The sequence below is a fragment of the Caenimonas koreensis DSM 17982 genome (genome assembly GCF_009646335.1).
Classification (GTDB): Bacteria; Pseudomonadota; Gammaproteobacteria; order Burkholderiales; family Burkholderiaceae_C; genus Ramlibacter; species Ramlibacter koreensis.
In genome coordinates this window covers 1-115,343 of the sequence record NZ_WJBU01000006.1, presented here as the reverse complement: position 1 = coordinate 115,343, position 115,343 = coordinate 1, and the positions used below count along the sequence as shown (strand labels likewise).

Here is a 115,343-nt window from a genome sequence, read left to right as displayed (position 1 = left end):
GGCTCGACCGTCGCCGGTGCTACAGCTGCAGGTGCTACAGCTGCAGGTGCTACAGCTGCAGGTGTGGCAGGTGCCGGTGCAACAGCTACCGGTGCAACTGCTGCCGTTGGAGCAGGCGCCGGTGTGGCAGATGCAGCCACAATGTCAGCCGCTTGCTGTGCCGGCAGCACGACGCCTGGCGTTGATGCCAGTGCTGCGACGGCAGGCGCTTGCGTGGCCGCATCATCGACTGTGGACTGCTGGCGCTGCACGGCAGATGGCGTATCAGCCGCTGCGAGTGTGACCAGCGAAACTTCGCCAGCCGTTGCTGCCGTACCGCCAGGAACGGCCGTACCCACCTGCGCATTGAGCTTCATGGGCGCGTGCTGGCCCTGCGCAACTTCCATGTGAGCAAGTGAGGGCATCACTGGCCTGGCCAGCGGCGCTTCGCCGGGCAACTGCGGCTCGATCGATTCAAGCGCAGCAGCGTCGCCACGGCCCTCTGCGCGCCGGGCGATCGACAAAGGAGTTGGCAAAGCACTCGGCAAGTCCTGGAGCAATTCCGCCGGTAGCGCTTCCACCGGACTGGCTGGGCTCTTGACGCTACCTGGCCGCCCCAGCAGACGCGCGAACTGCGCTGCATCTGCTTCGATGTTTTGCGCCACGCCAGCCGGCGCAGCGATCTGCAGACCACCCACGGCGTCGAGGTGGACGTCTGACGGCATCACGGGTTGGGTATCGATGGGTTTCATGTCAGTCCTCTTTGGTGTCTTGGGTGGCTGTGTCCGTTGCGCCTGCCTGCGCCGCGCCAAAGCGCAAGCCAGAGCCGGTGTTCTCGCAAAAATCGGCCAGGCGCTTTTCAGCTTCGACTTGTGTCATGGGCGCTGCCACGGGCAGCATCACGAACGTGCGGTCGTGATCGGGTGCCAAGGCACGCACGGTCATCGCCTCAAAGCCGTTCTTGCGCAACACGCGCAGCGATCGCAGGTTGTCGTCATAGGCTGACGACAGCAGCAGCTCGACGCCATTTCGCGCAGCAAGATCGCAGGCCAGCGCCAATGCAGGCGCGCAAAGGCCAAGGCCCTGGAAGTCCGGCCCGATCCAGTAGCAGACGAACGCGGTGGACTGCCACAGGCGCAAGTCGATGTAGCCCACAAATCCGAGCTGCCGATGGACGATCGCGAATGAAGCAGGCCCGTCTTTCAGGCGCCCCTCAATCCACGCGCGCCCATCTTCACCGGGCGTGAGTGGCGGCAGCGCTGTCATTGACGGGATCGACGGATCGCGCATCTGCCGCACAAGCATCGGCGCGTGATCCGCGTGCAGCGGATCGAGCAGCAAAGGTGCTACCGGGTGCTCATGCTGCATACCCCACGGCCCTACCAGCGCGGCGATGCGTACCGTGATGCGCGCACGCAGGACGGCTGACTGGGTATGTTTGGCGTCCAGTGCGATTGCGCGGTCGCAGGCGCCCAGCGCTGCTTCAAAGCAGCCGAGCTGTTCAAGGCAGCGGGCCAGCGCTGCCAGATCCGAGGCGACTGCGCCACCAAGATCGTCGAGTGCGCGCAGCACGGTCTGCGCCAGGTCAATTCGTGCGCAAGCCAGCGCAACGTGGCCCGCTGCGCGCAAGAGCACCTGGTCTTCACCAAACCACGGGTTGTCTGCCATGGCGTGCTCAAGCCACATACCCAGGCGCGCTGCCACTGCAGGGCTCGCGGACGCAGCACGCGCAGCCAGTACGTCCCAGGCGCTGCGCAACATGGCGGGGTCGTGGGTTGCCAGCTCCATCACCGACAGCGCTGCCGGCAGGTCGCCGGCCAACGCGAGCGCACGAACGGCGCGCACACGGTCGGCGCGCGGCGAGCGCACGGCTGCGGCAAGCGGTGCGCCCAACAGGGGCAACGCGGCTTGCGCGTCGGGCAGGCCGCCCACCATGAGCTGGACCACTGTGTCGCGGCGGTGGCGAATCGTGTGCGCGCTCGCACCCAGCCGCGGCGCCTGCTGGGCCAGCCAGTGGAAGTTCACGGGTGGCGCATCGCCGTTCACATCGATGCGGTCGATAGTGGTCTCGCGCATGTCGGCAATGCTCGACCAGCCTTCGGCCCGCGCAACCATCAGGCAGCCGTGCGGCGCCCAGGCCAGCGCCTGTGCTGCGAAGCGCCAGTAGCCAATTGGTAGCGACAGCATGGCGCTGGGCAGGCAGCTGGCATAGGCCTCGATGCTCTGCGTGATCCATGCGCAGTGACGCGCCGCATCCATCGGCTGCCATGCCTTTGCGCCGGGCTCGCCAGCCCACTCGCTCATTTGTCCGTGATGCGCCAGCAGCAGCTCCTGCGGCAGGCGTTGGGCAGCATCGCCGGTGAGCAGGAGAACGGGCCCATCGGGCAACCATGCCTGGCCGCTGACCCTGTTGAGTGGCACGCTGCTGCCTTGCGGCCAGCACAGCTCCATCGGTGCAGTGCCGACCGACCAGGCTGGTGCCGTGGGCTGCGCGTGCCTGCCGTCGCCGCAAGGCACATAGCGCAGCGGCCGGCCCGACAGCCGCGCGAGCGGCTCGAGGCAGCGGCGCAGCCACCATGCGTCAAGCAACCGGCATGACTGCATGTCGACAACCGTCAAACAGCCTGGCACGCCGGCGCTGCTGAACACAGCGGCGGCGCGGCTGGCCACGTCAGCAACCGCCGCAGCCCATTCCGGGCCCCAGCCGTCGCGCGCAGACAGTGCCGTGCTCATCGCGACGCGTCTCCCTGCACTTTCATGGTGGGCGCAAGGCGAAGGCCGCCGGTGGCCTCGGCTTGCGTGTCGAGCACCACGCGCGGGCCGATCAGTTTGGGCGTGATCAGGAACATGCGCTCGCGCTTCTCGGTATTGGCCACCGTCTTGCTGAACATCGCGCCCAGGCCGGGGATGTCGCCAAGCAGGGGCACCTGGTCTTTCTGGCGAATGTTCTGCTCGGAGTTGAAGCCGCCAATCAGCAGGCTTTCGTTCTCGCCCACGAGTGCCTGCGTGCCGATGACGCTGCGACGCACCGTGGGCAGCGTTCCAACCTTGGTGTCCTGGATCGAGCCGTCTTCAATATCGACCACAAGCTGTATCGAGCGGACACCGTCATTCACAACGATGCGTGGCGTGACTCGCAGCGTGACGCCTACCGAGATCGGCGTCACAGTGGCAACGCGCTCGCCAGTGGTCTGCACGTAGAACGTGTCCGACAGATCGATCAGCGCGCCCATGTTGTCCTGCGTGAGGATGAAGGGCCGCGACACGATGCGCGCCGTGCCCTTGCCTTCGAGCAGCTTGATGCGAGTCATCAGGAAGTTGCCCGCATCGGCGATCACGGTGGACGGGTTCACACCTGTACCGCGCACAAGCGTGATCGTGGTGCCGTCTGGCGCCTTGCCCGGCGTGCCAAAGCCGCCCGCAAAGTTGCCACGGCGGCCGTTCCAGTCGATGCCGAGTTCCTCCATGCTCGTGGTGTTCACGTCCACGATGGCGGCTTCGATCTCGATCAGGTTGCCCGGCACATCCAGCATCGCGATGAGTTCGCGGTAGATGGGCGCGTTCTGCGGCTTGTCCTTGATGATGATGGCGTTCAGCCGCGTGTCGGCCTGCACCACGGCGCGCGGCGCGCGGCGCGTCGTGTTCTGCGCGCGCCCGCCTTTGACGTTGCCTGCGGCGGCGTCATCAGGTTCCGGCTCATTGGCCAGCCCCTTCATCGCCGTGCGCAATGGCGCGGCGGTGGAAAGCTCGGTGACGTTGTTCGCCGCGCTCCCGTTGCCCTGCTGCTCGGTCAACAACGCACGCAGCATGGACGCGACACCGGGCGTGATGATCTGCTTGTCGCGATACAGGATCGTGCGGTCTTCCACCGACGCATGCTTCAAGCGGAACACCAGCACCTGCTGGTCAGCCTCGGGGTCGGGCAGGTCGCTCATTGCCTTGGCAATTCGCTCAACGTACGAGCGCGGGCCGGACACCATCACCGCACTGCGCTCATCGACCTCCGCCCATCCGAAGCGCGGCTCGATGAGGCCCATTTCGGTGAATGCCTTTTTCAGCCCTGCGCCTGACATACCTTTGGTAGGCAGCATGCGGGTGACGCGTTCGTTGCTGCGGCTGATGTACAGCGTGCCGGAGCTGTAGTACCAGGCAAGACCGTAACTTGCTGCAAGCTGGTTCATGAATTCAGTCGGGTTGGCTGCAGTGGAGCGCCCGCTGGTGGCGTTCAGCCCCGGCGGCAGCGGCGACTCAAGCTGAACCTGCAGACCGAATGTCTTGGCGAAGCCGGCCAGCATCTTGTCGAGTTGCTGCTCACGGCCCAGGTAGCTGAACGGCCCGTCGGACCACGGCGGCGGCTCCGCGCGCGAGGCACCTGCGGCAAGTGCCAGCGCACACCCGACCACCAGCACGGACCACCAGCGGCGGATAAAGGTCATTTGAAAGTAACGCGTTGCGATCATGGCGTTGTCCTCAAAGCACGCGAAAGTGCGCGCGCCAACTGGTAAGCGAATCAAGAAAGCGACCCAGCGCGACTTCGAATTCGTCGGCGGACGCTGCCGCGCCAACGCGGAGCTGCAGCATCAGCCTGTCTTCATCGGGCGAGAGCACCAGGTAATCGGCATCAAGTGGCGGGCGCTGGCCGGCCACAGCCAGTGCATCCATGATTGCGTCGTCAGCGAGCAGCGACGCAATCGGCAGCGCACGCACCTGCGCCTCAAGCACGATGTCGCCGCGGCCTGCCGGATGAAGCAGCACATGCATGTTGCCGTCGAACACCAGTGCCACGGAGCCGTCGGCGCGCGGCGCACCGGGGTCCAGCCGCGCGCGCAAGGCGTAGCCGGCAAAGCCGGCATGGTTGAGGCTAGCCATTGAAATCGTCCTCGTGCTCGTCAATTTTTTCGGTGAGTTTTCGCATCGCCAGCAGCAGCTCGGCCACAGGCTCGATCAGCTCGGAGGGGATGTACTGCGCCACCTGGGCCTGGCTGAGCAGCGCGCGCGCCAGCGGCACGTTCTGCAGCACCGGGATGCCTTCTTGCTCTGCGACGCGCTTGATCGCCTCGGCAATGCCGCCCTCGCCCTTGCACACCACCACCGGCAGCGGCGTCTTGCTCTCTTCATAGAACAGGCCCACCGCAACGTGCGTCGGGTTGGTCACCACCACGCTGGCCTTGCGTGTGTTGGCAACCATCTCGCCCATCGCAATTTCGCGGGCAAGCTCCTTGCGGTGCCCCTTCATGTGGGGGTCGCCTTCCATTTGCTTGTACTCCTGCTTGATCTCCTCCATGGACATCATCAGGCCCTTGATGTAGCTGTAGCGCTGCCACGCCAGGTCGAACACCGCGATCACCGCAAAGCAGATGAACGTGTTGATCGTGAGCACACGCATCATCTCGCCGAGCGCCAGGCCCGCCGCGCCGATGCCGGCCAGCGGAATCTTGATCATCGTGTCGAGCGAGTCGCGCACCACGAAGTACACGAGGAACATCAGAAATGTGACCTTCAGGCACGACTTGATGAATTCCACGAGGTTCTTCATCGTGAACATCTGCTTGAGGTTCGCAATGGGGTTGAGCTTGTCGCCCTTGGGCAAGAGTGCCTTGAACGAGAGCAAGAGCCCGGTCTGGATCGTCTCGCCGAACACGCCGATCACGATCACGATCAACAGGTAAGGCACCAGCAATTCGGCAGCCTTGCGCCAGAGGGTGGAAAGGCTGATGGCAACGGCGTCCTTGAAGTCCATGCCGTACAACTGGCCTGGCAGCGCCACCATCTCGCCCATGGTCTTGAAGATGTCGCCCGCCATCACCAGCGTGTAGCCAAACAACGCACCGATCAGCAGGGCCTGCGTGAAGTCCTTGCTCTTGGCGACCTGCCCGTCTTCGCGCGCCTTGCGAATGCGGTGGTCAGTGGGCCGTTCGGTTTTTTCGCTCATGGCAGCCGCACGCCTTTGAACATGGCGAAGACCGTGCGATTGCACTCGCGCAGCGTCTCGAGAATGAGGTCGCCCGCGTAGTCGAACAGCACCACGCCGTAGATCGCGAAAACCACCATGGCGATCGCACTCTTGATCGGCATCGCCAGGAAGAACACCTGCAGCTGCGGCACAAACCGGCTGATGATTGCCATGCCCGCTTCGGCCAGGAACATCGCGAAGATCACGGGCGCGCACAGCAGCACCGTGAGGCTCATGAAGCGGTCGAGCAGGTCGAGCGCGAGCTTGGGCGCTTCCGGCGCGAAATGCGGCCACCAGCCAAACACGGGCCAGATCTGGAAGCTGTCGTAGATCACGCCGAGCACCATCACGAAGCCGCCCAGGCTGAACATCATGGTGACGATGGCCTGGTTGAACAGTTGCCCGAGCGGCGATGTCTCGTGGCCTGAGAGTGGGTTGATGGTCTGCGCGATCGTCGCGCCGCGCTGCGCGTCCACCAGGTCGCCCATGTTTTCAACGGCCCACAGCGGTATGGCCAGCACGAAGCCGATCACGATGCCGATGAACGCTTCTTTGAGCACGAGGCCCAGAATGGAGAAGGTCGGGCGTTCCAGCGCAACACCTTCGGCCAGCATCGGCGCCATGAAGATGGCAAAGCTGCCAATGGCGGCGACTCTCAATGTCAGCGGCAAGGCTTCGCGGCTGAGCAACGGCAGTATCGTGAACACGGCAAGAAAGCGTGGCAGCGCAAAGCCAAAGGCTTTGAGGTGCAGGAAGAACCACGCTGTCGTGTCCATCGCTGCCTCAGCGCACCAGCATCGGGAAGCTGTCGAACAGCGACACCGTGTAGTTGAAGATTTCACCGCCTACCCATCGCGCGGTGAGAAACAGCGTGACGCCCACTGCGATGAGCTTGATCGCGAACGACAGCGTCTGCTCCTGGATCTGCGTGAGCGCCTGGAACAGGCTGAAGAGCGTGCCCACGACCGACGCCACGATGATGGGCGGCAGCGAGAGCCACAACACCAGCAGCAGCGCCTTGACGACGTGGGAAACAATATCGACGACTTCCATGGTGCGGCTCCTAGAGGCGGTAGGTCAGCACAAGGCCGTGCAGCAGGCGGGACCAGCCATCGACCATCACAAACAGGAACAGCTTGAGCGGCAGCGTGATCGTGGCGGGCGAGACCATCATCATTCCCATGGCCATCAGGATGTTCGAGACGACCAGGTCGATCACGATGAAGGGCAGGAACAGAAGAAAGCCGATTTCAAATGCGGCTGTGAGTTCGGTCACGACGAATGCTGGCACCAGAATCAACAGGTCTGTCTGACGCGCTTCGCTGGCCATCTTGGCGGGCCAGATCCGCTTGGCCTGGCCCATGAAGAAGTCGCGCTGCTCGACCTTGCTGTTGGCCAGCAGGAACTTGCGCATGGGCTCGGCGCCGCGCTTGCCGGCATCGATGAAGCTCGTCGCACTGCGCATCGGCGTGGGGTCTGACTGGACCGCATCGGCGATTTCGTAGCCGATGGGCGCCATGATGAACACGGTGAGCATCAGCGACAGCGCGTACAACACGATGTTGGGTGGCGACTGCTGCACGCCCAGCGCATTGCGCACGAGCGACAGCACGATCGAGATCTTCAGGAATGCCGTGGTTGTGACGAACGCAAGCGGCACCAGCCCCAGCAGCGCAAGCGCCAGCGTGAGGACGATCGGATCGAGACCGTTGGTCGCCAGCACTTACTTGCCCTCGATGGAAAAGCGCAACACCGACACGCCAACGCGGCCTTCGATGTCAACAAGCTCACCCTCGCCGATCAGGCGTCCATTCGCGCGGATGCTCACGGTGCTGCGCGGGTCACGACCCAGGTTGAACAGGTAGCCGGGCTGCAGGCTTCGCAGGTCGCCCAGCGAGATTTCGCGCTCGCCCAGATCGAAGGTCAGCCTGACCGGTACATCGTCAATGAGGCCGCTCGAAGCAGCCCCGGTGTCGTCAACATCAGCCATGATTTCCTGCACTCCTTCAAGTACCTGCAACGTGGAGCCTTCGAGCCCGCACAGCACGCCGAGCCGCGGACCCAGCGTCACCATCAACCGGTTGTCTTGCGACAACAGGCATTCATCCAGCACAACGACATCGCGCAGTGCGATGCCGCGCAACGCGCTCGCAGACAGGTCCACCCAGCCCGCGACGAGCTGCAGGCGCAGCGGCAGCTCGTTCCAGTCGAGATCGGTCTGGATGCCCGGCTGCTCACGCAGGGCCGTAGCCAGGAAGCGGCAGGCGGTTGCGTCGAGCAGCAGCTCGCCGGTGAGCTCCTGCTCGTGCGACCAGGCTTGCCATTCGTACGAGTCGAGCCCGGCCATGTTGGGCCGCGCGGTGACGGACACGATTCGCATGCTCTTTCTGGTGATCGACTCCACCAGCGCGACCAGCTCGCTTGCGGAAAATTCGAGCGCCGCCAGCAAGACGGGCACTGGCCACTGCACGGGCTCGTCGCCTGGAAGCGCAAGGCCAGCCAATTGATCCAGGCTGGCGCGGCCAATGCCGATGAATGCACGCGCGCCGCCCCAGTCACACTCCACAAAGCATTCGGAAGGCACAGCCTGGCGCGCAGGGCCGATGTCGAACATCCAGTCTTCGTCCAGCCACTGGGCCGACATCGGCGGGCGCTTGCGGCACAGCACGTTGCGACTGCTCAGCGCGTCGCGCGAGACAGTCGCCAGCTGGAGCGGGCGATGCAAATGCATTGCGCTCATGCCTGCTCTCCATCGCGCGCGTCGTTTGACCAGCGGCAGCTTGCAGCGAGCGTTCCGTCGCTCATTCGCACCGAGAGTTCAAGCGGGCGCTGCAGGCGCTGGCCGACTTCTTTGGCCAGCACCGGCAGCTTGCGCTGCAGCCACAGCGCGGCGCGGTTCGTCCCGCAGCTGAATTCAACCCGCAATTCGCCTTGCGCTTCATACAGGCGCACAGATGTATCGGCAAGCAGGGTTGCACGCAGGCCCACGCGCACTTCGCGTGCGCTACTGGTGCCGACGCCCACCCACAGGTGAGCAATCTCGGCGGCGACGTCGTCGGTGTTGGCCAGCTCCTGCGGCTCGGGCGCATTGACTGCCCACAGCTGCGCTTCAGGCGTGGTGTCAGTTTGCTGGTGGCGCTCGCGCCCTTTGTGCAGCAAGGCCTGAAAGCGCGCGACGTCGTTCGAGTCTGCGCCGCTGGCAGGCGGTGTCCACCCCTGCGACGCATCCTCTTCGCCGACTTGCAGATACAGCGGCCCGAGATCAACGTTGCGCGGTCTGCTCGCCATGGTCAGGCTTCCTCTTCGGTCTCTTCGATGTCGAGGATCACGGGGCCGCGTCCTGCGAATTCTTCAAGCTCCAGCTCGGCCAGCCATTCGGCGTGTTTTTGCCTTTCAAGCTGCTGCGTCTCGGACAGGTCCTGGAATCGGCTCGCAGCCAGTGCGGCCATGCGCCAGACAGTGACTGAATCGTCGAAAGTCTTGCGCCGTATCACGCGCGTTTCCTGTGCGTCGGCCACGGCCTTGGCGTCAAGCTTGGCGGCTTCCTTCATGGAGTCGACTTCGTGTTTGAGGTCGTGGAGTTCGCGAACGACGACGACACGCGCGCACACGTCCGTGTACAGCGACTCTTCGCGCTCAACGCGCTCTTTGTCGCGCTCGCGCTGCTGCTCAAGGCTGCGGCGCAGCGCTTCAGAGGCGAGCTCCAGGTGCTGCCGCGCACGCCGCATTTCGGCTTCACGGCACTCCTCACGAATTCGCTTGATATGCAACAGGCCGTCAATGACATCCATGGCCCAGCCCCTCAGGCAGCAGAAAAATAACCGGCATTCGTCAGGTGCTTGCGCACGGCACTGCGCCCGCGCGACACCCGGCTGCGAACGGTGCCGACGGGCACGTTCAGTTCGGCAGCGGCCTCTTCGTAGGACAGCTCGTCGACCACCACCAGGAGCAGCGCCTGCGACATGTCGGCCGACATCATTTCAATGGCTTGCGAGACCAGCTCCAGCCCCTGGCGCTGGCTCAGGCTTTCGCAAGGCTGGAGATCGGCGGACTCGCAAGCCTCAAGCACGTCATCGGTTTCAAAACGATGACGGTGCTGCGGCGCGCGGCTGACGTGGTTGCGTGCCAGGTTGGTCGCGATGCCAAAAATCCAGGTGGAGAGCTCCGCCTCGCCGCGAAAGCTGGTGAAGCTGCACGCTGCCTCGACAAACGCCTGCTGGGCGATGTCCGCCGCGTCATCGGGGTGGCCGACGCGCTTGAGGACAAAGTAATAGAGCGACGCGCTGTATTCCTTGACGAGGTCGCGAAACAGGGCGTCCTTGGCTGCACCGGTGACCGGTGCGGGCGCGTCCTGCGTATCGATGAATGCATGCGAGGGCGGCGCTGCGGGATGGTCGGTCAGCGTGAACGCCGGCGCGTTGACCTTGCACAGGCTGCGCAGGTCGGTGCGCGGATGTGCGCGGTGCGATGAGCGGCGGGCGTGCGGCTCGAGGAAGTGGACCAGCCGGGAAATATTGAGCGTTTGCATCATCGATTTCTCCTTTGCAGCCAGTCTGCTCGGAGAGATCGGTTTTGCCTTCAGCCTCGTGCCCTAGGCCATCCAGGCCATCTAGGCCTGATGGCCTAGGCCGCCTTCGCGAACCTTGCCAGCCAGAAGGGTCTGGCGCCATTCCAGGGCTTGCGCGGCAACAGCGCGCATGAGTTTTGCCAGCCACGCGCCGCCTGTTTGCTGCCCGAAATGCGCCTCGACGCACAGCATGACTTTGCGCCGCTCGGGGTCGAAGCCAAAACGAAGGCTGGGCCGGTTCCATGTCATGTGCTGCGCAATGAGCATGTTCTCGTACACAGCCGCCCGCTGGGATTCTTCGATTTCTCCGAGCTCGGCCAGCAGCAGGAAGCTGTCGCCCGCCTCATCGAACGAGGTCTCGAACCTCACATCGCGGAATGTGGAGCCAAAGCCCTGCCCGAGTGCACCCGTGTCGGCCACACCCAGTTCTGCGCTTGCATCACAACACAACCGTTCGAACTCCAGCCGTTCCATCACCCTATCCTTTTTGGTCGGGCCGCAGGCCCTGATGCCACTTATGTGACAGACGTTTGTATTTGGTTCCATGCCGCGTGATGAATCTTGTGTTGCACCCAAAAAAAGGAACCTTCTATGCGACGCCGTTACTCAAGCAAGGTCACCACAAGTCATGCAAGAGCAGGTTATGTCAAAGGTCAACATTCAGGGCATGGGCGTATCGCAGGTCGGCCTTGGCCATCACGATGCACAACCATCTGCCGTCAAGGCCAAGGGGACTTGGCGCGGCCAATCGCTTGTGCTGGCGCAAGCCGGAATGGCGCAGCAGGTCATGCAGCCGCAGAATGTGGCGGCTCAGGGTTTGCCCGCAGTGCCCGACCGGAATGTGCTGTCACGTCGCGTATCAACGGTTGCGGCGTTCCATGCGAAGGCGCCAGACGACATCCTGCAACGCGCGCAGGCGATGGGCGTCAGTGCCCGCGACGTACGCAATGGCGCGATGGCGCTGCTCAACGGCAAGCAAGCGGCAGCAGCGGGCAAACGCCGGGACGCTTCAAAGCTCAGTTACCTGCAGCATCAATACGCCGCTGCGCTACTCGAAGATGACGTTACCGACGACGACGCCGCCGCAAGACTGACGCACCAGGGCCACCAGGCTCGCAACGCAGAGGACCTCGCCAAGCACGTTGCCACGCTGCTGGAGAGCGCCGCCGACAACGGCGAAGAGCTGCAGCACTTCCTCGAAGACGTGTTGTCCGGCCTGGACACCACAGCCGACGACGTCGGCGAGGATCGCATCGAACGCCTGAAAGATGAACTCTGGGAGGCCCGCAGGGACGAAAAGCGCCTGATGGAGGTGCTGCGAAAGGCACAGGGTATCCCGTCGCTCGATCGCAGCAAGAGCCAGCAAGAGCGCGAACGGATGCGCCAGAAGCTGCAGGACGACATCCAGCGCTTCGAGTCGGAAGACCTCGCTGGTGCAGATGTGGTTCCCCGCTACAACGTGGCGAACGTCTCGGCCACCGCGCCGCAGCCGCAACGGTTCGAAGACGCCTATGTCGAACTCGTCACCAAGCCGCACACCCTGCCGCAGGCCATGCAAGTGCTGCTGCGCGCCTACGATGACATTGCCGAGCTCATCGCGTCAGTGGTCAAGTTCCAGCAGGCTCGTGCCGACGACCTGAATTCAATGCCGCCGTCGCGCGACGTGATTCGCCTGGGCGCCGTGATCAGCGACCTTGGGACCACGTTCGTGTTCTCCACGCTGATCGACTCTGCGCGTGAGCTGAGCGATCTGATGACCCACACGGGCCATGCAAGCGCAGCGTGATGCCTTCGACGTCAACAAGCTCCTCGTGGGCTTTGTGGACATCCTCGCCAGCGGCAACGCGATGCCGCTGCAATTTGACCGGCTCGCCCGCGATCTCGGCATTGCGGAAGGCGCGCCCATGGTGGTGTTTCTCAACGGCATCAAGAAGATCCTTCGCGCCTTGCCGGACAAGGCATTTGAAGACAAGAACGCACGGCTCGCGATGGTCGATGCCGTGCAGGACGCACTCGACCAGGCCATCGATGTCGAGGAAGAAATGAACGAGAACAACCAGCAGGGGGACAGCTGATGGACTGGGTCACACATGCAGTTGCCGCGTTCGGCCAATCCATCGGCATTGCCGATCTGGCGCTGGACAGCGATGGCTACGCACTCTTCACGCTCGAAGACAACAGCCTGCTTTGCCTGCACGACCTGGTGACAGCCGGCGGCGATGAAGTGCTCATCACCTTGTCGCGGCCCTTGCCTGCACCGCAGGCGGCGGCCGCGCGGCGAGCCCTGCTCGCGGCAGACTTTCGCAAATGCCCGCTGGGGCAGATTCAGCTCGCCACACGCGGCGCCGATCTGGCTGTCACGCTGCGCATGCCGCGCCACTCAGTCATGCTCAGCGCGCTGGAGGACGGCATCGACGCACTGTTCAGGTTCCACGCCAACGTCACGCAGATGCACTGAGGCGGGACACGACATGAGCCGCATTCAGAACACCCCTTTTCCGATGGATCGCGGGATCGACAAGATCTTGCGGCTCGATGAGGACGAAAAGGTCGATGTCGGCGTTGCCGGCGACATCTCGCCAGCGTTCTCGCCCGTCAAGCCCCGGTTGGAGCAGCTGTATGCGATGCCCAACCTGGAGGACTACATCGCCGGCCAGCTCGCACCATCTCTCAGCGAGCCTTCGCTGTTGATGCCCAGCAGGTTCAACCGCGCCCTGCGTGAAGGCGAGCAGCAGCTGGAACTGGAAGAAGAGAAAGATCCGCGCAACGCACGCATTCTTCGCGCCGCCAGGCGGCTGATGCATGACCAGGTAGCCCTGCGCGATCTGGTCCAGATGTACCGATCCGCGCTGCTCAAAGGTTGACGCATGAACCGCCTGAACAGCGACTCCCTTGAAGTGATGCGATTGCTCGCGCACGTCTTCCTGTTGCACGGCAGGCCCGACCAGGCGGTTGTGATGTTGCGTGCCGTGTGTGTGCTCGCGCCCGATGACATGCGCGCCATGCGATCGCTCGCGCTGGCCGCGATCCGTGCAGGTGAAGCGGGCGAAGCATCACGTGTGCTGGACAAGCTGCGCGACTGCGGCGACCCGTCACCGGTTCTTCACTTACTGCAGGGCCAGGCCTGTACCGCCACGGCCCGACATGCCGAGGCCGAGCGCGCCTTCAACCAGTTTGCGGCGGCTCGGGCCGCCACAACACTATCCACCGAAAGTTGACCGTGCAAGCTGCATCACCTCGCCTCCAGCGGATCGTCCAGGCGCTTGTCAGCCGAAACGATCTGGTTCTTGCCGCTCTGATCGTCTGCATCATCTTCATGATGATCCTGCCACTGCCGACGTGGTTGATGGACGTGCTGATCGCGCTCAACATGTGCATTTCTGCGGTATTGCTGATGGTGGCGATGTACTTGCCCAGCCCGCTGGCGTTCTCGTCGTTTCCGTCGGTACTGCTGATCACGACACTGTTCCGCCTGGCCATCGGCATCGCGACGACCCGGCTCATTTTGCTCAATGCAGATGCTGGCCACATCGTCTATACGTTCGGCAACTTTGTCGTCGGCGGCAACCTTGTCGTGGGCCTGGTGGTGTTCCTGATCCTGACGATCGTTCAGTTTGTGGTGATCACCAAGGGCGCGGAGCGCGTGGCCGAAGTCGGCGCACGCTTTTCGCTCGATGCCATGCCCGGCAAGCAGATGTCCATCGACGGCGACATGCGCGCCGGCGTGATCGACATGGATGAAGCGCGCCGACGCCGCACGCTGGTGGAAAAGGAAAGCCAGCTCTACGGCTCGATGGACGGCGCGATGAAGTTCGTCAAGGGCGACGCGATCGCGGGCTTGATCATCGTGGCCGTCAACTTGTTGGGCGGCATTCTGATCGGCACGATGCAGCGCGGTATGACGGCCGCCGAAGCGATGAAGGTGTATTCGATCCTCACGATCGGTGACGGCCTGATCGCGCAGATTCCCGCGCTGTTCATCTCGATCGGTGCCGGCATGATCGTCACGCGTGTGACGACAGGCGACGGTCCATCGAACGTGGGCCGCGATGTGGGTGCGCAAATCCTGTCGCAGCCAAAAGCCCTGTTGATCGGCACGGCCGTGATGGTGGGTTTCAGCGCGATTCCTGGCATGCCGACGCTCACGTTCCTGATCGTGGGCGCGCTCATCGGCACGCTGGGCTACACCCTCTACAAGGGCGAGACGAAGGTTGTCGATGCGAAGACTGGCCAGGTCACGACGGTCTCGGCAGTGGACATTTCGGGCAAAACGGGCAGGCCGGAAAAGTCCAAGCCTGGCGACGCAGACAACTTCCAGCCGACCGTGCCATTGATGGTCGACGTGAACGCCGACCTCGAAAAGGTGTTCTCGGCAGACATGCTCAACGAGGAGCTGATCAAGGTGCGCCGCGCGCTGTATTTCGATCTGGGTGTGGTGTTCCCGGGGTTGCAACTGCGGTTCAACGACCAGCTGCCGCCGGAGTCGTATTCGATTCTGGTGGGCGAAATTCCTGTGTCGCAAGGACGCCTGCGCGCCGATCACCTGCTGGTGCGCGAGAGCATCGAAAACCTGAGCGCCATGCTCATCCCGCATGAGACCGACAAGAAGTTCCTGCCGAACCTGCCCACCATCTGGTCGCCCGCGCACCTGAAGGGCGCGTTGGTGAAGGCGGGCATTCCTTTCCTCGAGCCGACGCAGATGCTGAGCTATCACATCGCCTTCGTGCTGCGCAAGCACGCCGCGGAGTTCATAGGGATTCAAGAGACGCGCGGCATCCTCGCCGAGATGGAAGGCAAGTTCGCGGAGCTGGGCAAGGAGATCACGCGGGTCATGCCGATCCACAAGATCGCCGAGATCCTGCAGCGGCTCGTGTCCGAGGAAGTGTCGATCCGCAATGTGCGCACCGTGATGGAAGCGCTGGTGGAATGGGGTCAGAAGGAAAAGGACCCGGTGCTGCTTGCCGAATATGTGCGCATGGCTTTGCGCCGCTATATCAGCCACAAATATTCGTCGGGCCAGAACATGCTGCCCGCTTACCTGCTCGCACCCGCCATCGAGGACGAGCTTCGCGCCGCGATCCGGCAGACCTCAGCGGGCTCGTATCTCGCGCTTGACCCTTCTGCATCCAAGCGGATCACGACGGCCATCAAGGCAGCAGTGGGCGATCCGTCACTCGCGACGCAGCGGCCTGTGCTGCTCACGTCAATGGATATCCGCCGCTACATGCGCAAGCTGCTCGAGCAGGATCTGGCCGAGCTGCCTGTCCTGTCGTACCAGGAGCTGACGCAGGAGATCAACATCCAGCCGCTCGCGCGCATCCAGGCCTGACCAGGCAAACCCGTCGCACCACTTTCGAGGCATAACGATCATGAACACTTCCGAAGCTCTTGAACTGCGCGTGCTACATGGCCCACAGGCTGGCAGCACTCTGCCTGTTGAGGCCGGCCAGGCGTACTCAGTGGGTGCAGCCGACACATGCGCCGTGCTGCTCGCGGGCACGCAGATCGAGCCCGAGCACGTTGAATTGTCAGCTGATGGCGACGGCATCCAGGTCACGCTGCTCCAAGGCAAAGTGACAACAATCGATCGCGGTGAAGTCTCGTCTGGCCAGGTGATTCCACTTGGCACGCCCCTGCGTATTGGCCGCGTGAAGCTCACCATCGACAACGTGGACGCGCCCTGGCCGCACGACGACGCGCTGGAAGAGCCCGAGCAGGTACTGCCTGCGCACAGCGACTCGGACCGTGAGGAGATCACGCTTGCGCATGAAGCCCCAGCGCCGCAGCCTCGGATTGCGGCCATCAAGAAGGTTCGCAGCAGCATCAATCCCGCGGTTGTGTTTGGCGCTGCCGCCGTGTTGCTGATGGGCGCCGCTGTGGCCGCGTGGGTCACCGCCGAGAGTGATCAGGCACCTGCAACGCAGGCTCCGCTAGCCGCAGCGAGCGCGCCAGCGCGCCCGGCTTCCGTACCTGTAGCGCGTGTCATTCCCGAGGCTGAACGCTTGGCCATCGTCTCCAAATTTCTGGAGAAACACCGCACAGCGGGCATTGTCGAACTGAACGTCGAGCGTGCACCTGCTGGCGTCTTGCGCATCGGTGGTGCAGCCGCCACGCAGGCCGACCTGACGGCCGTGGTCGACGCAGCGCGCTCGGAGCTTGCCGACGCAGCGCCTGTCCAGTTCGCGGTGCTCTTGCGCTCAGAACTTGCGGCGCGTTTCGAGGAGCGGCTTCGGGCCGCCGGCATTGCTTCGAAGTTCAAAGTCGCAAGCCGTGACCCAGCGCTCGAATTGCGAGCGGTATTGACTAGCCAGGAAGTGCAGGCCTGGGAGAGCATGTTCATGACGTTCACACGCGACTATGGAAGCGTGCTCACGGTGCGCGCGCAAGTGCAGCATGAGCGCGACCTGATCGAAGTCCAGGTCGAGACCGTGGTTGCGGGCGCGTCACCGTACCTGGTAACGACCGGCGGCCGGCGAATTGCCCCGGGCGGCGCAATCGAAGGGCGCACGCTCATGGCCATTCGCGACGGTGAATTGCTGTTCTCGGATGGTCTGCGCGTTCGCTACGCCAATTGAACTGTCGCTGCTTGCCTGTTACTCATTCATCATGAACCAGAAACACACGCCGGACTTGCAATCCGAATTGCAGAGCGACCCAAGCGGCACGCGCCGCATGAATCTGCTGAACCAGCTGCGCACGCTGCATGTGAGCTGCCTGGCTGCGGGCCGGCGGCCCAGTGATGCGCAAACCTATCGCGATGTGGAGGCGGCAACCACTGCAGTGGCGGCCGCGATTCGCATCATCGAAACCTTGCCGAAATCGGACGCCGGCAGGAACTAGTTGTGATGCGACGTTACTCAGTTTCAGGCGCAGGAATATTTCAAGCGCCTACCCAATTGGACGCGAAGGGCGCGCCCGGTTCGAAGCCTTAATTTTCAAGGAGAAATATCATGGCTTTCACTCTCAATGGCATTTCCACAACCGGCGATGGCGTTATCACGCCGACCGAAACCGATCTCGACGCTGCGATGGCGGGCCTTGGGCCGGATTCAACGGCCGCTGACCTGCTGAAGTTTCAGGGCCTGCTTGCCATCAACAGCACGATCACCGCGAGCTTCAGTGGCTGCATGAAGGAGCGCTCGGACACACTGAAAGGTGTCGTTCAGAAGTTCTGACCTTCCGCCCGTCGGTCCTTTGCCGCATTGCTGCGCGTGTGCCCACGCGCAGCAATGCGGCTTTTCTCATTGGAGCAACTCTTCTCGCGACAACGCAGGCACGCCAAGTCGCAGGCGCGCATGCCCTATTCGCCGCAATGGCGGCGCCGAAGGCCTACCAGGGAAATTGATTGAGGGCCGGCTTCGCTTAAGCGACGTGACGGCTGTGGGCAGGCGAAGGCGTGAGCCATTCGCGCCAGCCGCGCTTGTTGGCGGCTGCAATGGCCTCGGCGCGGCTGTTGACTTCAAGCGCCCCGAGAATCGCGCCAACGTGGCACTTGACCGTGCCCATGGCAAGGTTGAGCTCACGGCAGATCTGCTTGTTGGGCTTGCCGTCCAGCAACTGGGCCAGGACGTCGATCTGGCGGGCCGTGAGCCTTGCGCCGCGCAACGCCTCAGCGCGGCTGACGGCAGGGGTCTCTGGCGCAGCCGCTGTGGCAACGGTTGCCGCGGCTGTGCTGGCCTGGGGCGCTGCAAACGCCTCGGGGGGAATGTAGATCCCACCGTCCAGGACGAGCCGAAGTGCGTTGATGAAGGCAGTGCGCCCTGCCAGCTTGGGGATGAACCCGCGAACGCCCTTGGCCAGAACGGTCTGCACTGTCTTCATATCGGCCACAGAGGAGATGGCGACGATGCACGCCCTCGGGCAGCTCTTTGTGAAGCGCTCCAGCGCAGTGGTATCTGACGAGCCCGCCATGCTCAGGTCGAGAAGCACCAGATCGATTTCGGGATGGGTCTTGAATGTTTCGACTGCAGAATCGATCGTCTCGGCTTCGAGCACGGTGACGTTCTGTTCGATTGCCTTGAGGCAGAGTTTCAACCCGCCGCGGACCAGATGATGTTCGTCTGCAATCAGGGCAGTGAGTCTGGCCTGCACCGGCACTCTGGGCTCTGTGTCGTGAGCGACGTCTTTCATGAACAACATGGTGATCCCCGACTTGTCGGTACGACGTGACAATGTCCGTCGTGTGTTGCTCCCTTGGGGACAACAATACGGAGAAAGCGCGTCGTGCGAATCAGACGATGGTCTATGTGTGTCGCCCTAACTGGGCGAACCTAGCGCGCGCCGTCGTCCCAGGCAGCAGTGGCCAGCATCGCCTCACGGGCGGATTTCGCGCGCGTGCCGAGCGGGTCGCTCCAGAAGCGCATTTGAAGCGGATCGACGCCGCAGGCGAGCGCCGTAAGCAGCTTGGCCTTCATGGCCTGCATGGCGCGGCTTGCGCGCTCTTCGCGGGTCATATTCGGGCGGGGTGAACCAGGCATCGGTGGAGGCGTCAGCGTTACCGCGGCGAATGCGTCCGCCTTGGTCGCCATATCCACAGGTTCATTGGCCTTGACTGCTGCGGTGAGCGACAGCTTCTGGAACGTGGGGGGAGAGATGCGGCTCATGGTGATTTCCTCAGGCGCGAAGTTTTTGCAAAGCGCCTTCTGCAGCCAGGCGCACGTCTGCATTGAGGCGAGGTGCCGCGCACAATGCAATCGCTGTCTCAAAGGCCTCGGCGGCGGCATCCCTGTCGCCGAGTGCCGCATGGCATTCGCCAAGACGATACGCGCACGCGGGGTCGCTCGGATCGAGCATCCAGGCCAGGCCGTAGTGCCGCGCTGCGTCAGCAACGCGGCCCTCTTGCTGCAGGCAGAGCCCATAGCTGAACTGGAAGCGAAACTCATAGGGGTCATGCACGACAAGAAAAAGCAGTGGCCCCAATGCGCCAGCGAAGTCCTGCCGCACGACGCGTTCCCATACTTCGGCGTACACGGCCTCCAGTTGCTCCTGCGGGACCTGATCGATCTCGGCTAGGGCGTCCTCGACAAAAATGCGCTGCAGCACTTCGACTGCGGGCGCCGTGTCAATGGATTCGATCATTGCAGCTCCAATTGGTCTCACACCATGGCACCCCTTCCGGACGCCTACGAATGTATGTAACCGCAGCGGCGATACGGTTCCAACTGGCCGCTACTGCTTGCGTTGCACAAACAGGCTGCGCCTGGCGTCCTCAGGATTGGCAAATACGACGACACCCCCCTTCACCTGGCCCATCACCAGCATGTTGGGCGTCACAGCGTCCTTGCTCTGGACGGAGAATGGCTTGTCGTAGGTGGACACCACGCCGTAGAAGACTCGCTGCTGGTTCTCCAGCGACGCCTTGATCGAAGGGCCATCGAGGTTGCCGTTCTTGATGCTGAACAAGGCGAACACCAGCAAGTAGGTGGCGTCATAGGCCTGCGCGCCCGCCATCGGCACGGGCAGACGGGAGCCAAACTTGCGCCGGTACGCTGCGAGGAAAGCCGCACGCCGCTCGTTCGTGGGTTGCGCGATGAAGGTCTGGACCATCAGCGTGCCTTCTGCGTCTGGGCCGGCCGCTTTCAGGAAATTGGGGAAAGAGAGCGTCCACGGCCCGGCGATCGGCACCTGCCATTTGGCGGCGGCACGGCTCTTGGCGATGACGGCATTTTCGGGACCGACTGTGTACGCAACGATCACGTTAGCGCCTGCAGCTCTCGCCTGTTCCATCTGCGGGACCAACGACTGCACACCCAACGGGAATTTTGCGGTGTACACAGGCTTGATTCCGCGTGCACTCAATGCTCGTTCGACATCTGCCTGCCCTGACTGCCCGTAAGGCGTTTCGTCAGCAAAGATCGCGACCTTGGTCAAGCCGCGCTCGAGAATCTGACCCACAAGAAATGGCGCCTTGATCTCTTCGCTAGGGGAGACTCGAAACACATAGCTCTCAGCCGGTGGTACGACTTTGGTCACTGGCGAGCCCGCTGCACACGGCACCAGCAGCGGACTCTTCGCAGCCTGGAAAATCGGGATGGAGGCTATTGCGACTCCTGTGTTGCAAAACCCGATAGTTGCGAACACCTTGTCGCCATTGACGAGTTCTTCGCTCATTTTCTTGCCGACCGCAGGATCGGCCTTGTCGTCCTTGATGACCAACTCGATGCGGCGTCCAAGATAGCCGCCCACCGCGTTGATTTCGTCGAGCGCCAGCTCGACGCCATTGCGCATGGTTTCGCCAAAGTCGGCAGAGCCGCCCGTCATCGGACCGATCAGTCCGAGCTTGAGTGCGGGAGGCGGCGGCAGCGTGGTCACGGCCTGTTGCGCCAGAGCGGCGGTGCAGAACAGTAGCGCAACAGCCGCGTGCGCGATATAGCGGTTGAATCGAAGGCCCTGCAGCAAGACAGAGCGCAGTGAGTTGGTGTGCGTGTTCGTCATGTCCAATTGGTAACACGCAGGCTCCGACAGTTCACCTATACATCGGTCTTTGGCGCAATGCGCAATGTGCGCAAAGCAGGTTCAAGGTCTCGCTGCAGGCGGGGTTCGAGCAGCGGAGGCTTCACGTGGTCAAGCAGGCCGTACAGACTCATGCGGTACTGCTCGATCAGCTCCTGGTATTGACCTGCGAGACCGCCATACCTGTCCAGATTTTCAAAGTGACGTGAAGCAGCAATGACCGAATCTGCCAGTTCACCGGGCTTGCCTTGTGGATCACCCGCTGCAAGCATGACTTTGTGGCACGCAGACAAAAAGCTCTCGCGCACAAGCGCAATTCGATCGCTCACGCAGCGCCGTGCTATGACAAGAATGGCATGGACGCTGTCAGGGACCTGCATGTCAGAGAGCACCACGGCTTCGAGTTCATTGCGCAACGTGACCAGCTGGTCGGGATTCATCCTCGCGAAGACCGACTGGTTAACTGTCGCCGTGGACCTGTTGTAGAGAGCTACGAGGGGAGCAGCCGCCCAGTCCTTCTCCCGCAACGCTGCACTCGCTTCATCCACGAGCTGGCCGACGTCCATGACGGACGCATCATCACCCACTCGCCTGTTGCGCGGCAGGATCACCTGAAATGCACGGCTGGCGAGGTCCCTGGCGCGATCGAGGAGTGAATCACGCACTGGCCGCGCTCGAACTCCTTTGACTGGCACCACTTGTGCCTTGTTGATCTTTCCTTCGCGGCGCCAGTCTTGCAGAGCCGCGTTGCTTGCGGGCGGGGTCGGTCGCTCACTGCGGATGCGAGCCATGGTCGGCGCCTTTCTGTAGTTGCCACTCAGCCGCGAAGCATGAACGGGTCTAGCAGCCGCGGCGCCATGGGGGTGTTCTGCCTGGACGACTGGACCGGCGCCTTGCCCAGGCGGGACTGCCAGTCTTCTGCGGCAGCCACGAACGCCTCCACCAGCGACTCGAAGGACGACGCGGTCTGCGACTCGGCGACAACGTTGCGACACAGGACGATCTCTGCATGCAGCTCATCGATGGCAAGCGTGGCACCTGCTGTCAACGTCCCGAACAGGTTACCTTGCAACAGTTGCGTATAGACAGCTTCGCGCTCGTCTGGCGGCACCGGAGCGAGCACGCTATACAGGTGAATGCCCCCGGAAGCATCGCGCTCGAAGTTCAGCGCCGGCGCCCCGTCAACCGCAAGGCACGCACATCCATTTGCGTCGAAACGCAGTTTGTCCAGACCGAGTGAAAGGCCAAGAGATTGCAGGAGTTGGTCGGTGTCCATCGGGCTCGCCTCTGTAGGGTTGATCTTGGTTTGCTTGCGCAAATCTCGGTGACTCGCAAAGTGAGTAACCCCCCGCTCTTTGAAGTTCCATAGCCCACCATGACGACAAATAGACGGCAGGACGCAGACCTTGGTCTGATGGAATGTTCCACCACGATTCGTACGATGAATCGACCATGCGCCACGACCAATTTACTGTTGATACAGCCTTCCAGGAGCCCGGTACCCGCTCGCGTGCGGACTCGCTCATGACCTGGGGCCATGCAGCGGCATTTGCCGGCAGCCTCACAGGCTTCGCTGGAGGTCTGGCGCTTGTCGCCTGCGGCAGCCTGACGGGGCTGATCGCGGCGCTTCTGGTGATTGGCCCGGTCTGCGGACTTCTTGTGTCGGGCTTTCTTTACTCAGCAGCTTCCTGCGCAGACAAGGCCGCTGGACGCTGTGCATCACGATTGGACTAGGCTGCCGGGCGGCTGATGTGCGCCCGTTGTCATGGCCAGTTCAACTGTGAACGTCGCGCCCCGTCCCGGGCCCTCGCTCTTGACGGTCAGACGCCCACCCATTTCCTTGGCGGCGAGCGCACTGCTATGCAAGCCGAAGCCGTGGCCGTCTTTACGCGTCGTGAAACCGTGCGCGAAGATCCGCTGCAAGTCTTCTTGCGCGATGCCTTCGCCCCGGTCCTGGACAGCGATATACAGGCGCGCTCCTTCCTCGTCAGTCACAACGTATAGCGCCAGTGTGAGTGCGCGATCAGCCAGCGGCATGCTCTCCATCGCCTGCGCCGCGTTGCCGATCAGGTTCACCAGGATCTGCAGAAGGCGCTGTTTGTCCAGCGCCAGTGTCCGCATCGGCTCATAGTTTCGAACTACGTGTGTGCCATAGCGCTGCAGGATTTGCTCGCTCAATTGCAGCGCTTCTTCCAGCAACTCCTGTGGAGCGACTTGTTCCAGCACGCTTGACGGCCCCGCATGCGACTGCTGGGTGGACACGACGTAGGTGATGTGTTCCACACTGCGCGCGAGCCTGTCCAGGTCGCTGAGCATGTTGCTCTGCTCCTGTTTCAAGGCATCCACCAATCCATTGAGGTAGCCCAACAACGCCTTGCCGCGCGGATCGTTTCCCATGAACTGCGGCAAGTCTTGCTGGTGCGCATTCATGAGTTCAACTGCTCGCGCCAAGCCTTCGGCGCGCGACTCGCGAACAGTTCGCCTCATCACGCTCGCCGAGACGTTGACGCTGTTGAGCACATTGCCAACGTTGTGGAGCACGTTATTGGCAATCTCTGCCATTCCCGCGCGTCTGGCTGTGGTCATGAGTTGCGCCTGCGTCTGTTCGAGCTCGCGCGTGCGAGCGGCCACGCGCTGCTCGAGACCCTCATAGAGTTGCGCATTGGCCAGCGAGACAGCAAGCTGGCCTGCAATCAGCATCACCGCATCGAGCCGTTGCGCATTGAATGCGGCGCGGCCGTAGCGATTCTCTAGCAAGAGCATGGCGCGGGTGGTTCCCTGACTGGCAATGGGGGTCGCCAGCACAGAGCACAACGGCACACTGGCAAAGTACGGGTCACGTGCAAACCGATCGTCCAGAAGCGCGTCGTCGACCACCAGCGCCTGCCCTGTGCGCTCGACATACGCAAGCACCGACAGTGGCAACAGCCCCCGTTCGCCAGCTTGCCCAACCGGCATCGACGATTCGCCCGAGCCGGGCGCAAGCATCCACCACTTGCCATCGTCCCATAGCAGCACCAGCACTTTGGTGGCGCCGCTGAGCGATGCGAGCACTTCCGTGACGCGAAAGGCAAGCCGATCGAGACTGGTCTCGGAGCTCAATACTTGCGAGGCCCTCAACACCCCCATGAGATCCAGCGCGTCTGGCGAGACGGTGCTGCTGCCCCCGAGCGAGCGGCTTGCCGGTCGCTCGGCGTGCTGGTGTGCGGGCTGAGCCAGCGGGCGCAGAAACGAATGGGCATGCCGCAACTGTGCGACCTTCAACGTCGCTCCCCACGACTGGTACTGGTCGCACGCATCGCTCAGGAGCATTCTGCCCACATGAGCGAGGCCGTGGGCAAGCTGAAGCATGCCCGCACGCTCCGTAATGACCGCTCGATGCCATGGCCTGTCGCGGTTGGCCGCCTCGACCATCGCCATATCAAACCGCATGGCAGCCTGAGCCAGATTGCCTTCGGCCCAAGCCTTCTCTGCCTCGACAAACCGCACCAGATGCAAATAGTTGTGGGGTTGGTCAGTCGCCCGGTCGGTCAGCCACGCGAGGCACGCCTGCAGTTGCGCCAGCAATGATGGCGCGTCTGCGCGCTCGGGTACTGCCTGCACTTCCCATGCTCGCGCGATCGCGACGAAGAGATGCGCATAGACAGTCATGTAGTAGCCGCCCAGATTGCCCAGGTGTGCCATTCCGCGGTCAGCGCACAAGCTGAACTGGGTTGCGTCGCCCATGATCAGGGCGAACATTGCGCGGCATTCGCTCTGTGCATTCTCAATAAAGGGAAACCTGCCCATTCGCGCCAGGAACGCCGCAGAGTCAAATTGCGCATCATCAAAGCTGCCCACCGGCTGTGTTTGTGCGCCGAGCGCGCGCAGCGTTTGCCGCAATGGCATGTGCAGCGCCGCTGCGTGGACATTGCCCGTTCGCTGACACAACGCAATTCCTTCATCCAGCTCGGCCAGGGTGACATCTATCGTTGGGGCCATTTCCACCAGCACTGTGAACAGCACGAGGTGGACGTAGCAGGCAAACGAAGGGTCGCCAATGGCCTGTGCTTCTTCGTAGGCGCGAGCGAGCGGCGGCAACACATGCTCCAGTGGCTCAAACCAATGGCCGCCGTAGGTAGAAAACACAAATCGCGCTTCGACTGCCTGCGCCTGGTAACCGAGGGCCGCACCCACCACCATCACGTGACGCGAGATGTTGTACGCGGCGCGATAGTCTTTTCGCAGGCTGATCAACATGCCGCCCATTCGCCCGAGGCAGCTGACCAGCTCAGGACAAGGCCCATGGTCTGACCACAGGCGCTTGCACTCCAGCAGTGACCACACCACGGCGTCCGTGTCGAATCGCACCAGGGCCGATCGTATGGTTCTGCCGAGCAGCTTGGCGATAGCGAGCAGGCGCGGATCGGTGATTTGTTGTCGCGTCGAATGATCGATCTGGCTATCCTGCGCGATCCACTCATTGAGCGCGCCCAGCTGCTGCGCGGTGGTGTCGTCGACATAGCCTGCAGGCGCGTGCACGCCCAGCTGCCGCAAGAGGTCCAGGCCCAGCTGCATCGCATCGCCCGCACGCCCACGCATCTCGACGCTGCGCATTTGCAGGCAGGTCGGCTCAACGAGGTCCAGCGGGTCCGTCGCACGCGCCAGCATGGCGCTATAGAGCGGGTCGGATTCATCAAGTCGGCCCAGGCAGTACAGCGCCGCGTGGCGCTGCACGTCCACCGCATCGCGCAACGCGATATCGGCCGGCTCGCCAAGTGAGGCCAGCGCTACACCTGCCGTTGCCAGGTAGCACTCCGCTTGCGAATAGAGCGCCATGTGCGCCATCTTGAGGGCGACCTCATAGAGCAAACGCGCGACCAGCCGCTGCTCCGATGGCTCGACCAGCGTGTCCGCACACTCCATGTACTGCAGTGCCGCCGCCGCTTCACGCCGGGGTGCCTGCACGAGGCGGCGCGCCAGCTCCAGATGCAGCAGCTTGCGGTGCCGCTCGCCCATCGCGCTTCGCACGGCCTGCTGCACCCGGTCATGGCGAAACCGCATGACATCGGGCGCCCCGGCCGGCTCGACGACCAGCAAGCCGTCTTCCAGTGGCGCGGCAAGTCGATGACGCACCATGTCCTCGCTCAGCCCCGTGGCCACGGCGAGCAAGTCAACTGCCGCTTCGTTGCCGATGCAGGTCATGCGCTCCAGAATGTCACGCGATGCGCGCGGCAAGCGTTCAATTCGTGCGGCCAACAGATCCACGACATTGCCGCGACCGACATAGCGCCTGATTGCTTCAGAGTCCCACGACCATCCCTGCTCTTGCAACCGCAACAGGCCGTCCCGCCGCAACGAGTTGATCATCTCGACAGTGTCAAAAGGATTGCCACCGGTCAACTCCCGGACCGCGTCCGCAAACTCGCGCGCGGATTCTGGCTTCTGTCTGAGCATGCGCGCCGCCAGCTCGGTCATGGCATCAGGGCTGAGGCTGGCCAGCGCCACCTCGCGTGCGGGTTGCGCCGCCTGCCGCAACCTGCCAAGAACAGCTGTCAACGGATGACTCGCATCCAGCTCCTCGGCGCGGTAGGTGCCGACCAGCAACAGGCCTCGAAGCGCCGTGTCGCCGGTCAGCCGCTCGAATGTCGCCAGGGTTTGCGCACTGGCCCACTGAAGATCGTCCACGACCAGCACCAAAGGTTTTTGGTGGGAAACGACTGCAGCGAGCAGGTCAATCGTCGCCTCATGCAGTTGCAACTCGGCTTGTCGGGGATCGAGCTGCCGGACATCCGGATGCGAGCCCAGCAGCAGCTCGAATTCGGGAAGCAATCGTGTGATGAGGTCCGCGTTGCTGCCCAGGCGCTCGACGATGCGCTGTCGTTGCAATGCCGCCTCCTGCCTTGGCTGTGCCAACAGCAATCGCCCCAGCGCGCGCAGGGCCTGTGTCATCGCACCAGCCGTCATGCGTGCGGTCTGGTACTGGTCGGACTTGCCGTAAACGAACCAGCCGCCCGCAGCGGCTACTTCCGGGCGGAGTTCGTTGACCAGCGCGCTCTTGCCCACACCGGCTGCGCCCGCAATGAGCACCGCACGCCGCGATGTCTCGCCCGCTTCGGTCAAGGCCTGTCGCAGCACGGCAAGTTCTACGTCGCGACCCACCGTCTGCGCGGGCGCTCCAAGGCGCGCCGGAAAGTCGCGCTGCGCGAGCTCGAAGAGCCCGTCACCCGGGCCGTCCAGTTCGACGCGCAGGCGCTGCAGGTCGTGCAACAGGCCTTCGGCGCTCTGGTAGCGGTCTTCAGGCGTTTTCGCGAGCAGCCGCAGGATGATCGCCGACAGCCCCGCCGGAACGCTCGCATTGACTTGTGACGGCACCTGCGGCTCGCGCACGAGGTGGTCATGCACGATCTGGAGCGTGTCATTCGACTCGAATGGCGGCCGGCCCGTCGCCATCTCGTAGAGGGTGGCGCCAAACGAATACATATCGGCGCGCTGGTCGACGGCGCGGCCCGTGCGGCCAGTCTGCTCAGGGGCAAGATAGGCCAGCGTTCCTACGATGCCAGCTGGTTGCTCGCTGTCGTCATCCTGGTCGACCAGCCTGGCGAGGTCGAAGTCGATCAGCACTGGCTCACCCGTACTGGACAACAGGATGTTGGAGGGGTTGATGTCGCAGTGAATGACTCCTGCGAGATGCATCGCCGCGATGGTGCCAGCCAGAGGGCAAGCCATCGACAGGAGTGTGCGGCACGCAACAGGACCCGCCAGCAACAGTTGCGAGAGCGGGACCCCATCGCAGTCGACCACTGCTACTGCCCCAGCAGGCTGGGGACCGGCGACCAGGCGCGCGACCCCACTGGTCGACGCGAGGCGGGACAGAATGCTCTTCTCATGGTGCAGCCGCCGCGGCGCTTCCACCCCCAGTGGCTCCTTGAGGACAATGCTTGCGAGCCCGTCTCGTTGGCGTACGACGCGGGTCGTTGCACTTTCATGAAGCACATCGACCCGGCTTTCTTCACGGTGGCCGGGCAGCGGAACTGTTGAACCCCTCATCCGTCGCGCTCCTGTTGATGAGCAGCCATTTTGAGGTCAAGACCCGCCGGCACGCTGTCACTTACCCGCGAGCAGTCAACACTGGTGAACGGTAGTCGCCAGGCGCGGTTGGCAGCCGGAGCACAAAGCTTGCACCGGTTCCTGGCCCATCGCTGTGCACCTGCAAGCTGCCGTCCATCTCGTGGGCAGCGATCGCACAGCTGTGCAGGCCAAAGCCGTGACCTTCTGTCTTGGTGGTGAAGCCATGCGTAAAGACTTTGGGCAAGTCATCGGCCCGTATCCCGCACCCGGTGTCGCGCACAGTCACAAAGATGGAGTTCCCGTCCGCCCTGACCTGCACGTAAATGCTGCGCTCGCCTGTCACATCGTCCATGGCCTGGCGCGCGTTCTCAAGCAGGTTGACCAGGATCTGCATGACGCGAGTCTTGTCCAGTGTCGCGACCTCGACGTCCTCGTAGTCACGGTGTACTTCAACGCCGTGCCGCACGTTGGATGCCTCCTGAATATGCAAGGCGTCGTCCACGAGCTCGCTGATTCGCGCCTGCTCAAGCAGCCTTCGCGAGCCGGCATAGGACTGCTGCATGGCGACCACGTTCTTGATGTGATCGATGCTGCGCGCTAGGCGACTCACCTCTATCAGCAGCTGCTCCCGCTCGAACCCGAGCGCATGTGCCAGCTCGCGCAGGTAGCCGGGCAGGACACGTCCGTTGCCCCCAGGGCCAAAGAACGTGACCAGGTTGTCCGCCTGTTCATCGAGCAAGCGCGCCAGCTTGTTCAGGCGCCCCGCAGGCGACTGCCTGATCTGCGTCTCGATGACATGCGCCGAGACATTCACGCTCGTGAGCACATTGCCTACGTTGTGCAGCACGTTGGTCGCGATCTGGGCCATGCCGGCGCGCCGGGCTTCGGCAAGCAGCCGCGAATGCGCCTCGCGCAGCTGTTGCGTCTGGTCGCTGACCTTGCGCTCCAGTCGCTCATAGAGCAGGGCGTTCTCAAGCGAGACGGCGAGCTGCCCTGCGATCATCGTCACCGCATCAAGCCGGGCCACGCTGAATGCACCCCTGCTCGCCTGGTTTTCGAGCATCAGCATCGCGCGCGTCGCGCCTTTGTGGAAGATAGGCACGACCATCGTCGAGCAGCGCTCCATCCCCTGGAAGTAGGGGTCGTGCGAGAAGCGGTTATCAGTTGTTGCATCGGCCAGCAGGAGGAGTTCGTCGGTGCGATGCGCGTAGCGAAGCGCCGACAACGGCACACGGTGGGCGGCCGCATCGACTCTGACGGGCTCGGTGTGACCGTCTTCAGCGGGCAGCACCCAATCGTCAACATCGTCGTCCCATAGCGCCAGCACAACTTTGGTGGCGCCTGCAACGCTGCCCAGCACTTCCTCGACGCGCTCGCGAAGTCGCGCAGGGTTTCTCTCGGAGCTCAGCGCTTGCGACGCGCGCAGCACGGCGAGTGTGTCCAGAGAATCGGCGCCGGCGTGTCTTACGGCGGCGCCGATCGTGACCACTGGCATACCGGTTTCGGCAGCCAACTGCGCCGCTTTGGCGGTAGCACCCCAAGCGGCGTACGACTCGTGCGCTTCTGCAAGAAGTTCATTGCCGTACCGGGCTCGCGAACGCGAGCAATGAAAGCGCCCGGCGCGCTCGAGGATGATGGCGCGATGCCATGGCCGCATGACGCCTCTGGCACAGCTCACCGCATCGTCAAAATAGCCTGCTGCCAGCGGAATGTCGCCTGCCGCCCATGCACGTTCGGCGAGCAAGTGCATATACAGGTGCCTGAAGTTGGACGGGGCATCGGTCGAGCGCATTCCCATCCAGCCAAGCGACCTGTCGAAATCGATGAGTTTTGCCGCGTTCGGCGCAACGCCGCCCATGGACGCCTCCTGGATTTCTCGTGCAATGCCCAAGGCAACCAGCCAGTGTGCCCAGGCTGCTGGATAGAAGCACTGCTGCGCCATGAGCGACAGCGCTGTCCTGGCGTGCTCACAAAGTGCCGAGGTGTCGCCGAAGATCGCCGCGGCAAGACCGCGATGCACGTGATATCCGGCCATGGCCATGGGCATGGATGCGTTGTCCGCGAGGTATCGCGTCTCGCTGAATTCAGCATCTTCAAAGTGACCCGGCCCGGCAGTTTCACCACGCAGGCAGCGCAACAACTGTCGCGTCACGCCCAACATCGTGGCCAGCTGCCGCAGGTCGCCACGCCTTGCAAGATCAAGCCCCCCCTGAACTTCCTGTGCGCAGACCTCAAGCGTCGCTGCAGACTCAAAAACGTCAACCGCCGAGATGAAGTGACTCACGGACGCCGCCTGCACATCGCCCAACCGCAGCAGGCCTTCCCGGGCGCGAATGGCATGTTCGAGCCCTTGCTCGAGCGGCGCGAACCAGTGCAGGCAGCCAAGAGCAAGCATCTGCCGGCACTGCAAACTGGCACGCTCCCACTCCTTGGCCTCGCAGAAGGCAACCAGGCGGCTGCAAGCCTGATAGCTCAAACGCCAGTCGGCGGCCGGACCGGTCAGCTGACCCGCGAGACAAAGCGTCACCGCCAGGCCCGGGTTCGGGCCCATGCGCTCCCAAAGAGAAACGCTCTCATTCACAAGCCAGCCGGCGACATGGGTGCGTGCGTAAAACGACGTGGGCACGAGCTGCACAAACATGTTTGCGGCCGCAAGAGCGGCTGGATCGGTGGCTGGCGCCCGTGCCAGCTCACCAGCCGCGTCAAACTCACGAACCCAGCGCTGCAGGCTCTCGATACAGACCAGTGCATCCAGGCCAGCATCAGAATGCGCCGCGACGTGAGGGTCTGGCGGCTCGAATCCGAGACGCTGCAGAAATTGCAGGCCATGAGTCACGGCTTGACCAGTGCGGCCCCGGCTGTGCAGGCTGGAGACCTGCGCGCAGGCGGAATCCGACATGATCAAGGGGCCAGGTTGACGCAGCTCGATTCGCGCATAGGCCTCATCTGCTTCGTCAAGCTGCCCCAGCCTGCACAGTGTCAAGTGCTGGTCAATCTCGCATGCCAGCCGCAGCGCGGGCACGCCAGCGCCCCCCGCCGCCGCACGATCAAGAAGGGCCAAGGCGGCCTTCAGCATCTGGTTGGCATTTGCGCTGTCGCCTTGCGCTACAGACTGCAAGGCCACTTCGTGCATCAAGGCGGCTGCAGCGCCGCATTCACGCGCATCCGCAACTGCAGACGCGGCCAGCAGGTACTGGCTCGCAGCTTCTGCCCGGAATGCACCAGCCGCACTCAAGTTACGGGCGAAGCCGAGATGCATCTTCAGGCGTACAGCCCCGTCCAGGCCGCTATAGGCCGCGCGTCGCGTGGGCTCATGCAGGCGCAATTGCGCGGGCGGTCCAGGGTCTTGCAAGAGCACGCGCTCTTTCGCCAGCCGCGTGCAGCGCGCCTGCAGGTCGCGCGGATCCATCGCCGTCGCTATCGCAGCTTCCTGCTCAGTCACATCCAGGCGAAGGCACGAGAGCGACTCGAGCAATTCGCGCAGCCCCCGGGGCAGCCGCGCGACCCGCGCGCGCAGCACGTCCATCACCGCGGCGCCCTCAACATGGCGCTCAAGTTCATCCACGTTCCATCGCCACCCCGTGGCGTTAGGCGAGAGCACTCCATCGCGGCGCAGTGCATTGATCAAGGCAACCGTGTCCCGTGGATTGCCACCCGCATGGCCCGCCAGCGCGGCCGCAAGGCGAAACGACTCCGCCTGCGGCAGGCGCAGCATATCGGCAATCATGTCCGCAACCGCGTGTTCACCAAGGTTGGCGAGATTGATCTCCATCGCCGGCAAGCCCGCGCTACGCCATCGCTCCACAGCTGAAGCAACGCAGTGCTCCGCATTGACTTCGTCGGAGCGCCAGGTTCCCACAAGCACCACACCGGTTGGACTGTCATCGTGCATGGCAGCCTCGATGAACTGGAGGACACCTGGATGAGCCCACTGGAGGTCTTCAAGAACCATCACCAGCGGACGATCCGCGGATGCGACAACTCCCAGCAAGCGCAGCGCCAGCGATTGCAGCGCAGGCGAGGCCATGTCGGCGTCTGCTGCGACCGGTCCGGTCGCATCGCCCAGCAACAACTTGAATTGAGGGATGGCGGCACCGAGAGTGCCAGCATGTTTGCCCAACGCGGCAGCGAAGCCTTGCCGCAGCTGCTCAAGCCGCGCATGCGGTTCGGTCAGCAGCGAGCTGCCCAGTGCACCGAGCGCCTCGGTCAGCGCTCCCAGGCCCGGCACACCCCGGGGATCGCTGCGGCCCGAGACGAACCAGCCACTGAGTGCGGTAGCGAGCGCCCGCAGTTCTTCCACAAGAGCCGTCTTGCCCACACCGGCTGGTCCGCTGACCAGCACAACGCTGCACTTTCCGTCCGACGCGGCCTGGAATCCTGCGCAGAGCTGGTCGAACTCCTTGTGTCGACCCACGGGATGAACTGGCGCGCGCAACTGGCTTGGAAAATCATGCTCGCCCAACGGGAAGACATCAGTACGGCTGCGCAGCAGCGCCCGCCGGACACGCTGCAAGTCATGCGAGAGTCCTTCTGCGCTTTGATAACGACGCCCCGGGTCTTTCTCGAGCAGCCTCATGATGATGTCGGAGAGCACCGTTGGAAGCTCGGGACGCAGCACCACCGGCGGGACAGGCGCATGAGTCAGCTGCTGATGGATCATGCGCAGCGGGTCCTTGTCCTCGAATGGCTTGCGGCTGGCTGCCCATTCGTAGAACACCGCGCCGAGCGCATAGAGGTCTGAACGCTGATCGGCTGTGTGGCTCGTGCGGCCGGTGAGCTCCGGCGCCACGGTCGCGGCCCCGTGCGCGTCGCGCAGGACGCGATGTTCGTGCCAGACGCCCCTGGCGGCCTGGAGCATCCGATCGACGAGCGCAATCAATGAAGGATTCATCGATGAGCCCGATGAGGCGAGAGCGCGTTGCTCAGGTGCTCGAAAGTAGCGGGTATGGCGTCGATGAGCACTTCGCTTCGGTATGAGAGTCACTCGGAAGTTCGACGCTAGCACGCACATGCAACCGCCACCAGCGCCACCGCCCACCCCTATACCGAAGCATAGGAGCGCACGTCCTTGTCACTTCGGCAGTGGCGTTGGAAGCGTGAAGTAGACGGTGGTGCCCTGGTCCGGGCGCGAGTCAGCCCAGATTCGGCCGCCGTGTCGCTCCACGATGCGCCCGACACTCACGAGGCCTACTCCGCCTCCTGGGAAGTCAGCCGAGTCGTGCAGTCGCTGGAACTGGCGGAACAGGTTTCCCGCATTTGCTGCGTCGAAGCCGCAGCCGGAATCGCGAACAAAGAAGACAGCTTCGCCCGTCGGTCCCATGTTCGAGCCGACTGTGATGGCTGCTGCACTCTCCCGTCCAGTGAACTTCCATGCGTTGTCGAGCAATTCGCGAAACGCCGTTCTTACCAGCGCACGGTCGCCTGAGGCACGAAGGCCGTCCTGGACACTGGTTGACACATTGCGGCCCGGATGCCTGTCGCGCAGGTCGGCCATCAATTCGGACACGATGCGCGTCAAGTCGAGCGATTCGCGTGACATGTCTGCGGTGGCAATCGACGACAGCGACAGGACGCCGTCTATCAGCTGCTCTCCGCTGCGTGCGCCGCTTCGCAGTTGTTCCAGGTATTGCGCTACCTTGTCGCCGCGATGGCCGCGCAGCTCCTGCGACAGGAGCGCGCTGAGCGCGCCGATCGAAATGAGCGGCGTACGCAGACTTTGCGAGACACTTTTGGCGACGATCTCCAGCTCATGGTTGCGCCGGCGCAACTCCGTTGCCACATCCTGGACTTCGTGCAGGAGCCGCTCAAGATGTGCAAGATGGGTCGCGGCCTGGTCAGTCAGCCGGCGCTTTGCAACCAGTGCGCGCGCCAGTTGCGTCACCTCGATCGGGTCGAAGGGCTTCTTCAGAACGAGGAGGCGGTCCGGTGCCCCAAGACGCCCCAGCGCCTGCTCCAGCGGGTTGTCTGAATACGCAGTGCAAATGACTACTTGCAGCTGGTCATCTTCGCGCCAGAGTTCCTCGATAGTTCGCACACCGTCCCAGCCTGCAGGCATGCGCATGTCAACAAATGCCAGCGCGTAAGGACGCCCCTCGACGGCCGCAGCCCTCAGCAGTCGCAGACCCTCTTCGCCGCTCGACGCACAGTCAAGCTCAAATGTCGATCGCGGCGCTGAGGTAGCGCCAAAAAGTACACCTTCGGCTTCATCAAGGGAAACAGAACTGCGCGACGGTGCCAGCACCTTGCGAAAGTCTTCGTGGATCGACGGCATGTCGTCGATCAGCAAGATGCGGTTGAAAAGCTTAGTCATCACGGGGTCCACAAGCAGTTATAACAATTTAGCCTTTCGTGAGACACAACGGCCAGCCCAGCGCACCCTATACAAACAGGTGAGGTACGCGGGTATCGATACTAAAGTCTTGGCCCAATACCTTGTCTGCTTCGCCTCGCATGCCCAAAATGGACCAACAGGGAGTGAACCCGGGGGCACGCAAGGCAGTTCAAGCGGTGAGCCCGCCGTTCATTGGCGGACGTGGTGAATGGTCAGTTGTTTTCCGTGCCAGCATCCGGATCGTGTCCGGATCGCGCAATCCATTGCTGCGGTCCAGGAGTCCACGAGCACCGCAGCACTCATCGCAAGCATGATGGCGCTTGGCCTTGTTGCGCAATTGCAGCAAGGCTTTGGCTTTACGGCGCTCGCATGGCAAATCGTGATGGGCACCTTTGCCTGCGTGACCCTTGCCGGCCCGACGCGCGTGCGCCGGCTTGCCCCACCCACCAGCGTCTCGCCCAGGCAAATCCGGATCTGGACGATCTGCGCCGCGATTGTCGGCTCGTGCTGGGCGCTCGGCATGCTCGGTTGGGCACTGCATGCCCCACAACAACTGGTGCTGGTGGCTATTGCCGTATCCGTGACATACACGGTGCACGCAGTCGCCAGCTGCTTTTTTGCTCCGGTCGCGGTGCTTGCGTTCGCGGCACCGTTGCTGGCGGCTGCGACCGCGGCCGCACTCCTGACACTCGATGGATCCGTGCGGCAGATCACCCTGGTGCTGATCGCAATACATGCATGGGCCGCCATGCGGCTGCTCATGAAGAACTGGACGCGCTTTGCGCAGTTGATCGATCGGGAGGTCGATCGCGGCCGGTTGTCATCGATGTTGCACGAGCAAAAGGAAATCGCCGAGCGTGCAGTGCACCTCAAGACGCGTTTCCTGGCGTCTGCAAGCCACGACCTGCGCCAGCCAATGCACGCAATTTCCCTGTACCTCGATGGCCTGGCTGAGTTGGATCTACCTGAGAACATCCGGCCCGTGATCAACGACGCACGCGTGTGCGCGCACGACATGAACGACATGTTCCGTTCGCTGCTCGACATGTCGCGCCTGGACGCCCAGCAGGCCGTACCGACGCTAAGTACCTTCAGCATTGGCCCTGTAATGTCGCGTGTCGAAAAAGAGTTCTCGCCGCTCGCGAGTTCGCGTGGAGTCCGGCTCAAAGTCCGCCCTTGCACAGATCACGTCTACAGCGATCCGGTGATGGTGGAGCGCATTGCACTCAACTTCGTGAGCAATGCTGTGCGGCACACCACCAGCGGCCGGATTCTGGTCGCTTGCCGCGTACGCGGGCGGTCTTTGCGCCTGGCGGTCTACGACACGGGCCGCGGCATCCCACAATCTGAGCAGCAGGCGATCTTCGAAGAGTTTCGCCAGCTCGATGCACCTCAGACGCGCGACCCGTCGGGCGGCGGTCTCGGGCTGGGTCTGGCTATTGTGCGGCGCCTCGCGCAGGCGCTCAGGCTGCCGGTCACCGTGCGCTCGACACCGGGCCGCGGTTCGATGTTTGCCGTTGATCTGCCCTTGGTGCATGTCTCGCGCGCCGGGCCGCAACCACTCTCTGCCACATCGCGGCTTGCCGGACGGCTGGTCGTCATCGTCGATGACGAACCCTCTATCCTTCTTGCTGCAACCTTCATACTACAGACGGCGGGCTGTACCGTGATCAGCGCGAGATCAAGCGACGAAGCGATGAAGTCCCTGACAGGCAGCGTCCGCGTGCCCGACTTCATCATTTGCGACTACGAATTGCACGACAGCCACAACGGCGCCGATGTGATCCGCATGCTGCGCGAAGAATTCAACCACGACATTCCGGCCCTGCTGGTCACGGGCAACACCGCCGGTGGCGAGGCCGGCGAGTCGGCCATGGAACTTGGCATCAAGGTGCTGCACAAACCCTTGGAAGCCTCGGTGTTGAAGCAATCTCTTGAGGAACTTTTAGCTAACGAAGGAGCCATGAAATGAACAAGACCGTATTGGTAGTGGACGACCATCCGCTGTTTCGCCGGGCCCTCGTTGGCCTGGTCCAGGAGTCGCCAGCGTGCGGCGAAGTCCTAGCGGCGTCCAGCGCCGAGGAAGGCCTGCAGAGGCTGCGCGAGTCGAAGGTGGATCTCATCTTGCTGGACCTGGGGTTGCCAGGTGCTGCCGGGGTGGACGCGATCAGCCTGTTCCGGCGCACATCCAACGCCAACATCGTGGTTGTTTCAGCGTCGGAGCACCGGCAGGAAATCGCTGCCGCGACCAAGGCTGGCGCCATCGCCGTTGTGTCCAAGAGCGTGTCAATGGAAACCCTCAAGGACGTCGTGCATCGCGCCTTGACCGACACACTGCCTGAGCAGAAATGGATACGCCCGGTCGGCTCCCTGGTTCTTGGCGATGGTGTCGGCCGCACCCTCACCGTGCGGCAGCAGGAAATTGCCACGCTCCTGATGGAAGGGCATTCCAACAAGGAAATCGGCATGCGCCTTTCGCTGGCCGAAATCACTGTCAAGACTCACCTGACGGCCATCTTCCGCCTGCTCGGCGTCGTCAACCGGACCCAGGCCGTCGTGGCGATCCGCAGACTGGGCATCGACTACAGCGCCGGGACGTCGGTCGCACACGACTCGCACCCTGCCTGAGCCGCGGGCGCCTGCGCCGCCGCCCGGACGGCGCGGTGAGACAATTGCGGCCATGAGCGCCGTCTGGATCGAACCTGAAGTCACCCCGCTTGCAAAAGAACGCAAGATCGAGCGCGAGTCGCACAAGCTCGAAAAGCGCCTGTGCCGCCTGATGGGCCAGGCCATCGTCGACTTCAACATGATCGAAGAAGGCGACAAGGTCATGGTGTGCGTCTCGGGCGGCAAGGACAGCTACGGCATGCTGGACATCCTGCTGAAGATGCAGCAGCGCGCGCCCATCGACTTCGAGATCGTTGCCGTCAACCTCGACCAGAAACAGCCGGGCTTTCCCGAACACATCCTGCCCGAGTACCTCGCCAAGCTCGGCGTGAAGTTCCACATCGAAAACCAGGACACCTATTCAATCGTCAAGGACAAGATCGCTCCCGGCAAGACGATGTGCAGCCTGTGCTCGCGCTTGCGTCGCGGCATCCTCTACCGTGTTGCCGATGAGCTGGGCGCCACCAAGATCGCGCTCGGCCACCATCGCGACGACATCCTGCAGACGTTCTTCCTGAACATGTTCTTCGGCGGCAAGCTCAAGGGCATGCCGGCCAAACTCGTCAGCGACGACGGCAAGCACGTGGTGATCCGCCCGCTGGCTTATGTCACCGAAAAGGATCTCGCCCGCTGGGCCGACGAGAAAAAATTCCCGATCATCCCGTGCACGCTTTGCGGCAGCCAGGAGAACCTGCAGCGCAAACAGGTGGCGGCCATGCTGCATGAATGGGAGCGCAAGCATCCCGGCCGGGTTGAATCAATGTTCACGGCCTTGCAAAACGTGGTGCCGTCCCACCTTGCCGATGGAACGCTCTTCGATTTCAAGGGTCTGACTGCAGATGGTGTGGCCAACGATGACGGCGACAAGGCGTTCGATCCGCTCGAATTTCCTGCTTCCCCCACGCTGCCAGGCCTGCAAATCGTCAAGATCTGAACGCGGGGCACGTCGGCCTCGCACACCGGGGTACGCGTCATGAAGCAGTTTTCGTTTCCATCGGTCGGGGCTGTGGCGCTTGTTGCGGCCTTGCTGTCCGGCTGCGCCACCAGCATCACAGTCGACAGCCAGGTCCAGGCCTTCTCCAGCCTCACGGCTGTCCCAGCGCCTGCAACCTACAAATTTGACCGCCTGCCGTCCATGCAGGAGCCCGGCCAGGCCCGGGTCGAAGCGATGGCGGACCCGGCGCTGCACAAGGCCGGGTTCCGGCGCGACGACGCGGCGGCTCGCTACGCGATCCAGGTCACGGGCCGCGTGCAAAGGATTGTGTCGCCGTGGGCCGACCCATGGGCGGGCCCGATGTTCGGCGGCTTCGGTTGGGCACACCGCCGCGGCGGGCGTTTCGGCTTCGGCATGGACGTCGAATCGCCCTGGTATCACCGCGAGGCTGCGGTCATCGTGCGCGAGGCGGCAGGCAACAAGGTGGTATTCGAATCGCACGCCGTTCATGACGGCCCGTGGATGGACAACACCATGGTGTTCCCGGCCATGTTCGAGGCCGCGCTGGCGGGGTTCCCGCAGCCGCCTGCCGGCGCGCGGCGGGTGGACATCACCATCGCGCCAGCCCAATCCCAGTGAGCCATTGACTGAGCCGTTCACAGTTGGGAACGCTTTCAGCTCGCTAATCGCCCCGCGCCTTCCTAGAATGAGGGCTTGGAACCCACCCGCATCATTGCCGTTCGCCATGGCGAAACAGCCTGGAACGTCGACTCGCGCATCCAGGGCCAGACCGACATCAGCTTGAACGACACGGGCCGCTGGCAAGCCAGGCGCGTCGGTGCAGCACTTGCCGGCGAGCCCATCACCGCCGTTTATTCCAGCGACCTTGGCCGTGCCCACCAGACAGCGGCGCAGATTGCCGAAGTCGCAAAAATCCCCGTCGTGGCCCACGAAGGCCTGCGCGAACGCTGCTTCGGCATGTTCGAAGGCAAGACCTTCGACGAGATTCACCAGACCTGGCCCGATCACGCGCACAGCTGGCGCAAACGCGTTCCCGAGTGGGAGCCGCCCGAGGGCGGTGAGTCGCTGCTCGCGTTGCGCGAGCGCGTGTCGCGCACGATGCACGAGCTGGCGTCACGCCACCCTGGCGAGCAGATCGTCGTGGTGGCCCATGGCGGCGTGCTCGATGCGCTCTACCGCATAGCAACGGGCCAGGAAGTCAATTCACCGCGCACATGGGAGCTTCCCAATGGCGCAATCAACCGCCTGCTCTGGACACCAGACGGTTTTACGCTCGTTGGCTGGTCCGATACCCAACACCTCGACGATGAAGCTGCCGACGAAAACACCAGTTTCTGAAACGTTGCTCGCCCTTGTGGGCCGCAGCGTCAACGACATCGACACGCCGGCGCTTGTGGTGGACATCGACGCCATGACTCGCAACATCGCGCGCATGGCCGAATTCGCCCGCAAGCACAACGTGCGCTGGCGGCCCCACGCGAAGATGCACAAGAGCTCTGCGCTGGCCCGTCTGCAAATGCAGGCGGGCGCGATCGGCGTCTGCGTGCAGAAAACGTCTGAAGCCGAAGCGATGGTGGCCGGCGGCGTCAATGACATCTACATCAGCAACGAAGTCATCGCGCCGTCCAAGCTCGCGCGAGTGGCGGCGCTGGCCCACATGGTCAGCGCGGAAGGCTGCAAGCTGGCCATCGCCGTGGACAGCCTGGAAGGCGTGGAGCGACTTGCTGCCGCAATGAGCGTCGCGCGCTCGCAGCACACGGGCAACAGCGCCGTCATCGACGTCTTTGTCGAGCTCGATGTCGGCCAGGGGCGCTGCGGCCTGCCACCAGGCCCTGCTGCCGTCGCGCTCGTCCATGAAATCCGCAAGCACCCTGCCCTGCGCTTCGCGGGCCTGCAGGCGTACCACGGCAAGGCGCAGCACCTTCGCACGCCCAAGGAGCGGCGCGACACGATCGCTGTGGTCGTTGAAGACGTTCTGCACACGCGCAAGCTGATCGAGACCGAAGGCGTGCCCGTCGAATTGATCACCGGCGCCGGCACGGGCAGCATGGTGTGCGAAGCCGCGAGCGGCCTCTACGGTGAGTTGCAGGCAGGCTCGTTCATGTTCATGGACGCCGACTATGCGGCCAACGAGCGCGACCCCGCCCAGCCGCAGTTCGAACATGCGCTGTTCGTCAAGACACAGGTCATGAGCTCACACCTGACGCACGCCGTCTGCGATGCGGGCCACAAGAGCCACGCTATCGACTCGGGCATGCCGCGCGTGGTCGCGTTCGACCCGGACGCAGAGCTGGACTACAGCAACGGTGGCGACGAACACGGCATCCTGCGGCCGGCGGGTGGCAGCCAGCGGGTGCCGTCGATTGGCCGATTCCTGTGGCTCATCCCCGGCCACTGCGATCCGACGGTCAACCTCTACGACGTGATGATCGGTGTGACAGGCGGCTTGAAAAACGGCGTCGTCGACAAAATCATCAGGGTTGACGCCAGAGGCGCCGCAACCTGAGAGCGCGACAATCGCTCGCATGAGCCCGAGCCAGATCATCGTCCTCGCGACGCCCGTTTTCTTCGGGCTGATCGCCATCGAACTCGCGGTCGGCTACAAGCGACAGCGCAACACCTACCGGCTCAACGATGCGATGAACAGCATCGGCCTGGGCATGCTGAGTCAGGTGAGCGCCGTGTTCACGCGCCTGTTCCGCGTCACGATCTACGCGTGGATCTACAGCCTGGTGGCGCTGTGGCACAACGAATCGTTCTGGCTCTCGTGGTACGGATGGCTGCTCGCGCTGGTGTTCTACGACTTCTGCTACTACTGGCTGCATCGCGCGGGCCACGAGTCGGCGCTGTTCTGGGCGGCGCATGTCGTGCATCACCAGAGCCAGGACTACAACCTCTCCACAGCGCTGCGGCAAACCAGCTCGGGTGCGTTGTTCGGCTGGATCTTTTATGTGCCGATGGCGCTGGCCGGCGTGCCGCCATTGGTATTCGGCGTGGTGGCCCTTGTCGATTTGCTCTACCAGTTCTGGGTGCACACCGAGCACGTCGGCAAGCTCGGATGGTTCGACCGCTGGTTCTGCTCGCCCTCGAACCATCGTGTGCATCACGCGGTGAACGACGGCTATCTTGATCGCAACTACGGCGGCGTGCTGATCATCTGGGACCGCCTCTTCGGCAGCTTCAAGGAAGAAGGCGAGCAATGTGTGTACGGCACGCGCAGCCCGCTCAACAGCTGGGACCCGCTGTGGTCCAACGGCGAAGTCTATTGGGCGCTCGCCAAAGACTCGTGGCACGCGCGCAGCTGGAAAGACAAGCTGCTCGTCTGGTTCAAGCCGCCTGGCTGGCGCCCTGCCGATGTCGCGGCGCGCTTTCCGAAAGACCCGTTCGACATCAACAAGGTCGAACGATTTCATCCGCCAGTTGAAAAATCCGTCGCGTGGTTCGGCGCCGTGCAGTTCGCCCTCGTGCTGGGTGGCGTCGCCGCCTTCTTGTGGAATGCCGACACGATGCCGCTGTCGCAATCGTCGGTGTGGCTTGCCGTACTCACGGCCTCGTTGTGGGCGATCGGCGGCGTGATGCAGGGGCGCCTCACGGTGATGGAAGTTTTGCTGGTCGAGGCGTGCGCACTCGCGGCAGCGACAGGCGCGGAAAATCTCGTCGAACTGCACCGCGTCTTCAAGCCGCTCGCGATGCTGCTTGCCGTCGCATGCGTCAATGAGAGGCTGCAAATGTTGAAGTCAGGCGGGCGATTCGCCTGGCTGCTAGTCGCAGGCCTGGTGTTCTCGCTCATTGGCGATTGCTTCCTGATGTTCCCGGGCTATTTCATCCCTGGCCTTGTCGCGTTTCTCACCGCGCACATGTTCTACATCGCGCTGTTCCGCCAGGGCATGCCGTGGTTTCCGAGCAAGCGTGCGTTGGCGATCACGCTGGGCTTCGGCGCGGCGATGTATGCGTTTCTGTACAACGGCCTCAACCCCGTGCTGAAGATCGCAGTCGCCGCCTATGTCATCGTGATCGCGTTGATGGCCGCACAGGCGATTGGTCGCGCAACGGTGCTGCGCGACAAGCAATCAGTCGCAGTCGCCATCGGTGCGTGCTTTTTCATGCTGAGCGATTCGCTGCTGGCAACCAACCGGTTTGCGATGCAGTTCCCGATGGCGCAGTTCTTCGTGCTGGCGACGTACTACGTTGCGCAGGTGTTGATCGCGTCGAATTCATCGCTTGGTGCTGTCGTTGCGGGCTCTGTTAAAGCTTCCAACCTTGCGCCGGTTGGTGGACAAAGCCGGCAGTTGATGTAGCTGCTCTAGCTTGTCGCGTTCTGGGAGGGGGCGCGGCCTCCATTTCTTTCGGGGGTGGGCTGCAGTAGAGCGATCAACAACTCAGTCCGCGAACAACTCACCCGCGTTCTTGGGCGGCACCACACCCAGGTGACGATAGGCAGCAGCCGTAGCAATACGCCCGCGCGGCGTACGCTGCAGGAACCCCTGCTGAATCAGGTACGGCTCGATCACGTCTTCGATCGTGTCACGCTCCTCACCGATGCTCGCTGCAATATTGTCGAGACCCACCGGCCCGCCGTCAAAACGATGCACCACCGCTTCGAGCAACTTGCGGTCCATCACGTCGAAGCCCTGCGGATCGACATCGAGCATCGCGAGCGCCTTGTGCGCGATGTCTTGCGAAATATGGCCCGTGCCCTTCACGTCGGCATAGTCGCGCACACGGCGCAGCAGACGGTTCGCAATACGCGGCGTGCCGCGCGAACGGCGCGCGATCTCGAAACCGCCCTCTTCATCCATCGGCGCATTGAGCAGCTTCGCGCTGCGCCGCACGATATGGGCGAGCTCTTCAGTGGAATAAAACTCCAGCCGCGCGACGATGCCGAAACGGTCTCGCAACGGGTTCGTCAACATGCCTGCACGCGTGGTGGCACCGACGAGCGTGAACGGCTGCAAGTCGAGCTTGATCGAGCGTGCGGCCGGGCCCTCGCCGATCATGATGTCGATCTGGTAGTCCTCCAGCGCGGGATACAGGATTTCTTCGACGACGGGCGACAAGCGATGAATCTCGTCGATGAAGAGCACGTCGTTCTTCTCAAGGTTCGTGAGCAGCGCCGCCAGGTCCTTCGGTTTTTCCAGCACGGGGCCGGAAGTCTGGCGCATGTTCACGCCCAGCTCGTGCGCAATGATGTGCGACAGCGTTGTCTTGCCCAGCCCAGGCGGGCCAAATAACAGCACATGGTCCATCGCCTCGCTGCGCTTTCTGGCAGCGCCGATGAAAATTTCAAGCTGCTCTCGAATCTTGGGCTGGCCGACATACTCGTGCAGCAGCTTGGGGCGCAACGCGCGCTCAATCGCCTCTTCGTTCGGCGAAGCAGGCGCTGCCGACACCACCCTGTTGGGCGGCGGCATGTCGAAGTCGTCGGTCTTGATCGTCATCGCAGAGCTTATTTCGCCAACGCCTTCAGCGCGTACTTGATGCCTTCACTCACGCCGATGTCTTTGGGCAGTGACTTCAGTGAGAGCTGCGCTTCCTTGTCGCTGTAGCCCAGCGCAACGAGCGCCTGCAGGATGTCGGTCTGCGCATCACTGGTCGCCGCATTCGATGCGTTGCCCAAGTCGGCGCCGAACTTGCCCTTGAGTTCGAGCAGCAGCCGCTCGGCCGTCTTCTTGCCGATGCCGGGCACCTTCACGAGCCGGCCTGCATCCTGCGCTGTCACAGCCTGCGCAATATCGCCAACGCTCATGCCCGACAACACCGACAGCGCCGTGCGCGGCCCCACACCCGAAATCTTGATGAGCAAGCGGAAAGCTTCGCGCTCGGCACTGCTGCCAAAGCCATAAAGAATCTGCGCGTCTTCACGCACCACAAAATGCGTGAGCAGGCTAACTTTGTCGCCAACCGCCGGCAGGTTGTAGAACGTGCTCATCGGCACATCGACTTCATAGCCAACGCCGTGGCAGTCCACCAGCACCTGCGGCGGGTTCTTCTCGGCGAGCACGCCAGTCAATCGTCCAATCACGCGGGCAATCCAGTCAGGGGTTCACAAGGCCGCGGCGGGCCGCTTCGAGCGCGGCTTCCGCGCGCGAAGACACATTGAGCTTGCGGTAAATCTGCTTGATGTAGTCGGCAATCGTGTGACGTGACAAGCCGAACTGCTGCGCGATCTCGGGCAGGGTGTAGCCCTTGGCCACGCGTTGCAGCACTTCGGTTTCGCGGTCCGTCAGGCGCACGACTTCCTCGATCTGCTGCGACAGCTGCACGCGGCGCTGGCCGGCTCCGGCGAAGTGGCCGAGCACGCGCCGCGCGATGGGCGGCGACAACGGCGGCTCGCCCTGCGTCATGCGGATCAGCTGCGCAACGAGCGTGTCCTGCGGCTGCTCCTTGAGCAGATAGCCAAAGGCGCCAGCCTGAAGCGCGGGGAAGAGGTGGTCGTCGTCGTCGTAGATCGTCACGACCACCGGCAGGGCCATCGGCTGGTGCTGGCGCAGCGCGCCGACCACATCGATGCCGCTGCCGTCGGGCAGGCCCAGGTCAATCAGGGCGAGGTCAAATGCTGCTTGCCGGATAGCGCCCAGCGCTTCATCGCGCCTGGCAACCGACGTGACACGCAGCTCGGGGAAGGCTGCGCGTGCCGTGTCACCAAGCCATACCCGTATTTCCGGCAGGTCCTCGACGATCAGTGCACTTTGCATGGCTTCGATGGTAGCGGATACGCATGGGCCAACAGCCCTCAGGCAACGGGCTCAGCCACGCCATCGAGCGGAATGCGCACTTCAACACGTGCGCCGCCCATGTCTGACACGCCAAAGCCATGCTTGCCGCCGAGCTGCCGGGCGCGCCGCTCGATGCCCGGCAGGCCCAGTCCAGCGCCGCCAGCCGCGCCCGCCATGCCCCGGCCATCGTCCTCGATGCGAGCCAGCACCGCACCACCGGCGAATTCGACCACCACCTTGCAACGGGCGCCGCCGCTGTGCCGGATCACGTTCGACACTGATTCGCGCAGCACTTTCGACAGCTGCAGGTGCAGCCGCGGCGTCAAGACAAGCCCGGCCGGCGGATCCTGCGCATGCCACTCGACGTCAAAGCCTGCGCCCTGCAAGCGAGTCACCAGCTCCGAGCGCCAGTCGGCCAATGCGACTTCTGCGGCGACGGGCTTGCCCGCCATGCCGCGCACGCTCTGGCGCATCTCGTCCAGCGCCTGCCGCGCCAGGCCCGAGGTGCCATCGGCGGCGCCGACCTGCACCATCGTCAACAGCCGCGCGCCCAGGTCGTCGTGCAAGTCAGACGCGATGCGCAAGCGTTCCTCGTCAACGGCGTGCTGCGTCTGCCGCTGCTGGGCAAGGCCGTGGTCGAGCAGGCGCCACATCTGGTCGGCGACGCGGGCGTGGTCTTTGGTAAACAGCTGCCTGCCACCCTGGGCGAGCGTGAGCAACCACACACGCTGGCCACCGACATCAGGCACCTGCAGCTGCCGCCCCTCATCGAGAACGGCCACGCCGGCTCCGGCGTCACCTGCCGGGCGCTCTACGCTTGCCATCGCCTGCGGTGCGAACACGCGCTCCAGCAGCGACTGCCAGGCCCGCCCCGCCGCCCGCTCGCCTTGCAGCCCGGCGTTGACGGCGCCGATCAGGTCCGGCACGAATGCCTGCATCTCGGGCCGTGCCGATGTGCGCAGGCGCGCAAGCAGCCACTGCCGCGCCGGAAAGTAGAGCCAGCCGATCACGATCAGCGTCACCGCGATGGCCGCGCCTGCATCGACGCGCAGCAGCGCCACCAGCGCGAGGTCACCCAGCACGATCAACGTACCGCCCAGGTACCACAGCACCAGCGGCACCCACCAGCGCTCCAGCTCGAAAAGATTGGCGCGGCCCACCGACACCATCAGCCCCACATAGAGCAGCGGGACCGACACCCAGCGATAACTCGTGCTGATGCCCTGCGCGCCGTAGACGAGCGACACGAGGAACGCATACATCACGATGCTCACCGCCACCACCATCGACGCGCCCAGCCACCGGCCTGCGGCGCGATGGACCGGATCGCTGCGATTGGCAAAGCCCTGGCGCAGTGCGAGCGCGACGAGACTCGCGGTGGCAACAACCAGCCAGAGCTTGTAGCGCAGCGCCTGGCTGTCCGGCCACTGCACGATGTTCAGCACCACCAGTGCGGCCAGAAGAGCGCCACTTGCGCGGGTCCACATCGCCGCACGCCGCAGCGGCGTCGGGTAGTGCAGCATCAGCATGCAGAAAGCCCATGCGGCGGCCAGCGATGTGCATCGCACAAAGGTCTGGCCGGCTTCGGCAAACCACGGCGGCAGCAGCCACAGCCGGCCCGTCACGATCGACACTTCCGACAGGGCCAGCAGCGCCATCACGCTGGCCACCGCCAGGAATCGCGCACCCGCGTTGCCCCAGCGATAGAGCCCGACGCCCACACCGACCACGAACGGAATGACGCCGCACAGCAACGGCACCCAGTACAGCCAGCCCAACTCGGCGAGCGAGCGATTGCGCACCTCGCGCCGCGACCAGCTGCCGTCCGCCAGTTGCACTTCCACCGCTTCACCGCGGTCACGCGCGCCATCGAGCAACGCCCACGCCTGCTGCTGCAGCACGAAGAACCTGTCGAGGTCCTCCTGGCGTGAGAGCATCGACGGCGCTTCGACGGCCACGAGACTATCCAGGCGCAACGCTTGCGCATCGGGCGCGCCGGCCAGCCGCAACGCGAGCACGCGCTCATCGGCGTCGTTGCGCGAGGAAATCTTGACCGCTCGCGACGGGCTGTAAGCCAGCAAACCTTCGCCCTGCGGGTCCGACACGAAGCGCTTGCCCAGGCTCGGCTCCGACATCGCGATCGACACCGACAGCAACACCCAGCACGCGAGGAACAACAGGCTCGCGGCAAGCCATCGCGCGCGCCGCCCGCCCGGCATATCCGTCACACTGACCATCATTGAATTGCGTCCTTACTGATCTGTGAGGCGAGTGGCACCTCGGCGCGCAGCATCACGCCGCCCATGTCTGCGCGGCCCAAGGTGAAGCTGCCATCGAGCAGGCGAATGCGCCGCTCGATGCCGGGCAGCCCATTGCCGTGGTCGCCCTTCGGTTTGGTGTCGCCGATGCCGTGACCATCGTCACTGACCTCCAGCTGGATACGCCCGCCATCGCACGCGATCCGCACGCGGCAGGTGCTGGCGGCGCTGTGGCGAATCACATTCGATACCGCCTCGCGCAAGACCCGCGTGAGTTGTACATGGGTGCGTGCAGGCAACGTGAGGTCGGCCGGCGGATCGTCGGCTTGCCACTGCACTTGCAAGCCGGCGGCAGCCAGCCGCGTGACGGCCTCGGCACGCCAGTCGGCAAAGACGTTGGCAGCCAGCGCTGCGTCGCCCGTGAGGCCGCGCACCGAAAGACGCATCTCGTCGAGCGCCTGCCGCGCCATGCCGGCAACGCGGTCAGACCCGCTTGCCTGCGCAATCGTCAGCAGCTTGGCGCCCAGGTCGTCGTGCAAGTCCGAGGCGATTCGCTGGCGCTCTTGCCGCGCGCCGCGGTCGAATGCTTCATTCGACTCCAGGCCCTGCTTCACCAGGCCGGATATTTCCGTGGCGCGGCGCAAGTCGGCCGGGTTGAACAGGCGTGCACCGCGCTCGGGCAATTCGAGCTGCAGCATCTCGAGCGGGCCGCAGGCAGGCACCACGAGCACGCGGCCTTCCTCGGCAATGCCTTGGGCGATCGGCTCGTGGGTGAGCGCGGGGCTGCCAGCCCCCGCCGCGATCATGCGAGAGGGCTGGAACAACGTGTCCCATAGCTGGCGCCACTTCTGGTTGAGCACCGCGCGCTCGCTCTGGCCATGCGTGACGATCTCCAGAATCTGCGGCAGTACATCGCGCGTGCCCGGCAGCGCGCCTTGCGACATGCGACGCCACACGAGCTGGCGCAGCGGAAAGTAAAGCCACCCCGCCACAGCCAGCGACAGCGCAATGGCGTTCTCGGAGCCGATATCGAGCGTCACGATCAGTGCGAGGTCGAGCGCTATCACCAGCATGCCCCCCAGGAACCAAAGCCAGGCGCGCGGCCACCATGCCTCCAGCTGGAAGATGCCGACACGCGTGACCATCGGCACGAGCCCGAGAAAAATCAGCGCCACCGTTCCAAGCCCGTAGTTCTGCGGCACGTCCACCACCCGGCCCGTCGCGCCGAAGGCGTAGGCGATGAAGGTGGTGGAAAGGCCCATCACCAGCAGCAGCGCAAACCACTTGAGCTGCGCGCGCTGGCCCGCATCGTCGCGGCAGGCGCGCCACTGCATCAGCAGGATGACCCACAGCAGCAGCGCCATCAGCACGATGGGCATGCGAAACGCGATCGAAATCGTCGGCACCCAGCGCCCGACTTCAGCTGCGGCCGACACCAGCGCGACGACCACCAGCGCCCAGGGCATCCAGTTGCCGCCCAGCCTGCGCGGGTGCAGCCACAGCAGCGTGCACAGCCCCGCCTGCGTCATGAACGAGCCGATGTGCGACGCGACGTGCAGTTCGGGCCACCCCTGCGGCGGCTGAGTGAGCAGCCGCGCGCCCCACGTCGACGTACACAACATGCCGAACGCGTAGCCGGCGCTTGCCACGAGGTAGCACCAGCTTGCGCTCGAAGCAGGGCGGTACACCCAGATCGCCAGGCCTACGGACAGCGACAGCAAGGCAACCACCCACGGAAACCAGAAGCGCGGCCCCAGCTCGTCAATGCCACGTGCATGAGGTGTGGCGGTGGTGATGCCGCCCTCGTGCTCGATCTCCACTGCTGGCGAATGAACAATGCGCCACAGCTGTTGCTGGGCAGCGAAGAATGCGTCTTGCGTCTCGTAGTCGTTGTGAATGCCCGCACTCTCGATCACGATCTGCGGTGTCAGGTCCACGGCCAGCTTTTCTGCGGAGCTTGTGGTCGCAGAAATGCGCGTCACGCCGCGCAGTCGGGGCGGCGAGGCAGACTCCGTTGCCTGTGCGACGACCTCACCGTTCGAGCCTGCGGCAAAGCGCCAGCCCAGCGACGGCTCAGACAGCGCGCGGTAGAGGCTGCCCACGGCGCACAGCGCCAGTAACACCGAGGCAAGGGCCAGCCGCCACGTGCGGTTTGGGCCGACAATCAGTGTTGCACCCCCAGCAATTTGAAAGCCCATCCCTTGATTCTGCGTCATTCGTTCACACCACCCAACAACACTCGCCTGACTCATTTGTGCGGCCCGATGGACGAACACTTGCGCACGATCGAGCTGGCATTGCAGGTGAAGATCGCGCATCGTCATGAGCAGTTCAAGGTCGATGGCCACAAGGCCAGGGCCGAACGCGCGATGGAGATGCTGCAGGCCATGTACGAGATGGCCGCGCGGCCCATCCCGGCAGATCGTGTGCAGCTGATGCTCGCAGGCGACGAAGCGATGGCCACAGGCCCTGAGGGCGAAGCGGTCCTGCACACGCGGCGCAGCGACCTGAAAGCGCGCACACCCATGCAGAGCGTGTACCTGGACAACATTGCCAATCACGACATCACCTTCGGCATCGGCCCGGCGGGCACGGGCAAGACCTACCTGGCTGTTGCGTGCGCTGTCGATGCACTAGAGCGCAGTGCGGTGCAGAAGATCGTGCTCACGCGGCCTGCAGTGGAAGCGGGCGAAAAGCTCGGGTTCCTGCCCGGCGACCTCACGCAGAAGGTCGATCCGTACCTGCGCCCGCTGTACGACGCGCTCTACGAGCTGATGGGTTTCGACAAAGTCGTGAAAGCCTTCGAGCGGCAGACGCTGGAGATCGCGCCGCTTGCCTTCATGCGCGGCCGCACGCTGAACAACGCCTTCGTGATCCTCGACGAGGCGCAGAACACCACACCCGAGCAGATGAAGATGTTCCTCACGCGCATCGGCTTCGGCGCGAAAGCCGTGGTGACGGGTGATGTGAGTCAGATCGACTTGCCCAAGGGCCAGCTGTCGGGGCTGATCGAGGCCGAGTACATCCTGCGCCGCGTCAAGGGCATCGCGCACACGCGATTCACGAGTGCTGATGTGGTGCGGCACCCGCTGGTTGCGCGCATCGTGGACGCCTACGATGCAGCACGCAAGAAGGAAGCACGCTGACATCATGCAACTGACGCTCGACCTCGTGCTGCAGTTCGGCAGCTTTCCCGGCATGGCACAACACCGGGCGTTGCTGCGCAAGGCAAAGGTGGCTTCGTGGATCGAACCCGCGCTGCGCCATCCGGGCGAGATTGCGGTGCGCATCGTCGGCGACGACGAGGCGCGCGCACTCAACCTGCAATACCGCCACAAGGACTACGCGACCAACATCCTCACTTTCGACTACGCGCACGACGCATGGGTTGAAGCGGACCTGGTGCTCTGCGGCCCGGTGATCGAACGCGAAGCAAAAGAGCAGCGCAAATCACTCGAAGAGCATTACGCACACATGCTCGTGCACGGTGCGCTGCATGCGCAGGGATACGACCATGAGACCAGCGAGCGTGACGCGCTGGAGATGGAAGCGCTGGAGATTCTGCTGCTGGGTGCGCTGGGGTTTCGCAACCCTTATTGACCAGCGCCATGCACTCCGTGCCGGGTGTTCAGCGAATCGTCATCGGGATGGTCACTGGCCCGTCATTGACGAGATGCACTTTCATGTCGGCACCGAATTCGCCAGTGGCCACCACCGGGTGCACACTTCGCGCCTGCTGCACGAAGTAGTCGTACAAGCGGCGCCCGTCGTCAGGCGCGGCGGCGTTGGTGAAGCTCGGCCGGTTGCCGCCTGACACATCAGCCGCCAGCGTGAACTGGCTGACGACGAGCAAACCGCCCTGAACATCCTGCACGCTGCGATTCATCTTGCCGGCTTCGTCGCTGAAGATGCGCAGCTTCAGGATCTTGGCGAGCAGCTTGTCGGCCTGCGCTTCGCTGTCGCCCTTCTCGGCGCACACCAGCAGCAGCAGGCCGGCGCCGATTTCACCGATGGTGGCGCCGTTCACCATCACACGTGCTTGGCTCACTCGCTGCACGACGCTGATCACAGAATGTCCTTGCCGTCGTCGAAGTGCGCCTCGACATCGCTGGGCAGCAACTGGATCGTCGCGCGCAGGCCGGGCACGGCACTCATGAGTTCCTGCTCGACAGTGGTGCGAAGTGCGGCCGCGCGCCCGAGCGTCCAGCTGGCAGGCATGTGCATATGCATGTCAACGAAGCGGCGCTTGCCGGAGCGGCGTGTCGTGATGTGGTCAAAGCGGATCGTGTGGTGATCAAAGTTGGCCAGCGAGGCTTCGATCTGCAGCTGCACTTCCGGCTCCACGGCTTCGTCCATCAGCCCCTGCGAGGACTTCCACATCAGCGCCGCGCCTTCGCGCACGATGTTCAGCGCAACCGCGATCGCCACGGCGGCGTCGAGCCAGCCCCACGAGGTGATCCACACCAGCACCACGCCGACGACCACACCGGCGGATGTCCAGACGTCGGTGATCAAGTGCCTCGCATCGCCTTCGAGCGCAATCGAGCGGTGCAGGCGAGATGACTGAAGCATCGCCCAGGCCAGCGCGCCATTGAGCGCGCTGCTCAGCACGGAGAGCACCAGGCCCATACCGAGTTGCTCGATGGGATGCGGCGTGATCAGCCGCTGCACTGCGGCCCAGACGATGCCGAGCGCGGCCACGATGATGAGCAGGCCCTCAAAACCCGACGAAAAATATTCGGCCTTGTGGTGCCCGTAGGGATGGTCCGCATCGGCCGGGCGGTGCGCGATCGTGACCATCACCAGCGCAAAAATCGCGCTGGCCAGATTCACGAACGACTCCATCGCATCGGAGAGCAGGCTGACTGAACCGGTGATCCACCATGCCGCGGTCTTCAGTGCGATCGTGAGGATCGCCACGACGATGGACGCGCGCAGCAAGGCTTGCGGTGACGCGCGTGCGATGCTCGTGAAAAATGACATCCGCGCATTGTGCAGGCGCCGCGACCCGAACGTGAGGCGCCGCCCAAAAGCAGACAACCCATCAGGGTGCGTGCAAGAATCCGCCCCATGCGTCATTGGCTCATGCGTCACGGCATCTGGATCGCTGCCTGGCTGGCAGCCACCCTTGCGGGTAGCGCGCTGCTGGCGCAAGCCGAGCTTTCGCGCCTGCGCGAAGCCTTCGAGACCGATGCGCGCATTGCGCACCGGCTGCTCAGCCAGCGGGCTGTCCAGCATGAGGCGGTACTTGCCACGCTCGCATTGCTGCAACCCGCGGCGGCGAGCGATCCAGCCGAGCAGCGCCTGGCCTCTGTCTATCCGCAAATTGTGGCCGTGCAGCGGCGCGACGGCGATGCGCAGTGGCCCGACGCCGCCCTGCTCTCGGCCGAAACCTTGTCCCTGTCGAAGCGAAAGCCCGTGCTCGCCGACAGCGACCTGGCTCGTGGCCGCTATCGCATCCTGCTGGCGGGTCAGCCGTCGTCGTTTGCGCTCACGCTGGATGTGCGCGCTGCCGTGCCCTGGAACGAATGGCCCATGCCGGCAGACAAGAGCCCGGTGCGCGTGGTGCTGGAGCAGTCGGGCCAGCGCTTCGTGCTGCAGCCTGGCCTGGTCGAGGAATCACCCTGGCGGTTCGACTTCAGCAAGCACCTGGCCGCCGAAAGCCAGCCGTTTGAGCTGGTCGCCACGCGCAGTGTCGGCTGGGAAGCGCTGCCGTGGTTGTGGATGCTCACGCTGGCCGCCGCAGCGGCCGTGGTGCTGGCGGTGCTTCGATCATTGCAGCGCCAACGCGCGGAGCGCTCGCGCGCTGAGGAGCTGCTGCGCCTGGGCCAGGTCGCGCGGCTCAACGGTATGGGCGAGCTGGCCGCAGGCATGGCGCACGAATTGAACCAGCCGCTCACCGGCGTACTGGCAAATACCCAGGCTGCCCAGCGCCTGCTCGATGAAGACCCGCCCGACTTGTCCACGGCACGGTGGGCGATGGAGCAGGCCGTGCAGCAGGGCAAGCGCGCCTCGGAAGTCGTGGGGCGCATGCGGCGTGCGGTGAGTCGCCCCGACGCAGCCGCGCAGTCGCAATCGGTCGCGCTGCAAGACGCCGTGCGCAATGCGTTCTACCTGCTCGAGCCTGAGTTCACGCGCCACCAGGTGACGCCGCGGCTCACGGGCGTGTCGTCGCCGGTGATGGTGCACGCCGAACCCGTAGCGCTCGAACAGATCATCCACAACCTGCTCGTCAATGCGCTGCAGGCGCTCGATCAAGTGCCCGTGGCGGAGCGCGAACTGGCCGTGAAGGTCGATTCGGGCAGCGGCGCGGGCAAGCTGACGATTGCAGACTCAGGCCCAGGCATTCCCGCAGACGTCCTGCCGCGCGTGTTTGAACCCTTCTTCACGACGCGCGAGAACGGGCTTGGCCTGGGCCTGAGCCTGTGCGAGAGCCTGGCGAGCTCAATGGGCGGCCGGCTCGATGCATCGCACCGGTCGCCGCGCGGCGCCGTGTTCCGTCTTGCGTTGCCGCTGGCAAAAGCATGAGCGTCGCGACTGCCAGCGGGCCGCTCTCGCCACTCGTCCACTTGATCGACGACGATGAGGCCGTGCGCGCAGGCCTGTCGCTGCTGATCGGCACCGTGGGCCTGCGCGTGCAAACGTGGAGCGACCCGCAAGCATTTCTCTCGGAGTTCGACCGGCACAGCATCGGCGCCATCGTGATGGATGTGCGGATGCCCGGCGTGAGCGGCCTCACCGTGCTCGACACGTTGATGGCGCAGGGCGTGGACCAGCCGGTGATCATGCTCACCGGGCACGGCACGGTTGAGATGTGCCGTCGCGCTTTCAAGTCGGGCGCGGCGGAGTTCCTGGAAAAGCCTGTGGACGATGAGGTGCTGATCGAGGCATTGCAGTCGGCTGTGCGCCAGCACGTGCGCTCGCGCGAACGCCTCTCGGCGGACCGGCAGGCGCGCGAGCGCTACGCGCAGCTGTCGCAGCGCGAGCGCGAAGTGCTGGGCCTGATCGTGGCGGGGCTGACCAACAAGGAGATCGGTCGCGCGCTCACACTGTCGCCACGTACGGTGGAGACGCACCGGGCCAACCTTTTCGCCAAGCTCGAAGCGCCCTCGCTGGCCCAGCTGATCCGGCGCTATGGCTCGCTCGTCGAGGGCGATGACACTGCGTAGTTCTACGGAGCGCGCGGCGTAGCGCTACGAATTCACGCGGGCGCTGTCAGTTTCTACAGTTGCCATCACGGTTGAACAGGACCGGCTCACAACGAAAGACCCCGCACCATGCAAACTCTCCGCCCCATTTGCGCCATTGCGCTCAGCCTCATCGCCGCTGCCGCCAACGCACAGGCCGTTCGCACCGAAAAAACGATGTCACTGTCGCTGGCCAACCAGATCGCCGCCGAGTCCGTCGCTGCTTGCGCCGCGAACGGCTATGCCGTCACGGCAACCGTGGTTGACCGTGCCGGCACCGTGCGCGCGGTTCAGCGCGGCGACAACGCCGGCCCGCACACGATCGCGGCCAGTTTCGGCAAGGCATTCACATCGGCATCTGCGCGCAACAACACGCTTGCCATGATGGAAGGCGCGCAGAAGAACCCGGCTGCAGCAAACCTCGTGAACATCCCCGGCTTTCTGCTGCTTGGCGGCGGCGTGCCCGTGAAGGTCGGCAACGACACGATCGGCGCCGTGGGTGTCGGCGGTGCGCCGGGTGGCCATCTCGATGAGCAATGCGCCGTTGCAGCGATTGCCAAGGTGAGCGATCTGCTCAAGTGATGATGAACAAGTCGTCATGGCTGGCGCTTTTGCTCATGTCGGCGATGGGCGTCGCGCCAGTTCCGGCTGCGGCGCAGACAGCGCCTTCGGCAAGCGAGGCCGCCGCGTACAGCGGCCTGCATGCGGCGGCACACAAGGGCGATGTCACGCGTATCGAAGCACTTGCCGCGTCGCGAGCCGACTTGAATGCGCGCGATGCCAACGGCCGCACGCCATTGCATGTCGCGACGTTTGCGAAGCAGCGCGAGGCGATCCGCGCGCTGGTCAAGGCAGGAGCCGGCATCGACTTGCTCGACAAGGACCGCTACGACGGCGTGACCATCGCCGCAGTTGCCGACGATGAGGAAACGCTGCGCACGTTGCTGGCCCTCGGCGCCAGTGCGAAGCAGGTGACGAGCCGCTACGACGGCACTGCGCTCATTGCGGCTGCCCATCTGGGGCACGACGGCGTCGTGCGACAGCTGATAGCCGCGCACGCGCCGCTCGACCACGTGAACAACCTGCACTGGACGGCGGTGATCGAATCCATCGTGCTGGGCAATGGCGGCGCCCGGCATCAGGCAACGCTGAAAGCGCTGGTGGATGCGGGCGCGAACTTGCAGCTGACGGACCGCAGCGGGCAAACGCCCCTGCAGCTGGCCCGCGCGAGGGGCTATGCCGCGATGGTGACGATGCTGGAGCGAGCCGGCGCGAAGTGATCCAGCGCGCGGCGCTTCAGCTCAGCGTCACCCTTGCAAACTTGCGCTTGCCGACTTGCACGACATACGTGCCGGCCGGCAGTTTCAAACCTTTGTCGCTGACGACGGCCGAATCGACACGCACGCCGCCACCATCGATCAGGCGGTTGGCTTCGCTGCCGGAAGGCGCGAGGCCCGCCTGCTTCAGCAACGCGCCGATGCCCAGCGGTGCACCTGACAACGCCACATCAGGAATCTCATCGGGCACGCCGCCCTTGCTGCGATTGATGAAGTCCTGCTCTGCTGCGTCGGCCGCCTGCGCGCTGTGAAAGCGCGAGGTGATTTCCTTGGCGAGCATGACCTTCGCATCTTTGGGGTTGCGGCCGCCCTCGATTTCTTTCTTCAGCGTCGCGATCTCGGCTTCGCCCCTGAAGCTCACGAGCGTGTACCAGCGCCACATCAGTTCGTCGGAGATCGACAGGACTTTGGCAAACATCGTGTTCGCGTCTTCCGTGATGCCGATGTAGTTGTTCTTGCTCTTGGACATCTTCTCGACGCCATCCAGCCCTTCGAGCAGCGGCATGGTCAGGATGCACTGCGGCTCCTGGCCGTATTCCTGCTGCAGGTGCCGGCCCATCAGCAGGTTGAACTTCTGGTCGGTGCCGCCGAGCTCCAGGTCGCTCTTGAGCGCGACGGAGTCGTAGCCCTGCATCAGCGGGTAGAGAAACTCATGCACGCTGATGGAGGTGCCCGCATGGAAGCGCTCATGGAAGTCGTTGCGCTCCATCATTCGCGCAACGGTGTATTTGGCTGCGAGCTGGATCATGCCGCGTGCGCCCAGCGGGTCGCTCCATTCGCTGTTGTAGCGGACCTCGGCTTTGCTCACATCGAGCACGACGCGCAGCTGGTCGAAATACGTCTTGGCATTGGCCTCGATCTGCTCGCGCGTGAGCGGCGGGCGCGTCGAATTGCGGCCGGAAGGGTCACCGATGGTGGTAGTGAAATCCCCAATCAGCGGAATGACGGTGTGGCCCAAGTCTTGCAACTGGCGCATCTTGTTGAACACAACAGTATGGCCAAGATGAATGTCAGGCGCCGTCGGGTCCAGGCCGAACTTGATTCGCAGCGGCGTCTTCGTCGCCTCGGCGCGGGCGAGTTTTTGAATCCATTCTTCTGCAGGGATAAGCTCTTCGACCCCACGCAGCGTGACGGCGAGGGCCTCGCGCACACGGTCGGTCACGGGATATTGGGTCACGGCGGGCTGGTTCATGAAGATTTGAAGGCGGGGCGGCATGCTTCGATGCGCCACTGCCAGTGTTCTGTATGCTCGCCTGATTCTAGTTCCCGCGTTTTCACCTCAGGCTTGCCCCGTTGTGTAACCGTAGGGAACCGCCTACGCTCATGTAGGATCAAGCAGATCACCCCCCAAGGATGCGATTGTTGAAAAACGGCCTTATTGCCGCTCGTGACAGGCTTTTGTCTCACGCGGCCCACTTACTCGAACATCACCCGAAGCACGTCACGGCCGCACTGGCCGCATTGATGCTGTTTGGCGGTGGCGGTGCATTCGCGGTGGCCGCGATCGATGCCGAACCCGACCGCGTCACCGTGCGCCAGGTGCTCGAGTCCGTCGAACCCCTGCCCGTGCTGGAGCAGCCCCGTGCACTCGATGCGCCATCGCTGAACCTGTACCGCACCGAAACCACGCGCGCGACCGATACCGTCGAGACTCTGCTCTCGCGCCTGGGCGTCAACGATGCCGGGGCAGCTGCGTATTTGCGCTCAAACCCCGTCGTGCGGACGCAGGTGCTGGGACGTGCGGGCAGACTCATCACCGCCGAGGCGACGGCAGATCACGCGCTGGTGAAGATCACGGCACGCTGGGCGCCCACGGATGATGGCCAGTTCAAGCGGCTCGTCGTCGAGCGCCTGGGCAGCGACCAGTTCATCTCCCGCCTGGAAACTGCGCCGCTCACGGCGTCCACGCGGCTGAGCAGTGCCACGGTACGTTCATCCCTTTTTGGTGCCGCAGACGACGCCGGCATTCCGGATGCTGTCGTGAGCCAGGTCGTTGAAATCTTCTCAAGCCAGATCGACTTCTCGCGCCAGTTGAAAGTCGGCGACCGCTTCAACGTCGTCTACGAAACCCTGGAGGCCGACGGTGAAGCGATGCGCACGGGCCGCGTGCTGTCGGTCGACTTCCTGAACAACGGCAAGAACTACCAGGCCATGTGGTACGAAGAGCCGGGGCGCAAGGGCAGCTACTACAGCCTCGACGGCAGGAGCCTGTCCACTTCGTACCTGGCCTCTCCGATGGAGTTCTCGCGTGTGACCAGCAGCTTCGCCATGCGCCTGCATCCCATCCTCAACCAATGGAAGGCTCACCTGGGCGTGGACTATGGCGCTGCCATCGGCACGCCGGTGCGCGTGATCGGCGACGGCGTTGTCGGTTTTGCCGGTGTGAAAAATGGCTTTGGCAACGTGATCATCGTGCGCCACAACGCGACCGACGAGACCGTCTATGCGCACCTGAGCCGCCTCGACGTGCGGGCAGGCCAGTCGGTCACTCAGGGCCAGCGTATCGGCGCTGTGGGCATGACAGGCTGGGCGACCGGGCCGCACCTGCACTTTGAGTACCGGGTCAATGGCATCCACCAGGACCCCACCGCCATGGCGCGTCGCAGCGTCGCAGCAGAGATCTCGGCGCAAGCGATGCCCGCCTTCAGGCTGTCCGCGAAGGCCATGAATGCCCAGCTGCAGGCCGCGCCTTCAGCGACCGTCGCACGCATGCAGTAAGACACCGCGGCCAGGGCTGGGTCGCGGCTAACATCGCGGCATGCCTGAACTATTCATCGGCCTGATGTCCGGTACGTCACTCGACGGCGTGGACGGGGTACTGGCCGACTTCGCATCCAGTCCCGCGCGGGTCCTCGGCCATGCGAGCGCTGACTTCACCGCCTCCCTGCGCGCCGAATTGCTGGCATTGAATTCGGCGGGCGCAGATGAGCTTCATCGCGCAGCGTTAGCCGCAAACGCATTGATGCACGTGTACGCGGATGTCGTGCACAGCCTGCTGCGCAATGCCGATGTGCCGGCGTCTGGCGTCATCGCGATCGGCGCCCACGGACAGACTGTCCGCCATCGCCCGCAGGAATTCGACGGGACGGGCTATACCTTGCAGCTCTCACAGCCTGCCCTGCTGGCAGAACTGACCGGCATCGATGTCGTGGCGGATTTTCGAAGCCGGGATGTGGCTGCCGGCGGTCAAGGGGCACCGCTGGCACCGTTCTTTCACCAATCGTGGTTCGGCCGTGAGGACGCCAACGTCGGCGTGTTGAACATCGGCGGAATCTCGAACCTCACGCTGCTGCAGCCCGGCCAGCCGACGATTGGCTTTGATTGCGGGCCAGGCAATTCGTTGATGGACGCGTGGTGCCTGCAGCACCAAGGCTCGCCGTACGACGCACAGGGCCGATGGGCGGCGTCAGGACGCGTCATCCCCCAATTGCTGGCCCTGCTGCTGGATGAGCCGTTTTTTCGCAAGGCGCCGCCCAAGAGCACCGGGCGCGATCTGTTCAACATGCCGTGGCTGGCCGCGCGGCTCTCAACGTTTGGCATGGCCGCGCCCGGCGATATACAGGCAACCCTTGCCGAGCTGACGGCGCTTGCCTGCGCCAATGACGTCAAGCGCCTTGACGCGCATTTGCGCGAGGTGATCGTCTGCGGCGGCGGCGCACGCAATACGTTCCTGATGCAGCGGTTGCAGGCGCTGCTGCCGCAAGCTCAAGTAATTCCGAGCGACGCGCGGGGGTTGCCGCCGCTGCAAGTCGAGGCGACCGCATTTGCCTGGCTGGCTCGAAAGACTGTGCGGCGTGAAGCATTGGCACTTGAAAGCACAACGGGCGCCCGAGGCGCCCGCGTTCTGGGATGCATCTACCCGCGGTAGATGCAGGAAGCTAAGCCGCTCAGTTACGCCGAGAAGCTGGAACCGCAGCCGCACGTGCTGGTCGCGTTCGGGTTCTTGATGACAAACTGCGCACCCTGCAAGTCTTCCTTGTAGTCGATCTCTGCACCGTTGAGGTACTGGTAGCTCATCGCGTCGATCAGCAGCGAGACGCCGTTCTTGGTCATCACCGTGTCGTCTTCGTTCGTGATTTCGTCGAACGTGAAGCCGTACTGGAAGCCAGAGCACCCGCCACCCTGGACAAACACCCGCAGCTTCAGCTCGGGGTTGCCTTCTTCGGCAATCAAGTCCGCAACCTTGGCTGCCGCGCTGTCGGTAAAGACCAGCGGAGGGGGCATTTCGGTTTCGATGTTTTCGGCGACTGCGCTCATTGAAAGCTCCGGGAAAGACTCAGTTCATCGAATACTACAGCGAATCGCTCGGGAATACACTCAGGCTGTCTTTGTCGCCAATTTGAGTAGGGGCTTTTCATCGCTCTCGATGGGCTCCAGCTTGCCGGCAATGATGGCGCCCTGGTGCATTTCGAGCGCGCGGTACTTCACATCCCCTTCAATGCGCGCCTTGGGCTGCAGTTCGAGCAGCTCGGTGGCATGAACGGGGCCTCGCACGGTGCCGTTGATGATCACGTGGTCGGAGTGGATAGCGCCCCGGACCACGGCCGATTCGGAGATGACAAGAATGCTCGGCTGCTGGCTGTTGCTGGTGATGTCGCCGCAAATCTCACCATCGACGCGAAGCCCTTCAGCGAATGTCAGATTGCCGTCAATGCGGCTGCCCTGTGCGATGAGGCTCTTGATGGGCGGCTGGGCTTTTTTACCGAACATGACGACCTCACTTGATTGAGCTGACCGCTGGGATTCCTAGAGCTTGATGCTCTGTACGGTGCGAGTCGCCGTGCCCTCCACCAGCTTGGCGGACACGTTTTTTACCACGGCTTGGGGCGGCAGATCGATCATTCCTTCAATCCGGCGGTACTGGCGAAACTGCAAACCCTGCGCGCCGCCGGGCATTTCCATGGTCCAGGGCTTGCCAGCCAACGTGCCCGAAAGGCTGAGTTCGAGTTTTCCCCGAAATTCCGCGGCGTTGCGCGCAGGCTGCATCAGCAGAACCTGCCACTTCAGTTGGGTGCCACCCATGACTTCGGCGTGCAGCCCGCGGATGGCGACGCCATCGCTGCCCGTGCTGGGAATCAGCTTCTCGAAGAACCCCAGGTCATCGCGTAGCGCCTGGTTTTCGGACTCAAGTGCCTTGATTTGCGTGGCAAGTCGCTCGCGCGCCGTTTTCTCTGCCGTGATCAGGCTGCCCGATGTATTGAGCACTGACTGCGCCTGGTCGCGCTCAGCACGCAGCTTCTCGACGTCGGCGCGCAGCCTGACGAGCTCTTCCTTGGCGCCTGTGTCGAGGCCGGCGATGCTCTTGCCAAACTCAAAGGCCCACAGGCTGATCGCGCCGCAGAAACCCAAAACGATTGCAACAACCGCCCAGCGCAGCGGCCAGGGCATGGCGCTGCGCACGGCCATTCGTGGCGCGCTGATCGTCAAACGTCGACGAAGGAGCTTGAAGCGCATCTGAGCAGTATGAGGTCAAAAGAAAAAGCCGCAGCAAGCGAACTTGTGCGGCTTTGTCCCTGCAAGTAAAGAAAAACGTATTAGCGCTTGCTGAACTGCTTGCGGCGGCGGGCAGAGTGCAGGCCGACCTTCTTGCGTTCGACTTCGCGCGCGTCACGCGTCACGAAACCGGCTTGCGACAGCGCGGGCTTGAGCGATGCGTCGTAGTCGATCAGGGCGCGGGTGATGCCGTGGCGGGTTGCGCCAGCTTGACCCGACTCACCACCACCGTGCACGTTGACCTTGATGTCGAACGTTTCGACATGGTTGGTCAGGAACAGGGGTTGCTTGACGATCATGATCGAGGTTTGACGGCCGAAGAACTCTTCGATGTCCTTGTCGTTCACCGTGATCTTGCCGGTGCCCTTTTTCATGAACACGCGGGCGACGCTGGACTTGCGGCGGCCCGTGCCATTGTTCCAATCACCGATCATTTCGAGGCTCCCGGGAGTTCAAGCACTTTAGGTTGCTGTGCGGTGTGCGGGTGCTCTGCGCCGCCGTACACCTTGAGCTTCTTGATCATGGCGTAACCGAGCGGGCCCTTGGGCAGCATGCCCTTGACAGCCTTCTCGAGCGCGCGGCCGGGGTGCTTGGCCTGCATGTCGCGGAAGTTGGTGGCAGTGATACCGCCCGGGTAGCCGGAGTGGCGGTAGTAAATCTTGTCGAGCGGCTTGGCGCCGGTGACACGCAGCTGCGCTGCATTGATGACGACGATGAAGTCGCCAGTATCGACGTGAGGCGTGTAAATGGCCTTGTGTTTGCCGCGCAAACGGAGAGCAACTTCGCTGGCTACTCGTCCGAGGACCTTATCGGTCGCGTCAATCACAAACCACTCGTGCGTCACGTCAGCGGGTTTTGCGCTGAACGTTTTCATGAGCTATCTTTCGATGGGTTTGGAAGGGCTCTTTTCCACGGTCGGCGTTCCTCTGACGGGAATCTCTTAGGTGGGGTACCAGAATGATTCTGGTCTCTGACGCGGAGCCACAAGGCGCTGCAGAGCCCTCAATTATACGAAGTTCTCTGCCCGGCGCGTTAACATCTGTGCATGTACAGCTACCGCCACGGCTTCCATGCCGGCAACCACGCCGACGTCCTGAAGCACGCGATGCTGATCGCGATCCTCAAGCACCTCACCCAGAAGGACGCGGCCCTGACGGTCGTCGACACGCATGCGGGCGCTGGCCTGTACCGGCTCGACGGCGACTATGCCGGCACCTCGGGCGAGGCTGAGGACGGCGTCGTCAAGCTCTTCACTGCGCTTGCCCCGCCCGGCTCTGCAAAGCCCGCTATCGAAGATGTAGCACCCCTCATCCAGGACTACATGGAGCTCATCGCCGAGTTCAATCCGCAAGGAACACTAAAGATTTATCCCGGCTCGCCGTTCGTCGTCCAGAAGCTCTTGCGAACCGAGGCGCGCGACAAGCTCAAGCTGTTCGAAATGCACCCGACGGACAGCAAGGCGCTGGCCGCAAACATCGCCCAGCTGAACGCCGGCCGCCAGATTGCGGGCGCCCGGCAAGACGGCTTTGAAGGCCTGAAGGCATTCCTGCCCCCGCCGTCACGCCGCGGATTGGTCCTGATCGACCCGAGTTACGAGATCAAGAGCGACTACGCCAAGGTGGCCACCTGCATCCAGGACAGCCTCAAGCGCTTTCCCACAGGCACGTACGCTGTCTGGTATCCGGTGATCCCACGGCCAGAAGCGCATGACCTGCCGCGCCGGTTGAAGACGCTATCCAACCAGGCTGGCAAGCCATGGCTGCACGCAACACTCGCTATCGGCCAGGATGAGGCGCGCAATGTGCCCGGCGAAGAAGCGCGTGGACAAGGCCTGACGGCCAGCGGCATGTTCATCGTGAACCCGCCGCATACGCTCAAAGCCGCCCTCACACAGGCGCTGCCCCAGCTCGTGAAGGTGCTCGGTCGAGGCCGCGGGCAAGGCCACACGCTGGAATCGGGCGGCTGAAGAAAGCGCGGCGCGGTGCAGCACCACCTGGCCCAGGTCAACGTTGCCTATGCGCTCGGCGCGCAGGACGACCCTGTCATGGCAGGTTTCAATGCCCAACTCGACGAGATCAATTCGCTGGCAGACGCAAGTCCGGGCTTTGTGTGGCGCTACATGTCCGACTCACGCGATGCGGGGCAGCGCGAGTTCGCCGATCCTCTTGTGCTCTTCAACATGACGGTGTGGCAAACCATGGAAGCGCTGCACGCATTCGCGTACAAAACCAACCACGGCAAGGTTTTCGCGGCTCGCAAAAGCTGGTTCGGCGACTGGAAGTCATGCGTGTCGCGCGTGGTCGAACTCGGCGAAGGCGTACCGCCGGTCGTCCTGTGGTGGGTTGAGGCCGGACATCACCCCACCGTCGCCGAAGCGATTGAAAAGCTGCGCCTGCTGGGCCGCAACGGCCCGAGCGCTGACGCGTTCACTTTCAAGCAAGCCTTCACCGCGGACGGTAGGCAGCTCGAGCGCTAAAGACGGCTTAGACGCCCAGGCGCTTGCAGATCTCGACGGTCGCACCTGCCTGGTTCATCGTGTAGAAGTGCATGGACGGCGCGCCACCGGCCCGCATCCGCTCGCACAGGTCCGTCACCACATCCAGGCCGAACGACTTGATCGAAGCCGTGTCGTCACCAAAGCTTTGCAGCCGCAAGCGAATCCACCTGGGAATCTCGGCACCGCAAGCGTCGGAAAAACGCATGAGCTGCGTCGAGCTCGCAATCGGCATGATCCCCGGAATGATGGGTACGTTGACGCCCGCCTTCTTCGCTTCATCGACAAAGCGGAAGTACGCGTCAGCGTTGAAGAAATACTGCGTGATGGCCGAGTCCGCACCAGCATGCACTTTCGTGGCAAAAGCCTGCAGGTCGCTTTCAGGCGACTTTGCCTGCGGATGCACTTCGGGATAGCAGGCGACCTCGATATGAAAGTCGCGGCCCGTTTCCTCGCGAATGAAGCTGATCAGGTCGCTCGCGTAGTGAAATTCGCCGCCGATACCAAAGCCGCTCGGCATATCGCCGCGCAGGGCCACCAGGCGCCTGACGCCCATGGCCTTCAAGTTCGCCAGCTCTTCGCGCACCCGGGCGCGCGTGGCACCAATGCATGACAGGTGCGACGCCGCATCGACACCCTCTTGCAGGATCTCGCCGACAGTTTCGAACGTGCCCTTTTGCGTCGAGCCACCCGCGCCGTAAGTCACGGAACAGAACTCGGGCTTGAGCTGGTACAGGACTTTGCGCGCATCGCGCAGCTTGGCCGCGCCTTCAGGCGTCTTGGGCGGAAAAAATTCAAGGCTGATGGGAAGCGTCATGACAAGGCCCCAGTGGCGTTGTTATTTCTGTGCGTGGATGAAGAACTCTCGATTGCCGTCGCCACCGTCGATGGGGCTGTCGAACCAGCTTCGCACTTGCAGGCCGAGATCGGTGCAACACGTGCGGATGCGGTTCTCCACGAACGCGTAGAGCGACGTGTCCGTCACGATCCCGCGTTTGCCGACCTGGCCCGGCTGCAACTCGAACTGCGGCTTGGCCAGCATGAGCAGATGGCCGCCCGGCTTGAGCAGAGGCACGATCGCCGGCAACACCAGCGTCATCGAGATAAATGAAAGATCGCCGACGATCAGATCGAAATCCTCGCCGGCTTGCTCTGCAGTGAGCTCGCGCGCATTGACCTTTTCGATCACCACCACGCGTTCGTCGTTTCGCAGGCTGTCGTGCAATTGCGCTTGCCCAACGTCGACACCAACCACTTGCGCGGCGCCGTGTTGCAGCAGGCAGTCCGTAAACCCGCCGGTGGACTGGCCGACGTCGAGGCACACCCAGCCTGCCGGATCAATCCCCGCAGCCTTAAGCGCACCCTCGAGCTTCAGCCCGCCACGCGACACATACCGCGACTCGGACGCATCGAGCAGCTCGATCTCTGCTTCCAGCGGAACGTCGTCGCCATTCTTGGCAACGGTCTTCCACTCGCCTCGATCAAGCCAGCGCACGCCCGATGCAATCAGGCGCTGCGCCTGCGACCGCGACGACGCGAGGCCGCGCTCGACAAGGAGTTGATCGACTCGCAATCAGTAGCGATACGTGTCGGGCTTGTACGGGCCGGTCTTGGGCACGCCGATGTACTCGGCCTGCTCTTCGGTCAGCTCGGTCAGCATCGCGCCGACTTTCTTCAGGTGCAGGCGCGCCACCTTTTCGTCGAGGTGCTTGGGCAGCACATAGACCTGGCCGGCGGCATACGAATCCGGGCGCGTGAACAGCTCGATCTGCGCGATCACCTGGTTGGTGAACGACGAGCTCATCACGAAGCTCGGGTGGCCCGTGCCGCAGCCCAGGTTCACGAGGCGTCCGCGCGCCAGCAGGATGATCTTCTTGCCGTCCGGGAAGATCACGTGATCGACCTGCGGCTTGATCTCTTCCCACTGGTAACCCTCGATCGAGGCGATGTCGATTTCGTTGTCGAAGTGGCCGATGTTGCAGACGATCGCCTGGTCCTTCATCTTCTCCATGTGCTCATGGCGGATCACGTGCTTGTTGCCCGTGCTCGTCACGAAGATGTCGGCCTTGTCGGCGGCGTATTCCATCGTCACGACCTTGTAGCCTTCCATGGCGGCTTGCAGGGCGTTGATGGGGTCGATTTCAGTGACCCACACCTGGGCGGACAGCGCACGCAGCGCCTGTGCCGAGCCCTTGCCCACGTCGCCGTAGCCGGCCACGCAAGCAACCTTGCCTGCAATCATCACGTCGGTGGCGCGCTTGATGCCGTCCACCAGCGATTCACGGCAGCCGTACAGGTTGTCGAACTTGCTCTTGGTGACCGAGTCGTTCACGTTGATCGCGCGGAACAGCAGCGTGCCCTTGGCGCTCATTTCCTTCAGGCGGTGAACGCCCGTCGTCGTTTCTTCCGTCACGCCGATGATCTGCGCGGACTTGCGGCTGTACCACGTCGGGTCTTGCGCGAGCTTGGCCCTGATCGAGGCGAACAGGCACGTTTCTTCTTCGCCCTTGGGGTTTGCGATGAGCGATGCGTCCTTCTCGGCGCGCTTGCCCAGGTGCATGAGCAGCGTGGCGTCGCCGCCGTCGTCCAGGATCATGTTCGGGCCTTCGCCCTCAGAGCCCTTGGCGCCGAATTCGAAGATGCGGTGCGTGTAGTCCCAGTAGTCGGCGAGCGACTCGCCCTTGATTGCAAACACCGGTGTGCCGGCTGCGGCGATAGCGGCAGCGGCGTGGTCTTGTGTCGAGTAGATGTTGCACGAAGCCCAGCGCACTTGCGCGCCCAGTGCCTGCAGCGTCTCGATGAGCACTGCCGTCTGGATGGTCATGTGCAGCGAACCGGTGATGCGCGCGCCCTTCAGCGGCTGCGACTTCGCGAATTCTTCGCGCACGGCAACCAGGCCGGGCATCTCGGTTTCGGCGATGCGGATTTCCTTACGGCCCCAGTCGGCAAGCGACAGGTCGGCAATGGCGTGGTCGTGGATGGGTTTGAGAACGGCGTTCATGTGTGGCTCCAGAGCTTTGAATGGATCAGCCACTGCACCATGAAAGGGGAATCTGGAACTCACCTCACAGGAACAGTGGGTGAGCGTCGTTGCGTAGGTCCGAGCCTCACACCTTGTGGTGCTGCAACGCTCCTCGGATGCGCGAATTGTACCCACGAGCCGCAGCCCCCGCTAGACTCGGGTCATGCATCGCCTCGTACTCATCCTGGTTGCGTGGCTTCTCACTGCGGCGGCCATCGCGCAGCCGGTCGTGCCCGCGCCTGCCGCACCCCCCGTCACCGTCGACACACGAGCAGAATGCCTCGCGCTCGGCGGCGCGTGGCTGGCGAGCCGGCAATCATGGATGGCCGTGTGCCAGGTACCGTGGGGGCGGGACGACTGCTTCCATCTTGGCGGCGGCTGGACGCCCAACAGCGCCATTTCTGCCGGCGGCTTTTGCACCGCGCAGATTTCCGAGCGCGCCACGGCACGCCAATGCACCGATTCCGGTGGCACCTGGGGGCCGCCCGGCTCCACGATGCCCTACTGCCAGCCCAATACCGTCCGCGCCAAGCCGCCCGTGAAGAAAGCGTCCGACGCCAACCGCGCGTGCGATGGCCAGGCCGACTGCATCTACGGCTGTATCTACAAAGGCCCGCCCGTCGTGATTGGCGCGCGCGTGCAAGGCGTCTGCCGCGCGACCAATCAGGTCGAAGGCTGCGATGCGATGGTGGAGTCCGCACGCTATGTCGGCTCCATATGTAAACGATGACTGCAACCAACCCTTCTGCCTCCCCTCCCATTGAACCGATGCTCGCCAAAGTAGCGCAGGAACTTCCTGCCAGCGAGGGCTTCCTGTTCGAACCGAAGTGGGACGGCCTGCGCGCCCTCGTGTTCTCCAACAAGGACGGCATCTACATCCAGGGCCGCGACAAGAAGCCGCTGAACCGCTACTTCCCCGAGCTCGAGCGCGCCCTGTTCGAAGTGCTGCCCAAAGGCTGCGTGCTCGACGGCGAGATCGTCGTTTCGGGCGACAAGGGCCTGGACTTCGACGCCCTCCAGGCGCGCATCCACCCCTCCACCACCCGCGTCGCGCTGCTCGCCAAGAAAACACCCGCCTCGTTCGTCGCGTTCGACCTGCTGTGCGCAGGTGGCAAGAGCACGATGGCCCTGCCGCAGGCGCAGCGGCGCGTGCGCCTCGAACGCTTCCTCGCTGCCGCGAAGCCGCCGCTGTACCTCACGCCCATGACGCGAGACCGCGCCGTGGCTCAGGACTGGCTCGACCGCTTTGAGGGCGCCGGCCTCGACGGCGTGATGGCCAAGCCCGAAGCACTGCCGTACACGCCAGCCAAACGCGCGTTGTTCAAGATCAAGCATGAGCGCACCGCCGATTGCGTCGTCGCCGGATTCCGCTTCTACAAGGATCGCGAAGACGCCGTTGGCTCATTGCTTCTGGGCCTGTACGACGAACTTGGCGTGCTGCAGCACATGGGCAGCGCCTCGACGTTCACGATGGAGCAGCGCGTCGCCCTGCTCGAAGAACTCGCGCCGCTGCGCAAAGACGCCTTGAAGAACCACCCGTGGGCCAATTGGGGCGAGCCGCAGGCGCATGAAGAAGAGCGGCAGCCCGGCGTACGAAGCCGGTCAGCGGCCGGCAAAGACCTGCGCTGGGAAGCACTGCGGCCCGAGCGCGCCGCCGAGGTGAAATACGACCAGCTGCAAGGCGACCGCTTCCGCAATGCGGCCACCTTCGTGCGCTGGCGCGACGACAAGCCTGCGGCGCAATGCCGCTATGGCCAGCTTGAAACCGTGGGCGCGGCAGAGCTGCAGGCAATGTTCACGGCTCGCAGCAACAAGCGCTGAGGTCGACGCGGCTGTAGCCGTCCAGTGTCCATGCGCTGCGCAGGCTCGAGAAGGCCGAGACTTGGCGCAGCGCCAGAACAACAGAAATACTAACCTTTGCGTATTTGAAATACGCAAAGGTTAGTATTTCTTGCTTGGGAGTTCATAGAATGCTAACTTTTCCGTATCTGAAACACGGAAAAGTTGTAAATGCCCCTTCATCTCGTCGGCGAGACCATCGACAAGACCCGTAGCCACTATCTGGCCGAGACGGGCAAGCTCGTCCAGTTGATGCGCGGCATCTATGTCGATGCCGCCGACGACATCGATCAGACCGTTCTTGCCCATGCCGTGCGCATCGGCCGCTATCTCTATCCCAATGCTTACCTCTCGGCGGCCAGTGCCGTTCTGCTGGGGCCGACCCGCGACGGCCGCCTTTATCTGACCGGGCCACGCGTGCAACGCACGCGCCTGCGAGCACTGGAAATCGTTCAGAACAGAGCTCCGGCCAAGCCCGCACTCGCTTCGGCCACCGTTGCAGACAGCCTGGGCGAGTTCACCGTCAATGTCTCCTCGATCCGCCAGAGGTTCCTTGAAGCTTTTCGCCTGCGCAGCGAACATGCCGCGTCCATCGATGCGGCCACGCGAGAGGCCATCGCCGCCCGCCTTGCCCTGGAGTACGGCGGCGCGAATGCCGCAAGCGACGCCGTATGGGCGCTGGCCCGTGAAAACGACTGGTATCGCGAAGGCGAAGGGGCAGAAAAGTACCTGCTACGCGGCCAGTCAATTGCGACCGCGCGCAACGAGGCCGCGTTCGCGTTGACCGTGGCATGGCACGGTCAGCCCATCGGCACTCTCGCGCATGACGGCTTTGAATGGCGATGGTCGCAGGCCGACAGCGGCGTGCGTATGCCATCAGTCATCCGTCAGACGATGCCGGGCCGACTGCCGCCCTTCGTGGTGTCACTGCTGCCAGAAGGCTGGTTGGAAAGCGTCCTCCACGAGCGCGACGAACGAGCCCTGCTTCGCTCCGGCAGGCGCTACATGTCCAACGTCACGATGGCAGAGAGCGCAAATGAACTTGCCGTCCTGCCGCTCGATGTCATCGCGACGCCGCTTGCCACACATACAGCAGACGGGGTGTTCACAGGCACCTATCTCGGGCCTGGGCGCAGCGCAATGGAGCAAGACTTCGAGCGCAACCTCGCCACGATTTATGAACGTGCCGATACGCCGCGCCTGTCTGGCGTACAGATCAAGGCGCCGATGACGCTCGACCCGCACGGCAGGCTCTCGCCAAGCATCGGTACACCGTTCACGCACATCCTCAAGCCCGCAGGAACCAGCGGCTTCGAGGCATTGCCGCTGGTCGAGTGGATCGGCCTGAACCTGGCGAGGCAAGCCGGGTTCGCGGTACCGGAAAACGCACTGGTCGCAATGCCAGACGGCATGCCGCCAGCGCTTCTTGTCGAGCGGTTCGACATTCGCGCAAGCGCGGATGATCATCGCCTGCTGGCGATGGAAGACCTATGCTCGGTGCTCGATCTCTCGCCCGAGGCCAAGTACGACGGCACCATCGAACGTGTGGCGCGCGCACTCCGGGGCCAGTCCACGTCGCCCGAAGAAGATCTCCTGATTCTCATGAAGCGCGTCGTGTTCGCCTGGCTCATTGCCGACGGCGACATGCACCTCAAGAACATGGCAATTCTGAAAACCGCTGAACCCGGCGATCCGGCTTTCCGCAGCGTTCGCCTTGCGCCCGTGTATGACACGTTGACAACGCGCGTCTTCCCACGCCTTGAACACGATCGGATGGCGCTGAAGCTCAACGGCAAGGACGAACGGCTCAGGCGGACCGACTTCCTCGCGGTCTCTGCGATAGCCGGACTTCGGGCATCGGACACCAACGCGGCGATCGACGACGTTCGAGAAAGGATGCGGGCTGCCGTTGCCACGATCGCGCTGCCCACGCTCGTCCACTACGGGCCAGCCGGCGAAGATGCTGTTACACGGACGCTTGAGATATGCCGCGATCGGATTGCCGCGTTCGTGTGACCTGGTGACTGGGCGGCACAATACGGAGTTTGCAGCCGTGCCATAACCGCGCTGCCGCCAGTCTCCGGAGTCTTCCCCTTGTCCGCCTCGCCCTCCTTCGCCCCGTTCGCCGCCGAAACCCGGCGCCGCCGCACCTTCGCCATCATTTCCCACCCCGACGCGGGTAAAACCACGCTGACGGAAAAGCTGCTGCTGTTCTCTGGCGCGATCCAGATCGCGGGCTCGGTCAAGGCACGCAAGGCCACGCGCCACGCAACGTCTGACTGGATGGAAATCGAGAAGCAGCGCGGCATCTCGGTCGCCTCATCGGTGATGCAGATGCTCTACCGCGACCACGTCATCAACCTGCTCGACACACCCGGCCACAAGGATTTCTCTGAAGACACTTACCGCGTGCTCACCGCCGTCGATTCGGCGCTGATGGTGATCGACGCGGCCAATGGCGTCGAAGCACAGACGCGCCGCCTCATCGAAGTCTGCCGCCAGCGCAACACCCCCATCATCACGTTCGTCAACAAGATGGACCGTGAGGTGCGCGAGCCGCTCGACATCCTCGATGAAGTCGAGCGCGAACTGGGCATGCCGTGCGTGCCAATGACATGGCCCGTCGGCCAGGGCAAGTCGTTCGGCGGCATCATGAACCTGCGCACGAAAGCGATGACGGTGTTCGACTCCGGCCAGGAACGCCTGCCGCAAGACTTCGAAACGATTCCGCTGGCCGACCGCAGCAACCTCATCGCACGCTTCGGCAGCGAATTCGAAACCGCCGAACAAAGCATGGAACTCGCCATCGGCGCCTCGCCCGAATGGGACCATGCAGCGTTCCTCGCCGGCAAGCAGACGCCCGTGTTCTTCGGCTCCGGCGTGAACAACTTCGGCGTGATGGAAGTGCTGGATGCGCTCGTCGATCTCGCGCCCTCGCCGCGTTCGCGCATGAGCCACCTCACGACCGGCGGGCAAACCGTCACGAAAGAAATCCAGCCCGAAGACGAGAACTTTGCAGGCGTCGTGTTCAAGGTGCAAGCCAACATGGACGCGAACCACCGCGACCGCATCGCCTTCGTTCGAATGGCCTCGGGCAAGTACGTGCCCGGCAAGAAGCTGAAAGTGCAGCGCACAGGCAAGGAGCTGCGTCCGACTTCCGTCGTCACGTTCCTCTCACAACGGCGCGAAGCGGTCGATGAAGCGTATGCTGGCGACATCATCGGCTTCACTACCCACGGCGGTGTGCAGCTCGGCGACACCATCACCGATGGCGCCAACCTGCAATTCACCGGACTGCCCTTCTTCGCGCCAGAGCTTTTCACCACGGTGATCCTGCGCAACCCGCTGCGCACCAAGCAGCTGCAGCAAGGCCTTGCTCAGCTTGGCGAAGAAGGCGCGATCCAGGTGTTCCGTCCGCAGATGGGCGGCTCCATGTTGCTCGGCGCGGTCGGCCAACTCCAGTTCGAAGTCGTGCAACATCGCTTGAAGTCGGAATACGACGCCGACGTGAAACTCGAAAGCTCGCAGTACACCGGCGCACGCTGGATCACAGCCGACACACCCGCCGAACTGCGCGCCTTCACAGACGCCTATCCGCAGCGCATGGCGCTCGACGCAGCGGACACGCTCGCCTTCCTCTGCACGTCGCCCTACGACGTGCGGCTCGCACAAGAGCGCTTCCCGAAGATCCACTTCCATCCGCTGCGCGAGCACGCCGGCCTGGCGCTGCACAACAACTGATTCGCACCATGCTGCAGCTTGCCGGGTGGCCCGAAGCCGATCGCAAGAACATCGTCGGCGTCTTCACCGACATCGACGACACATTGACGACGGAAGGCGTCGTGACGGGCGACGCATTGCAGGCACTGGCTGACCTGAAGGCAGCGGGCATCGTCGTCATCCCGATCACGGGCAGGCCTGTTGGATGGAGCGAGCCGTTCGCGCTGCAATGGCCTGTCGATGCGATCGTGGCGGAGAACGGCGCCATGGCGCTTGTGGGCGACGGTGCCGGCCAGCTCAGGAAGATTTACCAGCAAGACGAAGACCTGCGCGCCAGCAATTACGCACGGATGCAGGAAGTCGCGGCGCGCATCATGGCCGAAGTGCCCGGCGCCATGCTCTCGCGCGACAGCCCGGGCCGCGAAACCGACATTGCCATCGACCACAGCGAGTACACCCACCTGCCCGAGGCGCTCATTGCACACGTCGTGCAGCTGATGCAACTCGAGGGCATGAACGCCACCGTGAGCTCGATTCACGTCAACGGCTGGTACGGCGACCACAACAAGCTTGCAGGCGCGCGCTGGATCGTTCGCGAGCTCTTCCACCGGGAACTCGACGACGAGATCGATCGATGGGTCTATGTCGGCGACTCAACCAACGACGTGCTCATGTTCGAGCACTTCCCGCACAGCATTGGTGTTGCGAACATTCGCCGCTTTGAATCGCAGCTGACGCATCCGCCGCGGTACATCACACCCTCACCGCGCGGTGCGGGGTTTGCAGAAGTCGCACAGGCGGTTGTCGCAGCCTCGTCGCTGCGCAGCTGATCCGCGATCGGGCGCCGGTGCGCTAGTTCGTCTTCATCAAGCCCAGTTTTTCCACGAGCGCCTTCTCGGTGGCAAACGTGTCCTGCGCAAACTTGGTGTACCCGGCCGTGCTCATGTACATCGGCAGCATGTCGTAGCGGTTCAGCGCGGCGACGTAGGTCGGGTCTTCCATCGCCTTCTTGAACGCGTCGTGCAACTTCGCGACGACTTCTGGTGGCGTGCCGCGCGGTGCACCAATGCCAAATGGCGAGTTCTGCACGATGTCGATGCCAAGCTCTTTCAACGTCGGCGCATCGGGGAACTTGGGCAGGCGCTTTTCGCCCCACACGTTCAACACGCGCACCTTGCCAGCGTCCACCAGCGGCGCCCAGCCTGTCGAGTCAGAGCCGGCCATCAGTTGCCCACCCATCAGCGCCTGGTTCAACTCCGCATTGCCCTTGTACGGAATGTGATTGAGCTGCAGCCCGAGCTTTTGCGCGATCAACTCCGTGGTCAGGTGCGGGCTGGTCAACACACCCGTCGAGCCATAACTCAGCTTGCCCGGATTGGCCTTGGCGTACGCCACAAAGTCGGCCCAGTTCTTGATGGGCCCATCCGTCGGCGCGACCATGCCAAATGCGTAGCCAGTGACGTTGATGATGTAGCTGATGTCCTTGATCGGGTCCCACGTGAGCTTTGTCGTGTACGGCAGGCGGAACACGCCAAGCGGAATCTGCGCGAGCGTGTAGCCATCGGGCGGCGATATCTGCAAGGCTTGCGCCGGAAGCGTGCCGCCCGCACCTGCCTTGTTCTCGACGACCACTTGCTGCCCCAGGATCTTCGACGCGTTGTCGGCGAGCGAGCGCATCGTGATGTCGGTCGGCCCGCCTGCGGGAAAGGCAATGATCAGCTTGATCGGCTTGGCCGGATACGACTGTGCGAAAGCGGTGAGCGACGGCGCGGCCACTGTGGCGGCGGCGAACTGGATGAGGTGTCTGCGCTGCATGAGGCTTCCTTGCGATGCAAATGGATGCGCCATTGAAACGCAGCCCGCAAAAAGCTCAATCGGGTTTCACACTAGCCAGTCGCGCGCGTGACGCGGCGCACAATGGCCGGGCTGACAGACCCTTCATCGACCCACCCGCCCGAACCACCGTGACCAACACCCATCGCCCTGCCCTGCTGCTCACTGGCCACATCACGCCGCACCCGCCGCTCGAAGCGCAGCTCATGGCCGCATTCGATTGCCATGTGCTTGCAGACGAAGCCGATCCTGCCGCGTTCATCGCGCGCGAAGGCAGCCGCTATCCCGTGCTCGTCACATCCGGCAAGAACGGTGCGAACGCCGACCTGATCGCATCGCTCAAAGGCCTGAAGGCCATCGCACATTTCGGTGTGGGTTATGACAACGTCGACGTGGCAGCTGCGTCGAAACAAGGCGTCGTCGTGAGCAACACGCCTGACGTGCTGAACGACTGTGTCGCCGACCTGGCAATGGGCCTGTTGATCGACACCGTGCGCGGGTTGAGCGCATCGGAGCGGTTCGTGCGCCGCGGCGACTGGCTCAAGGGCAACTTCAGGCTGACATCGCGTGTCAGCGGCAAGAAGCTCGGCATTGCGGGCCTGGGCCGCATCGGCCGCACGATCGCGAAGCGCGCATCGGGCTTTGACATGGCCATCCGCTACTACTCGCGCAATCCCGTTGCAGGCGTCACGTTCCAGCACGAAAAATCGCTGGTCGAGTTGGCGAAGTGGTGCGACGTGCTCATGGTCGTCGTCTCGGGCGGTCCTGCCACGAAGCACCTCGTGTCCGCCGAAGTCATCGAAGCGCTCGGCCCGCAAAGCTTCCTCGTGAACGTGTCGCGCGGCAGCGTGGTCGATGAAGAGGCGCTGATCCGCGCGCTGAAAGACAAACAAATCGCCGGCGCCGGCCTCGACGTTTTCGCCGACGAGCCGAGGGTGCCGGCGGCACTCATGGAATTCGACAACGTCGTGCTCCTGCCCCACATGGCGAGCGGCACACACGAAACCCGCAAGGCCATGGGCGACCTGGTGTTCGCGAACGTGCAGTCGTTTTTCGAAACCGGCAAGCTCGTGACGCCCGTTCCCGCGTAGTGCCACCGGGGCCACCAGCGCCACCGGAGCGGGCATTTCGCTCAGCGCGCCAGCACCGCCTTCAGCGCAATGCCGGTGTTGGTCTTCTTCGCCACCACCTGTTCGGGCGTCGCTGCTGCCACCACCTTGCCGCCGCTGTTGCCGCCCTCCGGCCCCAGGTCGATCACCCAGTCGGCCTCGGCGATCACATCAAGGTCGTGCTCGATCACGATCACGCTGTGGCCACCATCGACCAGCCGGTGCAGCACCTTCGACAGCTTCTCGACGTCGGCCATGTGCAGCCCCACCGTCGGCTCATCCAGCACATACAGCGTGTGCGGCGGCTTCACGCCGCGCCGCGTGATGTCGTCGCGCACCTTCGACAGCTCAGTCACCAGCTTGATGCGCTGCGCCTCGCCGCCTGAGAGCGCGGGCGAAGGCTGCCCCAGCGTCAGGTAGCCCAGCCCCACATCCTTGAGCAACTGCAGCGGATGGCTGATGTTCGTCATCGCGGCGAAGAACTCCACCGCCTCATCGACTTCCATCTGCAGCACATCGCCGATGCTCTTGCCGCGCCACGTCACGGCCAGCGTTTCCGGGTTGAAGCGAGCGCCGTGACACGACTCACACGGCACCTTCACATCTGGCAAGAAGCTCATGCCGATCGTGCGCATGCCCTGGCCCTCGCACGTGGGGCAGCGGCCCTCGCCGGTGTTGAACGAGAAGCGGCCCGGGCCATAGCCGCGCGCCTTCGCTTCGAGCGTGTCGGCAAAGAGCCGGCGCACTGTGTCCCAGAAGCCGATGTAGGTGGCAGGGCACGAACGCGGCGTCTTGCCGATGGGCGTCTGGTCCACTTCCAGCACCCGGTCGACCATCTGGTAGCCATCGAGCGACTTGCAGCCCACCCACGCCGGGTGCTTGCCCTTGTCGTCCGCCTCGCGGCCCGCCTTGGTCATGCGCTGCTGCACGATGGCCTGCACGTTGTGCAGCAACACATCGCGCGCGAGTGTCGATTTGCCAGAGCCGGAAACACCGGTCACGGCAACCAGTCGCGTCAGCGGCACATCAACATCGACTTGCTGCAAGTTGTGCAAGTCAGCGCCGCGCAGCAAAAGCTTCGGTGTGTCGCTCGCGATAGCGCGGCGCGCCTTCGCCGGATGCTTCATCGCATGCAGCAGGTAGCGGCCCGTCACAGATTCATCGACAGCTGAAATATCCGCTGCCGATCCTTGCGCCACGATCCGGCCACCCCGCTTGCCCGCACTCGGCCCGATGTCGATGATGTGATCGGCACGGCGAATCGTTTCTTCGTCGTGCTCGACCACGACCAGCGTGTTGCCCTTGTCGCCCAGCTTGTGCAGCGCGTTCAGCAGCACCTGGTTGTCGCGCGCGTGCAGGCCGATGGTCGGCTCATCGAGCACATAGCAAACGCCTTGCAGGTTCGACCCGAGCTGCGCAGCCAGGCGAATGCGCTGCGCTTCACCGCCCGAGAGCGTCGGTGCACCACGGTCCAGCGTGAGGTAGTTCAGCCCCACCTCTTCAAGAAACTCGAGCCGGCTGCGAATCTCCGGAATCAGGTCACGCGCCACGCCTTCTTCACGCAAAGTGAGCACGCCCTTGACCTGCAGGCTCTCTATCCAGCGGCGCACTTCCACGACCGACAGCGCTGCGATATCGGCGATACCCGTCTTGTCGAACATCACGTTGCGCGCCTGCAGGTTCAGCCGCGAGCCCTTGCATGTGGGGCACGCTTCATCGGCCACATCTTCCACTTCAGGCTCGGCGAATGTTTGCTCGCGGCCCTTGTCCGCGTCGTCGCGAATCGTGTCGTCGTATGCCTTGCGCTGGTCCTTCGTCAAGCGCACGCCTGTGCCGACGCAATCAGGGCACCAGCCATGCTTGCTGTTGTACGAGAACAGCCGCGGATCAAGCTCCGGATAGCTCGTGCTGCACACCGGGCACGCTCGCTTGACCGAATACACCTCGACCTTGCCGATGTGCTGATGCCTGTCGCCGTTCGCCATCGCACCGCGCAGCCCATCGAGCGGTGCAAGCACATGCAGCACACCCTTGCCGTGTTCAAGCGCTTCAGTGAGCTTGGCGCGCAGCAGCCCCTCAGTCGCGGCAGAGATGACCAGGTCGCACACCGGCAATTCAATCGTGTGCTCCTTGAAGCGATCGATACGCGGAAAGCCCGTCGTCGGCAGGAAGTTGCCATCCACACGCAGATGCGTGTAGCCGCGCGGACGCGCCCAGTCGGCCAGCTCGGTGTACACACCCTTGCGGTTGATCACCAGCGGCGCGAGCAAGCCTATGTGCTGGCCCTTGTACTTGCGCATCAGCTGCGCGGCGATGCTGTCGGGCGTTTGCGGGCGCACTTCGGCACCGTCGTTCACGCAGTGCTGCACGCCGAGCTTGACGTAGAGCAGCCGCAGGAAGTGCCACACCTCCGTCGTCGTGCCCACCGTCGATTTGCGGCCGCCGCGCGACAGCCGCTGCTCGATCGCCACCGTCGGCGGAATGCCATACACCGCATCCACCTCAGGCCGTCCTGCTGGCTGCACGATGCTGCGCGCATACGCGTTCAGCGATTCAAGATAGCGGCGCTGGCCTTCGTTGAAAAGAATGTCGAACGCGAGCGTCGACTTGCCCGAGCCCGACACACCCGTCACCACCGTGAAGCGGTTGTGCGGAATATCGACCGAGAGCGATTTCAGGTTGTGTTCGCGCGCATTCACGATCTGGATCGCCTTCGGCGGTTGAGCGTTGGGCGTTGAGCGATGGGCGTAAGGCACGCGCGCCTCTTCCACGCCCAACGCCGCACGCTCAACGCCCAACCCCAGAGTCGAGTCGTACTCACGCAAAGCCTTGGCCGTGTGGGACGTCGCATGCAGGCGCACCTCTTCCGGTGTGCCCTCGACAACGATGAACCCGCCCGCCTCGCCGCCTTCGGGGCCAAGATCAATCAACCAGTCGGCAGCGCGAATCACATCGAGGTTATGTTCGATCACGATGACGGAATTGCCGCCTTCCAGCAGGCGCCGCATCGCGCGCATCAGCTTGGCGATGTCGTCGAAGTGCAAGCCCGTCGTCGGCTCGTCGAACATGAACATCGTGCCGCGCGTGGCCGTCGGCTGCCTGCTCTTTGAAGAGCGCCCGCCTGCCTGCGCGAGAAAACCCGCGAGCTTGAGCCGCTGCGACTCGCCGCCCGAGAGCGTGGGCACCGGCTGGCCCAGCTTCACGTACTCAAGGCCGACATCGACGATGGGCTGCAGCGCGCGGATCACATCGCGGTCATTCGCAAAGAGCGCCGCCGCTTCACTCACCGTGAGGTCGAGTACGTCCGCCACGTTCATCACGCGGCCCGCTATCGCCCCCATCGCATGCCGCTCGATCGTCACTTCCAGAATTTCGGGGCGGTAGCGCTTGCCATCACAGTCCGGGCAGCGCAGGTACACGTCGGAGAGGAACTGCATCTCGACGTGCTCAAAACCCGAACCGCCGCACGTCGGGCAGCGGCCATCGCCCGAGTTGAAGCTGAACTTCGAACCCGTATAGCCGCGCTGCTTTGCCAGCGGCGACGTCGCGAAGATTTCGCGAATCGTGTCCCACGCGCCCACGTAGCTCACCGGGTTCGAGCGCGCCGTCTTGCCGATGGGCGACTGGTCGACAAACACCACATCGCCCAGATGGTCCGCACCCAGCAGCCTGTCGTGCACGCCCGGTGTGTCTGTCGATTTGCCGAAGTGGCGCAGCAACGCAGGCGCCAGGATGTCCTGTATCAGCGACGACTTGCCCGAGCCGGAAACACCCGTCACGCACACCAGCCGCTGCAGTGGAAACTCCACCGTCACGTTTTGCAGGTTGTGTTCGCGCGCGCCTTCAAGGATCAGGCGCGGCGTTGCTTGCGTCACCGCGCGCTTGAACCCCATGCCGACGTGTTTGCGCGCACCCAGGTAAGCGCCCGTGAGTGTGTCGGCATTTCGCAGGTTGTTCGTCGTGCCATCGAACACAATCTGCCCGCCCTTCTCGCCCGGGCCTGGCCCCATGTCGATGATGCGGTCGGCAGCGAGCATGACCGCCGGGTCGTGCTCGACCACCACCAGCGTATTGCCCGCATCACGCAGGCGCTTCATCGCTTCGGTGATGCGGTTCATGTCGCGCGGGTGCAGGCCGATGCTGGGCTCATCGAGCACGAACAGCGTGTTCACAAGTGATGTGCCAAGCGCCGTGGTCAAGTTGATGCGCTGCACCTCACCGCCCGACAACGTGCGGCTTTGCCTGTCGAGTGTGAGGTAGCCGATGCCGACATCGACGAGGTACTTCAAGCGCGTCGTGATCTCTTCAAAGAGAAGCTTCAGTGCCTGTTGCTCTCCATGCCTTGCTCCTTCCCCCTCTGGGGGAAGGCCGATCCGGCCGAAGAAGTTGCGCAGCTTGTCGATCGGCAACAGCATCAGGTCGTGCAGGCACAGGCCCGGCAGCGCTTCCAGTTGCTCGCGCGTCCAGTCCACACCCACTGGCATGAACCGCTTGGCCGGCGCCAGCACGGCATCGGCGTCTTCCTTCGTGCCGATGCGCCACAGCAGGCTCTCGGTCTTCAGGCGTGCGCCACCGCACGTTTCGCACGGCGTGTAACTGCGGTACTTCGACAGCAGCACGCGAATGTGCATCTTGTACGCCTTGCTCTCCAGGTACTGGAAGAAGCGCTTGATGCCGTACCACTGCTTGTTCCAGTTGCCTTCCTTGTAGGTGGGCGTGCCGTTGATCACCCAGCCCTTCTGTTCGGCGGTGAGCTTGTACCAGGGCGTGTCGCGCGGAATGCCTGCCGTCTCGGCGTGGCGCATCAGGTCGTCCTGCGCTTCGGCCCATGCGGGGGTTTGAATCGTCTTGATCGCGCCGGCGCGCAGCGTGAGTTTGTCGTTGGGAATGACCAGGCCGTAATCCACGCCAATCACGCGCCCAAAACCGCGACACGCCTCGCACGCACCCACGGCAGAGTTGAACGAAAACATCGACGGGATAGGGTCGGTGTAACGCGTGTCGCTCTCGGGGCAATGCAGGCCGGTGGAGAACTTCCAGATCTCCTGCGCGCCTTCGTCGCCCGCATAAATGCTCATGCGCCCCGCGCCGCGCTTGAGCGCGACCTCAATCGCCTCGACCGCGCGCGCGCGCTCGGTTGCGTGCAGCCTGAACCGGTCCGCCACCACATCGAGCACTTTGCGCGGGCCGGTGGGCGTTGCCACTTCGCGCTCGGCCTGCACACGCGTGAAGCCGCTGGCGGCCAGCCACTGCTCCAGCTCTTCCTTCGTCGTCGCCAATGGCAGCTCAACAGGGAATGTCACGACGAGCCGCGGGTCGGCGCCTTGCGTGCGCGACATCAACTCCGCATAAATCGAATCCGGCGAATCGTGGCGCACCGGCAGCGCTGTCTTCTTGTCGAACAGCTGGGCAGCGCGTGCGAACAGCAGCTTGAGGTGATCGTTGAGCTCCGTCATCGTGCCGACGGTTGAGCGCGACGAGCGCACCGGGTTCGTCTGGTCGATCGCAATGGCGGGCGGCACCCCTTCGACCCGGTCCACCGCCGGCTTGTCCATGCGGTCCAGGAACTGCCGCGCATAGGCAGAGAACGTTTCGACGTAGCGGCGCTGGCCTTCGGCGTACAGCGTGTCGAACACCAGGCTCGATTTGCCTGAGCCGCTGGGCCCGGTCACCACCGTCAGCTCACCTGTTCGCAGGTCGAGGTCGAGGTTCTTGAGGTTGTGTTGCCTGGCGCCGCGGATGCGGATCAGTCCCTGGGTCATACGGAAGGTGCTTTCTGGAGGTGGCCGAACATTCTAGGGACCAACCATCGCCAGCTTCTGTCATGTGGTTTTCCACAACGTAATTCCCACAGCTGCGCAGCAGGAACTGGCAGCTATGCTTTTTCGCTAAAAGTACTACAGGAGACATCACATGAAACACTGGTATCACGCTGTTGCCGCACTCGCTTTGTCGTGCCTGCTCGCTCCTGCCTACTCGCAGATCGTCATCGGCCAGACGGTCGGCGTCAGCGGGCCTGTTGCCGCTACCGTCAAGGAAGCAGTGGCGGGCGCGCGCCTGTATATCGACAGCGTGAATGCCAAGGGCGGCATCAGGGGCGAGAAGATTGAACTGCTCACGCTCGACGACCGTTTTGACGTGAAGCAGGCCGTCGAGAACGCACGCATCCTGATCGAAGAGAAGAACGTGGTCGCGCTCTTCATGAATCGCGGCACGCCGCACACCGAAGCCATCATGCCGCTGCTTGAAAAGCACGACATCGCATTGATCGCGCCTTCAACGGGCGCAATGCTGCTGCACAACCCGGTCAAGCGCCACATCTTCAACGTGCGGTCGTCCTACCAGCGTGAGGCCGAGAAGGCGGTCGATCACCTGTTCTCGCTGGGCATCAACCGCATCGCGATCGTGCACGTCGACGACTCGTTCGGCCGCGATGGGCTGGAGGGCTCGAACAAGGGTTTCGTCAAGGCCAAGGTCGCGCCCGTCACCATCCTGAAAGCCGATCGCGACAAGCCCGACTACACCACCATCGTGCCGCCCATCGTCGCTGCCAACGCGCAGGCCGTCGTGTGGATCGGCTCCGGCACCGCCGTCTCGGAAGGCGTGAAAGCGTTGCGTGCTGCAGGCTCGGCCGCGCAGGTCGTCACGCTGTCCAACAACGCGTCCGGAGGCTTCATCAAGTCGCTGGGCGATGCGAGCCGCGGGGTGATCGTCACGCAGGTGTTCCCGTACGAGCGCTCGTACAGCTACCCGTTCGTGCAGGAAGTGATTGCAGCGGCCAAGGCCAAAGGCATGGGCGATGTGTCGCCGGCCACGCTGGAAGGGTTTGCCGCCGCGAAAGTGATGGTCGAAGCGGTCAGGCGTGCGTCGCCCAAACCTACGCGCGAGAAAATTCTTTCAGCGCTGGAGAAGATGGACCGGTTCGACCTGGGTGGCCTCGTCGTGGGCTACAGCACCACCGACCACACGGGCCTGGACTTCGCAGACCTGTCGATCATCGGCAGCGACGGCCGGTTCAGGCGCTGACGCGGCGCCCGTCTCAGTGCTTGGCGCCCGAAGCGGCGGGCTGCACAGTCTCGGTACCGTGCTTTTCGCCGCTCATGTCGACCTTGTCGCCGGCCTTGAAGATGACGAACAGGGCGATGGCCGCAAAGACGACAAATCCGATGGCAAGCTTGAGCATGAAAGTCTCCTTCAAATTGTGGGGGTCGCGCGCATTGTTGGACTGCTGCCTGACCCGGCACTGACGCCGCTCTATCCAGGCTGTCGGCAATGGCGCACACGCCCCATCCGTTCAGGCCGACAGCAGCAGGCACAGGGCAGCGCCGAACATGGGCTTTTGCAAATGCACGCGAAGGAAGAACCCATGAGCAACGACCAGACCCGACCATTCCATGAAGCCCTGTGGGACCTGATCAAGGACATCCGCTTTCCAATGTTTGTCCATCGTCATCTGGGCGGCATGCTGCACGCCCATCCGCTCACGATGCAGAACAGGACCTTGAAGGCAGGCGATCCGCTGTACTTCTTCGTGTCGAAAAAGAGTGAACTCGGCCAGCGGCTTCTGGTCGATGGCGGTGTGTGCGTCGCCTTCGCCGAGCCGAAGGACGATGTGTACGTGTCCATCTCCGGCCACGCCAGTGTGAGCGAGGACATGGGCAAGAAGAAGGAGCTTTTCAACGCCATGAGCAAGGCCTGGTTTCCCGGCGGTGTCGAAGACCCGGACCTGGAACTCGTCGAAGTGGCGATGGAGCATGCCGAGTTCTGGGACGTCAAGGAAAGCAAGATGACGCAGCTGCTCAAAATGGCGACGGCAGCCGTCACGGGCAAGCAGCCGGAACTCGGTGAGCACCGCGAGATGGACACCGCCCAGTAGGGCGCGAGCGTCAGTCTCGCCCGGTACGGGGCTTGCGATTCACAGCACCGCCCCCGACATCGGCGATGACTAATGGGCCCTGGGCCCAGGCACACCGAGAAACAGGCTCACCGCAAAGCCGCCTTCCACACCAGGTGCAGGCTCGATCGTGAGCCTGCCTTTGTGTGCTCGTGCCACAAGGGCAGCAAGCTTGAGGCCGAGACCGCCTGATTCGCTCGATACCGTTTGATCCAGTGCGGCCTGCAGCGCCGCGCGACGCGCGTCGCTCACGCCCGGGCCGTTGTCGCGCAGCGTCAGCGTCTGTCCGCCTTCACTGGCACTGCAACTCACCCAGCACTCGCGCGCACCATGCCGCACGCAGTTGTCCAGCAAGTTGGCCAGTGCACCCGCGAGCAAATTGGCATCGCCCCTGAGCTTGCAGTCTGCATCGACATGCACCACCAGGGCCTCGACCTGCATCAGCGCGACCAACCGCGCGACGTCGATGTCTTCCAGCTGCAGCTGCTCACCGCTGCGAAACAACGTGAGCAATGACGTGACAACCCGCTTGAGCCGGTTGACCGATTCGCGCGCGAGCTCCAGCCGCGGCTGCGCGCCCGGTGGCGCCTCTTTCATAGCGAGCGCCAGCTGCACTTCCATCCCGGCGAGCGGCGTCCGCAGTGCATGCGCTGCATGCGCGGAAAAGGCCTGCTCTCGCTCGACGCGCGCTGCCAGGCGCTGCCCGAGCTCCCTGATCGCCTCGCGGATATCGACAAACTCCTCGCGCGCGGCGGGCGGCAAGTCCGTCTCCGTGCGCATCGGGTCATACGCCTTGACCTGCAGCGACATGTCCTGCACCACCGACATTGCGCGAACAATGCGCCTTCGCAGCCAGAGCGCGAAGGCCAAACCCACCAGCAGCACAGCCGCTCCAACGACGGCAATGACTTCATAGCGCGACTCGGCGCGGTCGGTGCCGGGCTGCCCGACGTAGAGGGCCTGGCCCGGCGTGGGCAACTCAAGGGCGTAGACGCGCCAGTCCGGCGCTGCATTGCTGAAGCCGGCGACAAATCGCGGCAGCAAAGGCGTCGTCGGTGCTTTGTGAGACCGCAGCACCACGGCCTGGCGTTCATCGACGATCTGCCACACCAGCCCCTCGTCATGCAGCGGTGCGGGCATGCTGCTGCCTGCGGCCAGCGGCAAGTCGTTGCCTCGCAGCATCAGGATTCCGTAGAGCACCTCGGCAGACTCCTGCAGGGCACCGTCCATCAGGTCGTCCACCTGCCGGCTCACGCCGATCACCACGGTCAGGAACACGGCCACGACCCAGCCCATGCTGACGACCGTCAGCGCCTTGAGCAGTTCGCGGCGCAGCGAAGGCAGGCGCGGTGTGCTGCTCGTCATGACGGAATCCGGTAGCCCAGGCCGCGTACCGTCTGCACGATGTCGCGCCCGAGCTTGCGCCGCAGGTTGAACACATGCACCTCCAGCGAATTGCTGGAGGCCTCGCCCTCAAAGCCAGTCAGCAACGCATCCAGATCGGACTTGGACACCACACGCCCCGAGCGCGTGACCAGCGCATCGAGCAGGCCCCACTCGCGGGCCGTCAGGTCCACAGCCACGCCGGCGCGCCACACGGCACGGGCCGACGAATCGATCTCCACATCGCCAATGCGCCGTCGCGGCACGCCCTGTGCACCCACACGCCGCCGCACGGCGCGAATACGCGCTGCCAGCTCTTCGGGCTCGAACGGTTTGACCAGGTAGTCGTCGGCGCCGCTGTCCAGCCCCTTGATGCGGTCGGAGAGCAGGTCGCGCGCGGTGAGAACGAGGATGGGCGTGGTAACGCCTTTGTCACGCAACTGCCGCACCCACTCCACGCCCGAGCCGTCGGGCAGCTGCCAGTCCACGAGCAGGGCGTCGTAAGGCTCGCTCGCCACGGTGCGCGCATCCACCAGCAGCGTGAACCAGTCCACGAGGTGACCCTCAATGCGAAGGTAGTCGCGCAGGCCCGCACCCAGAATCACGTCGTCTTCGAGCAGCAGCAGCCTCATGGGTGCATTGTCGCCGCGCTTCATTCGGCCTTCAGCCGCGCGCTGCAGAATTTGCGGATGCAAAACGAGTACCTGGCGATTTATGGCGCGTTCGCTGCCGCCGGCGTTGCGCTGCATGTGTTCATGCGGCGCCGGCGCGAACGCAAGGCCGCCGCGGCGCACGAGGCCGCCACCCTGGCCGGGCTGAACGAGCCTGCATCGCTGCATCCCGTGGTGAATGCGTCGCGCTGCATTGGCTCGGGAGGCTGCGTGAAGGCCTGCCCCGAAGAGGCGCTGGGCATCGTCAACGGGCGCGCAGTGCTCGTGAATGCCGCATCGTGCATCGGCCATGGCGCCTGCCGCGCGGCATGCCCGGTCGAGGCGATCACACTGGTGTTCGGCACTGAAAGGCGCGGTGTCGACATACCGACCGTGTCGCCCGATTTCGAGAGCAATGTGCCGGGCATCTTCATCGCCGGTGAACTCGGCGGCATGGGCCTGATCCGCAAAGCTGCAGAGCAAGGCAAGCAGGCGATTGCGGCCATCAGGCGGCGCAAAGCCGCGCCCGGCGAGCTCGATGTGGTGATCGTGGGCGCAGGCCCCGCGGGCATTTCGGCGGGCCTCGCAGCCAAGGAGCACGGCCTTCGCTTCCGGCTGATCGAGCAGGAAGACTCGCTGGGCGGCACCGTGTCGCACTACCCGCGCAACAAGATCGCGATGACCGCGCCGATCAAGCTCGCGCTGGTGGGCACGGTGCGCATGACCGCCATCTCGAAAGAGCGGCTGATTGCCTTCTGGAACCGCGTGGTGGGCGACACAGCGCTTGAACTGCATTTTCGCGAGCGGATGGAGCGCGTGGAGCGCGATGGCGACAGCTTTGTCGTGCACACGAGTGCGGGCCAGTGGCGCACGCGTTCCGTGCTGCTGGCCATCGGCCGCCGCGGCACGCCGCGCACGCTGGGCGTGGCGGGCGAAGACCTGCAAAAAGTTGTCTACCGCCTGGTGGACCCGGAGCAATACGCGGGCATGGCGGTGCTGGTGGTGGGGGGCGGCGACAGCGCGCTCGAAGCGGCGGTTGCCGTTGCAGCGCAACCCAACACGCGCGTCACGCTGTCTTATCGCGGGGCGGCATTCAACCGCGTCAAGCAGGCCAACCGTCAGGCACTCGACGAGGCGGTGCGCGAGGGGCGCATCGACCTGCAGCTGGAAACGCAGGTCGACGCAATCACACCCACTGAAGTCACGCTGCGCGGCGCAGGCCAGCCTGTCGTGCTGCCCAATGAAGCCGTGATCGTGTGCGCAGGCGGCATCTTGCCGGTCGCGCTGCTGCAGCAAATGGGAATCGAATTCCAGACCAAGCACGGCAGCGCCTGAAGCATCGCCGCGCCAGGGCACGGCGGCGCTATTGCTTCGCAGGCCGTGCGGCAGAAGCAAAGCCGGCAGTGGAAAGCGCTGTGGTCAGCGGGCCTTTCGGTGCGGCTGCGGCAGAGCCATCTGCCACCACGGCAGGCTGGCCGCTTTGCCTGCGCGCATCGTCCAGCCCGGCGCGGGCCTGCTTGACGAGTTCGCTCTCCGGCGGGCCGAATTGCACGACGCGCGTCCAGTGCGTGATGGCCAGTGCGTAGTCCTGCCGGTCGAATGCTTCCGTGCCTGCGAGCAGCAGCGCCTTGGGCTGGTTCGGATCGACAGCCAGCGCCTGCTTCACCCACGACATCGGCTCACCTGCCAGGCGCCGGCCTTGCTGCAGCGCCAGTTCATCCGCGTAGTCGGCCAGCAGCGCGGCATCGTCCTTGCGCAAGGCCACGGCCTTGGCATAGGCAGCGAGCGCATCGCCATGCCGCCCGAGGTTGGCGTAGGAGCGCGCAAGCATCGCCCAGCCTTCGGCATCGGCCGGCTGCGCCTTCAGCCTGTCGGCCAGCGCCTGCACCATCGAAGCCATGGCGTCGTTGCCCAAGGGGTGCGGTGCGGTGGGGCCGCCGGCTGCGGCAGAGGCAGCGACAGGCGTGGACTGAGAGCCGGAGGACGCGTTCGGCGCAGCTGCCCACCAGTAGCCCGCGCCGCCAGCCGCGAACGCGAAGAGCGCAATGCCGATCAAGAGGCCGCGCGATGCACCTTTGCCATCAGGTGCCGGGGTGGGCGCTGGCGTCCCGGCTAGCGGCGCACTGGGCGGCTGGTCGGATGGCGCGGCGGTGTTGGCATCAACCGCTGGAGCGGGCTTGGCCAGCACGAGCGCCACGATGGCCTTCTCGAGTTCGGCGCGGGCGCTGCCGTGGCCGTCGGCAGAGAGCATGCCGGCCTGGTGCAATTCATCGAGTTGCTGGATGCCTCGTCGCAGGTTCAGGAGTTCGTCGTTCATGGATGGATGTGTGTGTGGACTCGAGAGGTCAGGCGCTCAGATGTCATAGCGGAAGCCGAAGTAATAGAACGTGCGCCGCGACGTTTCAGTGCGCGTCGGGCCCGCGATGTTGCTGAACTCCAGGCTCAGCTCCGACTCGAGCGACAGCTTGGCCGTGGGGCGATACGTCACGCGCATGCCCGGCGCCCAGCGGCGTGTGCGCGTGTCGGTGGAATCGGTCTGCTGGTAGATACGCAACGATGGCTCGAGCTGCCACGCCTGCGCTATCGTTGACGAGTTGTTGTACTGCAGCAGCGTGCCCTTGTACGTCGGCGCCTTGAGCTGGTTGAACACCAGCACGTGCGTGTCGCGCGAGGAATAGAGATTGGTGGCGATCACTTGCGCGCCCACGCTCCAGATGTTGCCGGTACCGGGCTGGCCGCTGGGCAGGATGTCCGGCACGGGCAAAAGCTCACCGATGTTCGTGAGCCGGATGTCCGCGCCGATCTGCCAGTTGGGCGAGAGCGGATGCGTCACGCCGACCATCGCCTGCGTGCTGTAGGCGGTCGTGTCTTTCACCTGCTGGCGCAAGAGGGACACGCTCTGCACCGCCAGCAAATCCTGCAGCCGTGTCGCCTGTGCAGCGAGCACCGGGTTCTGGAAGAACAGGCTGTTGCCCAGCATCAGCATCGGCGTCGCGCGGCGGTCATACAGCACGTTGACCACGGTGTTGTCCGCCGACTGCCATGTGCCTTGCACCGACGCGATGTTCAAGCCGCCCAGGATCGTGTCGTAGTCGAGGATCGACGATGCAGACAGCCCGCCCATCTGCAGGCGCATTTCGTTGCCGATGGCGCGGCGGTCCGTCTGGCCGTCGATGCGCTGCTCGATCACGTACAGGCTGCCGCCCAGGTTGCTCGTGAGCGCGTCGGCGTCGATGGACGCGCCGTAGAACGAGCGCCTGCTGTCCAGCAATTTGTCCGTCGGCTGGCCCGCCACGGCGTTCAGCCGCCACTTGGGCGCAAAACGCCAGCTCGCCTGCACGCCGTCGAAGCGGCCCATCACGCCGCCGCCCGTGGGCGACTGGCGGCCCAGGCGAACGCTCAAGCCGGGCGACTGCAGGCGGTAGTCCACATAAAACGCGGACAGCTTGTTCTTGCTCTTGTCGTTGCGCAGCAAGTCGGCGCTGTACGTGTCGCGCAGCACAAAACGCAAGTCACTGTCGGCGTCCTTGCGGCGCCAGTTCAAGTCCACGCTCGACAGGATCTGGCTCTGGTCGGTGCCGGAGAGCGATGCGTCTGACACAAGTGTGGGCAGACCACCCAGCGCCGAGTCCTGGAACTCCTGCGTGCGCGACTTCGACTGGCCGCCGTAGTAGTACGTGGCGACAGACCCCGTCACCGTGGTCGTCACCGCAGGTGCCGCCGCTGCTTCAGCAGCCGCTACCGGTGCAGGTGGCGCGAGCGTGAGCAATGCTTCGCGAGCGCGAAGCGCACCGGGGCCAGTCGGATAGAGCTTGAGATACGTCTCGAATTCAACACGTGCGCGCTGCGGATCACCTTCGCGCCAGCGCGCCACGGCAATCAGCTCTTGCGCATCCTGGCTGGAGGCCGTGGCTGGCTGGGCGAGCAACTGTTCCAGCAAGTCAACTGCCACTGCATAGTCGGCGCGCTCCACGGCTTGACGAGCCTGTGCAAGCAGTGCCTGCGCACGCGCTTCTGCTTCCGAGGAGCCGACTGCTGCAGTGCCTGACGGTGCGGGCAACACGCCCGCCTTGTCGTCGCGCACGGGCGCGCCGGCGGCGCCGCTTGTGGCGGGCACCATCGCACCCCTGTCACGCAGCACGATCTCGATGCTGCGGTTGCCCTGGCCTGCGCGCGCCGTGAAAGGCGTGTTGCCCGTCAAGCGCAGCACCAACCTGCGGCTGCGCTCGGCCGTGCCCACCGTCTCGTCTGTCATCACGACAAATGGCGCAGCCGATCCGGCAGGAATGCGCCGTTCCGTCGGCAGGAAGTTGATGGTCTCTGGCGTGGGCAGCACGTCGTAATACACATGACCCAGGTCGCCACTGCCGGTGGCCAGCGTGCGCAGGTATTGCACTGGCGTGACGAAGCGCACCTGCAGCACTGCGTCATTGCCGACGCGGCGCAGTTCAACGTCGTCGACCAGTTGGGCGTGCGCACTGGCGGTGACGAGCGATGCGGCGATGACCGCCAGGCGAAAGAGATGGGTAGTGACCGGTTTCATGGATCGTGCTTGTGGAACGTTGCGATTCGGTGGCAGGCGGGTCAGTCCCACGAGCTGTAGGCGGCGCCCTTGTTGCCCAGCGGGCGATGGCAGCCGGCGGTGGAGCAATCGGTGGGCACCGGCGTGGTGGTGCGGTGCGTCAGCGACATGCGCGACATGGAGCCGAGGTAGTTCGTGCCCGTGGCATGGCAGCCCTTGCACCAGCCCGCGCCGCTGCCCTGGCTGCCGTTGTGGTTCATGCGCTGCGCCCACGAAGAGGTCGACGTGTGGCACGAATTGCATTCCATCACCGCGCCATTGAGCAGCTGCGATTCGGGAATGTGGTTGACCGGCTTGGCCGTTGCGCCTTGCGATGTGTACGCGCCGCTGTGGCAGGTCTTGCACTGCCCCGACACAGCAACGCTCGTGTGCAACTTGCCGTTCGCCCAGCTGGCGTAGCCGGACTTGTGGCAGGTGCTGCAATTCGCGGTGCTCAGGCCGGCAATGGTGAGGTACGGAATGTGCGCTGCAGGCTTGCCATCGGCCGGCGGGAACGCGCCTGAGTGGCAGCTCGCGCAATCGACGACAGACACCTGCGTGTGGTTCCACTTGGTGGGCTTCCACGCCGTGGTCGCATGGCAAGAAATGCAATTGGTTGCGGCCACCGGGATGTGTGTGGCGCTCTTGCCCGTCGCCGTGCTGCCGTTGTGGCAGCTGGAGCAATTCGTCGCCACCGTGAACGTGCTGTGATCCACCTTGGCGCCAGTCCACTGGCTGGTGGACTTGTGGCAGTTCTCGCAAACGGTCTGGCCCACGTGCACGGTGGTGTTGGGCTTGATCGCGGCGTGGCATGTGGCGCACTGCGACGAGATCGACACGCTCGTGTGCACGCGCGCCGGCGTCCAAGCCGCATAGCCAGCCTTGTGGCACGTGTCGCAATTGGACGCGGCGAGCACCGCAACGGCCTGGTACGGAATGTGGCTGGCAGACTTGCCGTCAGCAGGCGGGAACGCACCCGAGTGGCACGTCGCGCACTGGCCCGTGACGATCACTTGCGTGTGGTTCCACTTGGTCGGCTTCCAGCCCGTTGTGGCGTGGCACGCGATGCAGTTGGTGGCACCCACCGGAATGTGCGTGGCGCTCTTGCCGGTGGCAGCGCTGCCGTTGTGGCAGGTGGAGCAGTTGGTCGCGACAGTGAACGTGCTGTGATCGACCTTCGCGCTCGACCATGTGCTGGTCGACTTGTGGCAGGTCTCGCACACCGTCTGGCCGGTGTGGATCGCTGTCGCCGGTTTGACCGACGCGTGGCACGTGGCGCATTGCGCGACGACCGACACGTTCGTGTGCAGCTTCGCGGGCGTCCATGACGTGTAGCCCGCCTTGTGGCACGTGTCGCAATTGGCGGCACCCAGCCCCGCAACGCTCTGGTACGGCGTGTGCGTGGCGGACTTGCCGTCTGCCGGCGGGAACGCGCCCGTGTGGCAGGTTGCGCACTGGTTGGTGACCACCAGCTGCGTGTGATTCCACGACGTCGGCTTCCAGCCGCTGGTGGAGTGGCAGCTGATGCAGTTGGTGGCACCCACCGGAATGTGCGTCGCGCTCTTGCCTGTGGCGGCGCTGCCGTTGTGGCAGGTCGCGCAGTTGGTCGCGACAGTGAACGTGCTGTGATCGACCTTTGCGCTCGACCACGTGCTGGTCGACTTGTGGCAGGTCTCGCACACCGTCTGGCCGGCGTGGATCGCCGTGGCGGGCTTGACCGACGCGTGGCACGTGGCACATTGCGCGACGACGGACACGTTCGTGTGCAGCTTCGCGGGCGTCCATGATGTGTAGCCCGCCTTGTGGCAGGTATCGCAATTCGCCGAGGCCAGGCCCGCAACGCTCTGGTAAGGCGTGTGGTTGGAAGGCTTGCCATCCGCTGGCGGGAACGCGCCTGTATGGCAGGTTGCGCACTGGTTCGACACCACCAGCTGCGTGTGATTCCACGACGTCGGCTTCCAGCCGCTGGTGGAGTGGCAGGTGATGCAGTTCGTCGCCGCCACCGGAATATGCGTGGCGCTCTTGCCCGTGGCGGCGCTGCCGTTGTGGCACGTTGCGCAATTCGTCGCGGCGTTGAACAGGCTGTGGTCCACCTTGCCAGCCGACCAGGTCGTCGTGGACTTGTGGCAGTTCTCGCAGACGGTCTGGCCCGTGTGGATCGCCGTGGCGGGCTTGACCGACGCGTGGCACGTGGCGCACTGCGCGACGATGGAGACGCTGGTGTGCAGCTTCGCCGGCGTCCATGATGTGTAGCCCGCCTTGTGGCACGTATCGCAGTTTGCTGAGCCCAGACCCGCGACGCTCTGGTACGGCGTGTGTGTGGCCGACTTGCCATCCGCCGGTGGGAACGCACCGGTGTGGCACGTCGCGCACTGGTTGCTCACCGTCAGCTGCGTGTGATTCCACGACGTCGGCTTCCAGCCGCTGGTGGAGTGGCAGGTGATGCAGTTCGTCGCGCCGACAGGAATGTGCGTCGCGCTCTTGCCGGTGGCGGCGCTGCCGTTGTGGCAGCTCGCGCAATTGGTCGACGCGTTGAACAGGCCGTGGTCCACCTTGCCAGCCGACCAGGTCGTCGTCGACTTGTGGCAGTTCTCGCAAACAGTCTGGCCGGTGTGGATCGCCGTGCCGGGCTTGATCGCCGCATGGCACGTCGCACACTGCGCCACGATGGAGACGCTGGTGTGCAGCTTCGCCGGCGTCCACGACACATAGCCCGCCTTGTGGCACGTATCGCAATTCGCCGATGACAGACCCGACACGCTCTGGTACAGCGTGTGCGTGGCCGACTTACCGTCCGCGGGCGGGAACGCACCGGTGTGGCACGTCGCGCACTGATTGCTCACCGTCAGCTGCGTGTGATTCCACGAGCTCGGCTTCCAGCCGCTGGTCGCGTGGCAAGTCAGGCAATTGGTTGAGCCCGACGGGATGTGCGTCGCGCTCTTGCCGGTAGCGGCGCTGCCGTTGTGGCAGCTCGCGCAGTTGGTCGACGCATTGAACGCCGAGTGATCCACCTTGCCCGCCGACCACGTCGTCGTGGACTTGTGGCAGTTCTCGCAGGTCGTCTGGCCGTTGTGGATCGCCGTGCTCGGCTTGGTGGCTGCATGGCACGTCGCGCACTGCGACAGGATCGCGACGCTGGTGTGCAGCTTGGCAGGCGTCCACGACACATAGCCCGCCTTGTGGCACGAATCGCAGTTGGCCGACGACAGCGCCGAGACGTTCTGGTACGGTGTGTGCGTGGCCGACTTGCCATCCGCTGGCGGGAACGTGCCTGTGTGGCACGTCGCGCACTGGTTCGACACCGTGAGCTGCGTGTGATTCCACGAGCTCGGCTTCCACGCACTGGTGGTGTGGCAAGTCAGGCAATTGGTCGAGCCCGACGGCATGTGCGTCGCATTCTTGCCGGTCGCTGCGGTGCCGTTGTGGCAGCTCGCGCAATTGGTGGACGCGTTGAAGATGCTGTGGTCGACCTTGGCGCCCGTCCACGCCGTCGTGGACTTGTGGCACGTCTCGCAAACGGTCTGGCCCGAGTGAATCGCCGTATTGGGCTTGGCCGCCGCGTGGCACGTGGCGCACTGGCCGCTCACAGTCACGCTCGTGTGCAGCTTGGCTGGCGTCCATGCAGCAAAGCCGGCCTTGTGGCAGCTGTCGCAGCTGGCTTGCGAGATGCCTGCCACCGATTGATACGGTGTGTGTGTGGCCGGCTTGCCGGTGGCCTTCTGCCCATCGTGGCAGCTGGCGCAGCTGCCAGGGCTGACGCCCACGTGATTGAAGCCGCTCGCCGGCTTCCATGCCGTGGTGCGGTGACACGTGTCGCACGTGGCCGACGTTGCCAGATGCCCAGCGGGTTTGCCACTGGCCTGCACGCCGTTGTGGCATGTCTGGCAGCTGCCGGTGGCCACGCCCGTGTGGTTCATCTTCGCGCCGGTGAAGGTGCGGGTCGTGTGGCAGGTGTCGCACGTCTGTTGCGAGGGCAGGTGATCGGCTGGCTTGACGACATTGAGCCGCGCAAAGCGCGCACCGCTCACGTGGCACGACTCGCAATCGCGCGGCGTGCCCTTGAACACGCCGCCGATGTGGCAGCTCTCGCACTTCGCATCTTTGTGCGCGCCCGTCAGCGCGTAGCCAGTGCGCAGGTGATCGAACTCGGTGGTGCCGGCTGCGTGTGCCGGTAACGCGATGAAGCACGCTGCGAGCACCAGCAGCCATGCCAGCATGTGCAGCCACGTGTTGCGTGATACAGCCGTCGTTTTCATGGGCGGCTCGCACCCGGCTGCGAGAGCGCCGGCTGGTTGATGATCTGCTTCCAGCGGGCGGGCTGGTGGCACTGCTCGCAACGCGCCCCAAAGCTGCGGTCATGCACGTCGTCCTTGGCATGGCACGACACGCACGTGGTCTGCAATGCCGCTGTCTTGCGGCCTGTGGGCGCTGGCAAGGTATGGCACGCGATGCAGCGAACCTTGGCATGGCCGCCAGCAAGCGCATAGCTCGTCTGCCTGTCGTGATCGAAACGCCAGAGCCGCCAGTCGCGTGTGTTGTGGCAGCTCTCGCAGGCCACGCCCAGGCTCGCCTTGTGCACATCCTGCTTCTGGTGGCAACTGCCACAGTCGCGCGGCGCATCACGATAGCGCGGGCTCTGGTGGCACGACTTGCACGCAACGGGCGCATGCGCCCCGGTCAACGCGAAGCGCGCGCGCGAGTGGTCGTAGCGCACGCCCGTCCAGCGCTGCTCGCCGTGGCAGCTTGCGCAGTCCGTGCCCAGCTGGGCCTCATGCTTGTCGTCCTTGCGGTGGCAGTCCACGCAGGCCCTTGGAATGTCGCGATAACTGCGTAAGTCCTTGTGGCACGACTTGCAGGCAAGCGTTGGTGCAGCATGTGCCTCGCGCAGCGGAAAGCGCGTACGCGCATGGTTGAAGCGCGTGGCCTTCCAGTCACTCTCGGTATGGCAGTCAGCGCAGCGCTCGCCCAGACTGGCCTGGTGCTTGTCGTCTTTGCGGTGGCAGCCAATGCAGGTGCTGGGCGCTTCCTTGTAAACCGCCGTGGTGTGGCAGTCTTTGCAGGCCGTCTTCGCGTGGCGGCCCAGCAGTGCAAAGTTCGTGCGGTCATGGTCGAAGCGCTGCGACTCTTTCCAGCCACGCTCGCTGTGGCAGCGCACGCAGTCCTGGCCGAGCGAGCCCTTGTGCGTGTCGTCCTTGCGGTGGCAGTCAATGCACGCACTGCCCGTTTTTTCTTTGTAGAGCGTGCCGGTGTGGCAGCTTGTGCATCGCACATCGCGGTGTTTGGCCACCAGTGCATAGCGCGTGTCCGTGTCGTGGCGGAAGGTGATCTGCGGCCAGCGCTGGGTGTTGTGGCAGCTCTCGCACTTCTCGCCGAAACGGGCCTTGTGCTTGTCTTCCTTCAGGTGGCAGCCCACGCAGGCCTTCGGCGCCTCCTTGTAGTCGCGCGTCTTGTGGCACGACTCGCAGCGCGCCTTGTTGTGCGCACCCGTCAGGGCAAAGCGCGTCACACTGTGATCAAACCGCGTCTCGCGCCAGCTGCGCTCGTCGTGGCAATTGGCGCAGCCGGTGCCCAGCGATGCCTTGTGCACGTCGTCCTTGCGGTGGCAGGCATTGCATTCCTGCGGCGCGGCGCTGAATTTTTGCTGCGGCTGGTGGCACTTGCCGCAATCCGTCTCGCGATGCTTGCCCCGCAGCACGTAGTCGGTCTGCTGGTGGTCGAAGGCGCGCTTGTCGAATTCGGCGATCTTCATGTCACGCCCGCGGTGGTCGGTGTGGCAGCTGCGGCACGCCTGCGGCTTCTGGCGGCCGTGCATGCCGGTGCGCTGCGCCAGGTCGCGCCCGATGTCCTTGTGGCAGTCGGCACACAGGCGGTCTTGCGCCTGCCGGTCGAAGCGCACATGGCAGCTCTTGCAGCTGTCGTCCCACTTCGCATGGCTCTTGACCAGCGGGCCCGGCGAGAGCACCGATTCGACGTTCTGCGCCATGGCCTGCGACGAGGCCAGCCACGCAAGCACCCACAGGCCGACACGCACCAGGCGCATGAGGGCGTGTTTCATCGGGCGGGTCAATATGCATGTACCGCGACAACGTGGGCGATGGCGCTGGCCACCATCACGTACACAAAGGGCACGTGCAAGACGTGCCACAGCGAGAACAGGCGCACAGCGCCCTGGAACTGCGCCACGCGCTGCACGACCTGCAGGTAGTCCTGCATGGCGCGCTTTTGGCTGCGGTACTCGTGGCGTGCAGCAGCATGGCTGGTGGACTGCCGGCGTGCGCGCTCGCGGATGGCGGCTTTCAGCTCGCTCGCGCAATGCGCCTCGAGCCAGCGCCGGCGCAACGGCACGAGCGTGAAGGCGCGCAGGTGTCGCGCCATGCCGGGCGGGCCCGCCAGCGCATAGCGTTCGAAGGCCAGGAGCTCGCTTTCCACGTTGCGTGTGTCAGACAGCGCAGCGTGGACGCTGTCGTGCCTGAGGCCGAGCGCATGCTGCAAGTGCGACATCGACTGCCGCTCGCCGTTGAGCCCCCGGTGCACATGCAGGTACAGAAATCGCCCCACCACACCGCTCGCGCCTACGACGAGCATGCTGTAGAGGGCAACGCCCGCATTGAGCGAGCCCACACGAAAGGTGGAGTGCACAAGGATCAACAGCGGCCCGCCGATTCCCAGCACCATGTGCACCGCAAACCACCACTTCGCAGCGCCCAGCCGCGCCATGAAACGAACCCGTTTGCGCAGTGGATACGCAAACAGCAGCACCATCAGCACACCACCGGCCACGCCGATCCAGTAGCCCGCGTCAGACCCCGCACGCAGGCCCGTGGAACGCACCAGCAGCCATGCGAAGACGACTGCCAGCGCGATGCCCAGGTAGATCGTGCCGGCTGCCCATGAACGCCTGGCGGGCTCGGGGCCGTTCACGATGACAGTAGGTATGAGCGTGGCGGACATCGGTGATGGCAATGGGCAAGCTGGCGTTGCGTCGAGTCTCTGAGGACGGCCTGGCTCATGCATTAAGCGTGTAAGCGGATGTCCAGGCCGCCACTGGCGCTGGCTCGCCATGTGCTGCCTGCAGGAACGCTGCCGCGCTCATCGGTGCAAGGCCTGCGGCGTCCTTACATTCAAAAACGCATGACTCAATTTCTCGCAGGTTGCGTGGGATGCGGCTGGCCATGGGCGCCATCGTTGAGCCCCAGCCTTAAGCGCAGATGAAGCAACTTCATTTGCGCTTAAGCAAGCGCCGCGACGCTGGCGGGCGTGACTGCGACCGCTGCTTCGACCGATGCCTCATGCGTTCTGGTGCTTGCCGGCGATTCGCCGTGGGGGCCGCAGGTCGCCAGCCTGCTGCAGCGGCGCGGCTGGCGCGTCGAATTCAAGCCGCCGGATGAAGCTGCCGCAGCGCTCCAGGCGGGGCAGCATTCGCTCGCCGTTCTCGACACCGGCGCCGGCGCACCAGGCTGGCAGCCACTGCTCGGCGCCTGCAGTGCACTGGCCCCGCGTCCTTTGCTATTGGTGCTGTGCACCCCTGCCGAGGTGTACGACGTGCTGCGCGCACCCGAGCGGCCGCATGCCTATGGGCGCAAGCCCGCGTCAGCTGAACAGGTTGTGTCGTGGATAGAGGCACTGGCGCGCGGCATGGGCAGCAATCTCGACGCATGCCTGGTGGCCGACGAAATCGCGCTGGACCCGCTGGCACGCTGCGTTTACCTGCCAGGCTCGGCCGTGGAGCTGCCCAAGCGCGAATTTGACTTGCTGCACCTGCTGATGTCCCGGCGCGGCCAGGTTGTGACGCGCGACGAATCCACACGCCATCTCTACCGCTGGGGGCAGGACATCAGCAGCAACGCGGTCGATGTGCACATCCACGCGTTGCGCCGGCGCTTCTCGCGGCTGGCCATTCGCACAGTACGCGGCCAGGGGTACGTGTTGGGCTAGCGCGGGCGCACGAGCCCTGCTGCAACGCGCGCAGCCTCGTCCCACGCAGTACCGTTGAACCAGTCGTCACCTTGCAGGTAAGCGCGCAGCATCGGCAGCGCGTCGAAGCCCCAGAAGTGTTTGGCATCCACCACGCAGGTGGGCACGCCGAACAGGTCAGCGCTGATGGCGCCTTCGGTGTTGGCTTTCAACTCGTTCTTCACGTCGTCACTGGATGGATCGCGCTTTGGGTTGAGCGCAGCTTTCAGTGCGTCGAATCGCTGCGCATCGCTCGCGTCCGCACCACCGCGCCACACATGGCGAAAAATCGTCTCGCACACGTAGCGGTTGGCAAGCCCGTTGTCGCCGCAAGCCACAGCGAGCCGGAGCAACGCAAGCGGGTTGAACGGATGGGCCGCGGGCATCTGCAGCTCGATGCCGTTCGCGTGCGCGAGCCACAGCACTTGCCGGTACGTCCAGTCGCGCTTGCCGGCAATCTCCGCAGGCCCGAGCTGGCCGTGATGCTTGAGCAAACCGGCAAACAGCACCGGCCGGTAGTCCACGCTGTAGCTCAGGCCTTCGAGTGCTTGCGGCAACTTCTCGAAAGCGAGATGTGCGTAAGGCGAGATGAAGTCGAGATAGAACGTGATGTGCTTCATGGCTCTTGGGCGCTCGCGTCCAGGCGGATGCCGATCAGTTTCCACACGCTGCGCTTTTCATCGTCGCCCATGCGGCCCCATGCAGCGATCTCGTCGATGGTGCGCATGCAGCCTTCGCAAAAATCAGTCGCAGGGTCCATGCGGCAGACCGAGAGGCACGGCGAAGGCACTTCAGCCACCAGGCCGGCATCCACGAGCCGCACCTGCTTGGCCAGGAATGTGGCTGCGCTCACGCGGCAGCGCCTGGTTGCTGCGTGACATCGGCCACGGGCGCGCCTGTGAGGCTCTCAAGATCGTGCGGGCGCAGCTGGAACACGCCATGCGGATGGCCCGCTGCCGCCCAGATCACGTCGAAGCGAAAAAGCTCCTTGTCGATCAGCGTGACGCAGGGCTGCGCATGCGCCACTGGCGACACACCACCAATCGAAAAGCCCGTGCGCGCCTTCACAAAATCAGCATCGGCACGCCCGAGCTTGCCGCCGTTGCCCACCAGCGCCTCGACCTTCTTCTCATCGACGCGCCTGTCGCCAGACGTGATGACCAGCACCGCCGCGTCGTCCAGCTTGCGACGAAAAATGATGCTCTTGGCGATCTGCCCCAGGCCCACGCCCAGTGCGTCTGCCGCCTGCTGCGCTGTGCGCGCGGCGTCGTCGAGCATCACGGGCGGGTTGGGGTGGCCGCTGGCCTGCAGCGCCTTCGCTACGCGTTGCACGCCTTCGGGCAATGCACTCAATTCAGCTCCACACATGGCTATTGCGCCCGCTTGTTCAGGATGGCCGTCGATGCGCGCGAGTTTGGCTTGCGCTGCAGGAAGTCGCTGATGTACTTGCCTGCGTCGATGAGCTTGTCGAGATCAATGCCGGTTTCAATGCCCATGCCATGCAGCATGTACACGACGTCTTCGGTCGCGACATTGCCTGTCGCACCCTTGGCGTACGGGCAGCCGCCCAGCCCGGCAGACGACGTGTCGTACTGCCACACGCCCATCTCCAGCGTGGCCAGCGTGTTGCCCAGCGCCTGGCCGTACGTGTCGTGAAAGTGGCCCGAGATGTCGTCGATGCCATAGTGCTTCAACGCTGCTTCCATCGCGCGCTGCACCTTCACCGGTGTGCCAACGCCGATCGTGTCAGCCACGCCAATGTGCTGCACGCCGATCTGCTTCATCAGCCGCGCGACCAGCTCCACGCGCTCAGGGGCCACTTCGCCCTCGTAAGGGCAGCCGACTGCGCATGAGATCGCGCCGCGCACAAAGATGTTGTTGGCCTTTGCTGCCTCCACCACCGGCGCAAAGCGCTCGATGCTTTCCTCGATCGAGCAGTTGATGTTGCGCTGGCTGAACGCCTCGCTTGCCGCACCGAACACGACGATTTCGTCGGGCCTGGACGCAAGCGCTGCTTCAAAGCCCTTCATGTTCGGCGTCAGCACGGAATAGCGCACGCCCGGTTTGCGCTGTATGCCTGCCATCACCTCGGCGTTGTCCGCCATTTGCGGCACCCACTTGGGCGAGACGAAGCTGGTCACTTCGATCTCTGTCAGGCCTGCGTCCTGCAGGCGATGCACCAGGCCGATCTTGATTTCGGCAGGCACGGGGGATTTTTCGTTTTGCAGGCCATCGCGCGGGCCGACATCGACGATCTTGACTTTGCTGGGCAGCTTCATGGCGTCAGTATCCTCTGAGCCGGTCAACCACGCCGGCAATGGGTTCTCCCCGCTCGAACGCGCGCAGCTTGCGCGCGATCTGAGCCACCGTTTCGTCACGCAGCGTACGTGCGGAGGTGTGGGGTGTCACAGTGATTTTGGGGTGTTTCCAGAAGGCGTGCCCTGCAGGCAAAGGCTCGGTGCGAAACACATCGAGCGCCGCGCCTGCAAGGTGGCCGCTGTCCAGCAGCGCGACCAGGTCTTCATCCACCAGATGCGCACCGCGTGCAACGTTGATCACGTAGCCGCCGGGCTGCAGGAGCGAGAGCGTCTGGCTGTTCATGATGTCGCGCGTCTCGTCGGTCAGCGGCAGCAGGCACACGAGGATGCGCGTGGCGCGCAGGAAATCGTTGAACTGCTCATGACCGGTGAAGCTGCGTACGCCCGGCACGTCTTTGGGTGTGCGGCTCCAGCCGAGCACGGGGTAGTCAAACTGCGCGACCGCCTGCGCCACGCGTTTGCCCAGCACGCCCAGCCCCATCACGCCGACCGGGAACTCATCGCGAGGCCGCGGCTTGCGAAACTCCCACGCGCCGCGGCGAATGTCTTCTTCATAGCGATCAAGCTCACGCACGTGCCGCGTGATTGCGTGAACGACAAACTCCGCCATCTGCGCTGCCATGCCGCCATCGTCGATGCGAACGATCATCACATCGGCAGGAATGCGCAGCTTCAGCAGCGCATCAACGCCTGCACCGATGTTGAAGATGCCCTTGAGTGCGGACTGCTCGTCAATGAACTGCTGCGGTGGAGCCCACACCACAGCGTAGTCGGCCAGCGGATCACCGCTCTTCCACTCGGTGACCGTGGATTGCGGCAACTCTGTGCGCAACGCTTGAACCCACGGATCGGCTTTGCTGCCGGTGCCGCAAAAAGTGATTCGCATGTTTAGGCGGCGATTTTCAAAAGCTCCGCACCTTCCGACACCTGGTCGCCCGGCGCATACATCAGCTCAGCCACGACGCCATCAGCGGGCGCGGCAATGGTGTGCTCCATCTTCATTGCCTCCATCACGGCGAGTGCCTGGCCCTTGGTGACCTTGTCGCCCGCCTTCACGGCAAACGACACGACCTTGCCCGGCATCGGCGCTGTGAGCCGGCCGCCCTCGGCCTGCGCCTCGCCCGCGTGGGCGAGCAAGTCGATGGCGACGATCTGCGTCGCGCCTTGGGGCGTGAACACATAGTCGGTCTCGCCATTGGCATACACCGAGGCAAGGGCGCGTTGGCCGGCGAACTGCAGGTCGATGCCGCCCTCGCCGCTTGAGAAGCGCAACGCGCCCGACACATCGCCCACGGTGAGCGTCAATGCGCCATCGTGCAAATACGCGAGTTCCGCCTTGACATGCTCACCCTTGAACTCGAACTCGAAGCGGCGCGCGTTGATGCCATGCGAGCGCCAGCCATCGCGTCGGCTGAACGGGTCCGCACCTTCCTTCGCTTTTTCGTTGAGCAGCGTCTGCGCCACGGCTGCGGCCGCTGCCAGGGGCAGGCCGACCTCCTCCTGCTTGAACAACACATCCTGCTCGCGCGGGATGAGCGCCGTATCAAGATCCGCCGTTTCGAACGAGCGGCTCTTGACCACATGCCGCAGGAACTGCACGTTGGTGCTGATGCCGACGATATGCGTTTGCGCCAACGCTTCATCAAGCCGCGCCAGCGCCTGCTCGCGCGTGCTGCCGTGCACGATCAGCTTCGCGATCATCGAGTCGTAGAAGGGCGAGATCACATCGCCTTCGCCAAAGCCGGTATCGATGCGCACAGGTGCGGCGTCATGAAGGCGCTCGGCATCCGCATTGCGGCGGAACGCAACGTGTGCGGGCCAGCGAGCCACATCGAGGCGGCCCGTGGCAGGCAAAAAATTGTTGTCCGGGTTCTCGGCGCAGATGCGCGCCTCGATCGCGTGGCCGCCTATCTTCAGCTCGTCCTGCAGCATGGGCAGGCGCTCGCCGTCGGCCACGCGCAGCTGCCACTCAACCAGATCGAGGCCGGTGATCGCTTCCGTCACGGGGTGCTCCACTTGCAGGCGCGTGTTCATCTCCATGAAGAAGAAGTTCATCTCGCCCGCGCGCTGCTCCACGATGAATTCGACCGTGCCCGCGCCGACGTAGTCCACCGCGCGCGCCGCCGCCACGGCCGCTTCGCCCATCTGCTTGCGCATGGCCTCGGTCATGCCGGGTGCGGGCGCTTCTTCCAGCACCTTCTGGTGGCGCCGCTGCACGGAGCAATCGCGCTCGAAGAGATACACGTAGTTGCCATGCGTGTCGCCGAACACCTGGATCTCGATATGGCGTGGGCGCTGCACATACTTTTCGATCAGCACGGCGTCGTCGCCGAAGCTGTTGATCGCTTCGCGCTTGCACGAGGCAAGCGCGGCATCAAAGTCTGCTGCGTTTTCCACAGCACGCATTCCCTTGCCGCCACCGCCTGCACTGGCCTTGATCAGCACCGGGTAGCCAATGCGGTCGGCTTCGCCCTTGAGCATGGCTGCGTCTTGCCCTGCACCGTGATAACCGGGCACGAGCGGCACACCAGCGCGCTCCATGAGTTGCTTCGATTCGGCCTTGAGCCCCATCGCCTGGATCGCAGACGCGGGCGGGCCGATGAAGACAAGGCCCGCTGCCTTGCACGCCGCCGCAAACTCTTCGTTCTCTGAGAGAAAGCCGTAGCCGGGATGCACAGCTTGCGCGCCCGTGGCATTGGCCGCTTCGATGATGCGCTCCCAGCGCAGGTAGCTGTCCTTGGGTGAGCTGCCGCCGATGTGCACGGCTTCATCGCAGGCCTTCACGTGGCGGGCCTGCGCGTCGGCGTCGGAATACACCGCAACGGTGCGGATGCCCAAACGCTTGCAGGTGGCTGCAACCCGGCAGGCGATCTCGCCGCGATTGGCAATCAGAATCTTCTTGAACATGTCTCAGACTTCCTTGTGGGGAGGCAGGGGCGCCGGCATGCGGCCGGACAGGAAAGCGCGCACGCGCGTGATGACGAGCCGCAGGAATTTCACAAGCACGACCATCAGCAGCACGGCAATGGCGAGCGTGAGTACAAGTGCAATCGCAAACACCGCCGGATGCGCCGCAGCGAGCCACAGCATGAAGACGACAAAGCCGTCTTCAAGCAGCGACACACCGATATTGGAAAACGGCTCGGGCGATGTGTTTACCGCGGCGCGCGTTGTCAGCTTGGCAGCGTGGCTCGTTGCAGCGAGGCTGCCGCCCAGCAGCGCCGCGACCCAGGTCATCGCGTCGCCATCCGCGCCCAGCGCGCCGGCTGCGAGCGCTGCGCCTGCTGGAATGCGGATCACGGTATGGACCACGTCCCACAGTGAATCCACGAAGGGAATCTTGTCGGCGAAAAATTCAACAAAGCACATGAAGCCGCTGGCTGCGAGCACGCCCGGGTGCTGCAGCATGCGCAGGCCATGCGGCAAGTCGATCCAGCCCATGTAGCCCGCCGCGCCCACGAGGAACACCGCCGCATAAAGCCGGATGCCACTGGCCCAGCCTAGCGCGGCTGCCAGCGCGAGCAGTTGCGGCGTGTCGATCAGGTGACGAAACGGTTCCATGCGTCGCGCGCCCTTGCGGTTACGGCAGCAGCCAGTTCGGCTTGCGCTTGCCGAGGAACGACTGCACGCCTTCGCGCCCTTCATCGCTCACGCGGATGTCGGCAATGACTTGTGCGGTGCGCTCGATGAGGCCCGAGGTGATGTCGTGGCCGGCGACGTCATGTACGAGTTGCTTGCACGCCTTCATTGCCATCGGCCCGTTCTGCACGAGCAGTTGCGCGAGCTCATGCACCTTGGCGTCGAGCTGGTCGGCCTTGACCACTTCATGCACAAAGCCGATGCGCAGCGCCTCTGCCGCACTGAACCGCTCAGCCGTGAGGAAGTAACGGTGCGCGGCGCGCGCGCCCATCGCACGAATGACATACGGGCTGATCGTGGCGGGTACAAGGCCCAGGCGAACTTCACTCAGGCAGTACTGCGCTGTGTCCACCGACACCGCCATGTCGCACGCCGCCACCAGCCCCGTGCCGCCCGCATACACATCACCCTGCACGCGCGCGATGGTCGGCTTGGGGCACGAATAGACCACGCGCAGCATGCGGGCAAGCGCCTGCGCATCGGCGAGGTTTTCGTCGTGCGTGTACGTGGCCATGCGCTTCATCCAGTTGAGGTCTGCGCCTGCGCAAAAGGCGGGGCCGTTGCCGGCGAGCACGATGCAGCGCACTTCGGGCCGTTCGGCGAGTGCCATGAAAACAGCCGTCAGCTCGGCGATGACTTCGTCGTTGAACGCATTGCGCACGTCAGGCCGGTTGAGCGTGACCGTTGCGATAGCGTCGTTGACGACCAGGAGCAGGTGATGCATGGCGCGGGTCAGGGTTTGGCTGCAGGCGAGGCGCTGGTGGCGTCGCCCGGTGTCACATTGCCCGCTTCGGTCGTGCCTGCAAGTTCAGCGGCAGCGAGCTCGCCGAACTTGTCGTACATGATCGACATGCGGATGGCTTCAAGGCTGCCGGCCATGCCGCCGCCCGAGTAAGTGGCGCTGACCTTGTATGCATGCAGCTGCGAGCCGCGCTCGTCGAAGACGCGAACATAACCGTCGATAAAGTCAGTGCCTGCCAGGAACTGGAATGCAGCTGCAGCCAGCGTGTCGCGCACCTTGAAGGCCTCGACCGTCACTTCCACGCGGTTCTTCGCATCGGTATTCATGAGCTTCGCCGTTTGCAGGCGCCGGCGCACGTTGTCGCCCAGCTCGAGCGGGCTGAAGCTGAATTGCGAGCTGTACTGCGGGTTGTCGTTCAGCAGCAACTTGGCGTTATCCGACATCACCACATCGACAGACCGGTAGGTCATGCCTTGCAGGCGCTGCGTGCCGCCCGCCGATTCGCGCTGGATGGTGCCAGAGCAACCTGCAAGCAGCAGGCTCAGCATCAGCGCCACCATGGAAATGACACGGGTCATGTTTGCCCCTTTCGTGAGCAGTTTTGTGAATCGCGAATGACAGCACAACGGCGCGCCATTGTCAGTACCGTTTGGCGGCTTCTTCGAGCATGACTTCGGTGGCGCCGCCGCCAATGGCCAGCACACGCGCGTCGCGCCAGAGCCGCTCGATGGGCGTCTCGCGCATGTAGCCCATGCCACCGTGGAACTGCTGGCAGGCCTGCACCACCTCGTTCACCAGCTCGCCCGTGAGCGCCTTGAGCAGCGACACGTCCTGCACGATGTCGTGGCCCTGTGTGACGCGCCAGGCACAGTGGTACATGAACTGGCGCGCCGCCCGCGTCTTGGCGTCGAGCATCGCGATGCGCTGGCGGATCGTCTGCTTGTCCCACAGCGTGGAGCCGAATGCTTCGCGCTGCTTGACGTATTGGAGCGTGAGTTCCAGCGCGCGCTGGCAGTGGCCCACAGCCATTGCAGCGAGTGCAATCCGCTCCGTCTGGAAATTCTTCATCACCGAGTAAAAGCCCTTGCCCTCCTCGCCCAGCAAGTTGGCTGCGGGGATGCGCACGTTGTCGAAGATCAGTTCGGCGGTGTCAGACGACAGCCAGCCCGACTTCTTCAAGGCGCGGCCTACGGTGAAACCCGGCGTGCCCTTCTCGACGATGAACATCGACACTTCGCGCTTGCCCGGCCCGCTCTTGGCGGCGACGAAATACAGGTCGGCATGCACGCCATTGGTGATGAACATCTTGGTGCCGTTGAGCACCCAGTCGTCGCCATCACGCCGGGCCGTGGTGCGGATGCCGGCGACGTCAGAGCCCGCGCCCGGCTCGGTGATGCCCACAGCCGTGATCAATTCACCTGCGATCACCTTGCGCAAGTACTTGTCTTTTTGCGCGGGCGAGCCTGCGTGGTGCAGGTGGGGGCTGGCCATGTCGGTGTGGACCAGCACCGTGATGATGAAGCCCGCATACGTCGATTGCGACAACGCTTCTGCAAACACCAGGTTGGTCATCGCGTCGGCCTCGGCGCCGCCATACGCGCCCTCGTACATCAACCCGAACAGGCCGGCGCTGCCCATGCGCCGCAGCACATCGCGCGGAACCATGCCCGCCTCCTCCCACTTGTCGGCATGCGGCTCGACTTCGCGGGCGATGAACTTCGCGACCTGGTCGCGCAGCAGTTCGTGGTCGGGATTGGTGTAGATGCTGTCCATGCGTGCCTCATTGCCTCGGGAGAGAAGGAAGGCTAGCGCGTTGCTCATGACCGTCGAACAAACCTTGCATCGACGCGCGTAGCTGCGCACTCCACTCGACGGCTTCCTTCTCGTCGGTGAATTCCTTTGTCGGCACAAAGGCACGGACCCAGCCGAAACCATCGCGGCCATAGCGCGTATAGAAAATCTCGTAGAGGGGGCCATCAATCTTGAGTGACCGGGCGTTCAGCCACCTCCGGGCCTGCGAATACAGCGGATCGTCGAGAGATCCAACGAGATGGCGATCACGCCGGAAGATCTTGATGCAATCAGGAAAATCTCGTGAAGGGGCAAATTCTTCCCTGTGAAATTCACTCGCGGGCGCACAAGCGTTGGAAGACCATTGGGGCATCGTAATGTTGTTGTCCCAAATCATGAAGGCGACAGACCACCGCGCCGCATCTGCTTCGATGTGGGTCGCATACGCCTGATAGGACTTGGCAACGTCCTGGCCCCTATTGTTCACGGGCCCGCCCGTATCTGCCGCCAAGCTCCAGTTGGTACCGGGTAGCCGGATGAATCGGCCGCGGATGTCCAGTTCGCCCACGCGCAATGAGACGGCGGGCTGCGCGTCGGCCGCCATTGCGTTGGTAGCCGCCGTGGCATTGACACCAAACGTACGATCCCGCTCGCGGACGACTTCGCGCAGGCGACTGGTCACTGCCAGTGCTGCTTCCAACGGCAGGCCCGCAGATATCAGCAACTTGCGCTCCCCAGTCCAGAGCTCGATATTCTTCTCGATGTCGGCCGCCCGGGCGGCGCTCAATGGTCGCGTACGGCCATAAGTAGGCCCGCTGAAGACGCCCGACTCTGCGGTCAACTTCTTCATGATGACAAGATAGGCAAGCGGCTCGACACCCATCTGCACCAGGGTGCGCATTGCAAGACGGTCCGCGGCAATCAGTTGCTGATCGGTTGCAGGGCTTAGTCCGCTCTCGCGGTTCTCTCCCAATGTCACCAACGAGCCCAGGACGGCCTCTGCAAGCATCTTGCCCCGTTCGCGATTCTTGGAGAAGCCCAATGCCACTTGCGCCGCTTCGTGCGCCAACACTACCTTGGCCTCCAACGCGTCAAGCCCCTTCATGAAGGGGGCCGTAAGAAAGACCATGGCCCCGTCCGAGTCCGCATACATGTACTGGCTGTCGAAAACGTGCAAGCGCATCGCGCATACGCGCACCAGCCGAACGGGAATCTCCGAAGTCTGGCCGTTTCTGCGCACGGTGCGGGTCACGACCGGATTTTCGGAATACCGCTTCTCGCGCTCGTCTGCGAGCCGCTTTGCCGTTTCGGAAGCGGACTCTCTAGTGGGGGTGCCCTGATTAGTTTCCTCAGTGCGCTTGGCCGGAACAATGAAGTCGCCCTGTTTCAGTCCTGCATGGCCTGACGGGGATCCCGGTCGATTGGCGACCACGACAAAGTCGCCGGCTTCGGCTTCCGGAAAGCGGGTCTTGATGGCTGCATTGCTTTGCCCAATCGACTTCACCAACCGTTCGCTGCCCTGCGGCCGGCCCATGATTTCGAAACTGGAACCGTCGTTCCAGCCTTTCCCATCTTCCCGGCAGGCTGGGTGCAAAGCATAGGAAAGCTGGAAGAGAACGTCGTCCAGCGGTGCTGATTCGATCCGTAGTTCGATGCGCCGCTCCATTGGCACGATCAGAGGTATCGCGCCGCTCGCCGAGGCACTTGCAGCTAGTGCCATTGCGGGTAGCGCGGCGCGCAGCACCCAGACAGACAAGAGCGGATTCTTCATATCGTTCAATGCAGGGCCTGCAGGCCGCGCAATTCCTCGAAGGCATCGAAATCGCGGTCGCGGTGCAGCAGCACATAGCCGCGTTCGATGCAAAACGTCGCGAGCAACACATCGATGGAATTTCGGATCGTGATGCCCGTGGAGCGGAGGCTGCGGTAGTGCGCTGCTGCGCGTTGGGCAAGTGCCTGCCCGCCTGTGGATTCGATGGTCAACGACAGCATCAATTTCTCGGCCTGCAGGAAGTCACGCTCATGGCGAAAACCACGCAGCACTTCGTAGAGGACCAGGTCCGGCACGATGAGCGGCGCCTCGCCGCGCGCCAGCAATTGCCGCAGGACCGATTGCTGCGGCGTGTCCGCACCGTTGAAGAAGTCGATCCACACGCCCGAATCAACGACGACCATGGGGCTTCTTCCTGGTCGCAGTGCTCTTGGCAGCCAACTCCTTCGCCGTTGGCTCGCGCAGCACCAATGGCGGTGCCGGTGTGTGAGGCGGATAGACAAGCCCGCCGGGCTCGTCATCGCCGTCCCACTGGAGCTTGCCTTCCCACTTCAGGATCTCGCGGTAAGCGGCTTGCCGGGCGAGCAAGGCAAGGCCAGCCTCGACTGCCTCTTTCTTGGTCTTGAAGTGCCCAGCGCGCATGGCGCCTTCCATGAGGGCATCGTCAATATCGATATTGGTGCGCATGATGTGTAGAAAGTTAAGTTTTCATACACACTATACATCACATCCGGAACACGCCGAACTTCGGCTCGCCGATCGGCGCATTGAGCGACGCCGACAAGCCCAGCGCCAGCACGCGGCGCGTATCGGCGGGGTCGATCACGCCGTCGTCCCACAGGCGCGCGCTCGCGTAATACGGATGCGACTGGTGCGCGAACTGGTCGAGCAACGGTTGCTTGAAAGCTGCTTCTTCATCAGCGCTCCACTGGCCGCCCTTGCCTTCGATGCCATCCCGCTTCACGGTGGCAAGCACGCTGGCCGCCTGCTCGCCGCCCATCACCGAGATGCGCGCGTTCGGCCACATCCACAGAAAGCGCGGCGAATAGGCGCGGCCACACATGCCGTAATTGCCCGCACCAAAACTGCCGCCGATGATGATGGTGAACTTGGGTACGCTGGCCGTGGCCACAGCCGTGACCATCTTCGCGCCGTGCCGTGCAATGCCCTCGGCCTCGTATTTGCGGCCCACCATGAAGCCGGTGATGTTCTGCAGGAACACGAGCGGCGTCTTGCGATGGCAGCACAGCTCGATGAAGTGCGCGGCCTTCTGGGCCGACTCGGAAAACAGGATGCCGTTGTTGGCGATGATGCCCACGGGCATGCCTTCAATGTGCGCAAAGCCGCATACCAGCGTCGTGCCGTAGCGCTGCTTGAATTCATGGAACTGCGAGCCATCGACGATGCGCGCAATGATCTCGCGCACATCGAACGGCTTGCGTGCGTCGGTCGGGATCACGCCGTACAGCTCCTTCGGATCAAACTTCGGGGCAACGGGCTCGCGCGTTTCGACAGGCAGTTCTTTCGACCGATTCAACGTCGCCACAGCTTGCCGCGCCAGGGCCAGCGCGTGCATGTCGTTTTGCGCGAGATGGTCCGCCACGCCCGACAGGCGCGTGTGCACATCGCCGCCGCCCAGGTCTTCAGCTGACACGATTTCGCCGATGGCGGCTTTGACCAGCGGCGGGCCGCCCAGGAAGATCGTGCCCTGGTTCTTGACGATGATGGTCTCGTCGCTCATCGCGGGCACATACGCACCGCCGGCAGTGCACGAGCCCATCACCACCGCGATTTGCGCGATGCCCTGCGCGGACATGTTCGCCTGGTTGTAGAAGATGCGGCCGAAATGATCGCGGTCGGGAAACACCTCGTCCTGGTTGGGCAGGTTGGCGCCGCCTGAATCGACGAGGTAGATGCACGGCAGGTGGTTCTGCTGCGCCACTTCCTGCGCACGAAGGTGCTTCTTGACCGTCATCGGGTAATAGGTGCCGCCTTTGACGGTGGCGTCGTTGCACACAATGAGGCAGTCGCGCCCGCTCACGCGGCCAATACCGGCGATCACGCCGGCGCAAGGCGCGTCGCCGTTGTACATGCCGTGCGCGGCCAGCGGGGACAGTTCAAGAAAAGGTGTGCCGGGGTCCAGCAGCATCTGCACCCGCTCACGTGGCAGCAGTTTGCCGCGCGACACATGGCGGGCACGGGCTGTTTCGCCGCCGCCTGCAGCCGCCTTGGCAACTTGCACGTTCAGGTCATCAACCAGCGCGCGCATGGCGGCAGCGTTGGCCTGGAAGTCGGCAGAGCGGGGGTTGAGTTGTGTCTCCAGGGCGGGCATGGGTGGCGTCCTCGTTCTTGTCGTGCCACATCCTAGCGCGCCGGTTGTCCACAAGCAGTCAAGCAGGTTGCAATTCCTGCCACTTTCATGCGGCCATGTGCTCCACAATGCGCCCATGAAGTCCGCACCCCTGCCCGCCAACGAGCCTGAAAGGCTGCAAGCCGTCCGCGCCTCGTACTGCGCTTATGCGCCGCGCGAAGAGCGTTTTGACCGCATCACGCGCACACTGCAGCGGCTCCTGCACGTGCCCATCGCCATGGTGACCATTGTTGAGGAGGACGAGCAGTGGTTCCGCTCGGTGCAGGGGCTGGACGTTGACCACACCGCCCGCGACATCTCGTTTTGCGGCCATGCAGTGGCCATGCGACGGCCGCTCGTGATCAAGGACACGTGGGAAGACCCTGACTTCCTGGACAACCCGCTGGTCACCGGCCCGCCGGGCATCCGCTCTTATATCGGCTGGCCGCTGCAGATCGCGCCGCAGCTTTTTGCGGGCACGCTGTGCGCCATCGACACGATTCCCCGCACGTTCAGCCGCGCCGAGATGGAAGGCATCATTGACCTGGCCCGCATCGCCGAATCCGAACTGCGCGCCAGCGCCGCATCCAGCCTGCAAAAGACGATGCTGATGAACCTCGACATGGTGCAGCGCCGCCATGCGCTCGACCCGGTCACGGGCTGCTGGCGGCCGCGCGCCTTTCGCAAGCTGCTGGCCATGGGGGTGGAGCAGGCACGCGCCGAAGGCAGCCAGCTCGCGCTGGTGCAGCTGCGCTGCACGGGGCTGGAAGACGCCGTGATTGCGCTGCACGCGAGCAACCCGGATATACCGCTCGCCGTCCTGGCGCAGCTGCTGCGCAGCCGCATGCCCGCAGAGGCGATCCTCACGCACATGACGGGCTCGGTGTTCAGCGCGCTCTACAACGCGCCGTCGGTGTGGTACCTCGAAGAAATGCTGCGCCCGCTGCTTGAAAAAACCGCGACAGCCACGATGCCCGATGGCGTCACGCTCACATTCGGCATCGAGCCGGCGATGGTGCGCCTGTCGGAGCTCAGCCCGCAAGCCGATGCCGCGGCGATGTGGGCGGCCTGCGTTTCACAGGCGGCATGAAGGCACCCGCGGCCGCAACACCCATGGCGTTCGCATGCGCCATCGCGGCCGCGATGCGCCGCGACGGCCGCAGCCCGGATGCCGCACTCAAGCTCGCGGCGATCACGCCCGCACAGCTGCAAAAGCCCGACTTGCGCATCACCGCCCACCAGATGGAGGTGTTGTCCGGTGCCGCGATGCAGGCGCTGGATGATGAGGCACTGGGTGCCTTCAGCCGCAAACTGCCGTGGGGCAGCTACGGCATGCTCGCGCGCGCGTCGCTGACCTCGCCCAACCTGGGTGTGGCACTCAAGCGATGGTGCCGCCACCACGCGCTGATCGCGGGTGACGTGAAGCTCGAACTGGTGGCGACTGCGACGAGCGCGACCATCACCGTGACCGGGGAGCCTGTCGCGCCAGCCGCGCAGCGTGAGTTCAGCCTGGTGCACTTGCTGCGCAACGTTCACGGGCTGGCCTGCTGGTACATCGACTCGCGCATTCCGCTGCAGGGCGCGAGCTTTCCGTTTGCAGCGCCGCCGCATGCCGACGCGTACGTTCACATGTTCCCTGGCGGGCCGCTGAAGTTCGGCGCTGACCACGCATCGATTCGCTTCGACGCGCGCTACCTGGCGTTGCCGCTGCGCCGTGACGAGAAGGCGTTGCAGCAGATGCTGCAACGCGCGCTGCCGCTCACGGTGCTGCAATACCGGCGCGACCGGCTGCTGGTGCAACAGGTGCGGCACGCGCTGCTCGCCGAGCCTGCGCGGTCGCGCAGCGCAGACGACATTGCGGCTGCACTGCACATGTCCACACGCACCTTGCACCGGCAGCTGAAAGAAGAAGGCGCGAGCCTGCAGCAGCTCAAGGACGAGGTGCGGCTGGAGGGCGCGAAAGATTTGCTGCATCGCAGCCGCAAGCCGGTGAAGCAGGTAGCAGCAGCAGTGGGTTTTGCGAGCGAGAAGAGCTTTATCCGCGCGTTTCGGGAATGGACGGGGACGACGCCTGCGGCATTTCGGGATGACCGGCCTTCGACGTAGCCGCGTCCAGCACAGGTCTGAGGCAGGCCACGTGTCCAGCCTATCGATAGCTTTGAATCTTGGTGGAAAGCGCTTCAAGCAACGGTGCCAAATGCTGAAACATCAGAGGCAAAGCCTGGTCGCTATCAGCAACAGCCGATCTAACGAATTCGTAGTCGTCGATCAAACTTCCTACGTGGTCAGGCGTGGGTGTATGGGCCATGTCAAAGCGAACCTCTTCCGGCAAGGTCCAATAGAGATTTTTATCCAGCTCAACAGAGGCAATGCCCAGATCGTTGAGGATGAAGCTGAAGATGCGATCACAGGCCAACCGAAGGTCTTCGATTTGAACGGTCTTACTTTCCATTTTTTCCTGACACATTTTCAGCTCACGCTTCCAGTTGCGTTTGCGCGCGATACCGTAGGGCTTACGCACTGAGGACGCCTCCTACGGCATCATTTTTCGAAAGCCCTCTGGGATCGATGACGACGTGTCTGTCAATAAAGGGCGCTTCTTCAGATTCGAACAGCGACTTCTAGTTTGTAAGTATCGCGGCGATTTTTCAGCGGTAACTACGTGCGATGAATATAGACACCAAGCTCAGAAGCTTTACCGAAGTGCACTTTGCCTGCTCCGAATGGGGATATGAAGAACCCATCATTGTCCGACTCATCCGCAACTGCCACGAGAAGCTCCGCAAGCATTCTCAGAGCGTCGACCGAGCCTTCTATCAGAACGGTCGACGGCGATTGATTGTCGTCATCCAAGAGCCGTACAACGAGGCCTACAGACTTTTCAGAGTAGCGCTCACAAATTTCATCGGTCTTCATCTACATCTCCACAATCGGCGTTTCAAAACTTCCGCTTTGGGCGTCCATCGTCCCACACATCACGGTTGCGGCGACCCTTTTCGTAGTCTTTTCGGTCTCCATAGACCTCCCAATGGTCTTTGTGAAGTTTGTCTTTTTCCCAGATCTCCCCAGTTTTCTTGTTGCGCTTTCCACTGGCGCCTCTTATGAATTCGAAATCGTCAGGGTTGGTGGTTGGCGTATTTTCACGGTCCGGCTCACACAGCATTTGAACAATGTGCAGTGGCACACTGATGAATGGGGGTAGCACCAAATCGGGCAAGTTGATTCCAGGTGTGTAAGTGAGTCGACCAGGTTCTGTGGGATCAATAGGTCGCGGAGAGGAGTTTGGCGTCGGAATTGGCGCGGGAATTGGTAAGCCACCCGGCCCTGGCACGGGCATCAATGCCTGTAAGCCCGACGGGTCCGCGTTAGTTAGCGGCGCGTTGCCAACATAGCCGAATCCATTGATGCCCCCATGCAGTCCAGTCAAGTCAAATTGCCAATACCTTCCAAGCTTCGGACCGTACAGCCGATGCCAGTTGTAGAACAGCCCCGTCTCCGCATCGAAGTACTGCCCCGGGAACCGCAGGTTCATCTCGATAGGCTTGCTTGCCTTGAGCAACACTGGCTGATTCGTGATCGCCTGCTTCGGGTTTGGCGTCGCTTGCAGCACTCCCGTTGGCGTGTTGTTGCCGAACGCTGAATAGGGCCACTGCCACACCGGTTTGTTGGCTTCGTCGGTGATCAGTCTTGGCGTGCCGAGGTGGTCCGCGTGCACTGCGTAGAACTTGCCGTTGCGGTACATACCCACTGGCAATGCCTGGCCGTCTTGCGTCGGCAGCCAGATGTATTCCGTGCGTCCTTTGCCCACTGCGCTTCCGTTGTCGTACTCGCCCAGCATCGCCCATGCGGGGATGGCGCCGTCGCCGTAAACGTATGCCGTGCCAAGGCCTGCACCTGTTGTCGCGCTGCTGCTGGTGAACAGCCAGCCGAACGACTTCTTGAGCCAGGCGATGAAGCCTGCGTCCAGCGTCGTTTCATTCGGCAGCGTTTGTTCGGCTTGCGTGACGCTCTTGAACACCCGCTGGCCCATGGCGTTGGTCAGATAGACCACTCGTGCGGCTTCGCCGTCTTTGCTGACGGTCACTTTGGCGAGTCGGTTCGCCGCGTCGTAGTCGAACTCTCGCAGGCCATCACTGGTCATCGATCCGTTCGCGTTGACGATGTAGTTCACCGGCGCTGTCACCACGCTCTTGACCTTGCCGTTGCTCATGGTGGTGAGCGTCTGCGTGAAGCCGAGCAGCCGGTTGCTGTCGCCATCCATCAACGACACCTGGCTTGTGGTGCTGGCTGCGTCTTGCTCGGTGAACTGGCCGTCGATATCCGTATCGCTGGTGGTCTTGTCGATGGACGTGAGGCGGTTGGAGTTGGCGTCGTAGGTGTAGTTGGTGCTCGCGCCTGCTCGGGTGAAGGAAGTGAGGCGGTCGCGGTTGTCGTAGCCAGCGGTCCAGGTCAGTGGCGTGCGGTACAGCTCCAGCGTCGTGGTGCGTAGCGCCCACAGCTCTTGCGTGATGCTGGTGATGCGGCCTGCCGCGTCGTAGCCGTAGCTTGAGAACTCGGTGGCCGTCATGCGGCCATCTGTGTCGAAGGTGCGGGCTGCGTTGTCGCCGGTGCTCCACGTCCATGATTGCGGCTGGCCGAGCGCGTTGTGCGTGAGGCTGCTGATGAACGGGATCGTGGGCTTGGGCTTGCGGGCGGTGCCGGGCTCGCGAACAGATACGCCTGTGATGCGGCCTGCTGTGCGCTGGTAGGTCACTGCAAGGCCGCTGGGGTAGGTCATGCCTGCGAGCTCTCCGGCTGCGTAGCTGTAGGTCACTGTGTAGCGGCTCGGCGTGGCTGGGTTGTCCAGCACGGTGGAGGTCTTGCTGGTGATGCGGCCCTGCGCATCGCGCACGAAGACGAGTGAACCCGTCTTGTCGCTGATGCTGGCCAGATACCCCGTCTTGTTGCTGTCCCACTCGAACTGTTGGGCGGGTTCGTTGCCGTGGCGAATTTCTGTGGGGCGGCCCAAGGCGTCGCGGGTGATTGCCGTTTTGACGCCCTTGGCATCGGTACTTGCGATCACATTGCCTGCGGCGTCGTGCTCGTAGGTGACGTTGCCGCCGTCGGCGCTGGTCTGGCGCTTCACATCGCCCAAGGCGTTCTGCTCGTAGCCGGTCTGCACGCCCTTGGGGTCGGTGACTCGCGTGAGCTGGTCCGACGCGTTCCAGTCTGTGGTCACGCTCGCGCTGTCGGGCAGGGTCGTGCGAACTGGGCGGCTCAGGCCGTCGAGCGTTTGGGCTGTTGTTTGCTGCAAGGGGTCGGTTACCGATACCGGCTCGCCGTTGGCGTT

104 protein-coding genes and 1 riboswitch (1 of these 105 running past the window's edge) are annotated in these 115,343 nt (G+C 63.8%); of the genes, 39 read left to right on the top strand and 65 right to left on the bottom strand.

Annotated features, from left to right (window positions below; genetic code table 11):
- The 13 genes from GHT07_RS07300 to GHT07_RS07240 form a co-directional block, all read right to left on the bottom strand.
- Positions 1-731, bottom strand: partial view of a hypothetical protein gene (locus GHT07_RS07300; RefSeq protein WP_153584418.1) — the 5' portion only. The gene continues 1,015 nt to the left of window position 1, outside the view; only the first 731 of its 1,746 coding nucleotides appear in the window; the start codon lies at positions 729-731; the stop codon falls past the left edge of the window.
- 1 nt (position 732) lies between these two features.
- The gene (locus tag GHT07_RS07295; RefSeq protein WP_153584417.1) at positions 733-2,712 is read right to left on the bottom strand and encodes a GNAT family N-acetyltransferase; all 1,980 of its coding nucleotides are present in this window, start codon (positions 2,710-2,712) and stop codon (positions 733-735) included.
- Positions 2,709-4,439, bottom strand: coding sequence for a type III secretion system outer membrane ring subunit SctC (gene sctC, locus GHT07_RS07290; RefSeq protein WP_153584416.1), 1,731 nt, complete (start codon positions 4,437-4,439; stop codon positions 2,709-2,711). Before sctC ends, GHT07_RS07295 begins: the two co-directional genes overlap by 4 nt.
- 10 nt (positions 4,440-4,449) lie before the next feature.
- Positions 4,450-4,848, bottom strand: coding sequence for a CesT family type III secretion system chaperone (locus GHT07_RS07285; protein WP_153584415.1), 399 nt, complete (start codon positions 4,846-4,848; stop codon positions 4,450-4,452).
- Entirely contained in the window at positions 4,841-5,911 is a 1,071-nt protein-coding gene (sctU, locus tag GHT07_RS07280) for a type III secretion system export apparatus subunit SctU (protein ID WP_153584414.1), read from the bottom strand. The genes GHT07_RS07285 and sctU overlap by 8 nt, the downstream gene beginning before the upstream one ends.
- A complete protein-coding gene (gene sctT, locus GHT07_RS07275; RefSeq protein WP_153584413.1) occupies positions 5,908-6,708 on the bottom strand; it encodes a type III secretion system export apparatus subunit SctT in 801 nt (266 codons plus the stop codon). The genes sctU and sctT overlap by 4 nt, the downstream gene beginning before the upstream one ends.
- Positions 6,709-6,715: 7 nt before the next feature.
- Positions 6,716-6,985: a type III secretion system export apparatus subunit SctS gene (gene sctS / locus GHT07_RS07270; protein ID WP_153584412.1), complete on the bottom strand. Its 270-nt coding sequence runs from the start codon at positions 6,983-6,985 to the stop codon at positions 6,716-6,718.
- Between the two features lie 10 nt (positions 6,986-6,995).
- A complete protein-coding gene (gene sctR / locus GHT07_RS07265) occupies positions 6,996-7,652 on the bottom strand; it encodes a type III secretion system export apparatus subunit SctR (protein WP_153584596.1) in 657 nt (218 codons plus the stop codon).
- A 3-nt stretch (positions 7,653-7,655) separates the two neighbouring features.
- Complete coding sequence (gene sctQ / locus GHT07_RS07260; protein WP_153584411.1) at positions 7,656-8,672, bottom strand: type III secretion system cytoplasmic ring protein SctQ; 1,017 nt, start codon at positions 8,670-8,672, stop codon at positions 7,656-7,658.
- Positions 8,669-9,220, bottom strand: coding sequence for a hypothetical protein (locus GHT07_RS07255; protein WP_153584410.1), 552 nt, complete (start codon positions 9,218-9,220; stop codon positions 8,669-8,671). The genes sctQ and GHT07_RS07255 overlap by 4 nt, the downstream gene beginning before the upstream one ends.
- A gap of 2 nt (positions 9,221-9,222) precedes the next feature.
- Entirely contained in the window at positions 9,223-9,723 is a 501-nt protein-coding gene (gene sctO, locus GHT07_RS07250; protein ID WP_153584409.1) for a type III secretion system stalk subunit SctO, read from the bottom strand.
- Positions 9,724-9,734: 11 nt separating this feature from the next.
- Positions 9,735-10,463, bottom strand: a complete 729-nt coding sequence (locus GHT07_RS07245; protein ID WP_228488227.1) for an RNA polymerase sigma factor — start codon at positions 10,461-10,463, stop codon at positions 9,735-9,737.
- A gap of 78 nt (positions 10,464-10,541) precedes the next feature.
- Positions 10,542-10,973 carry a type III secretion system chaperone family protein gene (locus GHT07_RS07240; RefSeq protein ID WP_153584408.1) on the bottom strand — a complete coding sequence of 144 codons (432 nt, stop codon included), beginning with the start codon at positions 10,971-10,973 and terminating at the stop codon, positions 10,542-10,544.
- 169 nt (positions 10,974-11,142) lie between these two features.
- On the opposite strand from GHT07_RS07240, the gene GHT07_RS07235 reads away from it, so the two are divergent.
- The 9 genes from GHT07_RS07235 to GHT07_RS07200 all read left to right on the top strand — a co-directional run bounded on the left by GHT07_RS07235 (position 11,143) and on the right by GHT07_RS07200 (position 17,674).
- Entirely contained in the window at positions 11,143-12,285 is a 1,143-nt protein-coding gene (locus GHT07_RS07235; RefSeq protein WP_153584407.1) for a hypothetical protein, read from the top strand.
- Positions 12,269-12,574, top strand: a complete 306-nt coding sequence (locus GHT07_RS07230; RefSeq protein WP_153584406.1) for a TyeA family type III secretion system gatekeeper subunit — start codon at positions 12,269-12,271, stop codon at positions 12,572-12,574. Before GHT07_RS07235 ends, GHT07_RS07230 begins: the two co-directional genes overlap by 17 nt.
- Positions 12,574-12,957: a type III secretion system chaperone family protein gene (locus GHT07_RS21295; protein WP_194792869.1), complete on the top strand. Its 384-nt coding sequence runs from the start codon at positions 12,574-12,576 to the stop codon at positions 12,955-12,957. Before GHT07_RS07230 ends, GHT07_RS21295 begins: the two co-directional genes overlap by 1 nt.
- A gap of 13 nt (positions 12,958-12,970) precedes the next feature.
- Positions 12,971-13,363, top strand: a complete 393-nt coding sequence (gene sctX / locus GHT07_RS21290) for a type III secretion apparatus assembly protein SctX (RefSeq protein ID WP_194792868.1) — start codon at positions 12,971-12,973, stop codon at positions 13,361-13,363.
- 3 nt (positions 13,364-13,366) lie between these two features.
- Positions 13,367-13,717 (top strand): type III secretion apparatus assembly chaperone SctY, encoded by a 351-nt coding sequence (sctY, locus tag GHT07_RS07220; RefSeq protein ID WP_153584404.1) that lies wholly within the window; start codon positions 13,367-13,369, stop codon positions 13,715-13,717.
- Entirely contained in the window at positions 13,714-15,828 is a 2,115-nt protein-coding gene (gene sctV, locus GHT07_RS07215) for a type III secretion system export apparatus subunit SctV (protein ID WP_153584403.1), read from the top strand. The genes sctY and sctV overlap by 4 nt, the downstream gene beginning before the upstream one ends.
- Positions 15,829-15,868: 40 nt before the next feature.
- The gene (locus tag GHT07_RS07210; RefSeq protein ID WP_153584402.1) at positions 15,869-17,074 is read left to right on the top strand and encodes an FHA domain-containing protein; all 1,206 of its coding nucleotides are present in this window, start codon (positions 15,869-15,871) and stop codon (positions 17,072-17,074) included.
- 31 nt (positions 17,075-17,105) lie between these two features.
- Positions 17,106-17,339, top strand: a complete 234-nt coding sequence (locus GHT07_RS07205) for a hypothetical protein (RefSeq protein ID WP_194792867.1) — start codon at positions 17,106-17,108, stop codon at positions 17,337-17,339.
- Positions 17,340-17,449: 110 nt separating this feature from the next.
- Entirely contained in the window at positions 17,450-17,674 is a 225-nt protein-coding gene (locus tag GHT07_RS07200) for a hypothetical protein (protein ID WP_153584400.1), read from the top strand.
- 187 nt (positions 17,675-17,861) lie between these two features.
- Here the strand turns inward: GHT07_RS07200 and GHT07_RS07195 are convergent, their stop codons facing one another.
- The 6 genes from GHT07_RS07195 to GHT07_RS07170 form a co-directional block, all read right to left on the bottom strand.
- A complete protein-coding gene (locus GHT07_RS07195; RefSeq protein WP_194792866.1) occupies positions 17,862-18,629 on the bottom strand; it encodes a response regulator transcription factor in 768 nt (255 codons plus the stop codon).
- Positions 18,630-18,769: 140 nt separating this feature from the next.
- The gene (locus GHT07_RS07190; RefSeq protein ID WP_153584398.1) at positions 18,770-19,102 is read right to left on the bottom strand and encodes a hypothetical protein; all 333 of its coding nucleotides are present in this window, start codon (positions 19,100-19,102) and stop codon (positions 18,770-18,772) included.
- Positions 19,103-19,112: 10 nt separating this feature from the next.
- Positions 19,113-19,577, bottom strand: coding sequence for a tetratricopeptide repeat protein (locus GHT07_RS07185; RefSeq protein WP_153584397.1), 465 nt, complete (start codon positions 19,575-19,577; stop codon positions 19,113-19,115).
- Between the two features lie 90 nt (positions 19,578-19,667).
- On the bottom strand, positions 19,668-20,933 hold the full coding sequence (locus GHT07_RS07180) for an ABC transporter substrate-binding protein (RefSeq protein ID WP_153584396.1): 1,266 nt from the start codon (positions 20,931-20,933) through the stop codon (positions 19,668-19,670).
- A gap of 35 nt (positions 20,934-20,968) precedes the next feature.
- Positions 20,969-21,616: a hypothetical protein gene (locus GHT07_RS07175; RefSeq protein WP_153584395.1), complete on the bottom strand. Its 648-nt coding sequence runs from the start codon at positions 21,614-21,616 to the stop codon at positions 20,969-20,971.
- Positions 21,617-21,768: 152 nt separating this feature from the next.
- Positions 21,769-22,227 (bottom strand): type III secretion system chaperone, encoded by a 459-nt coding sequence (locus GHT07_RS07170; protein WP_153584394.1) that lies wholly within the window; start codon positions 22,225-22,227, stop codon positions 21,769-21,771.
- A gap of 143 nt (positions 22,228-22,370) precedes the next feature.
- Here GHT07_RS07170 and GHT07_RS07165 point away from each other — a divergent pair, with 143 nt between their 5' ends.
- Positions 22,371-22,685: a hypothetical protein gene (locus GHT07_RS07165; protein WP_153584393.1), complete on the top strand. Its 315-nt coding sequence runs from the start codon at positions 22,371-22,373 to the stop codon at positions 22,683-22,685.
- On the opposite strand, the gene GHT07_RS07160 is transcribed toward GHT07_RS07165, so the two are convergent.
- The 3 genes from GHT07_RS07160 to GHT07_RS07150 form a co-directional block, all read right to left on the bottom strand.
- Positions 22,671-27,980 carry a trifunctional serine/threonine-protein kinase/ATP-binding protein/sensor histidine kinase gene (locus tag GHT07_RS07160; protein ID WP_153584392.1) on the bottom strand — a complete coding sequence of 1,770 codons (5,310 nt, stop codon included), beginning with the start codon at positions 27,978-27,980 and terminating at the stop codon, positions 22,671-22,673. The genes GHT07_RS07165 and GHT07_RS07160 overlap by 15 nt on opposite strands.
- Positions 27,981-28,041: 61 nt before the next feature.
- Positions 28,042-32,892, bottom strand: a complete 4,851-nt coding sequence (locus GHT07_RS07155; protein WP_194792865.1) for a trifunctional serine/threonine-protein kinase/ATP-binding protein/sensor histidine kinase — start codon at positions 32,890-32,892, stop codon at positions 28,042-28,044.
- A gap of 180 nt (positions 32,893-33,072) precedes the next feature.
- Positions 33,073-34,311: an ATP-binding protein gene (locus GHT07_RS07150; RefSeq protein WP_153584390.1), complete on the bottom strand. Its 1,239-nt coding sequence runs from the start codon at positions 34,309-34,311 to the stop codon at positions 33,073-33,075.
- Positions 34,312-34,642: 331 nt separating this feature from the next.
- Here GHT07_RS07150 and GHT07_RS07145 point away from each other — a divergent pair, with 331 nt between their 5' ends.
- The 7 genes from GHT07_RS07145 to GHT07_RS07115 all read left to right on the top strand — a co-directional run bounded on the left by GHT07_RS07145 (position 34,643) and on the right by GHT07_RS07115 (position 42,252).
- Positions 34,643-36,304 (top strand): ATP-binding response regulator, encoded by a 1,662-nt coding sequence (locus tag GHT07_RS07145; RefSeq protein ID WP_194792864.1) that lies wholly within the window; start codon positions 34,643-34,645, stop codon positions 36,302-36,304.
- A complete protein-coding gene (locus GHT07_RS07140; protein ID WP_153584388.1) occupies positions 36,301-36,960 on the top strand; it encodes a response regulator transcription factor in 660 nt (219 codons plus the stop codon). Before GHT07_RS07145 ends, GHT07_RS07140 begins: the two co-directional genes overlap by 4 nt.
- A gap of 52 nt (positions 36,961-37,012) precedes the next feature.
- Positions 37,013-37,933 (top strand): tRNA 2-thiocytidine(32) synthetase TtcA, encoded by a 921-nt coding sequence (ttcA, locus tag GHT07_RS07135; RefSeq protein WP_153584387.1) that lies wholly within the window; start codon positions 37,013-37,015, stop codon positions 37,931-37,933.
- Positions 37,934-37,972: 39 nt separating this feature from the next.
- On the top strand, positions 37,973-38,572 hold the full coding sequence (locus GHT07_RS07130) for a DUF4136 domain-containing protein (protein ID WP_153584386.1): 600 nt from the start codon (positions 37,973-37,975) through the stop codon (positions 38,570-38,572).
- A 75-nt stretch (positions 38,573-38,647) separates the two neighbouring features.
- Entirely contained in the window at positions 38,648-39,292 is a 645-nt protein-coding gene (locus GHT07_RS07125) for a histidine phosphatase family protein (RefSeq protein ID WP_153584385.1), read from the top strand.
- Positions 39,261-40,460, top strand: coding sequence for a DSD1 family PLP-dependent enzyme (locus GHT07_RS07120; RefSeq protein WP_153584384.1), 1,200 nt, complete (start codon positions 39,261-39,263; stop codon positions 40,458-40,460). Before GHT07_RS07125 ends, GHT07_RS07120 begins: the two co-directional genes overlap by 32 nt.
- Positions 40,461-40,479: 19 nt before the next feature.
- Positions 40,480-42,252, top strand: a complete 1,773-nt coding sequence (locus GHT07_RS07115) for a lysoplasmalogenase family protein (RefSeq protein ID WP_153584383.1) — start codon at positions 40,480-40,482, stop codon at positions 42,250-42,252.
- Positions 42,253-42,333: 81 nt separating this feature from the next.
- Here GHT07_RS07115 and ruvB read toward each other — a convergent pair whose 3' ends face one another.
- Genes ruvB through GHT07_RS07090 form a run of 5 tightly spaced genes read right to left on the bottom strand, consistent with a single transcriptional unit; the run spans position 42,334 to position 49,126 of the window.
- Complete coding sequence (gene ruvB, locus GHT07_RS07110) at positions 42,334-43,392, bottom strand: Holliday junction branch migration DNA helicase RuvB (protein WP_153584382.1); 1,059 nt, start codon at positions 43,390-43,392, stop codon at positions 42,334-42,336.
- Between the two features lie 8 nt (positions 43,393-43,400).
- Positions 43,401-43,976, bottom strand: a complete 576-nt coding sequence (gene ruvA, locus GHT07_RS07105; protein ID WP_323740830.1) for a Holliday junction branch migration protein RuvA — start codon at positions 43,974-43,976, stop codon at positions 43,401-43,403.
- Between the two features lie 13 nt (positions 43,977-43,989).
- Positions 43,990-44,649, bottom strand: coding sequence for a response regulator (locus GHT07_RS07100; protein WP_153584381.1), 660 nt, complete (start codon positions 44,647-44,649; stop codon positions 43,990-43,992).
- A gap of 38 nt (positions 44,650-44,687) precedes the next feature.
- The gene (locus GHT07_RS07095; protein ID WP_153584380.1) at positions 44,688-46,910 is read right to left on the bottom strand and encodes a sensor histidine kinase; all 2,223 of its coding nucleotides are present in this window, start codon (positions 46,908-46,910) and stop codon (positions 44,688-44,690) included.
- Positions 46,907-49,126, bottom strand: a complete 2,220-nt coding sequence (locus GHT07_RS07090; protein WP_194792863.1) for an ATP-binding protein — start codon at positions 49,124-49,126, stop codon at positions 46,907-46,909. Before GHT07_RS07090 ends, GHT07_RS07095 begins: the two co-directional genes overlap by 4 nt.
- Positions 49,127-49,129: 3 nt before the next feature.
- On the opposite strand from GHT07_RS07090, the gene GHT07_RS07085 reads away from it, so the two are divergent.
- On the top strand, positions 49,130-50,074 hold the full coding sequence (locus GHT07_RS07085; RefSeq protein WP_153584378.1) for a PhoH family protein: 945 nt from the start codon (positions 49,130-49,132) through the stop codon (positions 50,072-50,074).
- Positions 50,075-50,078: 4 nt separating this feature from the next.
- The gene (gene ybeY, locus GHT07_RS07080) at positions 50,079-50,528 is read left to right on the top strand and encodes an rRNA maturation RNase YbeY (protein WP_153584377.1); all 450 of its coding nucleotides are present in this window, start codon (positions 50,079-50,081) and stop codon (positions 50,526-50,528) included.
- A gap of 28 nt (positions 50,529-50,556) precedes the next feature.
- Here ybeY and dtd read toward each other — a convergent pair whose 3' ends face one another.
- Together dtd and GHT07_RS07070 are read right to left on the bottom strand one after the other, a co-directional pair.
- Positions 50,557-50,997, bottom strand: coding sequence for a D-aminoacyl-tRNA deacylase (gene dtd / locus GHT07_RS07075; protein WP_323740829.1), 441 nt, complete (start codon positions 50,995-50,997; stop codon positions 50,557-50,559).
- A complete protein-coding gene (locus GHT07_RS07070; RefSeq protein ID WP_153584376.1) occupies positions 50,994-51,911 on the bottom strand; it encodes a cation diffusion facilitator family transporter in 918 nt (305 codons plus the stop codon). Before GHT07_RS07070 ends, dtd begins: the two co-directional genes overlap by 4 nt.
- A gap of 87 nt (positions 51,912-51,998) precedes the next feature.
- On the opposite strand from GHT07_RS07070, the gene GHT07_RS07065 reads away from it, so the two are divergent.
- The 4 genes from GHT07_RS07065 (at position 51,999) to GHT07_RS07050 (ending at position 55,395) form a co-directional block, all read left to right on the top strand.
- The gene (locus tag GHT07_RS07065) at positions 51,999-53,456 is read left to right on the top strand and encodes a sensor histidine kinase (RefSeq protein ID WP_153584375.1); all 1,458 of its coding nucleotides are present in this window, start codon (positions 51,999-52,001) and stop codon (positions 53,454-53,456) included.
- On the top strand, positions 53,453-54,097 hold the full coding sequence (locus GHT07_RS07060; RefSeq protein WP_153584374.1) for a response regulator transcription factor: 645 nt from the start codon (positions 53,453-53,455) through the stop codon (positions 54,095-54,097). Before GHT07_RS07065 ends, GHT07_RS07060 begins: the two co-directional genes overlap by 4 nt.
- Before the next feature lie 108 nt (positions 54,098-54,205).
- Positions 54,206-54,697: a GlcG/HbpS family heme-binding protein gene (locus GHT07_RS07055; RefSeq protein ID WP_153584373.1), complete on the top strand. Its 492-nt coding sequence runs from the start codon at positions 54,206-54,208 to the stop codon at positions 54,695-54,697.
- A gap of 2 nt (positions 54,698-54,699) precedes the next feature.
- Positions 54,700-55,395 carry an ankyrin repeat domain-containing protein gene (locus tag GHT07_RS07050; protein WP_153584592.1) on the top strand — a complete coding sequence of 232 codons (696 nt, stop codon included), beginning with the start codon at positions 54,700-54,702 and terminating at the stop codon, positions 55,393-55,395.
- A gap of 16 nt (positions 55,396-55,411) precedes the next feature.
- Here the strand turns inward: GHT07_RS07050 and tyrS are convergent, their stop codons facing one another.
- Positions 55,412-56,644, bottom strand: coding sequence for a tyrosine--tRNA ligase (gene tyrS, locus GHT07_RS07045; RefSeq protein WP_153584372.1), 1,233 nt, complete (start codon positions 56,642-56,644; stop codon positions 55,412-55,414).
- A gap of 170 nt (positions 56,645-56,814) precedes the next feature.
- Between tyrS and GHT07_RS07040 the strand changes: the two genes are divergently transcribed.
- Positions 56,815-58,170 (top strand): M23 family metallopeptidase, encoded by a 1,356-nt coding sequence (locus tag GHT07_RS07040; RefSeq protein ID WP_407646598.1) that lies wholly within the window; start codon positions 56,815-56,817, stop codon positions 58,168-58,170.
- A 40-nt stretch (positions 58,171-58,210) separates the two neighbouring features.
- Entirely contained in the window at positions 58,211-59,320 is a 1,110-nt protein-coding gene (locus GHT07_RS07035) for an anhydro-N-acetylmuramic acid kinase (RefSeq protein WP_153584370.1), read from the top strand.
- A gap of 23 nt (positions 59,321-59,343) precedes the next feature.
- On the opposite strand, the gene erpA is transcribed toward GHT07_RS07035, so the two are convergent.
- From erpA to rplM, 5 genes are all read right to left on the bottom strand, one after another.
- Complete coding sequence (gene erpA, locus GHT07_RS07030) at positions 59,344-59,709, bottom strand: iron-sulfur cluster insertion protein ErpA (RefSeq protein WP_153584369.1); 366 nt, start codon at positions 59,707-59,709, stop codon at positions 59,344-59,346.
- Between the two features lie 60 nt (positions 59,710-59,769).
- The gene (locus GHT07_RS07025) at positions 59,770-60,162 is read right to left on the bottom strand and encodes a bactofilin family protein (protein WP_153584368.1); all 393 of its coding nucleotides are present in this window, start codon (positions 60,160-60,162) and stop codon (positions 59,770-59,772) included.
- A gap of 36 nt (positions 60,163-60,198) precedes the next feature.
- Positions 60,199-60,906 (bottom strand): DUF6776 family protein, encoded by a 708-nt coding sequence (locus GHT07_RS07020; protein WP_153584367.1) that lies wholly within the window; start codon positions 60,904-60,906, stop codon positions 60,199-60,201.
- An 80-nt stretch (positions 60,907-60,986) separates the two neighbouring features.
- Positions 60,987-61,379, bottom strand: coding sequence for a 30S ribosomal protein S9 (gene rpsI / locus GHT07_RS07015; protein ID WP_153584366.1), 393 nt, complete (start codon positions 61,377-61,379; stop codon positions 60,987-60,989).
- The gene (gene rplM, locus GHT07_RS07010) at positions 61,376-61,819 is read right to left on the bottom strand and encodes a 50S ribosomal protein L13 (RefSeq protein ID WP_153584365.1); all 444 of its coding nucleotides are present in this window, start codon (positions 61,817-61,819) and stop codon (positions 61,376-61,378) included. Before rplM ends, rpsI begins: the two co-directional genes overlap by 4 nt.
- Positions 61,820-61,990: 171 nt before the next feature.
- Between rplM and GHT07_RS07005 the strand changes: the two genes are divergently transcribed.
- Together GHT07_RS07005 and GHT07_RS07000 are read left to right on the top strand one after the other, a co-directional pair.
- The gene (locus tag GHT07_RS07005; protein WP_153584364.1) at positions 61,991-62,911 is read left to right on the top strand and encodes a 23S rRNA (adenine(2030)-N(6))-methyltransferase RlmJ; all 921 of its coding nucleotides are present in this window, start codon (positions 61,991-61,993) and stop codon (positions 62,909-62,911) included.
- Between the two features lie 15 nt (positions 62,912-62,926).
- Positions 62,927-63,421, top strand: a complete 495-nt coding sequence (locus tag GHT07_RS07000; protein WP_323740828.1) for a DUF3291 domain-containing protein — start codon at positions 62,927-62,929, stop codon at positions 63,419-63,421.
- Positions 63,422-63,428: 7 nt separating this feature from the next.
- Here the strand turns inward: GHT07_RS07000 and metF are convergent, their stop codons facing one another.
- The 3 genes from metF to ahcY are packed head-to-tail and all read right to left on the bottom strand — an operon-like array spanning position 63,429 to position 66,440.
- Positions 63,429-64,256, bottom strand: coding sequence for a methylenetetrahydrofolate reductase [NAD(P)H] (metF, locus tag GHT07_RS06995; protein WP_153584363.1), 828 nt, complete (start codon positions 64,254-64,256; stop codon positions 63,429-63,431).
- A 21-nt stretch (positions 64,257-64,277) separates the two neighbouring features.
- The gene (locus GHT07_RS06990; protein ID WP_153584362.1) at positions 64,278-65,012 is read right to left on the bottom strand and encodes a TlyA family RNA methyltransferase; all 735 of its coding nucleotides are present in this window, start codon (positions 65,010-65,012) and stop codon (positions 64,278-64,280) included.
- Positions 65,013-66,440, bottom strand: a complete 1,428-nt coding sequence (ahcY, locus tag GHT07_RS06985; protein WP_153584361.1) for an adenosylhomocysteinase — start codon at positions 66,438-66,440, stop codon at positions 65,013-65,015.
- Positions 66,441-66,514: 74 nt separating this feature from the next.
- Positions 66,515-66,581, bottom strand: a riboswitch (S-adenosyl-L-homocysteine riboswitch).
- A gap of 43 nt (positions 66,582-66,624) precedes the next feature.
- Here ahcY and GHT07_RS06980 point away from each other — a divergent pair.
- The 5 genes from GHT07_RS06980 (at position 66,625) to GHT07_RS06960 (ending at position 72,850) form a co-directional block, all read left to right on the top strand.
- Entirely contained in the window at positions 66,625-67,191 is a 567-nt protein-coding gene (locus tag GHT07_RS06980; protein ID WP_153584360.1) for a hypothetical protein, read from the top strand.
- On the top strand, positions 67,188-68,282 hold the full coding sequence (locus GHT07_RS06975) for an ATP-dependent DNA ligase (protein ID WP_153584359.1): 1,095 nt from the start codon (positions 67,188-67,190) through the stop codon (positions 68,280-68,282). The genes GHT07_RS06980 and GHT07_RS06975 overlap by 4 nt, the downstream gene beginning before the upstream one ends.
- Positions 68,283-68,471: 189 nt before the next feature.
- Entirely contained in the window at positions 68,472-70,316 is a 1,845-nt protein-coding gene (locus GHT07_RS06970) for a type II toxin-antitoxin system HipA family toxin (protein WP_153584358.1), read from the top strand.
- A 78-nt stretch (positions 70,317-70,394) separates the two neighbouring features.
- Positions 70,395-72,041 carry a peptide chain release factor 3 gene (locus tag GHT07_RS06965; protein WP_153584357.1) on the top strand — a complete coding sequence of 549 codons (1,647 nt, stop codon included), beginning with the start codon at positions 70,395-70,397 and terminating at the stop codon, positions 72,039-72,041.
- A gap of 8 nt (positions 72,042-72,049) precedes the next feature.
- Complete coding sequence (locus GHT07_RS06960; protein ID WP_153584356.1) at positions 72,050-72,850, top strand: HAD-IIB family hydrolase; 801 nt, start codon at positions 72,050-72,052, stop codon at positions 72,848-72,850.
- Between the two features lie 22 nt (positions 72,851-72,872).
- Here GHT07_RS06960 and GHT07_RS06955 read toward each other — a convergent pair whose 3' ends face one another.
- Positions 72,873-73,835 (bottom strand): Bug family tripartite tricarboxylate transporter substrate binding protein, encoded by a 963-nt coding sequence (locus tag GHT07_RS06955; protein ID WP_153584355.1) that lies wholly within the window; start codon positions 73,833-73,835, stop codon positions 72,873-72,875.
- A 149-nt stretch (positions 73,836-73,984) separates the two neighbouring features.
- On the opposite strand from GHT07_RS06955, the gene GHT07_RS06950 reads away from it, so the two are divergent.
- Positions 73,985-74,944 carry a 2-hydroxyacid dehydrogenase gene (locus tag GHT07_RS06950; protein ID WP_323740827.1) on the top strand — a complete coding sequence of 320 codons (960 nt, stop codon included), beginning with the start codon at positions 73,985-73,987 and terminating at the stop codon, positions 74,942-74,944.
- Between the two features lie 41 nt (positions 74,945-74,985).
- On the opposite strand, the gene uvrA is transcribed toward GHT07_RS06950, so the two are convergent.
- The gene (gene uvrA / locus GHT07_RS06945; protein ID WP_153584353.1) at positions 74,986-80,724 is read right to left on the bottom strand and encodes an excinuclease ABC subunit UvrA; all 5,739 of its coding nucleotides are present in this window, start codon (positions 80,722-80,724) and stop codon (positions 74,986-74,988) included.
- A 151-nt stretch (positions 80,725-80,875) separates the two neighbouring features.
- Here uvrA and GHT07_RS06940 point away from each other — a divergent pair, with 151 nt between their 5' ends.
- Entirely contained in the window at positions 80,876-81,988 is a 1,113-nt protein-coding gene (locus GHT07_RS06940) for an ABC transporter substrate-binding protein (RefSeq protein WP_153584352.1), read from the top strand.
- A gap of 13 nt (positions 81,989-82,001) precedes the next feature.
- Here GHT07_RS06940 and GHT07_RS21285 read toward each other — a convergent pair whose 3' ends face one another.
- Complete coding sequence (locus GHT07_RS21285) at positions 82,002-82,145, bottom strand: hypothetical protein (RefSeq protein ID WP_194792862.1); 144 nt, start codon at positions 82,143-82,145, stop codon at positions 82,002-82,004.
- Between the two features lie 183 nt (positions 82,146-82,328).
- On the opposite strand from GHT07_RS21285, the gene GHT07_RS06935 reads away from it, so the two are divergent.
- Entirely contained in the window at positions 82,329-82,838 is a 510-nt protein-coding gene (locus tag GHT07_RS06935) for a pyridoxamine 5'-phosphate oxidase family protein (RefSeq protein ID WP_153584351.1), read from the top strand.
- A 69-nt stretch (positions 82,839-82,907) separates the two neighbouring features.
- Here GHT07_RS06935 and GHT07_RS06930 read toward each other — a convergent pair whose 3' ends face one another.
- Both GHT07_RS06930 and GHT07_RS06925 read right to left on the bottom strand, forming a co-directional pair.
- Positions 82,908-84,221, bottom strand: coding sequence for a sensor histidine kinase (locus GHT07_RS06930; protein ID WP_153584350.1), 1,314 nt, complete (start codon positions 84,219-84,221; stop codon positions 82,908-82,910).
- Complete coding sequence (locus GHT07_RS06925) at positions 84,218-84,871, bottom strand: response regulator (protein ID WP_153584349.1); 654 nt, start codon at positions 84,869-84,871, stop codon at positions 84,218-84,220. The genes GHT07_RS06930 and GHT07_RS06925 overlap by 4 nt, the downstream gene beginning before the upstream one ends.
- Before the next feature lie 57 nt (positions 84,872-84,928).
- Between GHT07_RS06925 and GHT07_RS06920 the strand changes: the two genes are divergently transcribed.
- Positions 84,929-86,224: an NAD(P)-binding domain-containing protein gene (locus GHT07_RS06920; protein ID WP_153584348.1), complete on the top strand. Its 1,296-nt coding sequence runs from the start codon at positions 84,929-84,931 to the stop codon at positions 86,222-86,224.
- A 28-nt stretch (positions 86,225-86,252) separates the two neighbouring features.
- Here GHT07_RS06920 and GHT07_RS06915 read toward each other — a convergent pair whose 3' ends face one another.
- Genes GHT07_RS06915 through GHT07_RS06895 form a run of 5 tightly spaced genes read right to left on the bottom strand, consistent with a single transcriptional unit; the run spans position 86,253 to position 96,401 of the window.
- On the bottom strand, positions 86,253-87,206 hold the full coding sequence (locus GHT07_RS06915; protein WP_153584347.1) for a tetratricopeptide repeat protein: 954 nt from the start codon (positions 87,204-87,206) through the stop codon (positions 86,253-86,255).
- Positions 87,207-87,242: 36 nt separating this feature from the next.
- Complete coding sequence (gene bamD / locus GHT07_RS06910) at positions 87,243-89,432, bottom strand: outer membrane protein assembly factor BamD (RefSeq protein ID WP_153584346.1); 2,190 nt, start codon at positions 89,430-89,432, stop codon at positions 87,243-87,245.
- Between the two features lie 41 nt (positions 89,433-89,473).
- The gene (locus GHT07_RS06905) at positions 89,474-93,706 is read right to left on the bottom strand and encodes a cytochrome c3 family protein (protein WP_153584345.1); all 4,233 of its coding nucleotides are present in this window, start codon (positions 93,704-93,706) and stop codon (positions 89,474-89,476) included.
- Positions 93,703-95,505 (bottom strand): cytochrome c3 family protein, encoded by a 1,803-nt coding sequence (locus GHT07_RS06900; protein ID WP_153584344.1) that lies wholly within the window; start codon positions 95,503-95,505, stop codon positions 93,703-93,705. The genes GHT07_RS06905 and GHT07_RS06900 overlap by 4 nt, the downstream gene beginning before the upstream one ends.
- An 8-nt stretch (positions 95,506-95,513) precedes the next feature.
- Positions 95,514-96,401: a hypothetical protein gene (locus GHT07_RS06895; RefSeq protein WP_153584343.1), complete on the bottom strand. Its 888-nt coding sequence runs from the start codon at positions 96,399-96,401 to the stop codon at positions 95,514-95,516.
- Positions 96,402-96,707: 306 nt separating this feature from the next.
- On the opposite strand from GHT07_RS06895, the gene GHT07_RS21705 reads away from it, so the two are divergent.
- The gene (locus tag GHT07_RS21705; RefSeq protein WP_153584342.1) at positions 96,708-97,385 is read left to right on the top strand and encodes a winged helix-turn-helix domain-containing protein; all 678 of its coding nucleotides are present in this window, start codon (positions 96,708-96,710) and stop codon (positions 97,383-97,385) included.
- Here the strand turns inward: GHT07_RS21705 and GHT07_RS06885 are convergent.
- From GHT07_RS06885 to GHT07_RS06820, 14 genes are all read right to left on the bottom strand, one after another.
- Positions 97,382-98,023: a 2-hydroxychromene-2-carboxylate isomerase gene (locus GHT07_RS06885; RefSeq protein WP_153584341.1), complete on the bottom strand. Its 642-nt coding sequence runs from the start codon at positions 98,021-98,023 to the stop codon at positions 97,382-97,384. The two genes, GHT07_RS21705 and GHT07_RS06885, sit on opposite strands and share 4 nt — an antisense overlap.
- Positions 98,020-98,238 (bottom strand): DUF1289 domain-containing protein, encoded by a 219-nt coding sequence (locus GHT07_RS06880; RefSeq protein WP_153584590.1) that lies wholly within the window; start codon positions 98,236-98,238, stop codon positions 98,020-98,022. The genes GHT07_RS06885 and GHT07_RS06880 overlap by 4 nt, the downstream gene beginning before the upstream one ends.
- 14 nt (positions 98,239-98,252) lie before the next feature.
- The gene (locus GHT07_RS06875) at positions 98,253-98,771 is read right to left on the bottom strand and encodes a YbaK/EbsC family protein (protein ID WP_153584340.1); all 519 of its coding nucleotides are present in this window, start codon (positions 98,769-98,771) and stop codon (positions 98,253-98,255) included.
- A 2-nt stretch (positions 98,772-98,773) separates the two neighbouring features.
- A complete protein-coding gene (locus GHT07_RS06870) occupies positions 98,774-99,682 on the bottom strand; it encodes a hydroxymethylglutaryl-CoA lyase (protein ID WP_153584339.1) in 909 nt (302 codons plus the stop codon).
- A 4-nt stretch (positions 99,683-99,686) separates the two neighbouring features.
- Positions 99,687-100,607, bottom strand: coding sequence for a 2-hydroxyacid dehydrogenase (locus GHT07_RS06865; RefSeq protein ID WP_153584338.1), 921 nt, complete (start codon positions 100,605-100,607; stop codon positions 99,687-99,689).
- Between the two features lie 2 nt (positions 100,608-100,609).
- On the bottom strand, positions 100,610-102,628 hold the full coding sequence (locus GHT07_RS06860; protein ID WP_153584337.1) for an acetyl/propionyl/methylcrotonyl-CoA carboxylase subunit alpha: 2,019 nt from the start codon (positions 102,626-102,628) through the stop codon (positions 100,610-100,612).
- A 3-nt stretch (positions 102,629-102,631) separates the two neighbouring features.
- Positions 102,632-103,282 (bottom strand): DUF4126 domain-containing protein, encoded by a 651-nt coding sequence (locus tag GHT07_RS06855; RefSeq protein WP_153584336.1) that lies wholly within the window; start codon positions 103,280-103,282, stop codon positions 102,632-102,634.
- 19 nt (positions 103,283-103,301) lie between these two features.
- Positions 103,302-104,084, bottom strand: coding sequence for an enoyl-CoA hydratase/isomerase family protein (locus tag GHT07_RS06850; RefSeq protein WP_153584335.1), 783 nt, complete (start codon positions 104,082-104,084; stop codon positions 103,302-103,304).
- Between the two features lie 8 nt (positions 104,085-104,092).
- The gene (locus tag GHT07_RS06845) at positions 104,093-104,680 is read right to left on the bottom strand and encodes a hypothetical protein (protein ID WP_153584334.1); all 588 of its coding nucleotides are present in this window, start codon (positions 104,678-104,680) and stop codon (positions 104,093-104,095) included.
- Positions 104,681-104,741: 61 nt separating this feature from the next.
- Positions 104,742-105,875: an acyl-CoA dehydrogenase family protein gene (locus tag GHT07_RS06840; RefSeq protein ID WP_153584333.1), complete on the bottom strand. Its 1,134-nt coding sequence runs from the start codon at positions 105,873-105,875 to the stop codon at positions 104,742-104,744.
- 7 nt (positions 105,876-105,882) lie between these two features.
- The gene (locus tag GHT07_RS06835) at positions 105,883-107,664 is read right to left on the bottom strand and encodes a hypothetical protein (protein ID WP_153584332.1); all 1,782 of its coding nucleotides are present in this window, start codon (positions 107,662-107,664) and stop codon (positions 105,883-105,885) included.
- A gap of 5 nt (positions 107,665-107,669) precedes the next feature.
- Positions 107,670-108,068, bottom strand: coding sequence for a type II toxin-antitoxin system VapC family toxin (vapC, locus tag GHT07_RS06830; protein WP_153584331.1), 399 nt, complete (start codon positions 108,066-108,068; stop codon positions 107,670-107,672).
- Positions 108,055-108,351, bottom strand: a complete 297-nt coding sequence (locus tag GHT07_RS06825; protein WP_153584330.1) for a type II toxin-antitoxin system VapB family antitoxin — start codon at positions 108,349-108,351, stop codon at positions 108,055-108,057. Before GHT07_RS06825 ends, vapC begins: the two co-directional genes overlap by 14 nt.
- A 37-nt stretch (positions 108,352-108,388) precedes the next feature.
- On the bottom strand, positions 108,389-109,996 hold the full coding sequence (locus tag GHT07_RS06820; protein WP_153584329.1) for a carboxyl transferase domain-containing protein: 1,608 nt from the start codon (positions 109,994-109,996) through the stop codon (positions 108,389-108,391).
- A gap of 115 nt (positions 109,997-110,111) precedes the next feature.
- On the opposite strand from GHT07_RS06820, the gene GHT07_RS06815 reads away from it, so the two are divergent.
- Positions 110,112-111,104 (top strand): GAF domain-containing protein, encoded by a 993-nt coding sequence (locus GHT07_RS06815; RefSeq protein ID WP_194792861.1) that lies wholly within the window; start codon positions 110,112-110,114, stop codon positions 111,102-111,104.
- Positions 111,101-112,120 (top strand): AraC family transcriptional regulator, encoded by a 1,020-nt coding sequence (locus GHT07_RS06810; protein ID WP_228488226.1) that lies wholly within the window; start codon positions 111,101-111,103, stop codon positions 112,118-112,120. The genes GHT07_RS06815 and GHT07_RS06810 overlap by 4 nt, the downstream gene beginning before the upstream one ends.
- 40 nt (positions 112,121-112,160) lie before the next feature.
- On the opposite strand, the gene GHT07_RS06805 is transcribed toward GHT07_RS06810, so the two are convergent.
- From GHT07_RS06805 to GHT07_RS06795, 3 genes are all read right to left on the bottom strand, one after another.
- Positions 112,161-112,535: a hypothetical protein gene (locus tag GHT07_RS06805; protein WP_153584327.1), complete on the bottom strand. Its 375-nt coding sequence runs from the start codon at positions 112,533-112,535 to the stop codon at positions 112,161-112,163.
- A 137-nt stretch (positions 112,536-112,672) separates the two neighbouring features.
- A complete protein-coding gene (locus tag GHT07_RS06800) occupies positions 112,673-112,930 on the bottom strand; it encodes a hypothetical protein (RefSeq protein ID WP_153584326.1) in 258 nt (85 codons plus the stop codon).
- Between the two features lie 22 nt (positions 112,931-112,952).
- On the bottom strand, positions 112,953-115,343 hold a 2,391-nt coding region (locus tag GHT07_RS06795), incomplete at its 5' end, for an RHS repeat-associated core domain-containing protein (protein WP_153584325.1).

Coding starts and splice junctions, on each gene's coding strand:
- GHT07_RS07295 (WP_153584417.1), bottom strand. CDS start 2,712: ATGAGCACGGCACTGTCTGCGCGCGACGGCTGGGGCCCGGAATGGGCT.
- sctC (WP_153584416.1), bottom strand. CDS start 4,439: ATGATCGCAACGCGTTACTTTCAAATGACCTTTATCCGCCGCTGGTGG.
- GHT07_RS07285 (WP_153584415.1), bottom strand. CDS start 4,848: ATGGCTAGCCTCAACCATGCCGGCTTTGCCGGCTACGCCTTGCGCGCG.
- sctU (WP_153584414.1), bottom strand. CDS start 5,911: ATGAGCGAAAAAACCGAACGGCCCACTGACCACCGCATTCGCAAGGCG.
- sctT (WP_153584413.1), bottom strand. CDS start 6,708: ATGGACACGACAGCGTGGTTCTTCCTGCACCTCAAAGCCTTTGGCTTT.
- sctS (WP_153584412.1), bottom strand. CDS start 6,985: ATGGAAGTCGTCGATATTGTTTCCCACGTCGTCAAGGCGCTGCTGCTG.
- sctQ (WP_153584411.1), bottom strand. CDS start 8,672: ATGAGCGCAATGCATTTGCATCGCCCGCTCCAGCTGGCGACTGTCTCG.
- GHT07_RS07255 (WP_153584410.1), bottom strand. CDS start 9,220: ATGGCGAGCAGACCGCGCAACGTTGATCTCGGGCCGCTGTATCTGCAA.
- sctO (WP_153584409.1), bottom strand. CDS start 9,723: ATGGATGTCATTGACGGCCTGTTGCATATCAAGCGAATTCGTGAGGAG.
- GHT07_RS07245 (WP_228488227.1), bottom strand. CDS start 10,463: ATGATGCAAACGCTCAATATTTCCCGGCTGGTCCACTTCCTCGAGCCG.
- GHT07_RS07240 (WP_153584408.1), bottom strand. CDS start 10,973: ATGGAACGGCTGGAGTTCGAACGGTTGTGTTGTGATGCAAGCGCAGAA.
- GHT07_RS07235 (WP_153584407.1), top strand. CDS start 11,143: ATGTCAAAGGTCAACATTCAGGGCATGGGCGTATCGCAGGTCGGCCTT.
- GHT07_RS07230 (WP_153584406.1), top strand. CDS start 12,269: ATGCAAGCGCAGCGTGATGCCTTCGACGTCAACAAGCTCCTCGTGGGC.
- GHT07_RS21295 (WP_194792869.1), top strand. CDS start 12,574: ATGGACTGGGTCACACATGCAGTTGCCGCGTTCGGCCAATCCATCGGC.
- sctX (WP_194792868.1), top strand. CDS start 12,971: ATGAGCCGCATTCAGAACACCCCTTTTCCGATGGATCGCGGGATCGAC.
- sctY (WP_153584404.1), top strand. CDS start 13,367: ATGAACCGCCTGAACAGCGACTCCCTTGAAGTGATGCGATTGCTCGCG.
- GHT07_RS07210 (WP_153584402.1), top strand. CDS start 15,869: ATGAACACTTCCGAAGCTCTTGAACTGCGCGTGCTACATGGCCCACAG.
- GHT07_RS07205 (WP_194792867.1), top strand. CDS start 17,106: ATGAACCAGAAACACACGCCGGACTTGCAATCCGAATTGCAGAGCGAC.
- GHT07_RS07200 (WP_153584400.1), top strand. CDS start 17,450: ATGGCTTTCACTCTCAATGGCATTTCCACAACCGGCGATGGCGTTATC.
- GHT07_RS07195 (WP_194792866.1), bottom strand. CDS start 18,629: ATGAAAGACGTCGCTCACGACACAGAGCCCAGAGTGCCGGTGCAGGCC.
- GHT07_RS07190 (WP_153584398.1), bottom strand. CDS start 19,102: ATGAGCCGCATCTCTCCCCCCACGTTCCAGAAGCTGTCGCTCACCGCA.
- GHT07_RS07185 (WP_153584397.1), bottom strand. CDS start 19,577: ATGATCGAATCCATTGACACGGCGCCCGCAGTCGAAGTGCTGCAGCGC.
- GHT07_RS07180 (WP_153584396.1), bottom strand. CDS start 20,933: ATGACGAACACGCACACCAACTCACTGCGCTCTGTCTTGCTGCAGGGC.
- GHT07_RS07170 (WP_153584394.1), bottom strand. CDS start 22,227: ATGGACACCGACCAACTCCTGCAATCTCTTGGCCTTTCACTCGGTCTG.
- GHT07_RS07165 (WP_153584393.1), top strand. CDS start 22,371: ATGTTCCACCACGATTCGTACGATGAATCGACCATGCGCCACGACCAA.
- GHT07_RS07160 (WP_153584392.1), bottom strand. CDS start 27,980: ATGAGGGGTTCAACAGTTCCGCTGCCCGGCCACCGTGAAGAAAGCCGG.
- GHT07_RS07155 (WP_194792865.1), bottom strand. CDS start 32,892: ATGAATCCTTCATTGATTGCGCTCGTCGATCGGATGCTCCAGGCCGCC.
- GHT07_RS07150 (WP_153584390.1), bottom strand. CDS start 34,311: ATGACTAAGCTTTTCAACCGCATCTTGCTGATCGACGACATGCCGTCG.
- GHT07_RS07145 (WP_194792864.1), top strand. CDS start 34,643: ATGATGGCGCTTGGCCTTGTTGCGCAATTGCAGCAAGGCTTTGGCTTT.
- GHT07_RS07140 (WP_153584388.1), top strand. CDS start 36,301: ATGAACAAGACCGTATTGGTAGTGGACGACCATCCGCTGTTTCGCCGG.
- ttcA (WP_153584387.1), top strand. CDS start 37,013: ATGAGCGCCGTCTGGATCGAACCTGAAGTCACCCCGCTTGCAAAAGAA.
- GHT07_RS07130 (WP_153584386.1), top strand. CDS start 37,973: ATGAAGCAGTTTTCGTTTCCATCGGTCGGGGCTGTGGCGCTTGTTGCG.
- GHT07_RS07120 (WP_153584384.1), top strand. CDS start 39,261: ATGAAGCTGCCGACGAAAACACCAGTTTCTGAAACGTTGCTCGCCCTT.
- GHT07_RS07115 (WP_153584383.1), top strand. CDS start 40,480: ATGAGCCCGAGCCAGATCATCGTCCTCGCGACGCCCGTTTTCTTCGGG.
- ruvB (WP_153584382.1), bottom strand. CDS start 43,392: ATGACGATCAAGACCGACGACTTCGACATGCCGCCGCCCAACAGGGTG.
- GHT07_RS07100 (WP_153584381.1), bottom strand. CDS start 44,649: ATGCAAAGTGCACTGATCGTCGAGGACCTGCCGGAAATACGGGTATGG.
- GHT07_RS07095 (WP_153584380.1), bottom strand. CDS start 46,910: ATGATGGTCAGTGTGACGGATATGCCGGGCGGGCGGCGCGCGCGATGG.
- GHT07_RS07090 (WP_194792863.1), bottom strand. CDS start 49,126: ATGGGCTTTCAAATTGCTGGGGGTGCAACACTGATTGTCGGCCCAAAC.
- ybeY (WP_153584377.1), top strand. CDS start 50,079: ATGCAACTGACGCTCGACCTCGTGCTGCAGTTCGGCAGCTTTCCCGGC.
- GHT07_RS07070 (WP_153584376.1), bottom strand. CDS start 51,911: ATGTCATTTTTCACGAGCATCGCACGCGCGTCACCGCAAGCCTTGCTG.
- GHT07_RS07065 (WP_153584375.1), top strand. CDS start 51,999: ATGCGTCATTGGCTCATGCGTCACGGCATCTGGATCGCTGCCTGGCTG.
- GHT07_RS07060 (WP_153584374.1), top strand. CDS start 53,453: ATGAGCGTCGCGACTGCCAGCGGGCCGCTCTCGCCACTCGTCCACTTG.
- GHT07_RS07055 (WP_153584373.1), top strand. CDS start 54,206: ATGCAAACTCTCCGCCCCATTTGCGCCATTGCGCTCAGCCTCATCGCC.
- GHT07_RS07050 (WP_153584592.1), top strand. CDS start 54,700: ATGAACAAGTCGTCATGGCTGGCGCTTTTGCTCATGTCGGCGATGGGC.
- tyrS (WP_153584372.1), bottom strand. CDS start 56,644: ATGAACCAGCCCGCCGTGACCCAATATCCCGTGACCGACCGTGTGCGC.
- GHT07_RS07035 (WP_153584370.1), top strand. CDS start 58,211: ATGCCTGAACTATTCATCGGCCTGATGTCCGGTACGTCACTCGACGGC.
- erpA (WP_153584369.1), bottom strand. CDS start 59,709: ATGAGCGCAGTCGCCGAAAACATCGAAACCGAAATGCCCCCTCCGCTG.
- GHT07_RS07025 (WP_153584368.1), bottom strand. CDS start 60,162: ATGTTCGGTAAAAAAGCCCAGCCGCCCATCAAGAGCCTCATCGCACAG.
- GHT07_RS07020 (WP_153584367.1), bottom strand. CDS start 60,906: ATGCGCTTCAAGCTCCTTCGTCGACGTTTGACGATCAGCGCGCCACGA.
- rpsI (WP_153584366.1), bottom strand. CDS start 61,379: ATGATCGGTGATTGGAACAATGGCACGGGCCGCCGCAAGTCCAGCGTC.
- rplM (WP_153584365.1), bottom strand. CDS start 61,819: ATGAAAACGTTCAGCGCAAAACCCGCTGACGTGACGCACGAGTGGTTT.
- GHT07_RS07005 (WP_153584364.1), top strand. CDS start 61,991: ATGTACAGCTACCGCCACGGCTTCCATGCCGGCAACCACGCCGACGTC.
- metF (WP_153584363.1), bottom strand. CDS start 64,256: ATGACGCTTCCCATCAGCCTTGAATTTTTTCCGCCCAAGACGCCTGAA.
- ahcY (WP_153584361.1), bottom strand. CDS start 66,440: ATGAACGCCGTTCTCAAACCCATCCACGACCACGCCATTGCCGACCTG.
- GHT07_RS06980 (WP_153584360.1), top strand. CDS start 66,625: ATGCATCGCCTCGTACTCATCCTGGTTGCGTGGCTTCTCACTGCGGCG.
- GHT07_RS06975 (WP_153584359.1), top strand. CDS start 67,188: ATGACTGCAACCAACCCTTCTGCCTCCCCTCCCATTGAACCGATGCTC.
- GHT07_RS06970 (WP_153584358.1), top strand. CDS start 68,472: ATGCCCCTTCATCTCGTCGGCGAGACCATCGACAAGACCCGTAGCCAC.
- GHT07_RS06960 (WP_153584356.1), top strand. CDS start 72,050: ATGCTGCAGCTTGCCGGGTGGCCCGAAGCCGATCGCAAGAACATCGTC.
- GHT07_RS06955 (WP_153584355.1), bottom strand. CDS start 73,835: ATGCAGCGCAGACACCTCATCCAGTTCGCCGCCGCCACAGTGGCCGCG.
- uvrA (WP_153584353.1), bottom strand. CDS start 80,724: ATGACCCAGGGACTGATCCGCATCCGCGGCGCCAGGCAACACAACCTC.
- GHT07_RS06940 (WP_153584352.1), top strand. CDS start 80,876: ATGAAACACTGGTATCACGCTGTTGCCGCACTCGCTTTGTCGTGCCTG.
- GHT07_RS21285 (WP_194792862.1), bottom strand. CDS start 82,145: ATGCTCAAGCTTGCCATCGGATTTGTCGTCTTTGCGGCCATCGCCCTG.
- GHT07_RS06935 (WP_153584351.1), top strand. CDS start 82,329: ATGAGCAACGACCAGACCCGACCATTCCATGAAGCCCTGTGGGACCTG.
- GHT07_RS06930 (WP_153584350.1), bottom strand. CDS start 84,221: ATGACGAGCAGCACACCGCGCCTGCCTTCGCTGCGCCGCGAACTGCTC.
- GHT07_RS06925 (WP_153584349.1), bottom strand. CDS start 84,871: ATGAGGCTGCTGCTGCTCGAAGACGACGTGATTCTGGGTGCGGGCCTG.
- GHT07_RS06920 (WP_153584348.1), top strand. CDS start 84,929: ATGCAAAACGAGTACCTGGCGATTTATGGCGCGTTCGCTGCCGCCGGC.
- GHT07_RS06915 (WP_153584347.1), bottom strand. CDS start 87,206: ATGAACGACGAACTCCTGAACCTGCGACGAGGCATCCAGCAACTCGAT.
- bamD (WP_153584346.1), bottom strand. CDS start 89,432: ATGAAACCGGTCACTACCCATCTCTTTCGCCTGGCGGTCATCGCCGCA.
- GHT07_RS06905 (WP_153584345.1), bottom strand. CDS start 93,706: ATGAAAACGACGGCTGTATCACGCAACACGTGGCTGCACATGCTGGCA.
- GHT07_RS06900 (WP_153584344.1), bottom strand. CDS start 95,505: ATGAAACACGCCCTCATGCGCCTGGTGCGTGTCGGCCTGTGGGTGCTT.
- GHT07_RS06895 (WP_153584343.1), bottom strand. CDS start 96,401: ATGTCCGCCACGCTCATACCTACTGTCATCGTGAACGGCCCCGAGCCC.
- GHT07_RS06885 (WP_153584341.1), bottom strand. CDS start 98,023: ATGAAGCACATCACGTTCTATCTCGACTTCATCTCGCCTTACGCACAT.
- GHT07_RS06875 (WP_153584340.1), bottom strand. CDS start 98,771: ATGTGTGGAGCTGAATTGAGTGCATTGCCCGAAGGCGTGCAACGCGTA.
- GHT07_RS06870 (WP_153584339.1), bottom strand. CDS start 99,682: ATGAAGCTGCCCAGCAAAGTCAAGATCGTCGATGTCGGCCCGCGCGAT.
- GHT07_RS06865 (WP_153584338.1), bottom strand. CDS start 100,607: ATGCGAATCACTTTTTGCGGCACCGGCAGCAAAGCCGATCCGTGGGTT.
- GHT07_RS06860 (WP_153584337.1), bottom strand. CDS start 102,628: ATGTTCAAGAAGATTCTGATTGCCAATCGCGGCGAGATCGCCTGCCGG.
- GHT07_RS06855 (WP_153584336.1), bottom strand. CDS start 103,282: ATGGAACCGTTTCGTCACCTGATCGACACGCCGCAACTGCTCGCGCTG.
- GHT07_RS06850 (WP_153584335.1), bottom strand. CDS start 104,084: ATGCATCACCTGCTCCTGGTCGTCAACGACGCTATCGCAACGGTCACG.
- GHT07_RS06845 (WP_153584334.1), bottom strand. CDS start 104,680: ATGACCCGTGTCATTTCCATGGTGGCGCTGATGCTGAGCCTGCTGCTT.
- GHT07_RS06840 (WP_153584333.1), bottom strand. CDS start 105,875: ATGGACAGCATCTACACCAATCCCGACCACGAACTGCTGCGCGACCAG.
- GHT07_RS06835 (WP_153584332.1), bottom strand. CDS start 107,664: ATGAAGAATCCGCTCTTGTCTGTCTGGGTGCTGCGCGCCGCGCTACCC.
- vapC (WP_153584331.1), bottom strand. CDS start 108,068: ATGGTCGTCGTTGATTCGGGCGTGTGGATCGACTTCTTCAACGGTGCG.
- GHT07_RS06825 (WP_153584330.1), bottom strand. CDS start 108,351: ATGCGCACCAATATCGATATTGACGATGCCCTCATGGAAGGCGCCATG.
- GHT07_RS06820 (WP_153584329.1), bottom strand. CDS start 109,996: ATGCCCGCCCTGGAGACACAACTCAACCCCCGCTCTGCCGACTTCCAG.
- GHT07_RS06815 (WP_194792861.1), top strand. CDS start 110,112: ATGAAGTCCGCACCCCTGCCCGCCAACGAGCCTGAAAGGCTGCAAGCC.
- GHT07_RS06810 (WP_228488226.1), top strand. CDS start 111,101: ATGAAGGCACCCGCGGCCGCAACACCCATGGCGTTCGCATGCGCCATC.
- GHT07_RS06800 (WP_153584326.1), bottom strand. CDS start 112,930: ATGAAGACCGATGAAATTTGTGAGCGCTACTCTGAAAAGTCTGTAGGC.